General features: G+C 61.7%; 106 protein-coding genes and 1 other RNA gene (1 of these 107 cut by a window edge). 33 read left to right on the top strand and 74 right to left on the bottom strand.

Translation table 11 applies throughout. The features are described 5' to 3' along the window. Positions 1-22: the 5' portion of a hypothetical protein gene (locus tag OS035_RS08460; protein ID WP_097628438.1), read on the bottom strand. Its footprint begins 290 nt before the window's first position; only the first 22 of its 312 coding nucleotides appear in the window; the start codon lies at positions 20-22; the stop codon falls past the left edge of the window. A 320-nt stretch (positions 23-342) separates the two neighbouring features. Between OS035_RS08460 and OS035_RS08455 the strand changes: the two genes are divergently transcribed. From OS035_RS08455 to OS035_RS08440, 4 genes are all read left to right on the top strand, one after another. Beyond that, positions 343-612 carry a DUF3302 domain-containing protein gene (locus tag OS035_RS08455; RefSeq protein ID WP_206099928.1) on the top strand — a complete coding sequence of 90 codons (270 nt, stop codon included), beginning with the start codon at positions 343-345 and terminating at the stop codon, positions 610-612. Between the two features lie 134 nt (positions 613-746). Beyond that, entirely contained in the window at positions 747-2,438 is a 1,692-nt protein-coding gene (locus OS035_RS08450) for a SulP family inorganic anion transporter (protein WP_210295935.1), read from the top strand. Between the two features lie 87 nt (positions 2,439-2,525). Beyond that, positions 2,526-3,371: a polyphosphate kinase 2 gene (gene ppk2 / locus OS035_RS08445; protein ID WP_097628436.1), complete on the top strand. Its 846-nt coding sequence runs from the start codon at positions 2,526-2,528 to the stop codon at positions 3,369-3,371. A 17-nt stretch (positions 3,372-3,388) separates the two neighbouring features. After that, positions 3,389-4,546 carry an AI-2E family transporter gene (locus tag OS035_RS08440; protein ID WP_183781790.1) on the top strand — a complete coding sequence of 386 codons (1,158 nt, stop codon included), beginning with the start codon at positions 3,389-3,391 and terminating at the stop codon, positions 4,544-4,546. A 62-nt stretch (positions 4,547-4,608) separates the two neighbouring features. Here the strand turns inward: OS035_RS08440 and OS035_RS08435 are convergent, their stop codons facing one another. The 9 genes from OS035_RS08435 to OS035_RS08395 all read right to left on the bottom strand — a co-directional run bounded on the left by OS035_RS08435 (position 4,609) and on the right by OS035_RS08395 (position 15,147). Continuing rightward, positions 4,609-4,845: a hypothetical protein gene (locus OS035_RS08435; RefSeq protein ID WP_183781787.1), complete on the bottom strand. Its 237-nt coding sequence runs from the start codon at positions 4,843-4,845 to the stop codon at positions 4,609-4,611. A gap of 245 nt (positions 4,846-5,090) precedes the next feature. Beyond that, positions 5,091-5,453 (bottom strand): potassium channel family protein, encoded by a 363-nt coding sequence (locus OS035_RS08430; RefSeq protein WP_183781784.1) that lies wholly within the window; start codon positions 5,451-5,453, stop codon positions 5,091-5,093. Next, complete coding sequence (gene cax / locus OS035_RS08425) at positions 5,450-6,544, bottom strand: calcium/proton exchanger (protein ID WP_183781781.1); 1,095 nt, start codon at positions 6,542-6,544, stop codon at positions 5,450-5,452. Before cax ends, OS035_RS08430 begins: the two co-directional genes overlap by 4 nt. 23 nt (positions 6,545-6,567) lie before the next feature. Beyond that, positions 6,568-7,491 (bottom strand): amino acid ABC transporter substrate-binding protein, encoded by a 924-nt coding sequence (locus tag OS035_RS08420; protein WP_097628431.1) that lies wholly within the window; start codon positions 7,489-7,491, stop codon positions 6,568-6,570. A 16-nt stretch (positions 7,492-7,507) separates the two neighbouring features. Beyond that, positions 7,508-8,866 carry a putrescine-ornithine antiporter gene (potE, locus tag OS035_RS08415; protein ID WP_097628430.1) on the bottom strand — a complete coding sequence of 453 codons (1,359 nt, stop codon included), beginning with the start codon at positions 8,864-8,866 and terminating at the stop codon, positions 7,508-7,510. Beyond that, positions 8,863-11,250, bottom strand: a complete 2,388-nt coding sequence (gene speC, locus OS035_RS08410; protein WP_183781778.1) for an ornithine decarboxylase — start codon at positions 11,248-11,250, stop codon at positions 8,863-8,865. The genes potE and speC overlap by 4 nt, the downstream gene beginning before the upstream one ends. Further along, on the bottom strand, positions 11,247-13,508 hold the full coding sequence (locus tag OS035_RS08405; protein ID WP_183781776.1) for an Orn/Lys/Arg decarboxylase N-terminal domain-containing protein: 2,262 nt from the start codon (positions 13,506-13,508) through the stop codon (positions 11,247-11,249). The genes speC and OS035_RS08405 overlap by 4 nt, the downstream gene beginning before the upstream one ends. Before the next feature lie 157 nt (positions 13,509-13,665). Then, a complete protein-coding gene (locus tag OS035_RS08400; protein ID WP_183781821.1) occupies positions 13,666-14,592 on the bottom strand; it encodes a cation diffusion facilitator family transporter in 927 nt (308 codons plus the stop codon). Positions 14,593-14,787: 195 nt separating this feature from the next. Then, positions 14,788-15,147, bottom strand: coding sequence for a hypothetical protein (locus OS035_RS08395; RefSeq protein WP_239619949.1), 360 nt, complete (start codon positions 15,145-15,147; stop codon positions 14,788-14,790). Between the two features lie 261 nt (positions 15,148-15,408). On the opposite strand from OS035_RS08395, the gene OS035_RS08390 reads away from it, so the two are divergent. Then, positions 15,409-16,764 carry an amino acid permease gene (locus tag OS035_RS08390; RefSeq protein ID WP_183781773.1) on the top strand — a complete coding sequence of 452 codons (1,356 nt, stop codon included), beginning with the start codon at positions 15,409-15,411 and terminating at the stop codon, positions 16,762-16,764. Between the two features lie 14 nt (positions 16,765-16,778). Here the strand turns inward: OS035_RS08390 and arcC are convergent, their stop codons facing one another. The 4 genes from arcC to OS035_RS08370 form a co-directional block, all read right to left on the bottom strand. Then, on the bottom strand, positions 16,779-17,714 hold the full coding sequence (gene arcC, locus OS035_RS08385) for a carbamate kinase (protein WP_097628426.1): 936 nt from the start codon (positions 17,712-17,714) through the stop codon (positions 16,779-16,781). Between the two features lie 2 nt (positions 17,715-17,716). Next, the gene (locus OS035_RS08380) at positions 17,717-18,721 is read right to left on the bottom strand and encodes an ornithine carbamoyltransferase (RefSeq protein ID WP_097628425.1); all 1,005 of its coding nucleotides are present in this window, start codon (positions 18,719-18,721) and stop codon (positions 17,717-17,719) included. Between the two features lie 38 nt (positions 18,722-18,759). Continuing rightward, positions 18,760-19,989 carry an arginine deiminase gene (gene arcA, locus OS035_RS08375; protein WP_183781770.1) on the bottom strand — a complete coding sequence of 410 codons (1,230 nt, stop codon included), beginning with the start codon at positions 19,987-19,989 and terminating at the stop codon, positions 18,760-18,762. Positions 19,990-20,136: 147 nt separating this feature from the next. Further along, positions 20,137-20,343: a hypothetical protein gene (locus OS035_RS08370; protein ID WP_097628423.1), complete on the bottom strand. Its 207-nt coding sequence runs from the start codon at positions 20,341-20,343 to the stop codon at positions 20,137-20,139. A gap of 333 nt (positions 20,344-20,676) precedes the next feature. Here OS035_RS08370 and OS035_RS08365 point away from each other — a divergent pair, with 333 nt between their 5' ends. The 3 genes from OS035_RS08365 (at position 20,677) to OS035_RS08355 (ending at position 24,429) form a co-directional block, all read left to right on the top strand. Then, positions 20,677-21,927, top strand: coding sequence for a sensor histidine kinase (locus OS035_RS08365; protein ID WP_183781767.1), 1,251 nt, complete (start codon positions 20,677-20,679; stop codon positions 21,925-21,927). Further along, the gene (locus tag OS035_RS08360) at positions 21,893-22,561 is read left to right on the top strand and encodes a response regulator transcription factor (protein WP_183781764.1); all 669 of its coding nucleotides are present in this window, start codon (positions 21,893-21,895) and stop codon (positions 22,559-22,561) included. The genes OS035_RS08365 and OS035_RS08360 overlap by 35 nt, the downstream gene beginning before the upstream one ends. A 92-nt stretch (positions 22,562-22,653) precedes the next feature. Next, complete coding sequence (locus OS035_RS08355) at positions 22,654-24,429, top strand: hypothetical protein (protein ID WP_183781761.1); 1,776 nt, start codon at positions 22,654-22,656, stop codon at positions 24,427-24,429. A 167-nt stretch (positions 24,430-24,596) separates the two neighbouring features. Here the strand turns inward: OS035_RS08355 and OS035_RS08350 are convergent, their stop codons facing one another. Beyond that, positions 24,597-25,580, bottom strand: a complete 984-nt coding sequence (locus OS035_RS08350) for a hypothetical protein (RefSeq protein ID WP_097628419.1) — start codon at positions 25,578-25,580, stop codon at positions 24,597-24,599. 157 nt (positions 25,581-25,737) lie between these two features. Between OS035_RS08350 and OS035_RS08345 the strand changes: the two genes are divergently transcribed. Beyond that, on the top strand, positions 25,738-26,385 hold the full coding sequence (locus OS035_RS08345) for a helix-turn-helix domain-containing protein (protein ID WP_183781758.1): 648 nt from the start codon (positions 25,738-25,740) through the stop codon (positions 26,383-26,385). Positions 26,386-26,449: 64 nt separating this feature from the next. Further along, a complete protein-coding gene (locus OS035_RS08340; protein ID WP_097628417.1) occupies positions 26,450-26,809 on the top strand; it encodes a hypothetical protein in 360 nt (119 codons plus the stop codon). A gap of 25 nt (positions 26,810-26,834) precedes the next feature. On the opposite strand, the gene OS035_RS08335 is transcribed toward OS035_RS08340, so the two are convergent. Further along, positions 26,835-28,775 (bottom strand): mechanosensitive ion channel family protein, encoded by a 1,941-nt coding sequence (locus OS035_RS08335; RefSeq protein WP_183781755.1) that lies wholly within the window; start codon positions 28,773-28,775, stop codon positions 26,835-26,837. An 11-nt stretch (positions 28,776-28,786) separates the two neighbouring features. Then, positions 28,787-29,998, bottom strand: coding sequence for an alpha/beta hydrolase (locus OS035_RS08330; RefSeq protein WP_183781752.1), 1,212 nt, complete (start codon positions 29,996-29,998; stop codon positions 28,787-28,789). Positions 29,999-30,223: 225 nt separating this feature from the next. Here OS035_RS08330 and OS035_RS08325 point away from each other — a divergent pair, with 225 nt between their 5' ends. Both OS035_RS08325 and OS035_RS08320 read left to right on the top strand, forming a co-directional pair. Then, positions 30,224-30,946: a YoaK family protein gene (locus tag OS035_RS08325; RefSeq protein ID WP_183781749.1), complete on the top strand. Its 723-nt coding sequence runs from the start codon at positions 30,224-30,226 to the stop codon at positions 30,944-30,946. 67 nt (positions 30,947-31,013) lie between these two features. Continuing rightward, positions 31,014-31,802 carry a YdcF family protein gene (locus OS035_RS08320; protein WP_183781746.1) on the top strand — a complete coding sequence of 263 codons (789 nt, stop codon included), beginning with the start codon at positions 31,014-31,016 and terminating at the stop codon, positions 31,800-31,802. A 1-nt stretch (position 31,803) separates the two neighbouring features. Here OS035_RS08320 and OS035_RS08315 read toward each other — a convergent pair whose 3' ends face one another. After that, positions 31,804-32,277, bottom strand: a complete 474-nt coding sequence (locus OS035_RS08315) for a hypothetical protein (RefSeq protein ID WP_331813605.1) — start codon at positions 32,275-32,277, stop codon at positions 31,804-31,806. A 175-nt stretch (positions 32,278-32,452) separates the two neighbouring features. On the opposite strand from OS035_RS08315, the gene OS035_RS08310 reads away from it, so the two are divergent. Next, on the top strand, positions 32,453-33,088 hold the full coding sequence (locus tag OS035_RS08310; protein WP_003583389.1) for a trimeric intracellular cation channel family protein: 636 nt from the start codon (positions 32,453-32,455) through the stop codon (positions 33,086-33,088). Between the two features lie 8 nt (positions 33,089-33,096). On the opposite strand, the gene irrA is transcribed toward OS035_RS08310, so the two are convergent. Continuing rightward, positions 33,097-33,516: an iron response transcriptional regulator IrrA gene (gene irrA, locus OS035_RS08305; RefSeq protein ID WP_003555773.1), complete on the bottom strand. Its 420-nt coding sequence runs from the start codon at positions 33,514-33,516 to the stop codon at positions 33,097-33,099. A gap of 300 nt (positions 33,517-33,816) precedes the next feature. Here irrA and fabA point away from each other — a divergent pair, with 300 nt between their 5' ends. Genes fabA through fabI form a run of 3 tightly spaced genes read left to right on the top strand, consistent with a single transcriptional unit; the run spans position 33,817 to position 36,419 of the window. Beyond that, positions 33,817-34,332, top strand: coding sequence for a 3-hydroxyacyl-[acyl-carrier-protein] dehydratase FabA (fabA, locus tag OS035_RS08300; protein ID WP_003589358.1), 516 nt, complete (start codon positions 33,817-33,819; stop codon positions 34,330-34,332). 43 nt (positions 34,333-34,375) lie between these two features. Then, a complete protein-coding gene (gene fabB, locus OS035_RS08295; RefSeq protein ID WP_097628412.1) occupies positions 34,376-35,608 on the top strand; it encodes a beta-ketoacyl-ACP synthase I in 1,233 nt (410 codons plus the stop codon). A gap of 4 nt (positions 35,609-35,612) precedes the next feature. Further along, the gene (fabI, locus tag OS035_RS08290; RefSeq protein ID WP_097628411.1) at positions 35,613-36,419 is read left to right on the top strand and encodes an enoyl-ACP reductase FabI; all 807 of its coding nucleotides are present in this window, start codon (positions 35,613-35,615) and stop codon (positions 36,417-36,419) included. A gap of 95 nt (positions 36,420-36,514) precedes the next feature. Here the strand turns inward: fabI and OS035_RS08285 are convergent, their stop codons facing one another. From OS035_RS08285 to rimP, 10 genes are all read right to left on the bottom strand, one after another. Continuing rightward, positions 36,515-37,531 carry a class I SAM-dependent methyltransferase gene (locus tag OS035_RS08285; protein ID WP_097628410.1) on the bottom strand — a complete coding sequence of 339 codons (1,017 nt, stop codon included), beginning with the start codon at positions 37,529-37,531 and terminating at the stop codon, positions 36,515-36,517. Between the two features lie 130 nt (positions 37,532-37,661). Further along, entirely contained in the window at positions 37,662-39,800 is a 2,139-nt protein-coding gene (gene pnp / locus OS035_RS08280; RefSeq protein ID WP_097628409.1) for a polyribonucleotide nucleotidyltransferase, read from the bottom strand. A 356-nt stretch (positions 39,801-40,156) separates the two neighbouring features. Further along, complete coding sequence (rpsO, locus tag OS035_RS08275) at positions 40,157-40,426, bottom strand: 30S ribosomal protein S15 (RefSeq protein ID WP_025417456.1); 270 nt, start codon at positions 40,424-40,426, stop codon at positions 40,157-40,159. 153 nt (positions 40,427-40,579) lie between these two features. Then, the gene (locus tag OS035_RS08270; protein ID WP_097628481.1) at positions 40,580-41,431 is read right to left on the bottom strand and encodes an alpha/beta fold hydrolase; all 852 of its coding nucleotides are present in this window, start codon (positions 41,429-41,431) and stop codon (positions 40,580-40,582) included. Between the two features lie 100 nt (positions 41,432-41,531). Further along, positions 41,532-42,464: a tRNA pseudouridine(55) synthase TruB gene (gene truB / locus OS035_RS08265; RefSeq protein WP_097628408.1), complete on the bottom strand. Its 933-nt coding sequence runs from the start codon at positions 42,462-42,464 to the stop codon at positions 41,532-41,534. 13 nt (positions 42,465-42,477) lie between these two features. After that, positions 42,478-42,882, bottom strand: coding sequence for a 30S ribosome-binding factor RbfA (rbfA, locus tag OS035_RS08260; protein WP_097628407.1), 405 nt, complete (start codon positions 42,880-42,882; stop codon positions 42,478-42,480). A gap of 161 nt (positions 42,883-43,043) precedes the next feature. Beyond that, positions 43,044-45,788, bottom strand: a complete 2,745-nt coding sequence (gene infB / locus OS035_RS08255; RefSeq protein ID WP_097628406.1) for a translation initiation factor IF-2 — start codon at positions 45,786-45,788, stop codon at positions 43,044-43,046. 102 nt (positions 45,789-45,890) lie between these two features. Next, positions 45,891-46,586 (bottom strand): RNA-binding protein, encoded by a 696-nt coding sequence (locus OS035_RS08250; protein ID WP_179867163.1) that lies wholly within the window; start codon positions 46,584-46,586, stop codon positions 45,891-45,893. Continuing rightward, positions 46,583-48,184 (bottom strand): transcription termination factor NusA, encoded by a 1,602-nt coding sequence (gene nusA / locus OS035_RS08245; RefSeq protein WP_097628405.1) that lies wholly within the window; start codon positions 48,182-48,184, stop codon positions 46,583-46,585. Before nusA ends, OS035_RS08250 begins: the two co-directional genes overlap by 4 nt. Positions 48,185-48,243: 59 nt before the next feature. Continuing rightward, positions 48,244-48,849: a ribosome maturation factor RimP gene (gene rimP / locus OS035_RS08240; RefSeq protein ID WP_097628404.1), complete on the bottom strand. Its 606-nt coding sequence runs from the start codon at positions 48,847-48,849 to the stop codon at positions 48,244-48,246. Between the two features lie 243 nt (positions 48,850-49,092). On the opposite strand from rimP, the gene OS035_RS08235 reads away from it, so the two are divergent. Continuing rightward, positions 49,093-50,724, top strand: a complete 1,632-nt coding sequence (locus tag OS035_RS08235) for an MFS transporter (protein ID WP_097628403.1) — start codon at positions 49,093-49,095, stop codon at positions 50,722-50,724. A gap of 8 nt (positions 50,725-50,732) precedes the next feature. Continuing rightward, complete coding sequence (locus OS035_RS08230; RefSeq protein ID WP_097628402.1) at positions 50,733-51,188, top strand: GNAT family N-acetyltransferase; 456 nt, start codon at positions 50,733-50,735, stop codon at positions 51,186-51,188. A gap of 4 nt (positions 51,189-51,192) precedes the next feature. Here the strand turns inward: OS035_RS08230 and OS035_RS08225 are convergent, their stop codons facing one another. Then, entirely contained in the window at positions 51,193-52,446 is a 1,254-nt protein-coding gene (locus tag OS035_RS08225; RefSeq protein ID WP_183781740.1) for a lytic murein transglycosylase, read from the bottom strand. Next, complete coding sequence (gene recR, locus OS035_RS08220) at positions 52,443-53,048, bottom strand: recombination mediator RecR (RefSeq protein ID WP_012559493.1); 606 nt, start codon at positions 53,046-53,048, stop codon at positions 52,443-52,445. The genes OS035_RS08225 and recR overlap by 4 nt, the downstream gene beginning before the upstream one ends. 57 nt (positions 53,049-53,105) lie before the next feature. Between recR and OS035_RS08215 the strand changes: the two genes are divergently transcribed. Beyond that, the gene (locus tag OS035_RS08215) at positions 53,106-53,723 is read left to right on the top strand and encodes an MOSC domain-containing protein (RefSeq protein WP_179867162.1); all 618 of its coding nucleotides are present in this window, start codon (positions 53,106-53,108) and stop codon (positions 53,721-53,723) included. Between the two features lie 84 nt (positions 53,724-53,807). Here the strand turns inward: OS035_RS08215 and OS035_RS08210 are convergent, their stop codons facing one another. The 3 genes from OS035_RS08210 to ffs all read right to left on the bottom strand — a co-directional run bounded on the left by OS035_RS08210 (position 53,808) and on the right by ffs (position 56,171). Then, positions 53,808-54,131 carry a YbaB/EbfC family nucleoid-associated protein gene (locus OS035_RS08210; RefSeq protein WP_003571208.1) on the bottom strand — a complete coding sequence of 108 codons (324 nt, stop codon included), beginning with the start codon at positions 54,129-54,131 and terminating at the stop codon, positions 53,808-53,810. 20 nt (positions 54,132-54,151) lie between these two features. Continuing rightward, the gene (locus OS035_RS08205) at positions 54,152-56,029 is read right to left on the bottom strand and encodes a DNA polymerase III subunit gamma/tau (protein WP_097628399.1); all 1,878 of its coding nucleotides are present in this window, start codon (positions 56,027-56,029) and stop codon (positions 54,152-54,154) included. A 45-nt stretch (positions 56,030-56,074) separates the two neighbouring features. Then, positions 56,075-56,171, bottom strand: an RNA gene (ffs, locus tag OS035_RS08200) — signal recognition particle sRNA small type. Between the two features lie 89 nt (positions 56,172-56,260). Between ffs and OS035_RS08195 the strand changes: the two genes are divergently transcribed. The 5 genes from OS035_RS08195 to OS035_RS08175 all read left to right on the top strand — a co-directional run bounded on the left by OS035_RS08195 (position 56,261) and on the right by OS035_RS08175 (position 59,150). Beyond that, entirely contained in the window at positions 56,261-56,671 is a 411-nt protein-coding gene (locus OS035_RS08195) for an HIT domain-containing protein (protein WP_097628398.1), read from the top strand. Further along, entirely contained in the window at positions 56,668-57,627 is a 960-nt protein-coding gene (gene nudC, locus OS035_RS08190) for an NAD(+) diphosphatase (RefSeq protein ID WP_097628397.1), read from the top strand. Before OS035_RS08195 ends, nudC begins: the two co-directional genes overlap by 4 nt. 4 nt (positions 57,628-57,631) lie before the next feature. Beyond that, complete coding sequence (locus OS035_RS08185) at positions 57,632-58,324, top strand: helix-turn-helix transcriptional regulator (protein WP_097628396.1); 693 nt, start codon at positions 57,632-57,634, stop codon at positions 58,322-58,324. 72 nt (positions 58,325-58,396) lie between these two features. Next, positions 58,397-58,657, top strand: a complete 261-nt coding sequence (locus OS035_RS08180) for a hypothetical protein (protein ID WP_097628395.1) — start codon at positions 58,397-58,399, stop codon at positions 58,655-58,657. 124 nt (positions 58,658-58,781) lie between these two features. Beyond that, positions 58,782-59,150 (top strand): VOC family protein, encoded by a 369-nt coding sequence (locus OS035_RS08175; RefSeq protein ID WP_003589327.1) that lies wholly within the window; start codon positions 58,782-58,784, stop codon positions 59,148-59,150. Between the two features lie 76 nt (positions 59,151-59,226). Here OS035_RS08175 and OS035_RS08170 read toward each other — a convergent pair whose 3' ends face one another. Together OS035_RS08170 and OS035_RS08165 are read right to left on the bottom strand one after the other, a co-directional pair. Next, positions 59,227-60,081: a prephenate dehydratase gene (locus OS035_RS08170; protein ID WP_003589326.1), complete on the bottom strand. Its 855-nt coding sequence runs from the start codon at positions 60,079-60,081 to the stop codon at positions 59,227-59,229. 123 nt (positions 60,082-60,204) lie between these two features. Continuing rightward, a complete protein-coding gene (locus tag OS035_RS08165; protein ID WP_097628394.1) occupies positions 60,205-60,960 on the bottom strand; it encodes a 3-deoxy-manno-octulosonate cytidylyltransferase in 756 nt (251 codons plus the stop codon). A 153-nt stretch (positions 60,961-61,113) separates the two neighbouring features. On the opposite strand from OS035_RS08165, the gene OS035_RS08160 reads away from it, so the two are divergent. Next, positions 61,114-61,680, top strand: coding sequence for a c-type cytochrome (locus tag OS035_RS08160; protein ID WP_064835704.1), 567 nt, complete (start codon positions 61,114-61,116; stop codon positions 61,678-61,680). A 72-nt stretch (positions 61,681-61,752) separates the two neighbouring features. Here OS035_RS08160 and OS035_RS08155 read toward each other — a convergent pair whose 3' ends face one another. Beyond that, positions 61,753-62,700 carry an AEC family transporter gene (locus OS035_RS08155; RefSeq protein ID WP_097628393.1) on the bottom strand — a complete coding sequence of 316 codons (948 nt, stop codon included), beginning with the start codon at positions 62,698-62,700 and terminating at the stop codon, positions 61,753-61,755. Positions 62,701-63,175: 475 nt separating this feature from the next. Here OS035_RS08155 and OS035_RS08150 point away from each other — a divergent pair, with 475 nt between their 5' ends. Further along, the gene (locus tag OS035_RS08150) at positions 63,176-64,168 is read left to right on the top strand and encodes an adenosine kinase (RefSeq protein ID WP_097628392.1); all 993 of its coding nucleotides are present in this window, start codon (positions 63,176-63,178) and stop codon (positions 64,166-64,168) included. Here the strand turns inward: OS035_RS08150 and OS035_RS08145 are convergent. Further along, complete coding sequence (locus OS035_RS08145) at positions 64,161-64,700, bottom strand: SH3 domain-containing protein (RefSeq protein ID WP_097628391.1); 540 nt, start codon at positions 64,698-64,700, stop codon at positions 64,161-64,163. The two genes, OS035_RS08150 and OS035_RS08145, sit on opposite strands and share 8 nt — an antisense overlap. Before the next feature lie 184 nt (positions 64,701-64,884). Between OS035_RS08145 and OS035_RS08140 the strand changes: the two genes are divergently transcribed. Next, positions 64,885-65,886 carry a 2-hydroxyacid dehydrogenase gene (locus OS035_RS08140; protein ID WP_097628390.1) on the top strand — a complete coding sequence of 334 codons (1,002 nt, stop codon included), beginning with the start codon at positions 64,885-64,887 and terminating at the stop codon, positions 65,884-65,886. 12 nt (positions 65,887-65,898) lie between these two features. Here OS035_RS08140 and OS035_RS08135 read toward each other — a convergent pair whose 3' ends face one another. Genes OS035_RS08135 through recF form a run of 3 tightly spaced genes read right to left on the bottom strand, consistent with a single transcriptional unit; the run spans position 65,899 to position 68,329 of the window. Further along, a complete protein-coding gene (locus OS035_RS08135) occupies positions 65,899-66,387 on the bottom strand; it encodes a GNAT family N-acetyltransferase (protein ID WP_097628389.1) in 489 nt (162 codons plus the stop codon). Then, positions 66,384-67,208: a molybdopterin-synthase adenylyltransferase MoeB gene (locus OS035_RS08130; RefSeq protein ID WP_097628388.1), complete on the bottom strand. Its 825-nt coding sequence runs from the start codon at positions 67,206-67,208 to the stop codon at positions 66,384-66,386. The genes OS035_RS08135 and OS035_RS08130 overlap by 4 nt, the downstream gene beginning before the upstream one ends. After that, a complete protein-coding gene (gene recF / locus OS035_RS08125; protein ID WP_097628387.1) occupies positions 67,205-68,329 on the bottom strand; it encodes a DNA replication/repair protein RecF in 1,125 nt (374 codons plus the stop codon). Before recF ends, OS035_RS08130 begins: the two co-directional genes overlap by 4 nt. Positions 68,330-68,703: 374 nt before the next feature. Here recF and OS035_RS08120 point away from each other — a divergent pair, with 374 nt between their 5' ends. Then, on the top strand, positions 68,704-69,069 hold the full coding sequence (locus tag OS035_RS08120; protein WP_003589313.1) for a helix-turn-helix domain-containing protein: 366 nt from the start codon (positions 68,704-68,706) through the stop codon (positions 69,067-69,069). 47 nt (positions 69,070-69,116) lie between these two features. Here the strand turns inward: OS035_RS08120 and OS035_RS08115 are convergent, their stop codons facing one another. The 7 genes from OS035_RS08115 to OS035_RS08085 form a co-directional block, all read right to left on the bottom strand. Continuing rightward, complete coding sequence (locus OS035_RS08115; RefSeq protein WP_131710700.1) at positions 69,117-69,317, bottom strand: hypothetical protein; 201 nt, start codon at positions 69,315-69,317, stop codon at positions 69,117-69,119. Positions 69,318-69,632: 315 nt separating this feature from the next. Next, complete coding sequence (gene dnaJ, locus OS035_RS08110) at positions 69,633-70,763, bottom strand: molecular chaperone DnaJ (RefSeq protein WP_012559503.1); 1,131 nt, start codon at positions 70,761-70,763, stop codon at positions 69,633-69,635. An 85-nt stretch (positions 70,764-70,848) separates the two neighbouring features. Then, positions 70,849-72,768 (bottom strand): molecular chaperone DnaK, encoded by a 1,920-nt coding sequence (dnaK, locus tag OS035_RS08105; protein WP_003589308.1) that lies wholly within the window; start codon positions 72,766-72,768, stop codon positions 70,849-70,851. Between the two features lie 281 nt (positions 72,769-73,049). Next, positions 73,050-75,374: a transglycosylase domain-containing protein gene (locus OS035_RS08100; RefSeq protein ID WP_097628385.1), complete on the bottom strand. Its 2,325-nt coding sequence runs from the start codon at positions 75,372-75,374 to the stop codon at positions 73,050-73,052. Positions 75,375-75,622: 248 nt separating this feature from the next. Continuing rightward, positions 75,623-75,844, bottom strand: coding sequence for a hypothetical protein (locus OS035_RS08095; protein ID WP_003589305.1), 222 nt, complete (start codon positions 75,842-75,844; stop codon positions 75,623-75,625). A 539-nt stretch (positions 75,845-76,383) separates the two neighbouring features. Further along, positions 76,384-77,070: an SH3 domain-containing protein gene (locus OS035_RS08090; RefSeq protein WP_097628384.1), complete on the bottom strand. Its 687-nt coding sequence runs from the start codon at positions 77,068-77,070 to the stop codon at positions 76,384-76,386. A 403-nt stretch (positions 77,071-77,473) separates the two neighbouring features. Next, positions 77,474-78,862 (bottom strand): dipeptidase, encoded by a 1,389-nt coding sequence (locus OS035_RS08085; protein WP_097628383.1) that lies wholly within the window; start codon positions 78,860-78,862, stop codon positions 77,474-77,476. A gap of 223 nt (positions 78,863-79,085) precedes the next feature. Here OS035_RS08085 and OS035_RS08080 point away from each other — a divergent pair, with 223 nt between their 5' ends. Continuing rightward, entirely contained in the window at positions 79,086-81,482 is a 2,397-nt protein-coding gene (locus tag OS035_RS08080; protein ID WP_097628382.1) for a bifunctional diguanylate cyclase/phosphodiesterase, read from the top strand. Positions 81,483-81,488: 6 nt separating this feature from the next. On the opposite strand, the gene OS035_RS08075 is transcribed toward OS035_RS08080, so the two are convergent. After that, positions 81,489-81,905 (bottom strand): MarR family winged helix-turn-helix transcriptional regulator, encoded by a 417-nt coding sequence (locus OS035_RS08075; protein WP_097628381.1) that lies wholly within the window; start codon positions 81,903-81,905, stop codon positions 81,489-81,491. Positions 81,906-82,311: 406 nt separating this feature from the next. Between OS035_RS08075 and polA the strand changes: the two genes are divergently transcribed. Together polA and OS035_RS08065 are read left to right on the top strand one after the other, a co-directional pair. Next, positions 82,312-85,311: a DNA polymerase I gene (gene polA / locus OS035_RS08070; protein ID WP_331813604.1), complete on the top strand. Its 3,000-nt coding sequence runs from the start codon at positions 82,312-82,314 to the stop codon at positions 85,309-85,311. 173 nt (positions 85,312-85,484) lie between these two features. Next, positions 85,485-87,848, top strand: coding sequence for a DNA translocase FtsK (locus tag OS035_RS08065; RefSeq protein ID WP_097628379.1), 2,364 nt, complete (start codon positions 85,485-85,487; stop codon positions 87,846-87,848). A gap of 40 nt (positions 87,849-87,888) precedes the next feature. Here the strand turns inward: OS035_RS08065 and OS035_RS08060 are convergent, their stop codons facing one another. The 4 genes from OS035_RS08060 to OS035_RS08045 form a co-directional block, all read right to left on the bottom strand. Then, a complete protein-coding gene (locus OS035_RS08060; protein WP_097628378.1) occupies positions 87,889-88,677 on the bottom strand; it encodes an ABC transporter permease in 789 nt (262 codons plus the stop codon). Between the two features lies 1 nt (position 88,678). Further along, positions 88,679-89,848 carry an ABC transporter permease gene (locus OS035_RS08055; RefSeq protein ID WP_097628377.1) on the bottom strand — a complete coding sequence of 390 codons (1,170 nt, stop codon included), beginning with the start codon at positions 89,846-89,848 and terminating at the stop codon, positions 88,679-88,681. After that, the gene (locus tag OS035_RS08050; protein ID WP_131710697.1) at positions 89,845-90,918 is read right to left on the bottom strand and encodes an ABC transporter ATP-binding protein; all 1,074 of its coding nucleotides are present in this window, start codon (positions 90,916-90,918) and stop codon (positions 89,845-89,847) included. Before OS035_RS08050 ends, OS035_RS08055 begins: the two co-directional genes overlap by 4 nt. 111 nt (positions 90,919-91,029) lie before the next feature. After that, a complete protein-coding gene (locus tag OS035_RS08045; RefSeq protein WP_097628479.1) occupies positions 91,030-92,079 on the bottom strand; it encodes an ABC transporter substrate-binding protein in 1,050 nt (349 codons plus the stop codon). Positions 92,080-92,538: 459 nt separating this feature from the next. Here OS035_RS08045 and OS035_RS08040 point away from each other — a divergent pair, with 459 nt between their 5' ends. After that, positions 92,539-93,510: a LysR substrate-binding domain-containing protein gene (locus tag OS035_RS08040; protein WP_331813603.1), complete on the top strand. Its 972-nt coding sequence runs from the start codon at positions 92,539-92,541 to the stop codon at positions 93,508-93,510. Here OS035_RS08040 and OS035_RS08035 read toward each other — a convergent pair. The 15 genes from OS035_RS08035 to phnG all read right to left on the bottom strand — a co-directional run bounded on the left by OS035_RS08035 (position 93,482) and on the right by phnG (position 106,143). Further along, positions 93,482-94,009 carry a GrpB family protein gene (locus OS035_RS08035; protein ID WP_097628374.1) on the bottom strand — a complete coding sequence of 176 codons (528 nt, stop codon included), beginning with the start codon at positions 94,007-94,009 and terminating at the stop codon, positions 93,482-93,484. The two genes, OS035_RS08040 and OS035_RS08035, sit on opposite strands and share 29 nt — an antisense overlap. Before the next feature lie 20 nt (positions 94,010-94,029). Continuing rightward, entirely contained in the window at positions 94,030-94,623 is a 594-nt protein-coding gene (phnN, locus tag OS035_RS08030) for a phosphonate metabolism protein/1,5-bisphosphokinase (PRPP-forming) PhnN (RefSeq protein ID WP_097628373.1), read from the bottom strand. Further along, positions 94,620-95,759 carry an alpha-D-ribose 1-methylphosphonate 5-triphosphate diphosphatase gene (locus OS035_RS08025; RefSeq protein ID WP_097628372.1) on the bottom strand — a complete coding sequence of 380 codons (1,140 nt, stop codon included), beginning with the start codon at positions 95,757-95,759 and terminating at the stop codon, positions 94,620-94,622. Before OS035_RS08025 ends, phnN begins: the two co-directional genes overlap by 4 nt. A 13-nt stretch (positions 95,760-95,772) precedes the next feature. Further along, complete coding sequence (locus OS035_RS08020; protein WP_097628371.1) at positions 95,773-96,468, bottom strand: DUF1045 domain-containing protein; 696 nt, start codon at positions 96,466-96,468, stop codon at positions 95,773-95,775. 142 nt (positions 96,469-96,610) lie between these two features. Continuing rightward, the gene (gene phnE / locus OS035_RS08015) at positions 96,611-97,954 is read right to left on the bottom strand and encodes a phosphonate ABC transporter, permease protein PhnE (RefSeq protein WP_097628370.1); all 1,344 of its coding nucleotides are present in this window, start codon (positions 97,952-97,954) and stop codon (positions 96,611-96,613) included. A 7-nt stretch (positions 97,955-97,961) separates the two neighbouring features. Beyond that, positions 97,962-98,921 carry a phosphonate ABC transporter, permease protein PhnE gene (gene phnE / locus OS035_RS08010; protein WP_097628369.1) on the bottom strand — a complete coding sequence of 320 codons (960 nt, stop codon included), beginning with the start codon at positions 98,919-98,921 and terminating at the stop codon, positions 97,962-97,964. A 65-nt stretch (positions 98,922-98,986) separates the two neighbouring features. Next, positions 98,987-99,892 (bottom strand): phosphonate ABC transporter substrate-binding protein, encoded by a 906-nt coding sequence (gene phnD / locus OS035_RS08005; RefSeq protein WP_183781734.1) that lies wholly within the window; start codon positions 99,890-99,892, stop codon positions 98,987-98,989. A gap of 87 nt (positions 99,893-99,979) precedes the next feature. After that, a complete protein-coding gene (phnC, locus tag OS035_RS08000; protein WP_183781732.1) occupies positions 99,980-100,825 on the bottom strand; it encodes a phosphonate ABC transporter ATP-binding protein in 846 nt (281 codons plus the stop codon). 118 nt (positions 100,826-100,943) lie between these two features. Next, positions 100,944-101,561, bottom strand: a complete 618-nt coding sequence (locus OS035_RS07995) for a DapH/DapD/GlmU-related protein (protein WP_183781730.1) — start codon at positions 101,559-101,561, stop codon at positions 100,944-100,946. Beyond that, positions 101,558-102,265, bottom strand: a complete 708-nt coding sequence (gene phnL / locus OS035_RS07990) for a phosphonate C-P lyase system protein PhnL (RefSeq protein ID WP_097628365.1) — start codon at positions 102,263-102,265, stop codon at positions 101,558-101,560. The genes OS035_RS07995 and phnL overlap by 4 nt, the downstream gene beginning before the upstream one ends. 37 nt (positions 102,266-102,302) lie before the next feature. Then, positions 102,303-103,079, bottom strand: coding sequence for a phosphonate C-P lyase system protein PhnK (gene phnK, locus OS035_RS07985; protein ID WP_097628364.1), 777 nt, complete (start codon positions 103,077-103,079; stop codon positions 102,303-102,305). After that, positions 103,076-103,951, bottom strand: a complete 876-nt coding sequence (locus OS035_RS07980) for an alpha-D-ribose 1-methylphosphonate 5-phosphate C-P-lyase PhnJ (RefSeq protein ID WP_097628363.1) — start codon at positions 103,949-103,951, stop codon at positions 103,076-103,078. The genes phnK and OS035_RS07980 overlap by 4 nt, the downstream gene beginning before the upstream one ends. Next, positions 103,948-105,054, bottom strand: coding sequence for a carbon-phosphorus lyase complex subunit PhnI (locus tag OS035_RS07975; protein WP_183781728.1), 1,107 nt, complete (start codon positions 105,052-105,054; stop codon positions 103,948-103,950). Before OS035_RS07975 ends, OS035_RS07980 begins: the two co-directional genes overlap by 4 nt. A gap of 4 nt (positions 105,055-105,058) precedes the next feature. Next, complete coding sequence (gene phnH / locus OS035_RS07970) at positions 105,059-105,667, bottom strand: phosphonate C-P lyase system protein PhnH (protein ID WP_331813602.1); 609 nt, start codon at positions 105,665-105,667, stop codon at positions 105,059-105,061. After that, the gene (phnG, locus tag OS035_RS07965) at positions 105,667-106,143 is read right to left on the bottom strand and encodes a phosphonate C-P lyase system protein PhnG (protein WP_183781721.1); all 477 of its coding nucleotides are present in this window, start codon (positions 106,141-106,143) and stop codon (positions 105,667-105,669) included. The genes phnH and phnG overlap by 1 nt, the downstream gene beginning before the upstream one ends. A 113-nt stretch (positions 106,144-106,256) precedes the next feature. Here phnG and phnF point away from each other — a divergent pair, with 113 nt between their 5' ends. Next, complete coding sequence (gene phnF / locus OS035_RS07960) at positions 106,257-106,994, top strand: phosphonate metabolism transcriptional regulator PhnF (RefSeq protein WP_097628359.1); 738 nt, start codon at positions 106,257-106,259, stop codon at positions 106,992-106,994. Between the two features lie 40 nt (positions 106,995-107,034). On the opposite strand, the gene OS035_RS07955 is transcribed toward phnF, so the two are convergent. From OS035_RS07955 to mepA, 6 genes are all read right to left on the bottom strand, one after another. Beyond that, positions 107,035-107,670: a 2,3-bisphosphoglycerate-dependent phosphoglycerate mutase gene (locus OS035_RS07955; protein ID WP_097628358.1), complete on the bottom strand. Its 636-nt coding sequence runs from the start codon at positions 107,668-107,670 to the stop codon at positions 107,035-107,037. 21 nt (positions 107,671-107,691) lie between these two features. Continuing rightward, a complete protein-coding gene (gene dapB, locus OS035_RS07950) occupies positions 107,692-108,516 on the bottom strand; it encodes a 4-hydroxy-tetrahydrodipicolinate reductase (protein WP_331813601.1) in 825 nt (274 codons plus the stop codon). Between the two features lie 15 nt (positions 108,517-108,531). Further along, positions 108,532-110,319, bottom strand: coding sequence for an ABC transporter ATP-binding protein (locus OS035_RS07945; protein WP_097628356.1), 1,788 nt, complete (start codon positions 110,317-110,319; stop codon positions 108,532-108,534). 125 nt (positions 110,320-110,444) lie between these two features. Beyond that, the gene (locus OS035_RS07940) at positions 110,445-111,470 is read right to left on the bottom strand and encodes a glucokinase (RefSeq protein ID WP_097628355.1); all 1,026 of its coding nucleotides are present in this window, start codon (positions 111,468-111,470) and stop codon (positions 110,445-110,447) included. A 17-nt stretch (positions 111,471-111,487) separates the two neighbouring features. Beyond that, positions 111,488-111,868 carry a methylglyoxal synthase gene (locus OS035_RS07935; RefSeq protein WP_097628354.1) on the bottom strand — a complete coding sequence of 127 codons (381 nt, stop codon included), beginning with the start codon at positions 111,866-111,868 and terminating at the stop codon, positions 111,488-111,490. Between the two features lie 101 nt (positions 111,869-111,969). Continuing rightward, positions 111,970-113,046: a penicillin-insensitive murein endopeptidase gene (gene mepA / locus OS035_RS07930; RefSeq protein ID WP_097628353.1), complete on the bottom strand. Its 1,077-nt coding sequence runs from the start codon at positions 113,044-113,046 to the stop codon at positions 111,970-111,972. Positions 113,047-113,084: the final 38 nt, after the last annotated feature.

Genomic DNA, 113,084 nt, shown 5'->3' with positions numbered 1-113,084 from the left:
AACCACTTTCTCCCGACGCCATCTCCGCCCCCGCCGACGAACTGCCCTAAGCAGTGCGAAAACTATATAACAGCCGCACCTGCAGGAGACGTAAAATACGCGAACCTACGGTCGCCGGCTTCTGACAGCCGCATCCCGGTCGCCATACGAGGCGACGATTGGGATTCGGCGGCCGATCTCGCGTCGTTCCTTGCTGGACAGGCAATCTCCCCAGCCGGATCGGCCGCGAAGGCCCCGATAGAGATTACGCGATGCTACGGGTCTTTGCGCCGCAACGGGCCTATTATCCGATCGTCGCTTGCGATCAAAATGGCTCGGACAGACCAAGCCAGAGGGGGATCCGTGTTTCTCGACTATTTTGCCTTGGGCGTCTTGGTCTTCGTCGTGATCACGCTTTTCTATGCCATGATTGCCATTCACGACATTCTCCACCTGATGGCCAAGGCGCGGAACCGTCCTCATCAGGATGCCATCCATGTTGCGGGATGGGTCAGCCTCTTCACGCTGCATGCGATCTGGCCCTTCCTGTTCATTTGGGCAACGCTTTACCACGACGACCGCGGCTGGGGCATCCGGCAAGACGGAAAGCTGTCGGCGGAAGTTGCTGGATGAACTTCGTGTTCCTCGAACACTAAAGACATGTCCGCAAACACCTTGCCTAGGTTTGCACCGCAAAAACAAAGATCGAACGGGCACGAGGGCCAACGGCATCAGATAGGGAGCCAGGGGTGATAGGAAGTCTTCCCATGTTGCGGGGCCTAGCCGGCTTCAACAGAGCCTGGCTTCGCAGTGACATTCCGGCCGGCCTGTCGATCGCCGCAGTCGGTTTGCCGAGCGCCATCGCTTATCCCGCCATCGCCGGCCTGCCACCGGAGACCGGCATCTATGCCAGCATCGTCGCACCGATCGCCTACGCGATCTTTGGTCCTTCCCGGCTCTTGGTCGTCGGCCCAGACGCTGCGACCATGACCGTGCTGGCGGCCGCCATGGGCGCCATCATCGCCGCCGAACCCGCGACGGCAAGCGTCGACAGGGTTGCCATTGCCTCGGCCCTTGCGCTTGGCGTCGGCGTCTTCTGTATCGCGGCGAAATTGCTGAGGCTCGGCGTTCTCGCGAGCTTCCTCTCCCGTCCCATCCTGGTCGGCTTCTTCGCCGGCGTGTCGCTCTCGATCCTTGTTGGGCAAATCGGTCGCTTCACGGGGGTAAAGATCCAATCGGATGGACTGATCCCGCCGCTTGTCGAAATGCTCGCCAAGAGCAGTCTGATCCACTGGCCTTCGCTCGTCCTCGGACTCGTGATGTTCGCCTTGTTATGGATCGTCCGAGCCTTCCGATTCAGAGTTCCGGGTCCCGTTCTGGTGGTTGTCCTCTCGGTCGTCCTTTCGGCGATCTTCGATTTCCAAGGCCGAGGCATAGCAGTCGTCGGCGATATCCCAAGCGGGCTGCCGAGTCTGTCCCTGCCTCCATTGCATCAGATGCCTCTCGATAAGATCGTGCTCGGCTCGGCCGCGATCTTTCTGGTCAGTTTCGGCGCCGGCATCGTCGCGGCAAGAAGTTTCGGCTCGCGAACCGGCGAGGAGGTCGATGCCAATCAGGAATTGGTCGGACTTGGCGCCGCCAATATCGCGCCCGCCCTGTTCGGCTCTTTTCCGGTCAGCGTCTCGGATTCCCGAACCGCGATAAATCTGTCGACTGGCGGTGTCTCCCAGGCCGCAGGACTGGTATCGGCCGCGACGCTGGTTGCCGCACTTGTGTTCCTTCACAGTGCGCTGCGCATACTCCCCATTCCCGCGCTCGCGGCAATCCTCGCGACGGCGGCGATCAGCCTCATCGATATTCACGAATTGAAAAAGATCTGGCGCATCAGCCGCATGGAATTCATTTTCGCGCTGATCGCCATGTGGGGCGCAATCAGCTTCGGTGTTCTCAACGGCGTCATCGTCGCGGTTGCGGCAACGCTCGTCTATCTCTTGCGGCAGACGATGTTTCCCCGCGACGGTCTTCTTGGTCGCATCGAGGGACGGCATGGCTTTTTCGATCTTGCCCGTTTTCCGGAAGCGCGCCCTGTGGAAGGTGCCGCCGTCTTCGCCATCCAAGGCAGCATTCTGTTTTACAACGCCGATTACGTGCGCATGCGGCTGACCTCGGTCGCGAAGGCACTTCCTGCTGAAACCAGATGTCTCGTGCTCGATGCCGGCGCCGTCACCCATATCGACAGCACCGGCGCAGCCGCACTCGACGCCGTGGCCGAGATCCTGGCAAAGCGGAATATCGTCTTCGCCATGGCCGATCTCAGCGAAGAAAGCCGCGGCATCCTCGAGCGCGCCGGGGTCATCGAGGCGATCGGCGCCGACAATCTCTTCAATGGCAGGGAAGAAGCACTGAGAGCGCTGATCGGAATTGTCGGCGAGTCCGGCAGTGCCTCGTCGGCAGGGTAGAGCAATTCCGGCAAAACTGCACAGCGGTTTGCGTCCAGAATTGTATGAAAACAAAGATAGCATGTTCGCGAAAGGGAGGGAGAGAAAATGGACGAGAATTACGAACCCAGCCGGACGGATGGAGAGGCAGGCCGCGTCGGAAAGGATAAGAAGAAGAAAAAGAAATCATGGGATTACGACAAGGAAATCGCACGGCTCCAGGTGGAACTGGCCCATTTGCAAGCCTGGATCAAGAAATCCGGCACGAGGGTCGTCATCGTCTTCGAGGGTCGGGATGCCGCCGGTAAAGGCGGCATGATCAAGCGTATAACGGAAAGGGTCAGTCCGCGGGTCTTTCGCATCGTCGCATTGCCGGCGCCGACCGATCGTGAGAAGTCCCAGATCTACATGCAGCGCTATATCGCGCATATGCCGGCGGCCGGCGAGGTCGTCATATTCGACCGCAGCTGGTACAACCGCGCCGGCGTCGATCGCGTCATGGGATTCTGCAGCGACAAGAAAGCGCAGCGCTTTCTTGAGTTGGCGCCTCGCTTCGAGGCGGCGATCGTCGAAAGCGGCGTCGTTCTGCTGAAATACTTCCTGACGGTCAGCGAGGAAGAGCAGGAACGCCGTTTCAGACGCCGGATCGACGACCCGCTGCGACAGTGGAAACTCAGCCCTATGGATGTCGAATCCTATCAGCGCTGGTGGGACTACACGCGCGTTTATGACGAGATGCTGCGGATGACCGACAGCAATCATGCGCCGTGGTGGGTGGTGCCCTCGGATGACAAGAAACGTGCCCGGGTCAACTGCATTTCGCACATCCTGCAATCCATTCCCTATGAACGGGTGAAGTTTGAAGCACCCGACCTCGGCAAACGTCAGAAGCGGCCGGCGGATTTCATGGAGGACCTCAGCGTCCGCCATGTTGTGCCCGACGCGACGTCATAACACGGCTTTAGCCGAACATGGCTGAGAACACAGGCGATACGGCGGCGCAGGGAGCCGGGTCAGGGCAGATTTCGGTAGAGGCGAGAATAAGCGATCTTGTCCGGTTGGGCATCATCGGGCTTTTCGCCTATTGGACGATCGTCCTGATTGCTCCCTTCGCGCTGATCGTTATTTGGTCGGCAATTCTGGCGGTGGCGCTTTTCCCGATATTCCAAGCGCTCTGCAGGTTGCTTGGAAACCGGCCCGTCATCGCAGCCAGTATCATCGTCGTCTTTTGCCTCGTCCTGATCATTGCGCCCCTGGCTCTCGTTGCGGTCAATTTTGCCGACACAGCGCAGGCGTTGATCAACAAGTTGCGGGTGGGGGATTTCACGCTCCCCTCGGCGCCGGCGGCCATTCGGGAGTGGCCCGTCGTCGGCGAGCGTATCCATGACGCCTGGAATCAGATTGCAAGCGATCTGGCGGCGACGATCATCAAGTTTCAGGCGCCGATTCGTGAGGTGACGGCCGTTATCGTCACAAAGCTTGCCTCAATCGGCGGCGGCGTGTTGAGCTTTGTCGTTTCGATCATGCTTTCAGGAATATTTCTCACGCGGTCAGCACGCCTGGCTGCCGCCATACAAGTGCTGGCAAACCGCATCGCCGGTGAAAAGGGTGTCGGCTTTGCCCGGCTGGCCGGAGCCACGGTGCGCAATGTATCGCGAGGGGTCATTGGCGTTGCCTTCCTGCAGACCTTGCTCTGCGGATTGTGCTTTGCTTTCTTTGGCGTCCCGGCGCGTGGGGCACTGACATTCGTGATCTTCATGTTTTGCCTGATGCAACTGGGGCCTGGGCTCGTGCTTCTTCCGGTTATCATCTGGTCGTGGGTTTCGTGGTCGCCCGCCGCTGCTTTTGCGTTTACTGCCATCACCGTGCCTATCACGCTCATCGACAATATATTGAAGCCCATGCTGATGGCGCGAGGTCTCTCGACCCCGATGCCGGTCATCCTGATCGGTGTCATCGGCGGCACTCTTTCCCACGGGCTGCTGGGCTTATTTTTGGGGCCGGTCGTGCTCAGCGTCTTCTACGAGCTGCTGAGAGCCTGGGCCTGGCCGTCGGTTCAGGCCGGAGCGGAAAATAGCCGAGCCGCCAGCGTCGACGCCCTACCGGAACCCATAGAAAATAGGCAATGACGGTCTTCTGTGGCGGCAGGCGAGATGCCCCCCGGATTGGTCACGGTCAGTGTTGGGCGGGGTCACCGGTTCTTGCAGTAGACGACAACTTCCTGCTCAATTTCGCGGCATAGTTGTTCATACTCGCTGACTAGCTTGTCTTCCCTCGGGTTCTTGCTTCGGAACCGCTCCAGCGCGTCGGCTGCAAGATCGTAGGATTCAAACATTTCCGCGAGCGCTTCACTGGTCTTATTCGCGAGAAGATGCCGGATATCGGGAAGTCGCAACATCAATTTTCTGCGGCCGCGCTCTTTGCTCATGGGTCAGCTCCGCATTCAAACACTCTTGCAATGGATACGAAGCTGCGAAGGTGACGGATCGTTCCCGAGATCACGAACAAATGTATGGATTTGAGAACAATAGCCACGGGAAGCCGCATCCGACCCGGAATGGCTCTACATGTAAAGCGCGTCGCGATCTTTCAGGTTCGCTCCCCGCGCTTTAGGTCCTTGTATTTACGCATGTCGTTATCGCAAAACCGCTGCACACTTTTGCGCGACATGCTTTAGCTGCTGCCGTCACGGTCCGTTGCGTTTAAAGCCTTTACTGTGATGGCTGCGATGACGCCGGTCAGAACGATCCCTGCAAAACCGATGAGCAAGGCCAGGATTCGTGCCGAAAGATGTTTGGGCGTGAAATCGCCGTAGCCGATGGTAAGTCCCGTCACGAAGGTAAAATAAAGCGCTTCGTCGATCCGCCAATTCTCGATCTGCCAAATGGCAAGCCCAGACGCGACCATGATCGATACGATGCCGGAGAGGATCGGCCAGATGACGCGAAGCTGCTTTGCCAGTGCGATGAAGAACAGCCGCCTCATCTGCCGGGTGTGCGGCCCGCCGGCTGATTGCCTGGGAACGCGGGACATCATCGCACTGCCGGCGGCAGGACATACAGCGTTATCGCGAAAATCATGTACACCATTAGCACCAGGACGCCGACAAACCATGCCGATCGTCCGCTGTTGGTGACGAACATCGCAGTCACCGTCGCAAGGAACATCATCGTCACGGCGCCCGGCCAGAATTGCAGATCCATTTGCGACGGGCCGATAACGTAGCTCATCAAGACCAGAACGGGTGCGACGAACAAGGCGATCTGGGACGCGCTCCCGAGCGCGATGCCGACGCTCAGATCGAGCCGGTTCTTACGCGCGCCGGAAAACGCTGAGGCCATTTCGGCGGCGCCACCGACCAATGCAACGACGATAAAACCGACAAAGGCGGGGGTCATTCCGAAGGCTTCGGCCGCTTCCTGCACGGACTCGACGAAAATCTCGCTCACCAAGGCGACAAGGACGGTGACCCCGCCAAGCGTGCCGAGAGCAAGACCGATCGGCCAGGGCGCTTCACCGGCCTCGGCATGATCCGCCGAAGAGAAAAATTCCCGATGTGTTCCAAGCGTGAACAACAGCCCTAGCCCGTATCCGATGATCAACAGGACGGCCAGGCTGAGGCTGAGGGTTTGAGTGACGGGTGCGACCGATGCTGTGTCCAATCCGCCAAGTGCCGAAGGCATCAGCAGGGCGACCGTGGCCAGGAACAGCAAGCCGGCTTGAATACGCGCGCTGGCACGGTTGAATTCCTGAATGTGGTATTTGAGTCCGCCGAGCAGAAACGAAGCGCCGAGCATGAACAGCGTATTGGTGACGATCGCTCCGGCGATGGACGCCTTGACCAGCGTATATTGGCCGGCCTGCAGAGCAGCCAGCGCGATGACCAGTTCGGTCAGATTGCCGAGGGTCGCATTCAGCAGACCGCCTGCGGCATCACCCGTCTTGGCGGCTACCGATTCGGTTGCGTGACTGAGCAACCCCGCCAGCGGCACGATAGCAAGCACCGAAAGGACAAACAGCGCAGTGTGGGCTTCGGGCATTACCGCCGCAGCTACGAACACCACCGGCACCGCGATCAGCAACCACAGCATAGGGCTGTCGCGGATCTCTTGCAAAAGGAGGCTCAACGGTTTGCTCCCTTTGGGTGGTGTTATTCGGGCAAAGCAGTCTGCTGGAAGAAGTTGACTGTCGACTCATCCGGCGGACCAAACCAGGTTGTAAACAACGTGCGGAAATCCTTGGCCGCATAGGCTTGGCTCAACGCTCGATCAACTGTCAGCCGGAAGTCCTCGTCCGTTCGCGCGAGTTCAAGACCAAGCGGCTCGTAGGTGAAATGACGTTTTAAAATAACCAGATCGCCAGAATTATCGCTGCGCGCCGCAGCGTCCATCAGAAGCGGCATGTCTCCAAAAAGGACAGCTGATCGACGGTCCAGAACGCGCTCGATGCCCTGCTGGAAGTTGTCGACGGATGCCGCCGTCGCGGCGAGCTGGAAGGTCTTGATCCTGTCCGACAGCCACCGCTCGCTTGTCGTGCCCGTTACAGACGAGAATGTCTTGTGCTCGAGTATTGTGCGCGCAGGCGAGCCTCGCCATACAGGCCTGTTCGTCGGTTCGCCATACTCCAACACCTCCCGTAGAGCCAAAGGCGCGCTGGCGCTGACAACGGCCCCGGTGCCGCTCGGAAAGATCGGGATGGAGAACGAGACCTTTTGCCTGCGGCTGAGTGTGACCGGCTCCGCACCGCAGACGAGATCCACGACGCCATCTGCAACAGCAGTCTCCCGCGCGTCGGCGCTCAGGGATACCCACTCCACATTGAGCCTCGACAGGTTCAGTTCGGCTTTCACGTTGTCTGCAACCTTGTTGCAAAGCGCGACCGCATACCCGTCGGGCGCTCCACTGTCGGTCTTGAACGAAAACGGTCGGGCGTCGGGCTCGTAGCCCAGTTTTAACGAACTGCTGGCGCGGACACGATCCAGCGTCTGTGCGTCGGCTGGGGCTAAACCTATTGACGAAAGCGCCGCGATGGCAATGACGGTGCCCGTTGCGATCCAGCGACCTTTGATAGACATGGTTTCTCCTCCCCCGCTACTCGGCCGGCACACGGTTCACGCCGACGGCGAAGCGCGGTGCGATCAGGCCGTAGATGATGAAGCTGATGCCGGTCACGAGCATTCCGCCCAACACGGCATCCTTGCCGGAAGCATAAATTGCAAAGACGCTGTAAAGCATGCCGATCATGCAGATGACGGCATTAAGCCGGTATTTCGCAGGCGGCACACGCGCCGCCTTCATGATGACGAACAGCGCCGAGAGTGCGATGATGTAAGGCAGGACGTTGGTTACCACCGCGAGATTGACCAGAGCGGAAAACTGCTCGCTGAGTGTCGGAGAAATTGTCATGAGAGCAAGACATGTTTGCACGACACCGAGAATGATCATCCCCTTTACCGGCGCACCCATCTCGTTAACGTGGGAGAATATGACAGGGAACATTCGGCCCTCCGCGGCGGTGCGCGCAGTCTGCGCGATCGTGAACTGCCAGCCCAGGAGCGAACCAAGGCAGGCAAGCACTGCAAGCGCCATGATGATCGAGCCGATCGTCGGATTGAACATAGTGGCATAGGCCAGCGCGAAGGGTCCGGTCGAAGCTGCAAGTTCTGCATTCGGTACGATGCCCTGAATGACCGTCGTCGACAGGATATAGATGACCGCAGCGCCAAGTGTGCCGAACATGCAGGCAAGCGGCACGTCGCGCTTCGGGTTCTCAACGGCATCCGAATTCTGCGCCGCCGACTCCATCCCGAGAAAGGCCCAGAGCGTCAGGGAAATACTCGATCCCATTCCTTGGCCGAGCGTCAGTCCCTTCGGATTCCAGGCGGCGGCGAAAGTGCTTGAACTGAACCACAGCCACCCGATGATCGAGAGCAAACCCACTGGAATGATTACACCCCAAACCGTGATCGAGCCGATACGCCCGGTGATTCGGGGCCCGCCGAAATTTGCCGCAGTCGTCAGCCAGAGAAGAACGATGAGCGCCAGACATGTCATGATCGGCGTCGAGGTCAAAACGGGAAAGAAGCCCGCGAGGTAGCCCACCGCAGAGATGCCGATCGCGACATTGCCGATGGCGAGCGACAGAAAATACAGAAAGAACACCAGGAAAAAGCCGTCCTTGCCATAGGCATCCTCCGCATAGGCCGACATGCCCCCCGGCCGCTGGTTGAAGATCCCTGCCTGAGCGAACCCGTAGGCAATCGCCATCGAGCCGATGGCGGTCACAAGCCAGGAGAGAAGCGAGATCGCACCCACTTGCGCCATGTTGGCAGGCAGCATGATGATGCCTGAACCCATCATATTGACCGCGACGATGAAGGTGAGTTGCACCAGGTTCATCTTTTTCTTGGCCGTGGCCTCGCCCGCAAGATGCATTGTGTTGTCGGTCATGATGAGATCCTCCCGTCCCCTTGCTCGCGCACGACGTACGTATAGAACTTGATCCGCCCATCGATCCGTTCCTGGAACACACCCTGGACTTCGTAGTTGAAGCCCGGGAAGCGATTGAAAGATTCTTCGAAAGCCAGGAAATAATCGCGCATCGGCCGCGCCCTTTCATCCCACCGCTCTCCCGGCACGATCACTCCGATGCCGGGGGGATAGATCAATGCCAGCGTCGCCGAGATCCGGCCAGCGGCTTCAACGAGCGGCACGTAGTCGACATTGTTGGCCACCAGCGCTTCATAGGCCTGTTTCGGCGCAATTGCCGGTTCCGGAAAACTTTCTGAACGGAAACACAGGCGCTGCAGGTCCTTGACGCCGGCATCGCGATAGAACGAATGCATCTCCCTGCAGACCTGCCGAACCGTGTAGCCCGCATAACGCTCGCGATTGGCCGCAAACACCGTCGGCAGAACCTCCTGCAGAGGCGCGTCGCGATCCCAGAGGTTCTTGAACTTCACCAGCTTGGCCACCAGTGTATTCAGCTTGCTCTCATCCTCTGCCGGCGTAAGCAGGAAAAGCAGGCTGTTGAGATCGCACTTCTCCGGCACGACCCGCTGCTCGCGCAGATAGTTGGCGACCACGGTCGCCGGAATTCCGAACTCGCGATATTCGCCGGTCTCCCGGTCGATGCCCGGCGTCAGCAGCGTGAGCTTGTTCGGATCGACCATGGTGTAGCCGGGCGCATAGCCGGCGTAGCCATGCCATTTTGCCTCCGGGCCGAACCGCCAGCACTGCTGCTCGCGCTTGAGCACATCGGTGGGGATATCTTCCCAGCGTGTCTCAGCGCGGTCACTCGAATGCTTTGAACCGGACACCGAGATCTTGTCCGGCACGAAGGGATCAAAGAACCACTGCTCTTCGGGATTTGCACCCTTTGTTTCGTAATGCTTCACGAAGCCGCGCAGCTTCTTGCGAACCTCGATCCCGAGTTCGATACAACGATCCCAAAGCATTTCGCCCGCCTTGCCTTCATGGACCTTGGCATTGACGTCAAGCGAGGCGAAGAGCGGATAGAATGGAGAGGTCGACACATGCATCAGCAGCGATTCATTAAAGCGCTTGTGTTCGACGAACCGGCGTTGGCCGCTGATATGTTCGTCGCGCTTATGGATCTGCGACGCCTGTGAAAAGCCGGCACCCTGCTTGTGCACCGACTGGGTTGAAAACAATCCCGGCATGTCGGCCCCAAGGTCCTTGAGACGCATCGGGCTGTGGCCCTCGAAGAGCGGGTGGAAGGCATTATAGCCGATCCAGGCCTCGTCCCAGAGCACGTAGTCGCAGAGATGGCCGATCTTCTCCATGACTTGGCTGACATTATAAATCGTTCCGTCATAGGTTGCGAGCTGGATGCAGGCGAGGCGGAAGGGCCGGTCTGCCTTCGCACGGTTCTTGTCGGAAACGAGCGGATGTTCCTCGATCTTTCGCCGCAGCCAGCTTTCCTCCCATGCCGCCCAGTCCACCGCGCCGATCATGCCGAAAGAATTGCGGGCCGTTGGCAGATAGATCGGAATGGCGCCGGCTTGAACAAGAGCGCCCTGATGCAGGGATTTATGGTTGTTGCGATCGAAGAGCACGAGATCGCCGCTGCGCAGCACCGCATTGGCAACCACCTTGTTGGAGGTACTTGTTCCGTTGAGAATGAAATAGGTGCGGTCCGCGCCGAAGATGCGAGCTGCCTGTTTCTGGGCTTCGACGGCTGGACCTTCATGGATCAGGAGGTCACCGAGATCGACATCCGCGTTGCAAAGGTCGTTACGGAAAATGCTCTCGCCGAAATATTTGAAGAACAGCTGTCCGGCTGGCGACTTCCGATAGAACTGGCCGCCCTGATGCCCGGGGCAGTCGAAGGCGATATTCGCCTCGCCGTCATACGCCATCATGCCGCCGAAGAACGGCGGCAGCAGCGACTTGCCGTAATTGACCGCGCTGGAGACGATCTGCTTGGCGTAGAAGGTCGGCGTCTGCTGGCCGAGGTAAACGAAGCCGTCGACCTCGCCGGCCATTTCGACGACGTCCATATCCTTGATGGTCAACGTATCGGCCATTGCCCAGATCGGTGTACGGAAGCCGATATCCCTCACCGCGCGAAGGAAGCTGCGAGCCGCCGACAGCTGGCCGCCTTCCACCGAGCCGATATAGGCGCCAACATCGGCATCCTCTGAGACATCGGCTGAATAATCGCCACGCAGTTCCACCTCGAAGCCCTGGTCGACGATCTGTGAGACCAGTTCCTGAGCCTGAGAATTGCCGCGATCGATGATCGCCACGATCTTCAGCAACTTGTGGAAGGGAATGGCGACCGTCGGAGACTTCACATCACGCGGGATCATTCCTGCTCCTCCCCTCCAATGCAATCGACAAGGTAGCGGCGTCCGCCGTCACCGGACGCGAAGCGAAGGCCGTGAATATCCGTTTCGAAACCGGGGAATTTGCGGTCGAAGTCTCGGGCGTAAAGCAGGTAGTCCTGGATGGACTTCGTCGATTGCGTGATCCTCTCGCCAGGCATGATCAGCGGGATGCCCGGCGGATAGGGAACGATCATCACGGCGAGGATGCGGTTCATCAGATCGTCGATCTCGATGCTCTCGATCTTGCCCTTGACCAGCCGGTCATAGGCATCGGCGGGACGCAGCGCCATCTCGGGCAGCACCGTGTACATCTCGCGCTGGGCTTTCGGCACGTCGTCCTTGCGGTAGATCGCATGGATCTTTTCGCAGAGATCTCTCAATCCCACGCCGGCATAGGCTTCCGGATGGGTTGCGGCCAGCGCCGGCAGCGCCCGCGTCAGCGGCGCATTGGCGTCATAGAGGTCCTTGAAATTGATGAGCTCGGTGACGAGCGTGCTCCACTTGCCGCGGGTAATGCCCATTGAGAAGAGAACAAGGAAGGAATAGAGGCCGGTCTTCTCGATTTCGATGCGCCGGGAAGAGAGGAACTTCGTGATAACGGCCGCCGGTATCCCGTGCTCGTCCATCGCTCCGCTTGCAGAGAGGCCCGGCGATAGGATGGTGACCTTGATGGGATCGACCATGACATGATTTTCGGCAAGGCCGGCGAAACCATGCCAGGCATCGCTCGGCTTCAGCACCCAGTCGGCATGGGTGTCGCTCGGCGTCTGCTCGGCAACCGTCGGCTCCCAGACGTCGAACCACCAGCTGCCCTCAATCTGTTTTTTCACGCTGTTCATCGCCCGGCGGAAGCTGATCGCCTCATCTATCGTCTCCTGCACCAACGCTCGCCCGGCGGGTTGTTCCATCATCGCAGCCGCGACGTCGCAGGAGGCGATGATGCCGTATTGCGGCGAGGTCGAAGTGTGCATCATGAAGGCTTCGTTGAAGCGTGTGATGTCGAGCCGCTTGGTCTCGGCATGCTGGATGTGAATCATCGATGCCTGTGAAAGCGCGGCAAGCAGCTTGTGCGTCGAGTGCGTGGCAAAGGTGATGGCGTTTTGCGATCGGGTCGGCTGGTTCGACGAGATGCCGTGGAAGCCATCATAAAATTCGTGAAAGTTGGCGTAGGCATACCAGGCCTCGTCGAAATGCAGCACCTCGACCGCGTCGCCGAGCGACGCCTTGATCGCATCGACATTGTAGCAAAGCCCGTCGTAGGTCGAATTCGTGATGACCATCAGCCGGACCTTGCCAGTGGTCTGCCCCGCAAAGGGGCTTGCGGCAATCTTGCGGGTGATCGCCTCTTGCGTGAACTGATCCTTCGAGATCGGACCGATGATGCCGAGCCCATTGCGAGAGGGAATGAGATAGATCGGGGTGGCGCCCGTCATGATCAGCGAGTGCAGGATGGACTTGTGGCAGTTGCGGTCACAAAGCACGAGATCGCCGCGTCCGACCATGCCGTGCCAAACGATCTTGTTGGCCGTCGACGTGCCGCCGACGACAAACAGCGTCTCGTCGGTGCCGAAGATGCGGGCAGCGTTGCGCTCGCCCTCGGCGATCGGTCCGACATGATCCAGCAGCGAACCGACGCTGGCGACCGATACGGAGATATCGGACCGCAGCGTGTTTTCGCCGAAGAACGTATAGAAAAGCTGGCCGACCGGGCTCTTGCGGAAAGCGACACCGCCGCCGTGGCCGGGAGTGTGCCAGGAATAGGCGCCCTCAAGCGTGTAGTCCATGAGCGCCTTGAACATCGGCGGCGGTAGCCGGTCGAGATAGTTGCGGGCGGCCTGCGCAATGGCGCGCGCCATGAATTCCGCCGTATCCTCGAACAGCCGGAAGAAAGCGTTGGCGTGGCGCAGTACCGTGGCGGGAACGTCTTCGGCGGTGGTTTCGTCGCCGAACAGGAAAATTGGCAGGCGGTCGTTCCTCTGCCGCTTTGCGGCCAGGACCTCTCCCAGAACCTGCCAGCGCGTGGTCTTGTCCTCGCTTCCGTCGACGGACACCAGCCAGCAGGATTCGGTGTTGAAGATATGCACGAGGCGCCGCGCATCCTCGTAGGAAACGCCGGAAACGATCCGGAAGCCCTCCTTCTCGATCGCAGCCGCGAGATCGCGCATGCCGCGGCCTGCAGCGCTTTTGCTATCAAAATCCTCGTCGATAACGGCTATCGGAAATGACATCTGGAATTCCATGCGTTCCTCCAGAAACCGAGGGTCAGAAGCCGCGATCGCTCTACAGCGACGCGCATCTCAGCTGACGGGATCGTACAGGACGGAAAATGCTCCGTCGTTGATTGCAATCAACGCGAGGCAAAAGCATTTCGATTTTTGTGTGAAGGCCGACGCGGAATTAGTCGGCCCATTCCGAATCGGCCGTAAAGGCGATCGTCAGCCAGCGATTGGCGCTCTCATCTCCGATTGCATCGCCTATCTCATCCCTGAGTGCGTCCCATTCCTCCACGGTCTTCGGAGGTAGTCCTTCGGGCACGATGAAATAGAGCTCGATCTGCGTCGCCCTGCCTATCCGGGCGACATAGGCGCGATGAGAGAGAAAACCGAGGCGACGAACGGTTTCCGTGGCGACGTGATCGACATGCTCCTGGAGATCGACGGGCGCTATCAGCAGGATTTCGGTCATTGCCTTCCAGACGGTACCGATCGGAAGTGGGATCATGACCAGGCAGACCAGCGCCAGAACGGCGGGGTCCACATAGCTGGCAACCCACGCGATCGGCGTCGGCTGCACGGCCATGCCCGTCAGAAATGCAATTAGCAGGGCAAGCGCGATGCCGCCGGACATGATCCAGGCCGTGATGTCGAGCGAGATGAAATCGGATTTGACCCGGGCATTCAGCCTGATGCCGAGGAAAGCCATGACGGCGCAGACTAACAGGGTGGCCGCTGAATAAGCGATCGCCATGCCGAATTGCAATTCGTGGCCGCCGTTCAGGATGCTGATGATCGCGCTGATGAGCGCATAGACGGCGACTGTCATCAGCAGGCAGCCGTTGAGCATCAGCACGATCGGCTCCAGATGCCAGAAGCCCATGGTAAAACGGTTTCGGATTCTGCCCGATTGGGCGTCGCTCTGCGTTGATTGTATGATCAGAGAGGAAACCCAGAGCGCCAACCCGGTCATCGCCGCATCGGCCAGCGCATAAACGCCGTCGAAAGCGATGGAGAACGATCCGGAAAGAATGCCGAAAACCACGCCCAGCGTAGCGACCACCACCGTCGCTGCGATTGAGATCCTGAGAAATCCCCGCTCGCCTAACATCATTGCCGTGCCTTCGACAGCCTTCATTGCAACTGTTTTATGCTGATCGTGAAGGTGAAACGAGATGTGAACAGGTGGGTTGGCCTTCATCTCTTTCCAGTCGCAGTCGCCCACGGCAGACTGGCGACTGTGCTATCAGTGGAGGCGGCCTCGCGGCCTGCCTCAGCTTATAGATCTGGCCGGCTCAGATAGCGGTCATTTTGTATAGAATGTCATATTGCCGTTGCGTGCTCGCGAAACCCATTCGATATCGCTCGCGGTGAGCTTCTTTGTCTTGAGTTGGGCCGTAAGCCATTTGTTCGCGCGAATTGCATCCCGAATGGCTTTGACATGCTCTTCGCTTCCCTGCGTCGGGTGTGAGCCGGTCTCGGAAAAATCGGCCGTCCTATAGCTGACGATCGTGAATCTTCTGTCGTGATAGGTTCGCACCGCCTCAGGCAGATTCTCGCTCCAGTTCATTCTGCGATATTCGCGCCTAGTTTGCTGGGCCTCGACCGGCGCAATTCCGGCGGCGGCAGTCACTACGGCAAGTCCAATGATCATGGCCATCTTCATCGCACTAACTCCCGAGATCGAAATGTTGTTTGCTTGCCCAGGATAGCGCATGTACCTGCGCCAGGCATTGCGTACGATCAACGCTGTTCAAAGAACGGCATCCCCCTGCTCGCGCGGGCCTAACCGTGATGCTCGAAAGACCCCCACCGACTACGCATTGAACCGGATTGCGGCGTCCGTTCTTTGGGAGGAAGATTGCGTCTGGGAACGGGTGTCCAATTTGAATTAGGCTTCACAAAGGGCGTCTCTAGGGAGTGGACCATGACAACGTCGCCAAACGGCAAGAGTCTTGGACTTGGTGCCTGCACCGCCATCGTGGTCGGAAATATGGTGGGGTCGGGCTTTTATCTTTCGCCGGCTGCGGTCGCGCCCTATGGCAATCTCGCGATCATTGTCTGGATTCTCATGGGTGCGGGGGCAATCTGCCTCGGCCTGACCTTCGCGCGGCTGGCAAGCCTGGTGCCCGCCGTCGGCGGACCCTATGCCTATACGAAGATCGCCTATGGCGATTTCGCCGGCTTTCTGATTGCCTGGGGATATTGGATTTCCATCTGGACGTCGCTTCCCGTGATCGCGATCGCCTTTACCGGCGTGATGATCGACCTCTTCCCGGCCCTCGGCAACCGCTTCACGGCGACCGTGCTGACGCTCGGCGTTATCTGGGCGATCGTGCTCGTCAATCTTCGCGGCGTCCATGCGGCAGGTCTGTTCGCGCAGGTGACGACCTATGCCAAGCTCATCCCCTTCGGAGCCGTCGCCATCATCGGCCTGCTCTTCATCGACACTTCGAATTTTTCCGATTTCAACCCGAGCGGCCAGCCTCTGTTGCAGTCGTTTGCGACGCTGGCGCCGCTGACCATGTTTGCCTATCTGGGGCTTGAATCGGCGACGGTACCGGCAGGCGATGTCGAGAACGCCGAACGAACCATTCCGCGGTCAACCGTAATCGGCATCTCGATCGCTGCGGCCCTTTACGTGCTTGGCACAGTCGTTGTGATGGGCCTCGTGCCGCGCGAGCAGCTTATCCATTCGGTCGCGCCCTTCTCTCAAGCCGCGGGCATCATGTGGGGGCGTCCCGGCGAATTGGTGATCTCGATCGCGGTCCTAGTCTCCTCGATCGGTGCGCTCAATGGTTGGACCTTGCTGATGGGGCAGGTGCCGATGGCAGCCGCCCGCGACGGACTGTTCCCACCGCTTTTTGCCCGACTCTCGAAGCGCGGCGTTCCGGCATGGGGCATGATCATCTCAGCCGCGTTCGCAACAATCCTGGTGCTCGTCCAGGCGCTTGGTTCAGATGGTTTTGCCGCAGTCTATCGATTGATGGTCGGGCTGAGCACGATGGCCGCCGTCGTACCCTACGCTTTTTGTGCGCTTGCTGGAACTCTGGTTGCTGGCGCGACGCGAGGGCGAATGCCAAAGGTAAGCACGATCGAACTTATCGCCTTTGTCTTTGCGATCTTCACCCTGTATGGATCCGGCGCCGAACCGGTACTTTATGGCCTCGTGCTCCTGATGCTCGGCATCCCCGTCTATGTCTGGCAGAGGCGCAATGCCAGTGAAGCGACAGACAAAGGGACGGCATCGGGCGCTGTCACGCACCCTGCCGTCTCTGGATAAACCGCATCGAAAGGTCAGTGCCAAGTTAGGCGGGCAAAGCCGTCATGAATAATTGTCCCGCGCTCAGCGCGCACCATCCCGGCAATATCGGCGAGCGAACCGATAGCGGCCGTCTTCCCGCTTGAACGCGCGAAATGGCAGGCCGCTTCCACCTTCGGGCCCATCGAGCCGGCAGGAAAGGAGAACTGGTTGAGGTCATCAGGACGAGCCAAATGGATCGCCTTCTGGGACGGCTTGCCCCAGTCGATGCAGACTGCGTCGGCGTCGGTTGCCATCACCAGCAGATCGGCATAAAGCTCGCGGGCCAGGAGTTCGGAGCAGAGGTCCTTGTCGATGACCGCCTCGACACCGGTCAGCTTTCGCTCGGCGCCCTTTTCGTACATCGTCGGAATGCCGCCGCCGCCTGCGCAGATCACGATCGTACTCTGCTCCAAAAGCCAGCGGACCGGACGAATCTCAAAGATGCGCTTCGGCGCCGGGGAGGCAACCACACGCCGCCACTTCTCGCCATCCTGTTTGAAGACCCAGCCCTTTTCGGTACGGATCCGGTCCGCCTCGACCTGTTCGTAGACCGGACCCACGAATTTGGTGGGATTCTCAAAACCGGGATCGGCGGCATCGACCTCCACCATGGTGAGAAGCGTTGCCAGAGGTTGTTCGAACGGCAGGAGATTGCCGAGCTCCTGCTCCAGCATGTAACCTATCATGCCTTCGGTCTCGGCGCCGAGAACATCGAGCGGATAGGCTTCCTCGGGCTTGTAGGCCGCCCCCTGAAGTGCAAGCAACCCGACCTGCGGTCCGTTGCCATGTGTTATGACGATCTGGTGCTCTGCCGCCAACGGCGCAATCGCCTGAGCGGCGATGCGGGCATTCCGCCTCTGGGCGTCGGCTGTCATCGGTTCCCCACGCCGAAGAAGCGCATTGCCACCTAACGCTATAACGATACGCATCCCTAGTCTCCCAATGTAGCGACAAGAAGGGCCTTGATCGTATGCAGGCGATTTTCCGCCTGCTCGAAGGCGACATTGGCCTCGGATTCGAAGACGTCGTCGGTGACCTCAAGGCCGTTGCTCATGCCGTAATCTTCGGCGATCTGCTTGCCCAATACGGTCTCGGTGTCGTGAAAGGCCGGCAGGCAATGCATGAATTTGGCTTGACGATTTCCGGTTGCCTTCATCAAGGCTTCGTTGACCTGATAGGGCGTGAGCAGCTTGATGCGTTCGCGCCAGACCTCCTTCGGTTCACCCATGGAGACCCAGACGTCGGTGTGAACGAAGTCGACGCCCCGCACTGCCTCGTTGGGATCATCCGTGACCAGCAGGCGCGCCCCGGACCTCTGCTGCAGCTCCTTGGCGATGATCATGTACTCATCGGAAGGCCAAAGCGACTTGGGCCCGCAAATGCGCACATCCATGCCGAGCAAGCACCCAATGATAAGAAGCGAGTGGCCCATGTTCGAACGTGTGTCGCCCACATAGGCATATTTGATGTCGGCGATCGGCTTGTCGCTGTGCTCGCGCATCGTCATCACGTCGGCGATCATCTGCGTCGGATGATATTCGTCAGTCAGGCCGTTATAGACCGGCACGCCGGCATAGCGCGCAAGCGTCTCGACGCCCTGCTGGGCAGAGCCGCGATATTCAATTGCGTCATACATGCGGCCAAGGACGCGCGCCGTGTCCTTGAAAGATTCTTTGTGGCCGATTTGCGAGCCGGACGGATCGAGATAGGTCACGTTGGCGCCTTGATCCGAGCACGCGACCTCGAAGGCGCATCTTGTGCGCGTCGAGGTCTTCTCGAAGATGAGGCAGATCTCCTTGCCCTTGAGGTGCTGTTGTTCGGTGCGCGCATATTTGGCACGCTTGAGATCTCGGGCGAGATCTAGGAGGTACCGGAATTCGCGCGGCGTATAGTCCTGCACGGTCAGAAGCGAGCGATTGCGCAGATTAAAGCTCATTGTCTTGCTCCGTCGGTCTGGTTCGTGGGTGTGAAACGTCAGTAAGCGGGGTCGCGCCAGATGGGACACGTCATACAGTGCCCACCACCACGGCCGCGGCCGAGTTCGGAGCCGCGAATGGTGATGACCTCGATCCCCGCCTTGCGCAGAAGCGTATTCGTGTAAGTGTTGCGGTCGTAGGCGACGACGACACCAGGCTCGAGCGCGACGACGTTGTTGCCGTCGTCCCATTGTTCGCGCTCGGCCTGGTAGGAGTTGCCGCCGGTTTCGACGGTGCGCAATCGCGGCAGGTCGAGCGCCTCGGCGACGACATCGAGCATCGGCCGATTTTCAGGGTGAATCTCGAATGTGCCGTCGTCGTCCTTCGGGTGCATGCTGTAGCAGCGGACCTGATCGACGACCTCGGCAAACAGCGTGACGACATCGCGATCGCAAAAGCTGAAAACCGTGTCGAGGTGCATTGCCGCCCGGCTTTTCGGCATTAGGCAGCCGATCACCCTCTTTGCCGCTTTGTTGCGGAACAGGGCCTGCGCCACCTGGCCGACGGCTTGGTAGGTCGTACGCTCGCCCATGCCGATCAGCACGGTGCCGTTGCCGATCGGCATGACGTCGCCACCCTCCATCGAGGCATTGGCGAACGGCTGGTCCGAATCGCCCCACCAGATCTGGAATCCGCCGCCGAGGAAGATCGGATGAAACTTGTAGATCGCACGCTGGATCAGCGTTTCGGCGCGTCGTGCCGGCCAGAACATCGGGTTGCAGGTCACGCCGCCGTAGATCCAGCACGACGGATCGCGCTGAAACAGCGTATTCGGGATCGGCGGGATGACGAAATCCGTCTCCGGCAGGGCGCTGAGCATCAGCGACTTCGCCTTGACCTCGGGCAGATCGGAGATGGCGATGCCGCCGATCATGAATGCGGCGAGCTGCGCTGGCGGCATTTCGTCAAGCCATGGCCGCATCGCTTCGGCGATCTGCGAGCCGAGCACATTCGGGGTGATGCGGCGGTCCAATACGAAATCGCGCGCCTGCTTGTTGGTAAGCGTCTGGCCAAGCAGGTCGTGGAGCTCAAGAACTTCAACGCCCCGTTCCTGCATCTTCAGCACGAAATCAAAGTGATCTTTCTGAGCCTCATGCACCCACAGGACATCGTCGAAAAGCAGATCATGGCAGTTGGCAGGCGTCAGGCGCTGATGAGCCAGAGACGGTCCGCACACCATGACGGTTCTTAATTTCCCGACCTCCGAGTGAACCCCGAAACCACGCATCTGGTCCTCCTTCCGGTCTTCCGGACCGCGGCCGCGCCGCCCGTTCTTCGAAAACCAGATTATTTCGGCCCCCTCACTCGTGTCATTGATCGCAGACAATCCGTGGCACATTATGTTGCAGCCCCTTCACCGGCGGAGGCTCTGGGTTCATTGGAGACCCGAAACATCGCATCGATGGATTTGCCATAGGCGCCAGTGGGTAGGATGAATGTCGAGCGCTTCGCCGGTTACGGCGTTGATCCAGCCATCGGGGCGACGCTGGCAGGGAAAAACCAGGGCGTGGACGCCTTCGTCGTCGATGACGGCGAGCTCTACATCCTGTTCGAACGGAGCTTCGACGGGCAATCGCCACATCACCGGACCCTCCTAAGTGTCCGCCAGCCGATGATCCACTGCGTCAGCCGGATACGAGGCTGTGAATCCGGCCCACCAAGACTTCCCGCGTGCCGCGGGCGCCACTCCTATGGATTTTTCACGATAGTGGAACAACGACGCGGAAGCATTGAGCCGGATCAATGGCGACCAAGGACGTCGGCTATGAAGTTGCGCGAGTGTTCGCGAGAGAAGAACAATAGAGACTACGCGATACTACACGGCTTACCCACCCAATGATGGTATCGTGAGCCCATTCTGGGGGATAAAAGACGGTCCATGGGGCCAAATTCTCAAGGGGCGGAGGAGACCATCATGCCGATCAAGATGGAGGCGCCGCGCGTCGTCGCCGAAGTCGGTTCCACCGTCGTAGTCGAGCCAGGAAAAGTCCCACCCGGCATATCGCAAGCGCAGCCACGCAAAACGATGGGTGCCTTGCGTGATAAAAACAGCGGGCTGCGAATGGACTGGATCCGGCAACTCCACGAACACATGCCGGACGCGGTGTTTTTTATCGGTGGTTCTCATGCAATTTCAGCCTGCAACAAGGCTGCGGTCGCGATGTTCGGTTATGAAGAGCGCGAGATGATCGGCCAGAAGATCGGGTTTGTCTGGCGTTCGACACCGAATGTAAGACTGAATGGACGCTGGGCAGACCACGGGGCGGTACGCTCCGGTCTGGTGACCACCAAGAGCGGAATCCAATTTCCGGCCGCCCTTACAATTATTCGCAAGCATGACGAAACAGGCGCCTTCACGGCGGCGATTTTCGAGGACTTTCGAACCGAGCGCGAAACCCTGGAGCAAGTTCAGGAGCTGCAGCATCAGATTGCCCGTCTTGCACGAATGACTGAATTGGGAGAGATGGCATCCACTCTCGTCCATGAACTTTCCCAGCCGCTATCGTCTATCGCAGCTTATTCCGAGGGGTGCGGGCGCCTTGTCATGAGCAAACGTCGCCAGAGCGATAAAGAGCTTCGCCAAGCGCTGTCGGAAATTACGGAGCACGCGCTCTGGGCAGGAAGTATCGTCCAGAACGTCAGGGAATTCGCGGAACGTGGTGCGTCCGAGACGAAACTGGAGGCGATGCACGAGCTGATCCATAGGGCGACAAGGCTGGCGCTCATTGGGTCGCGGCGTAAGGATCTTCATACCGACCTTCGGCTCGAAGCGGTTCAGGACACAGTTCTTGGAAGCCGCGTTCAGATCGTGCAGGTGCTCACGAACCTGGTTCGCAACGCCCTGGAGGCGACGGAGTGTGTCAAGCACCCCTCGATCGTGATCAGGACAATAATAGACAATTCCTCGCATCTCGTTGTTGAGGTGTCCGACAATGGCTGCGGGATTGCGGCCGAGATGGAAGAGTCGTTGTTTCGACCCTTCGTGACCGGCAAACCGCATGGCCTTGGGATGGGCTTGGCATTGTCCAAGCGCATTATCGAAGCGCATGGAGGCCGCATAAGCGCGCGTCGAAGAACGGAGAGCGGTTCAATCTTCTCCTTCTCGCTTCCGCTGGTGGAGACCGAAACCGATGGCGAACGACCTTACGATTCATCTCGTCGATGACGAGGAAGCGTTGCGACGATCTTTGACGTTCCTGCTGGTGTCGGCAGGTTTTGCCGTGCGGGCGCATAGCTGCGCAAAACAATTTCTGGATCTTCTCCCTTTTTCGGGCAGAGGCTGCCTTGTGACGGATCTGCGCATGCCCGATGTCGACGGTATCGAACTGCTCCAGCACCTGCGCCGGTTCAACATGGAGGTTCCGGCGATCGTCATTACCGGCCAGGGCGACATCGCCGCAGCCGTTCGGGCGATGAAGGCGGGGGCGGCGGATTTCCTAGAAAAACCTGTCGGGGAGGGGGCACTAATCGCAGCGATCAATCTGGCAATCGGGCAAAGGAGGCCGGGTCGCGCGGTTGCCGATTGCGAAAGTGTCGCAGCACGAGTTCGTCAGCTCACGGACCGCGAACATCAGGTTCTGACCGGCGTGCTGGATGGCTTGCAGAACAAAGTGATCGCCTATCATCTCGGCATCAGCTCGCGCACGGTTGAGGTCCACCGCGCCAACGTGATGGCCAAGATGGGGGCTCGCAATCTTGCAGAACTCATGCGCATGACCATCGCCATCGATGCAGTTGAGCAGCCGACCGACACCGCCCGGATCCCGGCGATCAACGCTTGGCCAGCCTGCGCCCGATAATTTCGAAAACGATGCTTGCAAGTGGAAGCTCCTGCGATATGATGATTTAGAAAGTGCTTAAATAATTGCGTGATCTAATCGTAGGGGCGATCATGAGAAACGCAACAAAGATCGATGTATTCAGCAGTCTTGGACCGACGGCTGAGGAAATCTGCCGACAAGTCGAGCGAATTCTTGCAAGTGAAGAATTTCACGCGCCGAAGCGTGCGCGCAATTTTTTGGAGTTTGTCGTCAGCGAGACGCTCGCTGGTCGATCGGGCTTCCTGAAGGCCTTTACTATCGCAAATGTGGTTTTCGGTCGGGAAGCGTCATTCGACCCGCAGAATGATCCGGTCGTGCGGATCGAGGCAGGCCGAATACGAAAGGCCCTGGAACGATATTATCTTGTCGCCGGCCAGACGGACGACGTCATTGTCACTGTGCCGAAAGGCGGCTATGTGCCGCATTTCGAATATCTCCGCGATGCGCCGCCGCCGCAGAACGAGCCGGAAAATGCTCGAATCGCATACCTTGCGCAGCAAGCTCATCCGCTTCCGGAGGTGCTCGCACCGACGCTACCGGCGGGTCGCGGCCGCGGGATCGGTCTGCCGGCCATCTTCGTTCTTCTTCTCCTCGCGCTGGTGTCTGCACTTTTTATTGTCGGAGGTGTCCTAGTGCGCACGCCGCCGCCAGCAGCCCCCGTGCCGACCGTTGCCGTCGAGGTTTTCGCCGAAAGCAGCTCCGTTGATTCCAGGGCGGATATCGCCCGCGGCCTGCGGGACGATATTATCGGCCAGCTTGCTCAGCTCGATGAGGTCATCGTCGTCTCCCATCCGTCAACGGGCGATCGTGCCGCTGCCGCCGACTACGCGCTTCAAGGCAACATCCAGATGGACGGCAGCAGGTTGCGTTCGGTCGCCAGGCTGGTGCGCCAAACAGACGGGGTCGTCATCTGGGCCGATAATTTCGATGCCGATTTTCGCGCGCAAAACAAGCTTGGAATTCAAGCAAATGTCGCCCGGCAAATCGCCGGTGCGATAGCGCAGCCTCATGGCGCGATCTTTCAGGCCGAACCGGCGATAATCGCCCGGTCGGCGCTAAAAGCAGACCAGGATGCTGAAGCCTGTACCCCAGCCTATGATAGCTATCTGCAGACGATGACTGCGCAAAACCATAGTGTTGTGCGCGAGTGCCTGCGACAAGCAACTCAGCGTAACCCTGATAATGCTACGTCCTGGGCGCTCTTGTCCCTCGTCTATCTTGACGAAGTGCGATTTCGCTACAAGCTCGGCACCCCACCTTCGGCCGAACCTCTCGAATTGGCAAATGCTTCGGCACAACGGGCGGCATCGCTCGCGCCGGACAATACCCGCGTGCTCCGCGCCGTTATGCTGGTGAATTTCTTCCGGGGAGATATCGACAAAGCACTGGCAGCTGGAACGGCGGCCTATGCTGCAAATCCTGACGATGTAGAAGTTGCAGGCGAGTACGGCTTGCGTTTGGCGATGTCCGGAAAATGGCAATCAGGCTGCGAGTTGGTATCGATCGCGATCGACAAAAATGCCGGCCCGAGAGGCTATTATGCGGGTGGCATGGCGATGTGCGCCTTTATGCGGGGCGATTTCGAAGCGGCAGAACAATGGTCGCGAATATCCGATCTCGACTGCAATCCCATACGCCACCTTGCCCTGCTGTCCATTCTCGGGGCTGCCGGCAAGATGGCCGAGGCCAAGCTGGAACAGGATTGGATCCTTGCCAACGCGCCGGCATTGATGACGAATATCCGTCAGGAGATTTCCCTACGCTTGCAGCGCCCGGAGGATCAGGAAAGGGTTTTTGCCGGACTGCGCGCCGCAGGCATCCCCGTTGAGCTGCCGTCGGGAGGATAATGCATTTCGCCCGGAAGTGTGCAGTAGTTCCGGGATAACGACATGGATCAAAACGAAGAGCCAAAGCATGTTGCATGAATCAAGTTTGATGCGACGCGTTTTGGTGCCAGCAACCATGCCGATTGGACGGTCGCCGGCGATCGGAAACACGTTCGCTGGCAATGCGGCTACGGAAGCGGCGCTGCGCCGCTCAGTTTGCGGCTACTTGAAATTTCTACAATGACTTGAGCGGCAAGTTCATCCTCGACATCGAGAATGGTTTGATCCCGCAGCTCGCGTTCATATTGATTTGCCCAGATGACCGCGCCGTCGGCGCCGTCGACCAGGCGGACATGCAGATGCAGGATCGCGCCTTCGACAAGGGTGCTGCCCTGAAGAGTGAACAACATGCCGGTCGTCTCCATGCCGGATCGACCAGGAGCAAGCACGACAAGACTGTCCACCTTCATCAGCTTGGCGATCAGCTGATCGACCAGCCCCTTGGCAAAATCCGCCCCGCGCGCGCTGCCGCCGAGGGCCACGAGGGGTTCGACGACGATCCTGGTCTTGCTCTTCGATGTCGAGGCGGCAGGTGTCGGCGGTGTCTTGGGTGGTGAGAGGTAGGATTCGAGCGGGCGGATGAGGGCGAGTACCGCGATTGCGCCGAAGAGGGCGGGAATACCGATCGGCAAGAGAAGATCGCGGTAGCTGATTGGTCGCTCATGCCTGGGCTGACCATGTTCATGCCCCGGCTGACGGTGCTCGTTCGTACGATTTGGTGCATCGGCGGCCCCCAGGTTCGAGGTGTCTTCATTGCTCGAAAAATGCGGAGCATAACCCCCTTTGGGAATGGTGATTTGTATCGGGTCGTTGCGTCCGCAGACGAGATAATATCGTTCGAGGGCGCGACGGATTCGCCCGGCTTCGATACGGACAACCGGATCGTTCTGGGCATCGAAGGAGGCATCGCGGCCGAATACCGCCTGTGCGATCGCAAAGGCCTTGAGCTGTTCGCCGTGCTCTTCAAGCGTCTCTTCGACGATATATTGCAGGAAGCGGCGCCCGCGTTCAGGTGCAAGAAATTCCGGGCTTGCGAGTATACGATCGAGCTGCGCGCGAATGCTTTCCGAGTCTTGACGCGCCTTGCTGCCCCCTCCTTCTTCCGGTGCCATATAGACCTCCCGCGATACCGCCGTATCACTCTCAAGGGGCGATAGCTTTATACACTCTTCTGCGTCCGCGTGCTTCCGTAGCAATACGTAAGGGGTATCTCGAATACCGAGGCGCGCGAAGACTGCTTATGCTGGACGCGGATGGGGGACGACGCACATGTTTCAGGATTACGCGATCGGAAAATATACAACGGTGCCCGGCCACCGCAATGGATCCGTTTCCGCGACAGCCAAAGATCAGTCGACGATCAAACTCAGCGCCGATGAAACGATCTATAGCGAAGGGGAATACGCCCTCGCGATCTATCAGGTCGAAACGGGTGCCGTGCGAATTTACCGCCTGACAGCGAATGGCCACCGGCACATCTTATCCTTCTGCGGCAAGGGTGAATGGTTCGGGCTCGAAAACGGCAATGTCCGAACCGATTTTGCGGAGGCCATCTGCGAAACGCGGGTGCGGCCGTTTCCCACCAATCAGGTCGCGGTCGTCCCCATCGATCTTTTGCACATTGCCCTGACCAATCTGGCAAAGGCGCAGTGCAAACAACTCATCATCAGCGAACAAAGCGCCTTGAAGCGCCTGGCGGCTTTCGTTCAGGAGATGGCTGACAGCCATCCCGAGGATTCGGAATTCGATATGATGATGTCTCGTAGCGATATCGCCGACTATCTCGGGCTGACGGTCGAAACGGTTGCCCGCTCTTTCACGAAGCTTCGGGAAAAACGCATCATTCGTCTTGCCGGCAAGTCGCAGCGGATCGTTCGGCTTCTCGACCGGGATGCGCTCGTCGCCTTGACGACTTAGCCGGTCGGCGTCCTTTGCGCGCCTCAGAACGCGGCGCCCCAAGTCACAACAGAGGGTTTGAAACATGACACATGCGCCCCGCCGCAAGTTAATCGGAATCACCAAAAGAGGACTTGCCGGCCTCGTCGTCGCCCCGGTTTTGGCGGCGGTTTTTCAACTGCCCACCATCCATGCCGAGGACGATCCTTTCTCTCAATTTCCGTTGGTTATCCATTGCAAGTACAACGAAACCTATCATGCCTTTTACATATCGCGGGTCTCGCGTGACGGCGTGGCGACCTATGTCGCATCCGACCGGATCGCCGGCACGATCACGCTCGGCGGACAAGCAAAAGCGATCGGCGGTGCCGGCGGTGGGAGCTGTGTCGGCAAAACGCTGGTGGAGCTTCGTGCATCGCATCAGGCCTATGATTTGAAGCCTTAGCGCTTCATCCGCCTTGCCGGCGAGGTCACTTTGCCGGCGCCGCCGTGTTTGCCGCCTGTTGCGCGCGGATCGCTTGCGCGGCCGCCGCCGCGGCGCCGCCACCCTTGTCGTCGCCGCCGACCTGCACCGTCGGCTGCGCGAATGCGATGCCGTTAGCCAGGAACACCTCGCGAATCCTGGCATAGGCCTTGCGGCGAATATAGGTCTGCATGCCCGGAACCGTGGTCATGGCGAAGCTCAGGACGATGCCGTAGTCGCCGAACTGCTCGACACCCTTCATCTTCAGCGGTTCGATGAAGTGCTGGCCGAGTTCCGGATCTTCGATCAGCTCAGCCCCGATTTTCTTGGTTAGCTTGCGCGCCTTGTCGATGTCGGTGTCGAAGCCGACGGTGATCCTGAACTTATCGATCACCCAGTCCCGGCTCATATTCTCGACAGCGCCCAATTCGCTGAATGGGACCGTGAACACCGGGCCGCGATGATGGCGCAGACGCACCGAGCGCAGGCTAAAACTCTCCACCGTTCCCTTGTAGTCCTTGGCCTGGATGTATTCGCCCACCCGGAAGGCATCGTCGAGCATGTAGAACACACCGTTGATGACGTCCTTGACGAGGGTCTGCGAGCCGAAACCGATGGCGACGCCGAAGATGCCCGCCCCGGCGATCAGCGGGCCGATCTGCACGCCGAGTTGCGCCAGCACAATCAGCCCCGCCATGACCGCAACAGCGACCGCGAGCGCATTGCGAAAGATCGGCAGAAGCGTGCGGAACCGTGCGCGCCGGGCGGCGTCGGCCGGCGCAAGCGATGTCGTGCTGGTCGATATGCGCAAGGTTCGGTCGATCCAGCCGCGAGCTGCCTGCCAGAGTAGGTCGGCAACCACGAGAATCAGAACGCTCTTCAGGCCGCCATAGAACAAGGCGACGATCATCGGGTCGCGCTGACCGAGCGTATCGGGATTGAGCTGCCAGACGAGCGCCAGCCATCCCACCGCAAGCGCGATAACAGCGGCGCGCGCGCCTCGGGCGATGAGGATACCGCGCAAGCTGCCGGGATCGCTGGTGAAGGATATCGCGAACCGACCGACCGCATTCAGGATGCCGGGCAGTACCAGCGCGTAGATGCCGATCCAGAACAGGCCTCTCATATTGAGGCACCAGACGAGCCACAGCACGACCAGGAAGGCCGCTATCGCCGCTTTCCTGGCGCGGCTTCCCTCCCACACCGACCACACCGCCTCGATCGCAAGCAGCAGTCCGAGCACCGAGAAGCAGTAGGTGATGGCCTTGATGACGTCAGGGGAAACGCCAAGCGGCTCGCTTGCGGCCGCGGTCGCGCCCGCAAAACAAACGAGGCCGAACAGGATCAATAGCCTCCGCCGCAGGGATGCTCCCATCGCCGCCGCAGACAGCAGTGCGGCCACCAATCGAAACAGGATGAAGGCCGAGAGATAGGCAAGCAGCGTCACGCGCGCGAGCGGCGGCCATTCCACCGCGAAAAAGACGATGCCCATCGCGCCCGCGAATATGCCGACCGGGATCAGCCGGCCGAGCAATGCATCGCGGCGCGCGGCAAATCTGCGATAGATCGCCTCGGCGGCAAGACCGAAAGCGACCAGGCCGCCGAATATGAGGAAAACAGGCGCATAGCCTCTGCTGGCGGCTTCGCTCCGGGCTCTCGTCGCCGCCGCCGTCACCTCAGCCGGGATTGCTGGGATTGCTGACAAAATCGCATGCACACGCGCCCGCGCGCCCGCCTCCCAGTTGGCCAAGGTCGAATTGCCCGCTGGCGTGGCGGGTGTCGCGGCCCCGCTTTCCTGCTTGCGGCTATCGAGCCAGGCTTTCACCTCGGGATCTTGCAACAGGCGCACGAGTTCGTCGATCTTCTGTTGCGGGGCCGCTGGCTGAGCCTGCGCCAAAGCACTCAGCGCGAAGAAAAAAGCGGCGGTGAAGGAAAGAAGCCATTTCAAGCTGGAACTCCTCACTGCGTCAGCGGCTGTTTTTTCAGGTCGCCGTCGAGCGTCTCGTCGGCGGGTCGTGGCGGTCTCTGGCGCGTAACCGGCTGCTCGATGATCGCAACCGGCGCCGCCACCGCGGTCGCGGCAACAGTGCCGATATTCGTCACCGTTCCGCCGACGACGGCGGTAATACCCTGGCCCAGCGTGACCTTGGAATCGGTCAGCGTCTGGCCGGTCATCAGGCGCTGGCCGATGAGCTGGACGATCTCGGGACTTTCGGCGAATTTGCCGTGGTTGAGCCGGTCGTTGGTCTTCACCTTCGTCAGGTCGATGGCCGTGATGCCGGCTTTCTCAAGCTTCGAACGGTAGGGCTCTTCCGCCGGATTGATCGCGCCGAGACGGGAAACGCGTCCGGTGATGAAGCTGGAGACGGCGAGAGCCTTGTCGTCCTGGGAAACGAAGATCGTGAATTTTGGACGCGGCTCGCCCATCTCTACATATTGTTTGGCGAAGACCTGGATGTCGATGTCGGGTGAGGCCAGGATGACATTGTGGATCTTCGAATTGACGTGGCCGTCGCGTATCCCCATCTGCCGCAGCGATTCCATGGCAAGCCAGGTCCCCATCGAGTGGGCCATGAGGGTGATGTCCTTGACGTCGGGGTCGGCTGCCAGCGTACGCAGCGCCTGCTCCAGTGCCGTGCGCGAGTAGTTGGTGCTTTCCTTGTCGTATTCGTAGGCGGTGATCTCCGCTCTCGACGGCCAGGTGAACAAGACAGGCGTCGCCTGCATCTTGCTGTCGTGCACGATCTGCGCCAGCCGGAAGACGGAATCTTCATAGGTGTTGTTGAAGCCGTGAATGAAGACGAGCGCATGCCCGCTGTGCACATGCTGCCGGAACCAGACACGGCCCTGCGCCACCGTGTCGATCTGCTGGACGTTGGTCACGGCAAAGTCGGTGGCAGGATCGGGCGGAAGGCGCTTCGGCCATTGCACGGTGCCGGCTTCGCGCTTTGCCGGGATGGAAATCGAAATCTGCGTCAGATGCGGCTTCGAACTGCGCTCGCCGTTGAACAGCGTCGCCGGGTTCCCGGAAGGCTCGCGCGTGGTCGCAACCAGCATGTCGACCCTTGATGTCGGCGGCATTGCCGACGAACTGGAAACCGGCGTCATCACGCCGCCCGGATGCCCGCAACTTGCCAGCAGAAGAAAAAGAGCCACGCCACGTCTTGCCATTCACACATCCAGCAGTCGCCCAAGGAGGCTTTCCGAGCCCTGCATACTAGCAGGCGGGGTATGGCGGCGCCTGTAGCATCACGTAATATCTGTGGCTTTCAAGCCGATCGGGATCGTCGGCCAGCACATTCCCAGCCATTCCGATCCCCTTTGCCAATTCCTCAACGAAGAGGATGTATCTTTGCTGCCGGAATCGCAGCGATTCGGCTTCAGGATCCGCAACCCATGACCAGAGCAAGACGCCGCCGTCTCATCCGCACCCGACGCACCGCAACCGGGCTTGCCCTCGTCGGCGCTATCTCATTTCTGGCCGGCATGACCGACGCGACCGGTCTGCTGCTGACCGGCGATTTCGTCTCCTTCATGACCGGCAATACGACGCGGGCAGCACTCGCCTTGAGCCAAGGCAATCTCTATCACGCGGCGGTGCTGATCTCCGCCATCGGCGCTTTCGTGCTCGGCAATGCGGCGGGGATCGTCATCGCCCATGTCTCCGAGCGTCGCATTTTCGTGGTGCTCGGCTGCGTCGGTCTCGTCCTGGCGCTCGCCTCGGTGACGACGGTGCAGGGCCTGCTGCTTGCACGCTTCTATATGATCGTTTTTGCCATGGGCATGGTGAATGCCGCCGTCGAACACATCGAAGGACTGCCGATCGGGCTGACTTATGTCACAGGCGCGCTGTCGCGCCTCGGCCGCGGCATCGGCCGCTGGATCATCGGCGACCGCCATATCGAATGGACGATCCAAATCGTGCCCTGGGGCGGCATGGTGCTCGGCGCGATCGCCGGCGCGGTGCTGACGCGGCAGACCGGCGCGCATGCGCTGTGGCTGGTCGCCATCTTTGCGATGGCGCTGGCGCTTGCCGCCATGTTCATTCCCCGGCCGCTTCAGCGGCGCTTCAACCAGAAGCCCGCGCCGCACCACTCGGCCATTGCACGCGGCAAATAGAAGCGTCGCATTCCTGTTACCCTCGAATCGGATAGGAAGCATCGTCGTCCGTCTCAAGGAGTAGGTCTTGTTCCTGATTTCGAAGCTTGTATGGATTTTCGCTCAGCCGCTGTCGCTGGCATTCTTCCTCGTCTTCCTGGCCCTCATGGCCGGCCTTCTGCGCTGGCGTATCTTAAGCAACCTCGGTGCCGCGGCTTCGGCCCTCATCCTCTTCGTCACGCTCTACACCACGGCCGGCAACCTCATGATGCAGGGCCTTGAGCAGCGCTTCGCCAAGCCAGCCGGCGATCCGGAGAGCCTGCAATGCATGATCGTGCTCGGCGGCGCCTTCGAAAATGAGGTGAATACGGTACGCCACGGCATCGAATTCAACGGCGGCGCCGACCGCTTCGTCGAGGCCCTGCGGCTTGCGCAGAAATTTCCCGACTCGAGCATCCTGGTCTCGGGCGGCGACGGCTCCATCTCGGGCGTCTATGAAGGTGATGCGGCGGCATCCGAGCGCTTCTTCCCGCTCTTCGGCGTCGGCAGGGATCGGCTGATCGAGGAGACGCAGTCGCGCACCACTTTCGAAAACGCCGTCAATACCAAGGAATTCCTGGCGAGCCAGGGGCTTTCCAAGTGCCTGCTGATCACCTCGGGTTTCCATATGCCGCGCTCCGTCGGCATCTTTCGCAAGCTCGGTATCGATATCGTGCCCTGGCCGACCGATTATCGCACCGACGGTCAGGTCAGGCTGGGCCTGGATTTCACCCAGCCGAACCTCAATGCCCAGAACATGGCGACGGCGATCCGCGAATGGTACGGCCTGATCGGCTATTATCTCGCCGGCCGGACGTCGGAGCTGTATCCGCGCTGAGTTACTTTTTTGAAATTGTGACGAACTTCGTGCCGCGCACACGCGCGGTGACAATGCAGGGGTCACCTTCGGTGCGGTCGCAGAAACGCGGATGCATCTTCATTGCCAGCACCATGTTGCCGAAGCGCTGGACGAAGTCGTAGCCGTAGATCTGCGCCGTCGCGATTATGAAATAGCCGCCTTCAGCCACCTGCAGATAGAAATTATAGGTGCAGCCGTCGTCGTTGCATTGCGGACCCTTCTGCCCGTCGCAGGTCAGCTGGCCCTCGTTGACTACGGCATCGATCAGCCCGTCATTGTTGATGTCCTGCCGAGTGACGAAGCCATCGGCGAATTCGGCCGCCTTGCATTGCTCCTGGAAATGTTTCTTCTCGTAGATCTCCGGATCGGAGATCAGCGATTGCTGACCGAAGGCCACAGCCGGCATGATGACCAGCAGGAGAATATTCAGAACGGCGAGCATCAGCGTTTTCACGGCTTTCCTCTTTTGGATAAGGCTCTGCAGCCCGATGCATGTCGCCCACAAAGTGTGCAGCGGTTCTTGGTCAACGACATGCATCAATAAAGACATTATCTTTATGGCCCCACCGCCTTGCGCCGCCCTTGCCGCCGTGGTTTTTGGTGAAATATTCCGCCGTTCCGGGGTTCGCATGTCCTTGCTCGTCTATCTCGATTACGCCGGCATCGCGCTGTTTGCCGCGACGGGCGCGCTCGCCGCCTCGCGCAAGCAGCTGGACCTGATCGGTTTTCTGTTTTTCGCCATGGTGACGGGAACGGGCGGCGGCACCGTGCGCGATATCGTGCTCGGCCGCGTGCCGGTCTTCTGGGTGCTGAATCCGGCCTATATCCTGGTCTGCTGCATCGTGGGCGTCGTGGTTTTCTTCACCGCCCACCTCTTGGAATCACGCTATCGCCTGCTGATCTGGCTGGATGCGATCGGCCTTGCCGCCTATTGCGTGCTGGGCGCCGCCAAGGGGCTCGCCGCCACCGGCTCACCGACCATCGCGATCGTCACCGGCACGCTGACGGCAACCTTCGGCGGCATTCTGCGTGATCTGATGGCAAACGAGCCTTCGGTGCTGCTCAGGCCGGAGATTTACGTGACCGCGGCCCTTATCGGCGCCGGCGTGTTCACGCTCGCCAATGGGCTGGGAATGCCGCTCTATCTGGCGTCTGCCTGCGGTGTCGTGGCGGCCTTTGCGGTGCGCGGCGGCGCTCTGTGGTTCGGCTGGACTTTTCCGACCTACAGGCACAAGCCCGGCCGGCACCCTGACGATGTCATGTAACGCGGGCGTCAGCCCTGCTTCGCCCGCAGCCGGATTACCACGTCGACATGGGCGATCTCCATGCCTTCAGGCGGCTCTGGCAGATTGGCGATCGTCAGGTTGCTGACCGGAATGTCGAGCACCTCGTTCTCGCCTTCGACGAAGAAATGGTGGTGGTCAGAAACATTGGTGTCGAAATAGGTCTTGGCGCTCTCGACGGCGAGAACGCGGATGAGGCCGGCTTCGGTGAACTGATGCAGCGTGTTGTAGACGGTTGCCAGTGACACCGGCACGCCGGCGGCAACGGCCTCCTCATGCAGTTCCTCGACCGTCAAGTGCCGGTCGCCCTTGGCAAAGAGCAGGTCGCCGAGCGCGACGCGCTGGCGGGTAGGCCGCAGGCCTGCGCCGCGCAGCCTGACCTCAATGGCGATCGGGAGTGCACCCGTCATCAAAACCAACTCCGATTATTCCTGCATAATTCAATCATGTTTCTTCAAGCGGTATAACTTTTGCACAGGAGCCTTTCAATAGTTCAATGGGGACAAGAGCCTGATAAACGCCGCCAAAACCGGCTTTTAACGCAAATAGGTCTGGTCGCAGCCCTGGCCTTCCTGTATGCGACCACCAAATAATAGCGCAAGCTTGGTCCGGGACCATGGATGAAGCCGCCTTGCTCGTGCTTCATTTTCTGAAGAACTTGGACTACACGTTCACATCCATGGGCTCACGCGGGAGGGAAAAGAAACTTTATGACGACCAGACAGTCCAGCTTCTCGTACGACGAACTCATCGCCTGCGCACATGGCGAGCTGTTCGGACCCGGCAATGCGCAGCTTCCGCTGCCGCCCATGCTGATGGTTCACCGCATCACCGACATTTCCGAAACGGGCGGGACCTTCGACAAAGGGTATCTCAGGGCCGAATACGACGTACGCCCCGACGATTGGTATTTTCCCTGCCATTTCGAAGGCAATCCGATCATGCCGGGCTGCCTCGGCCTTGACGGCATGTGGCAGCTGACCGGCTTCTTCCTGGGCTGGCTCGGCGAGGAAGGCCGCGGCATGGCGCTGTCGACAGGCGAAGTGAAGTTCAAGGGCATGGTCCGTCCGCACACGAAGCTGATCGAATATGGCATCGACTTCAAGCGCGTCATGCGCGGCCGCCTGGTCCTCGGTACGGCCGATGGCTGGTTGAAGGCGGACGGCGAAACCATATATCAGGCGGCCGATCTTCGTGTCGGTCTCTCAAAAGACAAGACGGCCTGAACCGCATCTTGAGCGGCTCACGAAACAAAAAAGGTTTGATCAGATGAGACGGGTAGTTGTCACGGGTCTGGGTATCGTGTCCTCGATCGGAAACGACGCCGCCGAAGTCACCGAATCCTTGCGGCAGGCAAAGTCGGGTATCTCCTTCTCCAGCGATTTCGCAGAACACGGCTTCAAGTGCCAGGTTTGGGGCAGCCCCGCGCTCGGCGCTGCGGACCTTGCCGAACTGGTCGATCGCCGCGCCATGCGCTTCCTGTCGCAGGGCGGCGCCTGGAACCATGTCGCCATGAAACAGGCACTTGCCGATTCCGGGCTGGAAGAGAAGGACTACGCTCAGAACGAGCGCACCGGCATTATCATGGGCTCTGGCGGCCCATCCACCCGCACACTGATCGAGGCGGCCGACATCACCGTCAAGAACAACAGCCCGAAGCGCATCGGCCCCTTCGCCGTGCCGAAGGCGATGTCCTCGACCGCATCTGCGACACTTGCCACCTGGTTCAAGATCCACGGCGTCAATTACTCGATCTCGTCAGCCTGCTCGACATCAGCGCATTGCATCGGCAACGCCGCCGAGATGATCCAGTGGGGCAAGCAGGACGTGATGTTTGCCGGCGGCCACGAAGATCTCGACTGGACGATGTCCAACCTCTTCGATGCCATGGGCGCCATGTCCTCCAAGTACAACGATACGCCGGACAGCGCCTCGCGCGCCTATGACGTCAACCGCGACGGATTCGTCATCGCCGGCGGCGCCGGCGTGCTGGTGCTCGAGGAGCTGGAGCGCGCCAAGGCCCGCGGTGCGAAGATCTATGCCGAAATCGTCGGCTACGGCGCAACCTCGGACGGTTACGACATGGTCGCCCCCTCGGGCGAGGGCGCCATCCGCTGCATGCGCCAGGCGCTTGCATCAGTCAAAGGCGACGTCGACTACGTCAACACTCACGGCACCTCGACGCCGGTCGGCGACAGCAAGGAAATCGGCGCCATCCGTGAAGTGTTCGGCGCCAAGATCCCGCATATTCAGTCGACCAAGTCGCTGACCGGCCATTCGCTGGGTGCGGCCGGCGTGCAGGAATCGATCTATTCCCTGCTGATGATGCAGCACGGCTTCATCGGCGAAAGCGCCCACATCACCGAGCTCGATCCCGAATTCGAAGGCGTGCCGATCGTGCGCAAGCGTATCGACGATGCGAAGATCGATATCGCCCTCTCCAACTCCTTCGGCTTCGGCGGGACGAACGCCACGCTCGTCTTCCAGCGCTATAACGGATAATAAAATGACTGGAATCATGCAGGGTAAACGCGGCCTCATCATGGGCGTCGCAAACAACCACTCGATCGCCTGGGGAATTTCAAAAGCTCTTGCCGCACAGGGTGCGGAACTCGCCTTCACCTATCAGGGCGATGCGCTGGGCAAGCGCGTCAAGCCGCTTGCCGCCGAAGTCGGCTCCGATTTCGTGGTGCCCTGCGACGTCGAGGACATCGCCTCGGTCGACGCTTTGGTCGACGCGATCGAACAGCGCTGGGGCAAGCTGGATTTCATTGTCCACGCGATCGGTTTTTCCGACAAGAACGAGCTGAAGGGTCTCTACGCCGACACGACGCGCGAGAATTTCAGCCGCACCATGGTCATTTCCTGTTTCTCTTTCACCGAGATCGCCAAGCGCTGCGCGCCGTTAATGGAAGACGGCGGCGCGATGCTGACGCTGACCTATAACGGCTCGACGCGGGTCATCCCGAATTACAATGTCATGGGGGTCGCCAAGGCAGCGCTCGAAGCTTCGGTGCGTTATCTTGCCGCCGATTACGGCCCCCGCGGCATCCGCGTCAACGCTATATCGGCCGGCCCGATCCGCACGCTCGCCGGTGCCGGCATCTCAGATGCGCGCGCGATTCTCTCCTGGAACCAGCGTAACGCGCCGCTGCGCAAGACCGTCACCATCGACCAGGTCGGCAATTCGGCTCTCTACCTGCTTTCTGACCTTTCCGCCGGCGTCACCGGGGAAATCCACTTCGTCGACGCCGGTTTCAACGTTACCTCCATGCCGACGCTAGACACGCTGCGCAGGGCCGACGTCGAGTAGACACTCCCTTGATGTGAAACGTAAAGGCCGTGCGCAGATGATGCGCACGGCCTTTTTCTATCGATGGAATGCCCGGTAGCGAGGCAGGCTAAACTCTATTTCTTCGCCCACAGCACCTTGAAGCGGGCGTTGCGGCAGGTTTCGCCGCTTTCCCTGAAATTCGCCGCCAGAACCGGCTCGTAGGGCAGGCCGCGATTGGCGACCAGCATCAGACGGCCGCCGCCGCGTAGCGCAGATGCGGCGGTTTTGATCATTGCCTGGCCGAGCGCCGGCTCGGCTGCGTGGCCCTCATGGAAGGGCGGGTTCATGATGACGAGATCGTATTTGTCCTTGACCGGCTCGCCCGCCAGATCGTGCCAGAAGAAGCGCGCAGGCGCGTTCGGGCAGTTCTCCGCCAGATTGTCCCTAGCAGCCTCCAGAGCCGCGTGATCGGCCTCGTAGAGGTCGAGGCGGGTCAGTCCGCGCGACCTCTGTGCCAACTCGACGGAGAGATAACCCCATCCGGCGCCGAAATCCGCCACATCGCCGGTAAAATCCTGCGGCAGGCGCGAGGCGAGCAGTTCCGACCCGGCATCGACCCGGTCATGTGAGAACATGCCGGCGGTGGCATTGAAACGGCCGTCGACGCGTACCGGCGCCTTTGCCAGCTTGGAGACGATCTCGTCGGCGTCGGCAGGGCGGCCGAACCAGAAGGCGACACCGTGATATTTCGGCATATGGTCGATGGCGAGGCCGAAACCTTCGAGGCGCTTGCGCAGCGGCTGGATGCCGTCTTCCTTGGCGCCGGCAACGACGATCAGGCCGCCGGCCCGCGTGCGAGCGATGGCGGCGGCAAGATTGGCCTCGTTCTCGCCCTTGTGCTTCGTGCAGAGCACCAAGGCAGCATCGTAGTCCTCGCCCTCGATCTCAGGCTTTGCTTCGATCCGCTGCGCCTGAAGCTGCCGGTAGAGCGGCCGGAAGCCCTGGACGGCGCTCAGCGTGGCGGCAAAACCTTCCGGCAGCGCAAAGCCTGCCTCGGCACCGAGGAAGAGCACGCGCTCGGCCTCGCCGGGCGCCGCGACCGTGCCGCTGGCAAAGGGATGGAACAGGGTCTTCAGCGTCTCGCGGCTCATGGGTCTCGTCTCGTTAAAGCATGTCGCGCAAAAGTGTCGAGCGGTTTCAAGGCCACGACATGCGCAAAACCAGGATGCAAAAAGGGCGCGGAAGATTCCCGCGCCCGGAGTGAAATCTGGGAGACGCGGCTTATTCGGCCGCTTCTTCCTTCTTCTTCTCGTTCGCGATCTCCTGGCCGGTGGCCTGGTCGACGACCTTCATCGACAGGCGAACCTTGCCGCGTTCGTCGAAGCCGAGCAGCTTGACCCAGACCTTGTCGCCTTCCTTGACGACGTCCTGCGTCTTGGCAACGCGCTCGGACGCCAGCTGCGAGATGTGGACGAGGCCGTCACGGGCGCCGAAGAAGTTGACGAAGGCGCCAAAGTCGGCGGTCTTGACAACAGTGCCTTCGTAGATCTGACCGATTTCAGGCTCGGCGACGATCGAGTGGATCCACTTGCGGGCCGCTTCGATCTCCTTGCCTGAGGAGGAGGCGATCTTGACGGTGCCGTCGTCCTCGATGTTGATCTTGGCGCCGGTCTTTTCGACGATTTCGCGGATGACCTTGCCGCCGGAGCCGATGACTTCGCGGATCTTGTCGACCGGGATGTTCATGACTTCGATGCGCGGAGCGAATTCGCCGAGCTGGCCGCGGCTTTCGGTAATGGCCTTCGCCATTTCGCCGAGAATGTGGGCACGACCGCCCTGGGCCTGGCCAAGGGCGACCTTCATGATCTCTTCGGTGATGCCGGCGATCTTGATGTCCATCTGCAGCGAGGTGATGCCGTCGGCAGTACCTGCAACCTTGAAGTCCATGTCGCCGAGGTGGTCTTCGTCACCGAGAATGTCGGAGAGGACGGCGAAGCGATCGCCTTCCAGGATCAGGCCCATGGCGATACCGGCAACCGGCTTTGCCAGCGGAACGCCTGCATCCATCAGGGCGAGCGAGGTGCCGCAGACGGTCGCCATCGAGGACGAGCCGTTCGACTCGGTGATCTCGGAGACGACGCGCAACGTGTAGGGGAACTGCTCAGGCGTCGGCAGCATCGGACGGATGGCGCGCCATGCGAGCTTGCCGTGGCCGATTTCGCGGCGGCCCGGGGAGCCCATGCGGCCGGTTTCGCCAACCGAGTAGGGAGGGAAGTTGTAATGGAGCAGGAAGCGCTCCTTGTACATGCCCGTCAGGCTGTCGACATACTGTTCGTCTTCGCCGGTGCCGAGCGTGGCAACCACGATGGCCTGCGTTTCACCGCGGGTGAACAGTGCCGAACCATGGGTGCGCGGCAGAAGGCCGACTTCCGATACGATCGGACGAACGGTTTCGAGGTCGCGGCCGTCGATGCGGCTCTTGGTGTCGAGGATGTTCCAGCGGACGATTTTCGCCTGCAGGTGCTTGAAGATCGCGCCGACTTCTTCGGCCGTGTACTTGGCTTCGCCTTCCTCGGGCAGGAAGTGTGCCTTCACCTTGGCCTTGACGGCGTCGACGGCGGCGTAGCGGTCAGCCTTCTGAGTGATCTTGTAGGCTTGGCGAAGTTCAGCTTCGGCAAGGCCGAGCATCTCGGTTTCGAGAGCGGAATAGTCTTCCGGCTGGAAGTCGCGCGGCTCCTTGGCGGCCACTTCGGCGAGCTTGATGATCGCGTCAAGAACCGGCTGGAAGCCCTTATGGCCGAACATGACGGCGCCGAGCATGACTTCTTCGTTGAGTTCCTTGGCTTCGGATTCAACCATCAGCACGGCGTCGTAGGTGCCGGCGACGACGAGATCGAGGCTCGATTCGTCCATCTCGTCGAGATGCGGGTTGAGAACGTATTCGCCGTTGATGTAGCCGACACGCGCACCGCCCACCGGGCCCATGAAGGGAACGCCGGAGAGCGTCAGCGCTGCCGAGGTCGCGACCATGGACAGGATGTCCGGGTTGTTCTCGAGGTCATGCTGGATGACGGTAACGACGACCTGCGTGTCGTTCTTGTAACCTTCCGGGAAGAGCGGGCGGATCGGGCGGTCGATCAGGCGGGAGACGAGGGTCTCGTTCTCGCTAGGGCGCCCTTCGCGCTTGAAATAGCCGCCGGGGATCTTGCCGGCTGCGTAGGTCTTTTCCTGGTAGTTGACGGTGAGCGGAAAGAAGTCCTGGCCGGGCTTCGGCGCCTTGGCCGAGACGACGGTGGCGAGAACGACGGTTTCGCCGTAGGTGGCAAGAACGGCGCCGTCGGCCTGACGGGCGATCTTGCCGGTTTCGAGCTTCAGCGGGCGGCCGGCCCACTCGATTTCGACTGTGTGTGTATCAAACATGATTTGTCCTTCAATGCGGGAGCACGCGCCATCGCCGATACCAGGGCGCAGCGCACAGTCGACCGCAAATAATGTGACGTATCACGGGCAAGACAACGGGAGGCTTTTCATCCTCGGTTCCTCGACAAATCCGAGATCCCTTAGAAAACCAGGCCAAAGCTTTGAAGAAGCCTTGGCCGAAAGCATCCGGCAATCCTGCCCCATGACAGGTCAACGGTTGGTTTGGCAGAACCGGCCCATCCGGGTCCGCCGATCTTTCCACCGCTTGCAGATAGGGCGCGGCTGGAACATTTCATCGGGAACCGTGTCCCCAAACAGGATCCGGCGGGCGCTCGGAAAGCGCCCGCCGGGCAATCTTAGCGGCGGATACCCAGGCTGGAGATCAGCTTGGAATAGCGGCCTTCATCCTTCTTCTTGAGATAATCAAGAAGCGAGCGGCGGCTCGAAACCATCGTCAACAGGCCACGGCGGGAATGGTTATCCTTCTTGTGGTCCTTGAAGTGTTCGGTCAGGTTGTTGATGCGTTCGGTCAGGATCGCGACCTGGACTTCCGGAGAACCGGTATCGCCTTCGGCGGTTGCGTATTCCTTGATCAGCGCAGACTTGCGCTCAGCAGTGATCGACATCGGGTGATCCTTTCTAAGAGAGGAGATAAAGGTCGCCAAAAGCCGGGATGCCGTCCAGCTTTGGCCGTGAATGCGAGCAGGCGAACCTGACGCTGGCGCTGCCTATAAACCAATTAAGCAGCGATGGAAAGAGGGGAGCGCCCGCGGCGGTTTTCAGCGGCCCGCCATCGCCTCCCGGATCATCGCATCGTAACCCGCGGGATCCTGCAGCATGGCGAAATGGCTGGCCTCTTTCAGGATCACCAGCTTTGCGCCCGGAATTTCTTTCGCCATCATCTCGTTATGGTCGAGCTTCACGGCTTCGTCGTGATCGCCGATGGCGAGCGTGACCGGCACCGTGATCTTTCCGAGATCCGCTGCCGTCCAGGCCGGCTGTGTCGCCCACATCTCGGAGATCTGGGTGACGAAGGCGTCGTACTCGTTCGGCGTCGGCGACAGCTTCCGGTACTGTTCGCCGGCGACGTTGATATAGTCGTTGAAGGTCTTGTTGCTCATGACGTCAGGCTTGACGCCGTCGGTCGTGACGTTGGCGGCCTGGGCAATGACGCGCGTCAGCTTTTCCGGATGGTTCATCGCCATGTCGATGCCGATGATGCCGCCGTCCGACCATCCCACCAGGGTCACCTTGCCGATCTTCAGATGGTCGAGAAGGGCTGCATAATCCGATGTCATCAGGTCGTAGCCGAAGGGCTTTTGGCTGCGCGTCGAGCGCCCATGCCCGCGGCTGTCGGCAACGATGACCAGGTGGTCTTTGGCGAATTCGGCGATCTGGTGACCCCAGACATCGGCATTGCCAAGCCCGCCATGGATGAAGAGCATCGGCTCGCCTTCACCATATTCGGCGTAATACATCTTGATGTCGTTCACCTCAGCCATGCCGCTGGTCTTCGGCACGGGCATCGCCGGAAAAGCCGGCAGCTCGGCCCAGCGCTCGCCGGATTGAGCGCCGGTAACGGTGAGAAACATCGAAAAGAACGTCAGCATGCGGATCGCGGTTGCGCGCATCATCATCCCCCTTGCCGGGCCGCAACGGCCCCTCGGGCGGCCATCGCCCGAAAGGAAGATATCGCATCGCTACCGCCTGACAATCGTCAGCTGCATAGGTTCAGGCAAAAACCCGCTTCGGGCGAAACTCGCCCTGGCCGATCTCACCGATCGCGATCAGCCTGCCGCGGGCCGTCGCATAGGCTTCGCTTTCGGCAATCGGCGCATCGCGGCCGCGCACGAGGATCGGGTTGCCCATCTTCAGCCTGTGCGCCTGGTCGTCGTTGATGACGAGGTGAGGCAGGGCCGATAGCGCCTCGCAGGTGTCGATCAGCAGCGCGTCGAGGGCGGCAAGCCGCTCGTCCATGTCCTCGATCGCTTCCAGCGCCACGAGGTCCGCGAGCGGCACCATCGCTTCTTCCGCGAAGGGCGCCACGAAAGTGCGCCGCAGCCCGGACACATGGCCGTAACAGCCGAGCTCGCGGCCGAAATCGCGGGCAAGCGCCCTGACATAGGTGCCCTTGCCGCATTCCACTTCGAAATGCGCGCTATTCGCATCCGGGCAGGCGAGCAGGGTCAGCCGGAAGATATCGACTTCACGCGAGGGGATTTCGACGGTTTCGCCTTCACGCGCCAGATCATAGGCGCGTTCACCCGATATCTTGATTGCGGAAAACTGCGGCGGCACCTGGCTGATGGTGCCGATGTAGCCGGGCAGGATATCGCGGATCTGTTGTTCGCTGGGACGGTTGTCCGAGCTTGCGGTCACCTCGCCTTCGAGATCGTCCGTTGCCCGCTCTTCGCCCCAGCTGACCGTGAATTCATAGATCTTGCGGCCGTCCATCACATAGGGAACGGTCTTCGTCGCATCGCCGAGCGCGATCGGCAGCATGCCGGAGGCGAGCGGATCGAGCGTGCCGGCATGACCGGCCTTCTGCGCCTTGTAGAGCCACTTGATCTTGGAAACGGCTTCCGTCGAGCCGAAATCCACCGGCTTGTCGAGGATCAGCCAGCCGGAAATCGGCCGGCCTTTGGGTTTGCGTGGTTTGGACATGCGTCTCTTCTGTTTATTGTTCGTCGTTATCGCCGTCGAGGTCGCGGCGCACCTCGGGCGAACGCAGCAGCTCGTCGATTTTCTTGTAGTTGTCGAAGCTGGTATCGTCGCGGAAGCGCACTTCCGGCATGTATTTCATCTGCCGAAGCTGCTGCCCGAGCCTGCCGCGGATATACTTCGCATGACGGTTCAGCGCCTCGATGACCACGCTGTGGTCGGAAACGCCGAGCGGCGTCACATAGGCGGTGGCGATCTTCAGGTCGGGCGACATGCGCACTTCCGAGATCGAGATCACCGTCGCTTCGATGACATCGTCGCGCACTTCGCCGCGCTGCAGTACCTGGGTAATCGCGGCGCGGACCTGTTCGCCAACGCGCAGCATGCGCTGCGAAGGCGCGGAAGAAGTTGCTCTGGTCATTGTTATCTCTATTTGCCGATGCGGCTGGGAATCGAACCCGTCAAAGGAGAGCGTCAATGACTCCTTTGGCCGAAAAGGTCAAGCCGGCGGATGCCCGAAAGCCATCCGCCGGCTGGCGAATGGCTTTCGGAAAGCTGATGCTGCGCCTAAAGCGCGGCGGTTTAGAGCGTGCGCGTGATATGTTCGACGCGGAAGCACTCGATGACGTCGCCGGCGCGCATATCCTCGTAATTTTCGAAGGCCATGCCGCATTCCTGGCCCATCGGTACTTCGGAGACTTCGTCCTTGAAGCGCTTGAGGGTCTTGAGCTTGCCTTCGTGAACGACGACGTCGTTGCGGATGAGGCGGACGCCCGCACCGCGTTCGACCTTGCCTTCGACAACACGGCAGCCTGCGACCTTACCGACCTTGGTGATGTTGAACACCTCGAGGATTTCGGCATTGCCGATGAAGGTTTCGCGCCGTTCCGGAGAGAGCAGGCCCGACATCGCTGCCTTCACGTCATCCACCAGGTCGTAGATGATGTTGTAGTAGCGGATTTCGATGCCTTCGCGCTCGGCGAACTGGCGTGCCTGCGTATTGGCGCGAACGTTGAAGCCAATGATGGCCGCGTTCGACGCTTCGGCGAGCGAGATATCCGACTCGGTGATGCCGCCGGCGCCCGAATGGACGATGCGGGCGCGGACCTCATCGGTGCCGAGCTTTTCCAGTGCGCCGGCAATCGCTTCGATCGAGCCCTGCACGTCACCCTTGATAACCAGCGGGAACTCCTTGATGCCGGCGCTTTGGCGCTGCATCATCATCTGTTCCAGCGAACCGCGCTGTCCCGACTGGCGGGCAGCAGCCTTGTCGCGGGCCAGACGCTGACGATATTCGGAGATCTCGCGGGCGCGGCTTTCGCTTTCGACGACGGCGAACTTGTCGCCCGCCTGCGGCGTGCCGGAAAGACCGAGAACCTCGACCGGAGTCGCGGGACCCGCTTCCTTCACATGGTCACCCTTGTCGGTGACGAGGGCGCGCACGCGGCCCCAGACGTCGCCGGCGACGATGATCTGGCCCGGACGCAGCGTGCCCTTCTGGACGAGCACGGTCGCGACCGAACCGCGGCCACGATCGAGCTGGGCTTCGATGACGGTGCCTTCGGCAGTCCGGTTCGGGTTGGCCTTGAGATCGAGAATTTCCGCCTGCAGCAAGATCGCCTCAAGCAGCTTGTCGAGGTTCTTGCCGGTTTTGGCCGAAACTTCGACGTCGAGCACTTCACCGCCCATAGATTCCACGAAGACTTCGTGCTGCAGCAACTGGTTGCGGACCTTCTGCGGATCGGCCTCGTGCTTGTCGACCTTGTTGATCGCAACGATGATCGGAACACCGGCCGCCTTGGCGTGGTTGATCGATTCGATCGTCTGCGGCATGACGCTGTCGTCGGCTGCAACGACCAGGATCGCGATGTCCGTCGCCTGGGCGCCGCGAGCACGCATGGCCGTAAAGGCGGCGTGGCCGGGAGTGTCGATGAAGGTGATCTTCTGACCGCTCTGCTCCACCTGATAGGCGCCGATATGCTGCGTGATGCCGCCGGCTTCGCCGGAGACCACGTTGGCATGGCGGATGGCGTCGAGCAGCGAGGTCTTGCCGTGGTCGACATGGCCCATGATGGTGACGACGGGCGGGCGCGAAACCAGTTCGCCATCCTCGTCGGAGACGTTGAAGATGCCGAGTTCGACGTCGGATTCCGACACGCGTCGGACCGTATGGCCGAATTCGCTGGCGATGAGTTCGGCAAGGTCGGCGTCGATGACGTCGCCCGGCTTCATCATCTGGCCTTCCTTCATCAGGTACTTGATGACGTCGACGGCGCGTTCGGACATACGCTGCGACAGTTCCTGAATGGTAATCGTCTCTGGCAGAACCACCTCGCGGGAGATCTTCTCGCGGGTTTCCTGCATCTGGCCGCGACGGAATTTCTCCTGCCGGCGGCGCATGGCCGAGAGCGAACGGCCGCGGGCATTATCCTCGCCGTCGACGTTGGCAGTGGAGATCGTCAGCTTGCCGCGACGGCGCTCTTCATCCGTCTTCGGACGTGTCGTGACCGGCTTTGCCGGTTCCGGACGAACGACGCGGCCACGAACCGGGCCGCCTCGCGCGGCACCCCGATCGTCGTCTTCCTTTTCGTCGCGGCGGCCGCGAACGGCGCCGGGGGCGACAGCACCCGCTGCCGGACGGGCAGCAGTTGCTGCTCCAGCCGCATCGGGCCGGCGCGCGGCAGGTGCCGAGGATGCCGGTTGCTGTGGCTGCGGGGCGTCGGCTGGAGCCGCTACTGCGGCTGCCGGTTCAGCAACTGGAGCGGGCGCTTCAGCCTGCCGGATAGCTTCTTCGGCGGCCCTGCGGGCAGCTTCTTCGGCTTCGGCTGCCTTGCGGATCACCTCTTCGGCGGCCCTGCGCTTTTCTTCCTCGGCGCGGCGGATCGCATCCTGGGCGTCACGCGCTTGGGCGTCGGCAAGCGCCCGGCGGCGAGCGTCCATTTCCTCAGGCGACAGATGGTTAAGCACCACCGGCCGCGGACGGTCGTTCTGGCGCGGCGCCTGGTGGGACTGCTGCGGACGCTGGTTCGTCTGGCTGTTGTTGCCCTGCTGTATCCGCGGTGCCGGCGTCGGCTGCTGCGGGCGTGCCTGCACCGGCGCGGGCGCCGGTTCGGCTGCACGCACGGGAGCCACCGGAGCGACAGGTGTGATCGGCTTTTCGTCTTCCGGGCGCATCGGGCGCCGCTTGCGGGTCTCGACGACGACCGCCTTGGTGCGACCTCGACCCATATCCTGGCGAACGGTGCCCTGGCTCATCCCCGATGGTTTCAGGGTAAGCGTCTTTTTGCCCGTCACGCTGATTGTCTTGTCGTCGTTACTATCGGTCATTCGTTCCCGTTCCTTCGGACAGGGAGCGATGACTAGATCAGACCCTGTCGTTCAATACTTGTCGATCAATGAGAATGCGACCGGCCCATGCCGGTGACCGCCTCATTGTTTTTGCCGGCCAGCGCCGCCCGCTGCCCGGGACTGACCGCCAATACGGTACTGTTCGAGCATCTTTGCGCGCTTCACTACACCCTCACCCGCCTGCCCTGCAAGCACTGCGGCATGGATAAAAGCATTCTGGCCCATCAGGCCTTCCATTTCGCTCTCCGAGAAGAGACGGAAGGAAGGTATCTCCTCCTCGGTCTCCATTCCGAGGTGCCAGGCCTTGCGGGCCTGGTCGATTTTCCGGACGCCGTCATCCGCTGCATCAGTCGCATGGAACACCGCAAGGGCAGCCCCGCTCCTGACCGCGGCATCCACTTTCGAGGACCCGCTGACGAACTGGCCGGCTTTCCGCGCCATGTTCATCATCTGCATCAATTGCGCCGCAAGCAGCCGGTCGACGCCTGCGCCGAGATCGTCTGCCGCCTTCACGTCCATTTTCAGCGCGCGGGCGAAGAGTTTCTTCGCCACTGCCCTGTCGACCAGCGACCGGTCGATCTTCACCCAGCATCCGCGTCCCGGAAGCTCGCGCTTCAGATCGGCGACAACGGTTCCATCGGGAGCGGCAACGAAGCGGATCAGCTCTTCCGGCGATCCGCTTTCGCGCGTCACGATGCACATGCGTCCGTTCACGTCATAACCTGCAAGATCGTCGTCCTCGTCAGGGAGAGCGTCCGGCTCATGCGCGGTCATCATGCTTCTTGTTCGGCTTCGGCGACCTCTTCTTCGGTCCCCTTCGCCAGGTCTTCTTCGGTAATCCAGCCAGCCGACAGGCGGGCCTGGACGATCATCTGCTCGGCTTCGACGCGCGAGACGTCGAACTTCGAGAACAGGCCTTCGAATTTCTTCGTTTCGCCGTTCTTGCGTTCCGTCCAGCCGACGAGATCGTCGGCGGCACAGCCGGCAAAATCCTCGATCGTCTTGATGCCGTCTTCGCCGAGCGCCACCATCATCTGGGCGGTCATGCCGTCGATTTCGCGCAGCTCGTCCTGAACGCCGAGCGCCTTGCGCTTCTCGTCCATCTCGGCTTCGAGGCGCTCGAGGAACTCCCGGGCGCGCTGCTGGATTTCCTGCGCAGTCTCTTCGTCGAAACCGTCGATCGAGGAGATTTCGTCCAGATCGACATAAGCCAGTTCTTCGACCGCGGCAAAGCCCTCGGAGGCCAGAACCTGGCCGACCATTTCGTCGACGTCGAGCGAATCCATGAACAGGTTGGTGCGCTCGTTGAATTCCTTCTGGCGGCGTTCCGATTCCTCGGCCTCCGTCATGATGTCGATGTCCCAGCCGGTCAGCTGCGAAGCGAGGCGGACGTTCTGGCCGCGGCGGCCGATCGCAAGCGACAGCTGCTCGTCGGGAACGACGACTTCGATGCGCTCGGCATCCTCGTCGAGAACAACCTTGGCGACTTCGGCCGGCTGCAGGGCGTTGACGACGAAGGTCGCTGGGTCCTGGCTCCACGGAATGATGTCGATCTTCTCGCCCTGAAGCTCGCCGACGACGGCCTGAACGCGCGAACCGCGCATACCGACGCAGGCGCCGACCGGATCGATCGAACTGTCGTTCGAGATCACGGCGATCTTGGCGCGCGAGCCCGGATCGCGGGCAACCGACTTCACCTGGATGATGCCGTCGTAGATCTCAGGCACTTCCATGGTGAACAGCTTCACCATGAACTGCGGATGCGTGCGCGACAGGAAGATCTGCGGGCCGCGCTGTTCGCGACGGACATCGTAGACATAGGCGCGGACGCGATCGCCATAACGGACGTTTTCGCGCGGGATCATTTCGTCGCGGCGGATGATGCCTTCGCCGCGGCCGAGATCGACGATGACGTTGCCGTATTCGACGCGCTTGACCGTGCCGTTGACGATTTCGCCGACGCGATCCTTGAATTCGTCGAACTGGCGGTCGCGCTCGGCTTCACGCACCTTCTGCACGATCACCTGCTTGGCGGATTGTGCGGCGATGCGGCCGAAATCCATCGGCGGCAGCGGATCGGCGATGAAATCGCCGAGTGCGGCATCCGGGTTGCGGTCGCGGGCAAGCTCCAGCGGGATCTGCGTCGAATAATCCTCGGCCTTGTCGACGACTTCGAGCAGGCGCTGCAAACGGATTTCGCCGGTCTTCGGATTGATGTCGGCCCTGATGTTGGACTCGGTGCCGTAACGGGAGCGTGCCGCCTTCTGGATGGCGTCGGCCATTGCGGCCAGCACGATCTCGCGGTCGATGACCTTTTCGCGCGCCACTGCATCTGCGATCTGCAGAAGTTCGAGCCGGTTCGCACTGACTGCCATTGTCTTGTTTCTCCGTCTTAACCCCGGGGTTCCCGTCCCTGGAGCGGTCTGTTGATCGGTTATTCCTGGTCGTCCGCTTCGTTCTGGTTGGCGGCCTGGGCTTTCGCCAGCTTGTCGGCGCGCAACGCATCGCGGATCAGGTCGTCGGTCAGAATGAGCTTCGCATCGCTAAGCGCCGTGAAGGGAATGGTGACCTTTTGCTCTTCCCCGTAAGCGACCTGGTCACGCTCGAGCGTGAAACCATCTACGCCTGCTTCGACGATCTTGCCGCGGAAGCGCTTGCGATTGTCGATCAGGATCGACGTCTCGCATTTCACAAGGTGGCCCTGCCAGCGGACGAAATCGGATTTCCGAACCATCGGACGGTCGATGCCGGGCGAAGACACTTCGAGATGATACTCTTTATCGATCGGATCTTCCACATCGAGGACGGGAGAAATCGCCATCGAGATTTCTTCGCAGTCCTGGACCGTCATCGTCCCGTCGTTGCGCTCGGCCATGACCTGCATCGTCGCGCCGTTCTGGTTCATCATACGGACGCGGATCAGCCGAAAGCCCAGGCCGACGAGGACGGGTTCGATGATATCGGCAAGACGCTGGTCAAGCCCGGTTTCGGTAATCAGCCGCGGCTCAAGTTCGTTGTCTGCGTTTGTCATGTCCGACAAGCGATGCGCTCCTCGCAATTTCATGCTGTTTAGGGATCGCGCTAATAAAAAAGAGCGGGTCCTTGCGGCCCACTCTTCATCAAGCGATCAAGAATTTGAGAGCCATATAGTCGGGTTTTTCCGAAATTGCAAGGTCTGCGACCGATTCGGCCAATTCGCTTACGGTGGGGTGACGAGACCTATGGCCAGCGCCGGTCTTGCGAATATATTGCCGTGGGGCGCAACAACAAAAGCGGAGAAATCGTGGCCTACACTTCGTCGACATTGGCGCCTTTGCGGCACGATACCTACCGCACCATCTGGTTCGCCAGCCTGTCCTCGAATTTCGGCGGACTGATCCAGGCGGTCGGTGCCGCCTGGATGATGACGACGATCACCGCCTCGGAGGACATGGTCGCGCTGGTGCAGACCTCGACGGCGCTGCCGATCATGCTGTTTTCGCTGATTTCCGGTGCGCTCGCCGACAATTATGATCGCCGCCGGGTGATGCTGACGGCGCAGTGCCTGATGCTGACGGTCTCGGCGCTGCTGACGGTCACGGCCCTTCTCGGCTGGATCACCCCCTGGCTGCTGCTGTTCTTCACCTTCCTGATCGGCTGCGGCACCGCGCTCAACAACCCATCCTGGCAGGCCTCGGTCGGCGACATGGTGCCGCGCGCCGATCTGCCGGGCGCCGTCACGCTGAACAGCATGGGTTTCAACATTACCCGCAGCGTCGGCCCGGCCATCGGCGGCGTCATCGTCGCCGCAGCCGGCGCGGCGGCGGCCTTCGCGGTGAACACCGTGAGCTACCTCGCTTTGATCTATGCCCTGCTGCGCTGGCGCCCGAGCACGCCGGTCTCGACCCTGCCGCGCGAGGCGCTCGGCAGCGCCATCTTCGCCGGCCTGCGTTATGTCTCGATGTCGCCCAATCTCGAAAAGGTTCTCCTCCGGGGCCTGCTCTTCGGCATCGGCGCCAGCTCGATCCTGGCGCTGCTGCCGGTTGTCGCACTCGATCTCGTCGGCGGCGGCCCGCTGACCTATGGTTTCATGCTCGGCGCCTTCGGCATCGGCGCGATCGGCGGCGCGGTGCTGAATGCGCGGCTGCGCCAGATGCTGTCGAGCGAGATGATCATCCGCCTGGCCTTTACAGGCTTCGCGCTGAGCGCCGTCATTGCCGCCTTCAGCCCAAGCGCGGTGCTCACCTCGGCCGGGCTGCTCGTCTCCGGCGCCTGCTGGGTCTCCGCCCTGTCGCTCTTCAACACCATCGTCCAGCTGTCGACGCCGCGCTGGGTGGTGGGTCGCGCCCTGTCGCTCTACCAGACCGTCACCTTTGGCGGCATCGCCGGCGGCAGCTGGCTCTGGGGTGTTGCCGCCGATCGCTATGGCGTCGCCGATGCGCTGCTGATGTCATCGGTCGTCATGCTGCTCGGCATCGTCATCGGCCTGCGTTTTTCCATGCCGGCCTTCGCCTCGCTCAATCTCGATCCGTTGAATCGCTTCACCGAGCCGGCTCTCAGTCTCGACATCACCCCGCGCAGCGGCCCGATCGTCATCCAGGTCGATTACGAGATCGGAGATGACGACCTTGCCGAATTCATGCAGCTGATGGGCGAGCGCCGCCGTATCCGCATCCGCGACGGCGCCCGCAACTGGGCGCTGATGCGCGATCTCGAAAATCCCGGGCTCTGGACGGAAACCTACCATACGCCGACCTGGGTCGAATATATAAGACACAACCAGCGGCGCACGCAGGCCGATGCCGAAAACACCGACAGGCTTCGTGCGCTTCATCGCGGCGAAGGTCCGTTGCATGTCCACCGCATGATCGAACGCCAGGCCATTCCACCGGATACCGACGTCTTCCACAAGGCGCCGATCGACCTGCATCATTGAGGACAGCCATGTATCAATTCAGGCTCGCCCGCCAGTCCGATCTCGTCGCCATCGTCCGGCTTCTGGCCGACGACGATCTCGGCAGCGCCAGGGAAATCACCTCTGATCCCGTCGATGCGCGCTACCTCTCGGCCTTCGCGGCGATCGAGTCGGATGCCAATCAGCTCTTGGCCGTCGCCATCGATCCTTCCGATCGGGTCGTCGGCTGCCTGCAGCTGAGCTTCATTCCCGGCCTGTCGAGGACGGGCATGTGGCGCGGCCAGATCGAAAGCGTGCGTGTCGCAAGGGATGTTCGCGGCTCGGGCCTGGGCTCCGCGTTCGTCGAATGGGCGGTCGGCCAATGCGCCGCGCGCGGCTGCAGCTTGGTTCAGCTGACGTCGGACAAGACGCGAGCGGATTCGATCCGCTTCTACGAGAGGCTCGGTTTCGTGGCGAGCCACGAAGGGCTGAAGCGCAGTCTCTGAACAACTACTTCAGCTTGCTCTTCATCGTCGCCTCGGGAAAGCAGGTCGGTGCCATGCCGTTCTTCGCCTGCCACTGGCCGATCGAACGCCGGGTCTTGTAACCAGGCAGACCGTCGGAGCCCCCGACATCGTAGCCCTGCCGCTCCAGCGCCTTCTGCATGGCGGCGACATCGGAGCGCAGCATCTTGCCAACATCGCCCCATCGACCCTCAAAGGCACCGGCATTAGAGCCGATCCGGTCGGCGAGATTGCCGATATAGAGCGCGTAGAGATCGGAATTGTTATATTCCTTGATGATGTAGAAATTCGGGGTGACGATGAACTCAGGCCCATCGCGGCCCGCCGGAACCAGCATCATGCCCTCGGCCTTCATCTCGCTTGAGGGGAAATCCTTGCCGGAGATGCGGTCGATGCCGAGCGAGGCCCAGTGCGACAGCGGTTTTGAGAGATCCGGCCCTTCCTGCGCACAGGAGACCGCCTCCGGTATCGACACCTCGAAACCCCAGTCGTGGTCGCGCTGCCAGCCCTTCTTGACCAGGAAATTGGCGATCGAGGCGAGCGTATCCGGCACTGAGGTCCAGATATTGCGATGGCCGTCGCCGTCGAAATCGACGGCATATTTCAGGTAGCTCGTCGGCATGAATTGCGGCTGCCCGAGCGCGCCGGCCCACGAACCCTTGAAACCGGCCGGCGTCACGTCACCGCCGTCGAGAATATGCAGCGCCGCCACCAGCTCGGTGCGGAACATCTCCTTGCGCGTCGACATGAAGGCCTTGGTCGCCAGCACCTCGATCGCCGAATTCGGGATCTTCGCGGCGCCGAAGCCGGTCTCCCGGCCCCAGATGGCCAGCACGATCGGCCCCGGCACGCCATAGGTCTTCTCGATCCGCTTCAGCGTCGAGCCATATTGCGCGGCAAAGCCGCGGCCGGTTGCGGCAAGCCTCTTCAGATGGTCCTCGTTGAAATAGGGACCGGGCGAGGAAAATTCCGCCTGCGTCTGCTTCTGCTCCTTCGGCGGAGGGAAACCGGGCGGCGCGAGATCGGGCAGGTTCCAGTTCAGGGTGATACCGGAGAAGGCGGCCTTGAAGCTCTTCTCGGAAATCCCGTTCGCCTTCGCCTCCGGCCAGAGGTCCTTCTGCACCCACGTCTCGAACTGCGCCTCGACATCGGCTTTTGAAGGGGCTGCGTGGGCGCAGAGGGGGAGGAGGGCGGTTGTTATCGCGAGGGCGAATATCCGCGGCAAATGAAACCGTCTCATATTACCGTCCGTGCCCGAAGTGCTGCGGCAAGAGTGCCCTCGTCGAGATAGTCGAGCTCGCCGCCGACCGGCACGCCGTGCGCCAGGCGGGTGATCTTCACGTTAAGCCCCTGCAGCTGGTCGGTGATGTAATGCGCCGTCGTCTGTCCCTCGACGGTGGCGTTGACCGCGATGATCAGCTCCCGGATGCCGCCTTCGCCGATCCGGTCGATCAGGCCGCGAATATTCAGATCGTCGGGACCGATCCCGTCGAGCGGCGAAAGCGTGCCGCCGAGCACGTGATAGGCGGCGTTCATCGCGCCCGCCCGCTCCAGCGCCCAGAGGTCGGAGACGTCCTCGACGACGATGATGATCGATTGATCGCGCTGCGTGTCGGTGCAGACGGTGCAGGGATCGACGGTATCGACATTGCCGCAGCGCGAGCAGATCTTCACCTTGTCGTAAGCTTCGCCCATCGCATTCGACAGGGGCCCCAGCAGCTGGTCCTTCTTCTTGATCAGATGTAGTGCCGCCCGGCGCGCCGAGCGCGGCCCGAGGCCCGGCACCTTCGCCAAAAGCTGGATGAGTTTTTCGATTTCGGGGCCGGTGACTCGTTTTGCCATGCGCCGTTCTTAGCTGATATGCAACGAAAACGGAATCGCGGAAGGATCGGCCGTCCCATGAAAATCCTGGCGCTGTGCATCGGCAATCCGGAAAGGCTGGCCGGCAAGAGCTACAAGACCGGCATCTTCAAACACGCGGTCAACGGCGCGGTGATGATCGATGCCGAGGGGCTGGTCGGTGATGCCATCTGCAACCGCAAACACCATGGCGGCGTCGATCAGGCTGTTTATATCGAGGGATCGCTGACGCTCGACTGGTGGAGCGGCGAGCTTGGCCGGCCATACGAGGCTGGCACTTTCGGCGAAAACATGGTGATCTCAGGTCTCGACAATCGCGACGTTTCCGTCGGCGATCGCTTCATATCAGGCGATCTCGTCCTCGAAGTCAGCGCATGCCGCATCCCCTGCGCCACCTTCGCCGCCAGGATGAACGATCCGAAATTTGCCAAGCGCTATACCGCAGCCGCCCGCCCCGGCATCTATTGCCGGGTTGTCGCGGGTGGCGTGGCCGAAGCCGGGACGCCGGTGGAATATCAGCCTTTTCCCGGAAAAAAGGTGACGATGCCGGAACTGATGGAAACCTTCGGCCGGCGGCTTTCGGAGACGGACCGGGCGCGATATCTCGCTGCTCCTATTCATTACAAGCTGCGGGCAATGCTGGAAGCGCAGCGCTAGGAACAATTTGTCACCCTCGGATCGCGAGGGCGATGATCGCATCGTCCATCCGGGCAGCGATGCAATAAATTAAGTTGCCTGCTATCAGAATGGCAGCTTGAACCCGGGCGGGATCGGCAGGCCGGCGGTCAGCGCCTTGGTCTTTTCGGCGGCGAGCGCCTCGGCCTTGTCCTTGGCGTCCTTGTGGGCGGCGACGATCAGGTCCTCGAGGATCTCGACATCGTCTTCCTTGAACAGCGACGGGTCGATCTTCAGGCTCTTCAGCTCGCCCTTGCCGGAGATGATGACGGTAACGAGGCCGCCGCCCGCCTTGCCTTCGGCCGTGAGCTCGGCGATCTCCGCCTGCATCTGCTCCATCTTGGCCTGCATTTCCTTGACTTTGCCCATCATGCCCATGATGTCGCGCATCGTCTCGCTCCTTCTTGAAATCAGAATTCTATGTCGTCGCCGGGCAGGATATCACCGTCTTCCGATTCGGCGGCGGCAGGCGGCGTCGCCTCATCCGCTTCTTCCTCGGGGGTCGGCGCCCTGACGCGCACGTCGATGATCTTGGCGCCCGGAAACTGCGTCAGGATGGCCGCGACATCGGGGTCCTGGCGGGCATCGCTGACGCGCTGTTGCTGAGCCTTGGCTTCCGCCTCGACCATCGTCGGCCCGCCTTCTTCGCGGCTGGTGCTGACGATCCAGTGGATGCCCGTCCATTCCTTCAGCTTGACGGCAAGCTCGTTCAGCAGTGTGCCGGGTGCGCCTTCGGTCAAGTTCACATCGAGGCGGCCGGGTTCGATGCGGACGGGCCGCACGAAGTTACGCACCAGCGCCTTCAGCTTGACGTCCCGCTTTTCGGCGGCGAGATCGACGATATCGCTGACCGAATTGACCGGAACGAGCGGCTTCGGTGTCTCGGCCGGTATCGTCTCGATCCGCCCGACAGGCATCGTCTCCGGCTGGCTGCTCGGCACGGCGCGCAGCATCGCCACCGGCGCGGACGCCTGCGGCTTGCCAGGTGCGATGTCCGGCGCGCGTGCGACGCTGCTTTGATAGGGAACGCGCGTGCCGCTGCCGCCGCCGTTGCCGGAAGGCGGGGAGGAGGGCCGCGGGCCGGCATTGTCGCCGGAAAATTCGGCAAGCCGCCGCGCTGCATCCTCGGGCGCCGGCAGATGCGCCGCATGCGCGAGCCGGATCAGCACCATTTCGGCCGCACCCGCCGTCCGCGACGAGCCTTCCGTTTCGGGAATGCCTTTCAGCAGCATCTGCCAGATGCGCGACAGCGTCGTGACCGCGACGCCCTTGGCGAATTCGGCGGCCTTGGTACGCTCGACCTCGCTGAGCGAGGGGTCGTTTGCCGCATCCGGCACATATTTTAGCCGCGTCACCAGATGGGTGAAATCGGCAAGATCGGTCAGCACCACCACCGGATTGGCGCCGGCCTCGTACTGGCTCTGGAATTCACCGAGGGCTGCGGCGACGTCGCCCTTGACGACATGCTGGAAGAGGTCGACGATCCGGGCGCGGTCGGCAAGGCCGAGCATTCCGCGCACGGCTTCCGCCTGCACCGCACCCGCGCCATGGGCGATCGCTTGGTCGAGCAGCGACAGCCCGTCGCGCGCCGAGCCTTCGGCGGCACGTGCGATCATCGCCAGCGCGTCCGGTTCGGCCTCGATGCCTTCCTTGGCGGCGATTGTCGAAAACAACCCGACGAGATCCGACGCGCTGATGCGGCGCAGGTCGAAACGCTGGCAGCGCGACAGCACGGTGATCGGCACCTTGCGGATTTCCGTGGTGGCGAAGATGAACTTCACATGCTCCGGCGGCTCTTCCAGCGTCTTCAACAAGCCGTTGAAGGCCTGCGTCGACAGCATGTGCACTTCGTCGATGATATAGACCTTGTAGCGCGCCGAAACTGGCCGGTAGCGCACCTGCTCGATGATCTCTCTTATATCGTCGATGCCGGTATGGGAGGCGGCGTCCATCTCGATCACGTCGACATGCCGGCCTTCCATGATCGCCTGGCAGTGTTCGCCGGGCGTGCGAAGGTCGATCGTCGGCTTGTCGACATCGGATGTCTTGTAATTCAGCGCCCGCGCCAGGATGCGCGCCGTCGTCGTTTTGCCGACGCCGCGCACGCCGGTCAGCATGTAGGCCTGGGCAATGCGGCCGGTTTCGAAGGCGTTGGTCAGGGTGCGGACCATCGGCTCCTGGCCGACCATCAGGTCCGTGAAATCCTTGGGGCGGTATTTGCGAGCCAGCACCCGGTATCCGGTGCCCGTCGAGGCGGCATCTTTTGATTGTCGCTCGGTGTCGCTCATCGCCCTGCTTGTCGCCCGGATCGTTGGGCACTTCGTGGAGAGAAGGTGGGAGGCTGGCACGATGACCCGTGCCGGGCTCGTTAGGGCTGCTTCCTTCCGGACCTGACCCGGTTGGCGAGTGGCTCGTCCACCACCAACCTCCCGGATGCACATATCGGCAATATCGTCATCAAAAGCAAGCCAACATGCGAAAAAACTGCTAGTCGTTGGAAAACATGGGAGGAATGCCCTTTGAACGGTTTCGTGCTCGACCCCCGGCTGGAAAACGACAGCACCAGCGTCATGGTCACCGGCCTCTGTGATCTCAGATTGTCGAGGGATGCCCGCTGGCCCTGGCTCATTCTCGTGCCGCGCCGGGCTGAAATCACCGAAATCTTCGAGCTGACGCCGCTCGACCAGGTGCTGCTTGCCTTCGAGACGGAGCTTGTCGCCAAAGCCCTGAAAGAGATCACCGGCGCAACAAAAATCAATATCGGGGCTCTTGGCAATATCGTCCGCCAGCTTCATGTTCATGTCATTGCCCGCTTCGAAGGCGATGCCAATTGGCCGGGTCCCGTTTGGGGATTCGGGCGCGCGGAGCCCTACGAGGACGGAAAGAGAGACGAATTCATAGCGAAGCTGCGGGAAGCCCTTTCATCATGAGTCATTCGCTTTTCGATTCGGATGTGCCGCATCCCGAACCCAGCAATCTCACGGCTTTTGCCGCCAACGACCTCAATCGCGATTCCGAGCATCGCGACGAACACTCCGTCGAAAAGGCGCTGGCAAGGGACGGCACGCATATCTTCGCCTTCGCCAGAGACAGGCTGGTGCTGAAGCATGACGGTCAGGTGCTCGATCCGCTCTTTGCCCGCTACGAGCTGCAGGAATTGCAGCCGGATTGGGACGAGACCGTGCTTCTCGGCTACCGCAAATCGGGCGAGCCGCGGCTTGCCGTCCCCGTCGGCATCGACGTCGACGACCTCGCCAGCCATTACAAGCCTGCCGACGGCCGCACTTTGTTTCGCGAAATGCTGATCGACGAGGTGCTACTCGGCGAATTCGCCCAGGCCGCGAGCCTGATCCGCTGGAATGGCGACAACCGCTTCTGCGGCCGCTGTGGCTCGGCGATGGAGATCCACATCGGCGGCTACAAGCGTGTCTGCGCTGCCTGCGAACACATGATCTTCCCGCGCACCGACCCGGTCGTCATCATGCTGACGGTCGACGAGAGCCGCGACCTCTGCTTGCTCGGCCGCAGCCCGCATTTTGCGCCTGGCATGTATTCCTGCCTTGCCGGCTTCCTCGAACCCGGCGAGACCATCGAAAACGCCGTGCGGCGCGAAACGCTGGAGGAGTCGGGCATCCGCACCGGCCGCATCCGCTACCACGCCTCGCAGCCCTGGCCGATGCCGCACTCGCTGATGATCGGCTGCTACGCCGAGGCCAAATCCACCGAAATCACCCGCGACGAGACGGAACTCGAGGATTGCCGCTGGTTCACCCGCGAGGAAACGATCGAGATGCTGGAACGCCCGAGCGCGACTGGCAAGGCCTCGCCGCCGAAAGGGGCGATCGCCCACCGCCTGATGCGCGACTGGGTGGAGTGGAAGCGGTAACACCATGCCGGTCGCGCGCTCGGAACGGCTGCTGACGCTGCTTCAGACGCTTCGGCGTTACCGGCGGCCGGTGACCGGCACGGTGCTTGCCGAGGAGACCGGCGTCAGCCTGCGTACGCTCTATCGCGATATTGCCAGCCTCCAGGCCCAGGGGGCGATGATCGAAGGCGAAGCCGGCATCGGCTACGTGCTGAAGCCCGGCTTCATGCTGCCGCCGATGATGTTTTCCGAAGAGGAGCTGGAGGCGCTGGTCCTCGGTTCGCGCTGGGTCGCCCGCGCCGCCGAGCCGCGCCTGGCCGGCGCCGGCGCCGATGCGCTAGCCAAGATTGCCGCGGTGCTGCCGGCGGACATGCGGGACATGATCGATTCGGCCGCCCTCTTCGTCGGCCCTAAGCGCCGGGACGAGGACAAGGCTGACGTTTCGGCCATCCGCCGGGCGATCCGCCTTGAGCGTATCCTCGAACTGCATTACGGCGACGAACAGGGCCGGATCTCGCGTCGCCGGGTCTGGCCTTTCGCACTCGGCTATTTCGAGCATGTGCGGGTCCTCATGGCCTGGTGCGAACTGCGCCAGGACTTCCGCCATTTCCGCACCGACCGCATCATCGACATGACGCTGCATGAGGTGCGTTATCCGCGCCGCCGCACGGTTCTTCTGAAAGAATGGCGCGAGCAGGATGTGCCGCTTGAGAACTGAAACGCTGCTGCCATAAACTGTCAGCAGCGGGCGTTATTATCAGTACCAATCCACCAGGAAGGAGTACTGATCATGGCAATGCCTCCCGCCATCCATTTCGCCAACGAGCGTTTTGCAGCTGAGACCTTTGCCGATGTCATTTCGGCCGAAACTTTTGCCGACGTCCGCCAATCGGCGCGCTCCGGCTTGCTGGGACGGGTCATCGGCCTTCTCCGCAATCCCGGGGGAAACCGCTCGAAACTCGATCTTGAAACGACATCGGATTCCTTGAAGCGTGACCTCGGCTTTCTGGATGGGCGCGGCCCGCGCCGCGAGGATCGTTTTCCGCTCTAAGCCACTTCATTACCATTGATATTCCACCCGACGAACGGGGCGCGCGCCTCCACTTCCTGCTGCCATCCATTGGCAGCAGTCGGGTCCATCGTCCTTATCATTTCACATCAACGGGAGAACCGAAATGACCAGTCCGAACCTGATTATCCTCTACGTCAAGGACCCCGGCGAAAGCGCCAGCTTCTACCGCAACCTCCTGAACCGCGAACCAGCCGTGGAAGCACCGAATTTTGTCGCCTTTCCGCTCGAGGGCGGCTTCACCCTCGGCCTCTGGCGGCGCAGCAAGGTCGAGCCGCAGCCTTCCGCGATCGGCAACCGCGGCGAAGTGGCCTTCATGGTCAAGGGGGAAAACGCCGTCGCCAATCATTACGAGGACTGGCGCGGTCGCGGTCTGCCGATCGCCCAGGAACTGACCGAACTGGATTTCGGCCCGACCTTCGTCGTGCTCGATCCGGACGGCCATCGCCTTCGCGTCTGTGAGCCGGATAAATAATAGCAGATATGGAGGCGTCTCATGCATATGCCCGGAAGTCTTCAGCGCTTCCGGGCATATGCATGGAACTGAGGAGTTACAGCAGGCCTCGCATCGCATGCCCCTTGTAGACGCCGAGGATGCGCACCTTCTCGGAGAAGAACCGCAATTCTTCCAATGCCCGGCGCACGTTCGGATCGTTCGGGTGGCCTTCGATATCGGCGTAGAACTGCGTTGCCACGAATCTTCCACCGAGCTGATAGCTTTCCAGCTTCGTCATGTTGATGTTGTTGGTGGCGAACCCGCCGAGCGCTTTATAGAGCGCGGCCGGAATGTTGCGGACGTTGAAGACGAAGGTGGTGACAACCTTTTCATCAGCCGAATTCCGTTGCGCCCATTCCTCGTCGCGCGACAGCACGACGAAGCGGGTGACGTTGTTTTCCGTATCCTCGACATTTTCGGCGATGATCTCGAGCCCATAGAGATCGGCGGCAAGGCGTGGCGCCAAGGCGGCCATGGAGCGGTCGCCGGTTTCTTTCACCAGCTTTGCTGCACCGGCTGTATCGCCGGCGATGATAGGCTTCCAGCCGTTGGCGCGGACGATCTTCCGGCACTGGCCGAGCGCGTGGATATGGCTGTGCACCGTGCGGATCTCGTCCTTGGTCACACCCGGCAGCACCATCAGCTGGAAGCGAATCGGCATGAAATATTCGCCGATGATGTGCAGCCGCGATTCCGGCAGCAGATGGTGGATATCGGCGACCCGCCCGGCGATCGTGTTCTCGATCGGGATCATCCCGATGTCGGCGTCGCCATTGTCGACCGCCGTGAACGCATCCTCGAAGGTCTGGCAGGGCAGCGGCTCCATGGTGGGGAACATGTCGCGGCTGGCCATGTCGGAATTGGCGCCGAATTCGCCCTGGAAGGCGATCCTGTTGGTCTTGATGTTCATGATGGTTCCGTCAGTTCGACTTAGAGCATGATGCCGAAAAGTGTGAGCGGTTTTCGGATGACATCATGCTCTAACTCTTTAATTGAGAACAGGATTCAGATTTTAGGCCAACCGAGCCTAAAATCATCCTGTTCTGGCGGAGAGGATGCGCCGCGCTTTTTCGAGGTCGGCGGGAGTATCGACACCGAGCGGAACCGTGTCAACGATCTCGGCGTCGATGCGCATGCCGGCCTCCAGCGCCCGCAGCTGCTCCAGCGCTTCGCGCCTTTCGAGTGTCGAAGGCCCGAGCGAGACGAACCGTTCCAGCGCCGCGCGCCGATAGGCGTAAAGGCCGATATGATGGTAGAGCGGACCCTTGCCGTAAGGTGCGGTCGCGCGCGTGAAATAGAGCCCGCGCAGTCGGGTGTCGGAAACGGGCGAGCCGACGACCTTGACGATGTGCGGCGCGGTTTTGTCCTCTTCATTATCGATTTCGGTCGTTAGCGTGCCGATATCGACCGCCTCGTTCTCCAGAGGGCGCAAAGCCGCGCGCACGGTTTCCGGATCGATCGTCGGCAGATCGCCCTGGACGTTGACGATGAATTTTGCCCTGCCGGCAGGATCGACCTTCTGCAGCGCCTCAAAGATCCTATCGGAACCCGATTGATGATCGCTGCTGGTCATGACGACTTCGAAGCCGGCGGCAGAAACCGCATCGAACACCCTGATGTCGTCGACAGCGACGACGACGCGGCCGATGGCTGCCTCTTGGGCGCGCATCGCCACTTGGACGATCATCGGCAGCCCGCAAATATCGGCGAGCGGCTTGCCCGGAAGCCGTGTGGAAGCCATCCGCGCCGGGATCAGTACGAGCACACCGTCTAAATTTGAATCACTCATTGGTCGGGCCTTCTATTCCGGGCTGAAAAGTGTCAAAAAGTCTCACGCACAAGACCATTTAGACAGTTGCAACGATCAGCCAAAAGACATAGGTTCCGCGCGATTTCAAGATGGTCCGGTTATGGTCTGCCGGCTGCAAGGGGAGCATTGCAGATGAATTCATACGTCAATACGGCCGTGGGGGCACTGCTCGGAACGATTTTCGTTCTGATGTCGGTCTCTATCGCGTCCGAAGGGATCTTCCATTCCGAAGCACCGGAAAAGGAAGGTTTCGCGATCGTTGCCGAAGAGGCGCCCGCCGCTGGTGGCGAAGCTGCGCCTGCCGCTGCTGCCGTTCCGATCGCGCAATTGCTCGCTTCTGCCGATGCCAAGGCCGGTGAAACGGTCTTCAAGAAGTGTCAGGCCTGTCATGACGGCACCAAAGGGGGACCGAACAAGGTCGGTCCCAACCTCTTTGGTGTCGTAGATCGCCCGATCGCCTCGCATGAGGGCTTCGCCTATTCCGCTGCGATGAAGGATTTCTCCAAGGGCAGCAGCGAGAAGTGGACCTTCGAATTCCTCAACAAGTTCCTGCTGGCGCCGAAGAAGGACGTTCCGGGCACGGCCATGGGCTTTGCCGGTCTGGCGAAGGATCAGGACCGCGCCAATGTCATTCTCTACCTGCACACGCTGGCCGATTCGCCGGTACCGCTGCCGGACCCGAACACCGCGACGCAGTAACGCGGACGCAACAAGCGCACCTCGCAGAGAGCCCGGCCCGCGACGCCGGGCTTTTTGTTGTGCGGAGAGTGTTCAGGCGCCCAGGAAATAGGCCCAGAGCGAAACCGTGATGGCGCCGAGCGCTGTCGTCACGGTGATCGTCGAGGCAGCAATACTATGGCCGACACCGAATCGGTTGGCGATCAGCCAAGCGTTGACGCCTGTAGGCACCGAGGACGTCAGCACGATCGCCGCCGTCCATTCCGGGCTGAGGCCGAGGAGATGGCTCGCCGCCCACACGCAGCCGGGCAGCAGCAGCAGCTTCAAGCTCGATGTGACGCTTGCTATGCCGAGATTGCCGGAAATGCCGTATTTCTCCAGCGCCATGCCGAGCGAGATCAGCGCTGCCGGGCCGGCAATGCCGGCGATCTGCTTGACGACAGTGGCGAGCGTTACCGGCATGCTGAGGCCGGAAAGATGCATCGCCATGCCGGCCGCAAGCCCGATCACCAACGGGTTGCGCACAAGATTAACGGCGATCTGGCGAAGCACCAGCACCATGCTGCGATCGCTCTTGCCGGCGATCTTGCGCTCGGCATGCTCCATCAGCACCGTGCCGGCGACCATCATCACCGGCAGATGCACGGCGAGCAGGATTGACAGCGCCACCAGCCCTTCGTCGCCGACGGTGCGCTCGACCAGCGGCAGGCCGATGAAGATATTATTGGCGAAAGCCGAGGAAACGCCGGCCAGCACGCCGATCCGCTCGTCGCGGCCGAAGAGGCGCGTGGCGGCGATATGGCCGGTCGCCCAGGTAATGGCAACGCCGGAGAAATAGACGATCCACAGCCGGAAAGGCGAGGCACCGTGAAAATCCGCCTCGGCAATGGTGCGGAAGAGTAAGAGCGGCACGGCGATCTTGAATACGAATTCGCTGAGCGCTTCGCCGACATTCGATGCCATCAAGCCGCTGCGGACGATCACCCAGCCGATGAGGATCAGGATGAAGATAGGAAGAACGTCGAGGATGATGGCTGACATGGGGGAGGCTGCTTTGCGCGGGGGGAGTGTCGCACCTCTACCGCATAATTCCGTAAATCGGAATCGATTTTAGGATAAATTATGCAGCACTTGACAATGCTGCAGCAGCAAACGGCTTGGATTGAAAAACCAATCGCCGCCGATCCTGCAGCATCCGAGAAACAAAAAAAGCGGGCACAGCCCGCTTTTCCGCTCCGGCCTTGCCGGAGCGATCGCGAAGCTGCCATTTCATCCGTGGTCAGCATCGCGCCGGTAAGATCGAGGGTTTCATCCCTCGTGCGTCCGACTGCAACTGAAAGCTGCTCATGCCGGTCTTCTCGCGACTATGTCTAGATTTCGAAAATGACAGGGGCATGACGAACAAGCGGCAGTTTTGCGAAGAAATAGATGCGCCATCCACCATTTATCCTTCCAAACCGTGGAAATTTCGCTAAGACCGAACCCCGGCTATCACAAATCCGGGACTCCCCATTTCATGACAAGATTCGATGTTCTGACAGTCGGCAACGCGATCGTGGATATCATTGCCCGTTGCGACGACCAGTTCCTCATTGACAACCAGATCACCAAGGCGGCGATGAACCTCATCGATGCGGAACGGGCCGAACTGTTGTATTCGCGCATGGGGCCGGCGCTCGAAGCCTCCGGCGGCAGCGCCGGCAATACGGCTGCGGGCGTTGCCAACCTCGGCGGCAAGGCCGCCTATTTCGGCAATGTCGCCGCCGATCAGCTGGGCGACATCTTCACCCACGACATCCGCGCCCAGGGCGTCCACTACCAGACGAAGCCCAAGGGCACGTTCCCGCCGACGGCACGCTCGATGATCTTCGTCACCGAGGACGGCGAACGTTCGATGAACACCTATCTCGGCGCCTGCGTCGAGCTCGGGCCGGAGGACGTCGAGGCCGATGTCGTGGCCGACGCCAAGGTCACCTATTTCGAAGGTTATCTCTGGGATCCGCCGCGCGCCAAGGAAGCGATCCTCGATTGCGCCCGCATCGCCCATGAAAACGGCCGGGAAGTGTCGATGACGCTGTCCGACAGCTTCTGCGTCGGCCGCTATCGTGGTGAGTTCCTCGATCTGATGCGCTCCGGCAAGATCGATATCGTCTTCGCCAATCGCCAGGAAGCGCTGTCGCTTTATGAAACCGACGATTTCGAAGAGGCGCTGAACAGGATCGCTGCCGATTGCAAGATCGCCGCCGTGACCATGAGCGAGGATGGCGCCGTCATCCTGAAGGGCCGCGAGCGTTATTACGTCGATGCGATCAGGATCAGGGAAGTCGTCGATACGACGGGCGCCGGCGATCTCTTCGCCTCCGGCTTTCTCTATGGCTATACGCAGGGACGCTCTCTGGAGGATTGCGGCAAGCTCGGCTGCCTCGCAGCCGGCATCGTTATCCAGCAGATCGGCCCGCGCCCAATGACCTCGCTGTCCGATGCCGCCAAGCAGGCTGGGCTTATTTGAAGGCTTCGCCGGGATAAGCGCCCCAGATTTCCGACTGCGCCACCCAGCCGGAGGCGCCGTCGATTTCGGCGCGGCACCAGTCGCCGTTGCATTCGCCGATCGTCAGCATCACGCCGGGTTCCAGCCTGGCGACGATCGACGCGGAGGGCTGCGCCTCGCGGCGCAGATTGACGAAGACGCCCTTGGCCTTCGTCTTCATCCACGGGGCGGCGATCGCCGCGCGCTGGCCTGACAGCAGCGACTGGTTGACCCAGCCTTCGGTGCCGTCGGCATCGCGGATGCGGCGCCAGTTGTCGTATTCCTGAATGATCTCCACCGGCAATCCGGATTTCAGATACATCCACGAAACGGCATAATCCGTTCCCGGGCCGATGCGCAGGTTGACGCGCTTGGATTTCAGGGTGACGAAACGCGGCAATGGCAGCCCGCTTGGCCCCTTGGCGGCCTGCGCATGGGCCAATTCGACGGTTCCCATGGATGCGGCCAGAGCGATGGCAAGGGCAAGGCAGGACTTCAGGACTTTGCTGCGCATGGAAGTTTCCGTTTGCTCGAATTCGCGGGCAGGCCCGGCCTGCTCGCGGTCCGGGCTCTGACATTCCCCAGCTGCACCGCGAGTTTTGTTTGTCTTCGCGCGCGGGTCTGGTAGAAAATGCCCGGATGGGAAAATTATCACCCCTCTTGGTTAAAGACCTCTGAACAAGGCACCACAGCCAGCCATGACAGCGAAGAAAAAACCGAAGGTCTACATCACCCGCAAGCTGCCCGATGCCGTCGAAACCCGCATGCGCGAGCTCTTCGACGCCGAGCTGAACATCGACGACGCGCCGCGTTCGGTTCCCGAACTCGTCGCCGCGGTCAAGTCCGCCGACGTGCTGGTGCCGACCGTCACCGATCGCATCGATGCGGCGCTGATCGATCAGGCGGGGCCGCAGATGAAGCTGATTGCAAGCTTCTCCAACGGCACCGACCATATCGACGTCGAGGCGGCGGCGCGTAAGGGCATCACCGTCACCAACACGCCGAACGTCCTGACCGAGGATACCGCCGATATGACGATGGCGCTCATTCTCGCGGTTCCGAGGCGGCTCGGCGAAGGCGCGCGTGTGCTCACCGACAAGCCCGGCGAATGGGCCGGCTGGTCTCCGACCTGGATGCTCGGCCGGCGCATTCACGGCAAGCGCATCGGCATCGTCGGCATGGGCCGCATCGGCACGGCGGTCGCCCGCCGCGCCAAGGCGTTCGGCCTGTCGATCCACTACCACAACCGCAAGCGCGTCAATCCGGCCGTCGAGGACGAGTTGGAAGCGACCTATTGGGAAAGTCTCGACCAGATGCTCGCCCGCGTCGACATCGTGTCGGTCAATTGCCCGTCGACTCCGGCAACCTTCCACCTGATCTCGGCGCGCCGGCTGGCGCTGCTGCAGCCGACGGCCTATCTTGTCAACACCGCGCGCGGCGACGTCGTCGATGAAGCTGCGCTGATCAAGTCGTTGAGGGAGGGTCGGATCGCCGGCGCCGGCCTCGACGTCTTCGAAAACGAGCCCGCCGTCAATCCGAAGCTCGTCAAGCTCGCCAATGAGGGCAAGGTCGTGCTGCTGCCGCATATGAGTTCGGCGACGATCGAGGGCCGCATCGACATGGGCGACAAGGTCATCATCAATATCCGCACCTTCATCGACGGTCACAGGCCGCCGAACCGGGTGCTGCCCGGCCGCTGAAGCCGAGCTGAGTCAGACGACCTCGATTAGAGGCACAAGGGTCTTGCGCATCTCGACGAAGGTCGTCCTGGCAAAGCCCGGATGCGCCTTCTCGGCGGTTCTCGAAAATCCGCAGGCGGCGAAGACGGCGTGATTGTCGGTGAGCTCGATGCGCGTCTCCAGCCGCAAAGCGGGAAGGCCGAGCCTTACGGCCGTTTCTTCGGCAATCGCCAGCAGCCGCTTGCCGAGGCCCTTGCCCTGGACCTCAGGCAGAACGGCGAGCTTGCCGACATAGAGACAATCGGCCTCCGGCCGCAGGAACAGGCAGCCGACCAGCTTTCCCTCATCGACGGCGGCATGACCGATCTCGGCTCTTGCCTTTTCGGCCAGCGACTCCGCCGTCAGCGTCAGCGCCGAGGATGGCGGATCGATCCTGCCGTTCATCGAAGCAAAGGCGGCGAGGATCAGTGCGAGCAACTCGTCCCAGCGCGTGAAACTATGATCAAGAGGAAAAATCGTCATCCGGCCTGTCTTTGCGTTGTTCGGCGTCGTTTATAGCGGACCGTGTCGAAGCGGGCCGAGAGCGCGTCATAGAGCAGCAGCCGTCCGATCAGCGGCTCGCCGGTGCCGGTGACGAGCTTGATCGCCTCCATCGCCATCATCGTGCCGATGACGCCGGTTAGCGCGCCGATGACCCCGGCCTCGGCGCAGGCGGGAATGAGCCCCATCGGCGGCGCTTCCGGAAAAAGGTCGCGATATCTAGGGTTGGGCGTCCCGTCCTCGGCGCTCTCATAGGGTTTGAGAACCGTCAGCGAGCCGTCGAACCGCCCGACGGCGCCGCTGACAAGCGGAAGGCGCGCTTCCTCAGCCGCATCGGCCGCGGCATAACGCGTGTCGAAATTGTCGGAGCCGTCGATCAGCAGATCGAAGCCGGACAGTTGCCGGAAGGCGGTCTCGGAGGAAAAGCGCTCCTCGAAGCGGATCAGCCGGACATGCGGATTGAGCCTCGCGATGGCGAAGGCGGCACTTTCCGTCTTTAATTCGCCGATCGTGCCGGAATCATGGATCACCTGGCGCTGCAGGTTCGACAGCGACACCCGGTCGTCGTCGACGATACCGAGCGTGCCGATCCCGGCTGCGGCCAGATATTGCAGGACGGGCGCACCGAGGCCGCCTGCGCCGATCACCAGCACACGAGCGGCTTTCAACTTTTGCTGACCCGCGCCGCCGATTTCGGGGAGTAGGATGTGACGGTGATAACGGGCGATTTCGTCGGGGCTGAGCGGTTCCATGGCGCCGATCTTATCATGGCGCTCGATACCGGGAAAAGTCGCCTCCGTCATTCGAATACCTTTCCGTCGGCCACCGTGAAGACTTGCGCCCTGTCGCCCAACGCCGAAAACATCGCGCGATCCGTTCCGGTCATGAAGGCCTGGCCGCCCAGCCCGTCGATGAGGTCGAACAGCGCGGCGCGGCGGCCCTCGTCGAGATGGGCGGCGATCTCGTCGAGCAGCAGGATCGGCGCATGGCCGGTGAGATTGCCGACGAGGCGCGCATGCGCTAGCACCATGCCGACTAGCAGCGCTTTCTGCTCGCCGGTGGAGCAGCGTTCCGCTTCCATCGCCTTTTCCCGGTGATGCACGATGAGATCGGCCCGATGCGGCCCGTCAAGCGTGCGCCCCGCGCCGGCGTCGCGGTAGCGGCTCTCCGCCAGCATGGCCGCATAATCGTCCTCGAGGTCGACCGAGGGGCGCGAAAACTGACCGTCCATGAAGCCGGAGAGCTGCAGCGATGCCGAAGGGAAGGGTGACGTCTCGCGCGTTTCCTCGATCAGCCGGGTCAGCAGGCCGAGCATCTCCTGCCGGGCGAGCGCCATGGCGATGCCGAGGCTCGCCATCTGTTCCTCGATGCCGGTAAGCCAGGAGGGGTCGAAGCGGCCCTCATCCAGCAATTTGTTGCGGCTGCGCATGGCACGCTCGAAATCGCTGGCGCGGCGGCCATGGGCGGGATCGAGCGACAGCACCAGCCGGTCGAGAAAGCGGCGCCGGTCGGAGGAGGCGCCGGTAAAGAGGCCGTCCATCGCCGGTGTCAGCCAGAGAAGCCGCAGATGGTCGGTGAGTTCGTCGGCGGTCTTGGCCGGGGTACCGTTAATTCGTAGCCTGCGGGCCGTGGTTTCCTCGCCCGTTTCGATACCGGTGCCGATTTCGACTTCGCCTTCCATGCCGTCGAGCGCGGCGAAGATAGAAAAACCACCGGCTGCACCGACGCGGGTAATGTCGCCATAGGCAGCACGGCGCAGTCCCCGGCCGGGCGAAAGCAGCGAGACCGCCTCCATGAGATTGGTCTTGCCGGCGCCGTTATCTCCCGTCAGCACGGCGTGCCGGCCGTCAAGGGCAAGGGCCGCCGCCGCATAATTGCGGAAGTCTGTCAGCTTCAGGCGGGAAAGAGCAACCTTGTGCGGCATCGAATGTCCGGAATCGTGAAGCGTGACAGCTAAGCCCAAGCGGCGTTGATGGCAAGGCTCGCAGCTTCGCTGACATGGCTCATTGGTGCTGCCCTCGGTGCGGGATGAGCATCAGGCACGATGCAGCGCAGAACCAAATTCTCAATGAAAATACAACCTAGGGAAGGACGTTCCGGTGTCGGACGGGCGCTATGGCCGGCAGCCTTCTTCAGTGTCTGCGAACCCGGTATACGCGGGGTTCTGCCACAATCGCCTCGACCAACTGACGTTACGTGAAGCCCAAAAAAGTTGGTTGAATTTTGCAACTGCAGGGTTGAGTTATCCTCTGAAACCGATATGGTAAACGAAGTGTATAGGTATCAGAGAGTGATGAAGTGCCAGATCCGGTTGATATTATCGTTGGTCGCAACGTAAGGCAGTTTCGCGCCCTTCGCCGTGTGTCCCAGCTCGAGCTTGGCGAAGCACTCGGACTGACGTTCCAGCAGATTCAGAAATACGAAAAAGGGACGAACCGCGTTTCCGCCAGCAAGCTGCATCAGATCGCAGTTTTTCTCGATGTCGAGATCTCCGCTCTCTTCGAGGGAGCCGGCATGTCGCAATTCGGCAGCCGTATCGAACTCAGCCCCGACGCCTATGCGCTTGCGCTGAGCTACGACAGACTGAACTCATCGGCCGGCAAGGAAGCGGTCAAGACCATCGTCACGATCATGAGTGGGGAAACAGCCGAAAACGCCGCCTGATCTCGCCGAGCGGGATAGCGCGCTCGTTCACGGTCCGCACGCTGCGTTCAGTGGATCTCGCATTCGTGCAGCGCCGTCAGCAGCTCGTCCTGCGTCTGGTGGCCCGCGTGATAGAGGTCGATCGCGATGCTGGCGATGGAAAGGCCCTGCTGGCTGCGAAGCTTGATGTTGCGCTCGGCGCACCATGTGTAGATGGCGCCGGCGAGAACGTCGACGTCTTCGGACTGAGAGGAAAAGGCTGGCGCCATGGCAGATACCCTTGGTTTGATTGTCCCGCGCGTCTGAGGACGCTCTGTTGTTTGATTCCGCGCCTAATCCTTTCCGGATATCGATTCCGATTTTCGGGCTTATGCGCTGACGGCAGAGACTGAATTCATTTGGAAAACTTGCAAGCGGCATCACGCGGCTGCGTTAACGCAAGTCATGAGCCGACCCATCGCCGTGCCGATCTGGGACAAACTGGCGGCGTCGAACGGCAAATGTCTCAAATCGGGATCCGCTGAAACGAAAAAGCCGGAAACGTTTCGGTCCCCGGCTTTCGAGATGCTCTAATCGATCGCGTCTCAGCCTTCGAAGAATTCCTTCATCCGGGCGAAGAAGCCGGTCGATTCGGGATTGTTCTCCTTGGAGGACAGCTGCTCGAATTCCTGCAGCAGCTCGCGCTGGCGCTTGGTCAGCTTTTGCGGTGTCTCGATCTGGATCTGGATGTAGAGATCGCCTGTCTGCGCCGAACGCAGCACCGGCATGCCCTTGCTTTTCAGGCGGAACTGTTTGCCCGCCTGCGTGCCTTCGGGCACGCTGACGCGCGACTTGGTGCCGTCGAGCGTCGCCACGTCGAAGGTGCCGCCGAGAGCAGCCGTCGTCATCGAGATCGGAACGGCGCAATAGAGATCGGCGCCGTCGCGCTGGTAGAATTCATGCGGCTTCACCGACAGGAAGATATAAAGGTCGCCTGCCGGTCCGCCGCGGGCGCCGGCTTCGCCTTCGCCCTGCAGGCGGATGCGGGTACCGTCCTCGATGCCGGCCGGGATATTGACCGAGAGCGAGCGCTCTTCCGTCACCCGGCCCTGGCCGTGACACTTCGGGCAGGGATCGGGAATGATCTGGCCGCGGCCGTGGCAGGTCGGACAGGTCCGCTCGATCGAGAAGAAGCCCTGTGCGGCGCGCACGCGCCCACTTCCCTGGCAGGTGCCGCAATTCTTCGGCTGCGTGCCGGGCTTGGCGCCCGAACCCGAACAGACGTCGCAGGTGATCGAGGTGGGAACGCGGATCTGCGCCGTCTTGCCGGAGAAAGCCTCTTCCAGCGTGATTTCCATGTTATAGCGAAGATCGGCGCCGCGTTCGCGGCCGCCCGATGAGCGCTGGCGCGCACGACCGCCACCCATCATCTCGCCAAAAATATCCTCGAAGATGTCGGAGAAGCCGCCGCCGGCAAATCCGCCGCCGCCACCGCCGCCCATGCCGCCATGCTCGAACGCCGCATGACCATAACGATCATAGGCGGCCCGCTTCTGCGGGTCCTTGAGCATCTCGTAGGCTTCGTTGATTTCCTTGAACTTGCGTTCGGCGTCCTTGTCATCCGGGTTCTTGTCCGGATGGAATTTCATCGCCAGTTTGCGGAAGGCGCTCTTCAGCTCTTTCTCATCCGCCGTCTTGGCTACACCCAGAGTTTCGTAAAAGTCCGCTTTTGCCATTAAGGATTAAACCCCGGAAATGGATTTCCGGCTGCCATGGTGAGCAGCCGGATCAGGTGTTGAAGCATAACCACGCCGTCGCGGATTACGCGGACTTTTTGCGGTCGTCGTCCTTGATTTCCTCGTAGTCGGCGTCGACGACATTATCGCCGCCTTCTGCCGAGGCATCGCCCGCAGCTGCGCCGCCCTCGGCCTGCTGCGCTTCATAGATCGCCTGGCCGAGCTTCATCGACACTTCCATCAGCGTCTGGGTCTTCGCCTTGATGTCGTCGGCATCCGGCTCGGTCGCTTCCGAAGCCGTCTTCAGCGCGGCGATCGCATCCGAGATCGCGGTGCGGTCAGCCTCGGAAACCTTGTCGCCGTAATCCTTCAGCGACTTTTCCGTGGAATGGATCAGGCTTTCGGCCTGATTCCGAGCTTCGACGGCCTCGCGACGCTTCTTGTCCTCGGTGGCATGAGCTTCGGCATCCTTCACCATCTTCTCGATGTCGGCGTCGGAAAGACCGCCGGAGGCCTGGATGCGGATCTGCTGTTCCTTGCCGGTGCCCTTGTCCTTGGCCGAAACCTGCACGATGCCGTTGGCGTCGATGTCGAAGGTGACCTCGATCTGCGGCATGCCGCGCGGCGACGGCGGCAGGCCGACGAGGTCGAACTGGCCGAGCAGCTTGTTGTCGGCAGCCATTTCACGCTCGCCCTGCGAAACGCGGATAGTCACCGCCTGCTGGTTGTCCTCGGCCGTCGAGAAGGTCTGGCTCTTCTTCGTCGGGATCGTCGTGTTGCGTTCGATCAGGCGGGTGAAGACGCCACCGAGCGTCTCGATGCCGAGCGACAGCGGCGTGACGTCGAGCAGCAGCACGTCCTTGACGTCGCCCTGCAGAACGCCGGCCTGAATGGCGGCGCCGAGTGCAACGACTTCATCCGGGTTGACGCCCTTGTGCGGCTCCTTGCCGAACAGCTGCTTGACGACTTCCTGGACCTTCGGCATGCGGCTCATGCCGCCGACGAGAACCACTTCGTCGATTTCGGCAGCGGTGACGCCGGCATCCTTGAGAGCGGCCTTGCACGGTGCGATCGTGCGCTGGACGAGATCGTCGACCAGGCTTTCGAGCTTGGCGCGGGTCAGCTTCAGCGTCAGGTGCTTCGGGCCGGAGGCGTCGGCCGTGATGAACGGCAGATTGATTTCGGTCTGCTGCGAGGACGAAAGCTCGATCTTCGCCTTTTCCGCAGCTTCCTTGAGGCGCTGCAGGGCAAGCTTGTCGTTCTTCAGGTCGATGCCATTGTCGCGCTTGAATTCACCGACGAGATATTCGACGAGACGCATGTCGAAGTCTTCACCGCCGAGGAAAGTATCGCCGTTGGTCGACTTCACCTCGAAGACGCCGTCGCCGATCTCGAGGATCGAGATATCGAAGGTACCGCCACCAAGGTCGTAGACGGCAATCGTCTTGCCTTCTTTTTTGTCGAGCCCGTAGGCGAGTGCGGCAGCGGTCGGCTCGTTGATGATGCGCAAAACTTCAAGTCCGGCGATGCGGCCGGCATCCTTGGTTGCCTGGCGCTGCGCGTCGTTGAAATAGGCGGGAACGGTGATGACGGCCTTTTCGACCTTTTCGCCGAGATAGGATTCGGCGGTTTCCTTCATCTTCTGAAGGATCATCGCGGAAATCTGTGCGGGCGAGTAGCCTTTGCCATTGGCTTCGACCCAGGCGTCGCCATTGTCGCCCTTGACGATGGTGAAGGGAACGAGGTGCTTGTCCTTCTCGACGGTCGGATCTTCATAGCGGCGGCCGATCAGGCGCTTGACTGCAAAGAGTGTATTCGTCGGGTTGGTGACCGCCTGGCGCTTGGCCGGCTGGCCGACGAGGCGTTCGCCATCATCGGAAAATGCCACCATGGAAGGGGTCGTGCGTGCACCTTCCGCATTCTCGATAACCTTCGCGTCCTTGCCGTCCATGACTGCGACGCAGGAATTCGTCGTTCCAAGGTCGATACCAATTACTTTTGCCATGTCATTCTCTCCTTGAAGCAAGCTGTCTGAACCCCGAGAAGGCATTCCCTGACAGCCCCTTACGGGATGGGTCTACTTAAGATTACGCAATCGTGATTGCGGTGATGCGGCGTATATAAGGAGCGGTTTTCTGGACTGCAAGGCGAGAAATGGCCCGGAATCCAGCAAAACGAATGTGGTGCATTCAATTTTTACAGTCACCGGGAAACAGACCGCCCGCCGTCCGGAAAGTGGCCGATTTCCAGCGTATCCGGCTTGTGCCGGCCGTGCAGCCATAGATCTCACTGGCCCATGATCAGATCGAGCAGGGTCGTGCGCCGCGGCTGGACCGAAGAGGTCGATTGCGGCCCCCCGACATCGCCGGGCGGCACCATGCTGTCGTAGCCGCCTTCGGCAACGTCGGCGGGAGGAACGGGCCCGTTGCCGGAGGTCGCACTCTGTTGCCGGACAGGCGCCTGCGGATAGCGGTTAGCACTGTCGCCGCCGCCGAAGACGCCGGAAATGATGCCGCCGATTGTCGACGGCGGCGCCTCGGCCGTCATCGGTTGTCCGCTGCCCGATTGTCCACCGCCCGGTGCCGTCTGCGCCATCGGCTGACCATTGGGATCGCCGATCAACTGGCCGTTGCCGAACAGCGGCGCCGGCGAAAGACCCTTGTGGGCGGCGATCATGAATTCCTTCCAGGCTTTGGCCGGAAGACCGCCGCCGGTCACCTTCTTCATCGGCTTGCCGTCGTCATTGCCGAACCAGACGCCGGTGGTGAGGTTGCTGGTGAAGCCGACGAAGAGTGCGTCGCGTGAATTCTGCGTCGTGCCGGTCTTTCCCGCCGCCTGCCAGCCGGGGATCTTGGCGCTCTTGCCGGTGCCGCTGTCGATGACGCCCATCATCATCGCATCCATTTCGGCGACGATCTGCTCGGACAGCACGCGCGGCGGGCTGTCATAAGTATTTTCGTAGAGAACCTTGCCCTCGGCGGTCGTCACCCGGCGGATGACGTGCGGCGTCGCCTTGTAGCCGCCGTTCATGAAGGCGGCATAGGAGGCGGTGAGTTCCATCAGCGACACCTCAGAGGTGCCGAGCGCGATCGAGGCATTCGGCTGCAGCTCGCTTTCGATGCCGAGCCGGTGCGCAAGCTTGATCACCTGATCCGGCCCGTCATACATCACCAGCTGGGCGGCCACCGTATTCAGCGACTTGGCAAGTGCGGTGGCCAGCGTCACCTCGCCATTGTATTTCTTCTCGTAATTTTCGGGCGTCCAGTCGCCGATGCGGATCGGCGCGTCGTTGAACACCGAAAAGGGCGTCAGTCCTTTTTCGAGCGCGGCGGCATAGACGAAGGGCTTGAACGAGGAGCCCGGCTGGCGTTTGGCCTTGACGGCTCGGTTGAACTGGCTCGTCGCATAATCCCTGCCGCCGACGAGCGCCCGGATCGCGCCGGTGCCGTCGATCGAGACGAGGGCCGCCTGCGAAGCGTCGAGCTTTCCGCCCTCCTTGTCGAGCACGTCGACCAGCGATTGCTCGGCTTTCTTTTCCAGCGACTTGTCGATGGTCGTATCGACGATGACGTCTTCCTTGACGTCACCGATCAGACCCGGCAGCTCGTCCATCACCATGTCGGCAACATAGTGTCCGGCGCCCGACCAATAGCTCTTGGCTGAAGCCGGGGTCTGCGACATTGCGGTCTTGACCTCGGAGTCGGTGATGAAACCCTGCTCGCGCATTGCCGCAAGCACGAGCTGGGCGCGGGCATTGGCAGCGTCCGCGTCGCGGGCCGGCGAAAGCCGCGACGGCGCCTTGAGCAGGCCGGCCAGCACCGCCGCCTCGCCGAGGTTCACATCCCGCGCCGATTTGTTGAAATAGCGGCGTGACGCCGCCTCGACGCCATAGGCGTTCGATCCGAAGAACACCCGGTTGAGATACATGGCAAGGATCTGGTCCTTGGTGTATTTCTGCTCCAGCCAGAGCGAGAGCAGCACCTCCTGCACCTTGCGTTCCAGCGTTCTTTCCGGGGAGAGGAAGAGGTTCTTGGCGAGTTGCTGCGTCAGCGTCGAGCCACCCTGCACCATGTGGCCAGCCGTGAAGTTGGTCACTACAGCCCGGCCGAGGCCGAGCGGATCGACGCCGAAATGCGAATAGAAGCGCCGATCCTCGATGGCGATGACGGCCTCCGGAATATAGGGCGACATGTTTTCGAGCGACAACGCCTCGCCGCCAGTGGCACCGCGATTGGCGATGACGCTGCCGTCGACGGCGGTGATCTTGACGTTCGGCGGCCGTTCCGGGATCGCCCATGTGCTGGCGCTCGGCATGCGCGAGCCATAATAGACCACCAGCCCGGCAACGCCGATGCCGGCCCAGATGAACAGCACGACGCACCAGTAGATCACGCGTCGCACGAAGCCGAACAAGCCGCCGCCTTCGCGTTCCCGCGGTTCGCGCCGCCGCCGGGGGGCAGGGCGTTCGGGCGGCTTGGAGCTGCCGCGCCGTGTGGATCGGCTCCTGGCAATGCGGTCATCGGCATCGAGGGAAAACTCGTCATCGTCGCGGGCCGGGCGGCCGCTGAAGGACGGTTCGATTCTGTCGCCTGATCTGCCTCTGCCTGCCATCGCCGACCGGTCACACCCCATGTTCGATCGCGAAGCGTGACTTCGCACAACGGCACTCTTGCAGTCGCCGTCACCCGACTGAACTGTAAATGCGGCGATTTAACGGGGTGTTAATTATGGAAAGCAAAGCAGAACGCGCCGATAAAGCGCTTTGCGTCATTCCGGCTTCGTGCGCTGCGTTTCAACTCGTTTTATGGATGTCGTTATCCCAAAACCGCTGCACAGTTGTGGGCAACATGCATCGGCGCTCAAAACTGGCGAGCTTCGTAATCGTCGAGCGTTTCCGGATCCTGCTTATATTCCCATTCTCCGAGATGAAAACGCCGCCAGATCTGGCCGGAAGGATTGAGGTTCGCCCCATCGGTAAGTCGCACAGGAAGGAGGGGGTTGTGTTTATGCCAGACGGTAACATCAATAGCGGCTGCCCGAGCGCCGAAAAGCCTTGGGAAAACCAGGTAGTCTCGCGTCATCAGGGTCCAGCCTCGAACGGATCAAAATCGATCCGCAACATCTCAAAACTGCAATAAAGAATGCTGCAAGACAAGAGCATCACGATGCTCTCACATCAAATTGTCGCTGACCTCCCACAGGCATGATTGCCGGTCGTCGCGACTGTCACGATCTGACAGCGTCGCGCCGACTTGCGCGCGTCTGGAGCGTGCTTGCTTTCGCGGGGCGATGCCGCCTCGCGAGGAGCGAGGAAACCAGCCTGACCATGCGTTGCGCCGAATTGTGCGGGCTGCTTTCGCTGCGCCGCCGCAATCTTCTGACCGGCCGGCGGAACCAAGTGCGTCCGCGATAGTTTAGGGAGAAGCGGGACACCCCTCAACCCCTCACGTCCCGCGCATGATCGGCCGTCTCCCCTCAACACGCGCCGATCGACATCAGGCCCGGTGCATCCCTCTTGGGAGCGCCGGGCTTTTTCTTACGGCGTCCTTCTCGCCTTTTCCGCGCGATGGACGCTGCCATTGAGATAAGCGGCGGCCTTGCGGCCGCCGCTCCTGATATCTCAGTCGCAGGACGGATCGCCCGGGCGGCAGACGAAGGGCGAAGCCCTGGGGTCCGGGCGATTGTAGGTATCGGCCTTCCCGCCCCTGAACTGCGGCAGGTCGCGGAAATCCGAACTCCTGGTATTATCTCTGTTGTCATCTCGACGGTCCGACCTGCGGCTTTCGTCTCTGCGGTCGTCCCTTCGATTGTCGTCGCGCCAGTCCCGGTTGCGGTCCCCGTAATCGCGATCCCGGTTGCGGTCGCCGTAGTCGCGATCCCGATCCCGGTTACGGTAGTAATAATCGGGGCCGCGGCTCCAGCGGTCGCGCTCACGGTAGAAATCGCGGTCGCGGTAGTTGCGGTCCCAATAATTGCCGACGCTGAAGCTGATCATCGGAATGCCGAGCGGGCGGTAATATTGCGGACCGACATAGACACGGCGTTGCTGGTAGACGGCCTGTACATATTGGCCGGACACCCAGCCGCGACCGCCATAGAATTCGACGTCGCACCAGTTGACGTTGGAAAGACATCCACGAATTTCGACGGGGGAACCGGCAGGCACGACTGCGACGGCTGGATATCGGGTGCTCGGACCCGCTCGCATGTTGACGTTCGCCGTCGAGTAGCCCTCGGCGGCCTGTGCGATCACCGGCGCCAGCACAAACAGGCCAGCCGCGGCGATCTTAACAATGAGATTTTTCACGCTTCTCACTCCTGGTTGGCGCGTTTTCAGGCAGCGCGGCGCTGCCTTCTCTTGGCATATGCCATCTATAGAAAAGATAGAGCGATCGCCCGCATTTGTTAGGGCGTCGCCATTCTCCTTGTCTTTCAAGGGTTTATATCCGGGTCGCGATGAACGCAGCTTGAACGAGGGGGATTTTGTGATGTGGTATGGCGTTTTCGATATGCCGGATGAAATCGCGAATGCGCAGGACGCGAAAGTTGTCGGCTCTGCGATACATTAACGATCCGTTAACCTTTCCGAGGCAGTCTGGCTGCAATACCTGCTTCTCATTGACCACGGATGAACTGGCACTGAGCGAGCGGATGACGAAAGGCCGGTTTTAACCGGCCTTTTTGTTATTGCGATCTGGCATGCCTTACGCTCAGGCGGCGAGCGCCTGAAGAATCCGCACCCAGGAGCGGATGCCCTTGTGGTAGGAGACGAGCTCGTATTTCTCGTTCGGCGAATGGATGCGGTCGTCGCTGAGGCCGAAGCCCACGAGCAGAGATTCCATGCCGAGCATCTTCTGGAAGTCGCCGACGATCGGGATCGATCCGCCCATGCCGATGACGATGGCGGGTTTCGGCCACTCGTCGGAAAGTGCGGTCTTCGCCTTGGTCAGAACCGGCGAATCATAGGAGAGGTGGATCGCCGGCGAGCCGCCATGCGGATGGAACTCGACCGAGCAATCGGCGGGAATCTTCGAGCTGATATAGCTGCGGAAGGCTTTGCGGATGGCGGCCGGATCCTGCGTGCCGACAAGCCGGAACGAAACTTTCGCCGATGCCTTGGCGGCGATCACCGTTTTGAAGCCTTCGCCGGTATATCCGCCCCAGATGCCGTTGATTTCGGCGGTCGGCCGCGCCCAGGTGAGTTCCAGCACCGAACGGCCCTTTTCGCCGGATGGAATGGAAAGGCCGACTTCGCCGAGGAAGGTCTCGGCGGTCTTGCCCAGCGTCTCCCATGAGGCCTTGATGTTGTCGGGCGTTTCCTCGACGCCGTTGTAGAAGCCCTCGAGCGTGATGCGGCCGGTCTCGTCATGCAGGCCGGCGAGAGCCTCGACGAGGATGTGGATGGGATTGGCGGCAGCGCCCCCGAAGAGGCCGGAATGCAGGTCGCGGTCGGCGGCCGTCACGGTGACTTCCTCGCCGACAAGGCCGCGCAGTGCCGCGGCGATCGCCGGCGTGTCGCGGTCCCACATACCGGTATCGCAAACCAGCGCATAATCGGCCTTGAGCTCGGCGGCATTGGCTTCGAGGAAGGGCTTCAGCGATGGCGAGCCGGATTCTTCCTCGCCTTCGAAGAGAATGGTGACGCGGCAGGGAAGCGCGCCGTTGATCTCCTTATAGGCGCGGCAGGCCTCGAGGAAGGTCATCAACTGGCCCTTGTCGTCGGACGTGCCGCGGCCGGTCAGGATCTTGCGGCCGTTGCCGACATCCTTGATCGTCGGCTCGAAGGGGTCGTTTTCCCAAAGCTCGATCGGGTCGACCGGCTGAACGTCGTAATGGCCGTAGAACAGAACGTGCGGCGCGCCGGTGGACGCGCCGGCATGGTGAGCGACGACCATCGGATGGCCTGGCGTGTCGCGAACGGAGGCTTCGAAGCCGAGCGCTTCGAGATAGGCGACGAGCCATTCGGCGGCCTTGCGGCATTCGGCTTTGTAGGCGGGATCGGTGGAAATCGACTGGATGCGCAGCAGCTCGAACAGTTTTTCGAGGCTCGATGAAAGATTCTGGTCCGCACGCGAAAGAACCGGTTGTATGTCGGCCATTTTCGACTCCTTTTCGAAATTCGGCGGGACGATAGACCAAACCGGGAAAGCAGGCGAGGCGCAAAAAGTAAAAAATCAGGGGCGCGCTAGCATGCTGAAACCACGCAATTCGGTCTTGTGGAAACATCTGCCGCGATAATAAAGAAAGATCTAATTCAATTTACAGTTAATTAGCACAACCTAAATAGCATCGGCCGAAAATCAGCTGTTCGGGGGCGCGCACATGTTTTCGGTCATTGCATGTATTCGCGACAATCATGATTGGCGCTTGGTCATCGTGGCGGCCGTGGTCTGCCTGGTCGGCGCCATGGCGGCGATGCTGCTGTATTCCCGTGCCCAGGAGTGCGACGCCGGGCAGCGCAAGCTTTGGGTCGGCGCGTCGGGCTTTGCCTTCGGCACCGGCGTGTGGGCAACCCACTTTATCGCCATGCTCGCTTATGATGGTGGCACGCCGATCAGTTATGCGCTCGACCTGACGCTGCTCTCCTTTTTCCTGTCGGTCGGAGGCTCGTGGGTGGCGATCCTCGCCGCCTCGCAACGTGAGGGAAGATTTTCCTCCATTCGCGGCGGGGCGCTGATGGCACTCGGCATCGCCTCCATGCACCTGACCGGCATGCAGGCGATCGAGACACAGGCGGTCATCCTCTACGATCCCTTGATGACGCTGACGGCGGTCGTCGCCGGAATGCTTCTGTCGAGCGCCGCCTTCCACATTTTTTTCAATCTGAAGGGCATGAGGCGTCTCCTAACCTCATCGCTGGTCTTCGTCCTCGCCATCTGCACACTTCACTTCATCTCGATGGGCAGCATTACCTTTGTGCCGGACCCCGGCATGCAGGTTCCGACATTGGTGCTCGACACGCGGGTGCTCGCCGCGATCGTCGTGGTGGCGGCAACGGCTCTTATCCTCGTCGCCCTTGCCGTGGTCTTCGTCCAAAGCCATCTGACGGATCTGCGCGGACTTGCCAATGCCTCGCAGGAGGGCCTGCTGATCCTGCGCGAAGGCCGGATCATCGATGTCAACGAACGGTTCCAGGCATTATCGGGCTGGAAGCTAGCCGATCTCTCGGGCAAGGCGCCCTCGGATGTGCTGACGGTCGTTCAGGCGCCCCGGGAGAACAGGCCCGGCGAGACGCTGCTGAACACCCGCACCGGCAGAGAGATTGCCGTAGACGTAAACTCCAGCAGGATCGTCTATCGTGGCCGCGATTGCGAGGTGCTGGCGGTGCGCGATCTCACCGAGCGCAAACAGGCCGAGGAGATGATCGAGCATCTCGCCCACCACGACGTGCTCACCGATCTGCCGAACAGGTCGTTGTTCGACACCCGCATCCGGCAGGCGCTGCAGGTGGCGGAACGCAAGAACACCGAGGTTGCGCTGTTCTGTCTCGACCTCGATCGGTTCAAGGCCGTCAATGACATCTTCGGCCATGCCGAGGGCGACCGGATTCTCCGCAAGGTCGCCGCTATCCTGCGCCGGGTTGCCGGTGAGAGTGATACGATCGCCCGGCTCGGCGGCGACGAATTCGCCATCATCCAGTCCGATGGGCAGCAGCCGGCGGCGGCGCAAAAGCTTGCGGCTGATATCATCGACGAATTCGCTGCCGAGATGGACACGGCCCGTGACCCCACAGCGGTCGGCGTCAGCCTCGGCATCGCGCTCTATCCAAGAGATGGGAGCACGGCCGAAGAACTCTGCAACAACGCCGATACCGCGCTCTACCGGGTCAAGCATGATGGCCGCGGCAGGGCCTGTTTCTTCGACGCGGAAATGGACGAAGCGGCGCGCAACCGCCGCCAGATCGAAAGTGACTTGCGCCACGCGATCATCCGCAACCAACTCTATGTCAGCTATCAGCCGATCCTCAACGCGCAGAACGGCGAGATCAGCGGCTACGAGGCCTTGATGCGTTGGCACCGGCCGGGCCACGGCATGACCGAGCCCGACATTTTCATCCCGATCGCCGAGGAAAGCGGATCGATTGTTCAGCTCGGCGAATGGATATTGCAGCAGGCCTGCATGGAGGCCGCGCGCTGGCCGCAGCCGCTGAGGATTGCGGTCAATGTTTCGCCGGTGCAGTTCATGCTGCCCAACCTGTGCGAGCGGGTCGAGGCGGTCCTCGCCGAGACGGGGCTAGCAGCCGATCGGCTGGAGCTTGAAATCACCGAGACAGCCCTGATCCGCGATCGCGACCGGGTGATGGCAACGCTGCAGCGCCTGCGTCGGTTGGGGGTGCACATCGTCATGGACGATTTCGGCACCGGCTACTCTTCGCTTTCGAACCTGCGCTCGTTTCCCTTCGACAAGATCAAGGTCGACCGCAGCTTCACCGGGGTGCTGGAGCATGACGCGGCGGCGCGATCGATCGTGCGGGCGATTATCGGTCTCGGCCACAGCCTCGGCATGCCCGTCGTCACCGAGGGTGTGGAAACCGAGATGCAGCGCCGGATCGTCGTCGAGGAAGGCTGCGCGCAGGTGCAGGGCCTGCTGCTCGGCAAGCCGGATATCGAGCCGAGCATGAAGCCGGCCGTTCGCAAAAGCATCCTGTCGGAGCAAGCCGGAACCGCCGTGCCGCCGCGACGGCGCACACGCCTTGTCAGCGAAAATCGCAGCGAATGATCGCGCTCAGAGCGCCTTGGCGTTTTCCAGAAGACGGCGGATATATTCGAGCGTCAGCTCGCGCTCGAAAACCCGAAAACCTTTAAACAACGCAAGGTCGGCCTTGCGCGCGGTTTCGATCGCCTCGGCCTCCATGGCGCGGGCTTTCGGCGTCAGGAAGAGCAGTTGCGCCCGCTTGTCGGATGGATGCGGCCGGCGTTCGATCAGCCCGTCGCGGACCATGCGCGACAGCGTATTGGCCATGGTCGCCTGCTCGATATCGACCCGCTCGAGAAGCTGTTTCTGGGTCAGTCCGTCCTCGGCCCAGAGTTCCAGCAGGATGGGGAACTGGCCGGGAGAAAAACCGAGCCCGACCGCGCGCTGGTGCAGCGAGCGGGCAAAACCCTTCGCCAGCTGGCTGGCAAGGTAGGCTCCCGAATCCATGCGGTTAAATCCCATGATTGCAAGTTAGGCTCAAAACCATGCCGGAGACAATGCAGCAAATCGCATGCGATACTCCAAAATATGCAAGCCGCGACGATAATTTCGAGTGCCTGGAAAAACAAAAGTCGCCATGGCCTGGAGGTTGGCCATGGCGACCTTAAAGTGGGGACAAAGGCCCGGAGAGGGGGATAAGGCCTTTGTCCAAGCCTGACGCGGCGGGGGACAAGCCGGTAATCAGACCCGCGGCGCGATCAAGCGCCGGTGACATGGATTTGTGCTTGAGAATGTGGTTTTTCAAGGGAGGGTGATCGTTACAAATCGGTAACAGTTTGGTGAGCGGAATCTTCCGCCTCGCCCGCCGAACTTTATATGGACCTTGTCCCGTGCCCGCGCTATCCATGCAGCCATGAAAAAAGGCGATCACCTCTTCCTAGTCGATGGTTCCGGGTTCATCTTCCGGGCGTTTCATGCACTTCCGCCACTGACCCGCAAGACCGACGGCCTGCCGATCGGCGCCGTTTCCGGTTTCTGCAACATGCTGTGGAAGCTGTTGCGGGACGCGCGCAACACCGATGTCGGCGTCACGCCGACGCATCTTGCCGTCATCTTCGATTATTCCGCCAAGACCTTTCGCAAGGATCTCTACGACGCCTATAAGGCGAACCGCTCCGCCCCGCCGGAAGAGCTCATTCCGCAATTCGGTCTGATCCGCGAGGCGACCCGCGCCTTCAATCTGCCCTGCATCGAGACCGAAGGTTTTGAGGCCGACGATATCATCGCCACCTATGCCCGCCAGGCCGAGGCCTCGGGGGCCGATGTCACCATCGTCTCTTCCGACAAGGACCTGATGCAGCTCGTCAGCCCGAATGTCCATATGTATGACAGCATGAAGGACAAGCAGATCGGCATTCCCGATGTCATCGAGAAATGGGGCGTGCCGCCGGAAAAGATGATCGACCTGCAGGCGATGACCGGTGATTCCGTCGACAATGTGCCCGGCATTCCCGGCATCGGCCCGAAAACCGCCGCCCAGCTGCTCGAGGAATATGGTGATCTCGACACGCTGCTCGATCGGGCCACCGAGATCAAGCAGGTCAAGCGCCGCGAGACGATCCTTGCCAATATCGATATGGCCAGGCTCTCGCGCGACCTCGTGCGGCTGCGCGCCGATGTACCGCTCGACCTCGATCTCGACGCGCTGGTGCTGGAGCCGCAAAACGGCCCGAAGCTGATCGGTTTCCTGAAGACGATGGAATTCACGACGCTGACGCGCCGCGTCGCCGAGGTCTGCGATTGCGATGCGAGCGCCATCGAACCGGCGATCGTCAACATTGAATGGGGCAAGGCTGCCCATGGCCCCGATCTCGATGCGGCCGAGCCGGCCCCGGTTGCCGGCGGCATACCCGAGGTTTCCGGCGAATCGGTGCCGGTGCCGCCGCGTGCGAAGGCCAAGGCTTCAGTCGAAGGCGCCTTTTCGCCCGCCGATCTGGCCAAGGCGCGGGCCGAAGCCTTTGCGACGCTGCCCTTCGATCACACGGCCTATGCGACGATCCGGGATCTCGCCACGCTCGACCGGTGGATCGCCGATGCGCGCGCCACAGGCCTCGTTGCTTTCGATACCGAGACAACGTCGCTGGATGCGATGCAGGCCGAGCTTGTCGGCTTCTCGCTGGCAATCGCCGACAATACGGCGGATCCCACCGGCACGAAGATTCGCGCCGCCTATATACCGCTCGCCCACAAGAACGGCGTCGGCGATCTGCTCGGCGGCGGCCTTGCCGACAACCAGATCCCCATGCGTGACGCTCTGCCGCGGCTGAAGGCCCTGCTGGAGGACGCTGCGGTCCTCAAGGTCGCCCAGAACCTCAAATACGATTACCTGCTGATGCAGCGCTACGGCATCGAGACTAGGAGTTTCGACGACACGATGCTGATCTCCTACGTGCTCGACGCCGGCACCGGCGCCCACGGCATGGACCCGCTCTCGGAAAAATTCCTCGGCCACACGCCGATCCCCTACAAGGATGTGGCGGGCAGCGGCAAGGCGAACGTCACCTTCGATCTCGTCGATATCGACCGCGCCACCCATTATGCCGCCGAAGATGCCGACGTGACGCTGCGGCTCTGGCTGGTGCTGAAACCGCGGCTGGTGGCGGCCGGGCTGACCAGCGTCTATGAACGGCTGGAACGGCCGCTGCTGCCGGTGCTGGCGCGCATGGAAGCGCGCGGAATCACCGTCGACCGGCAGATCCTGTCGCGCCTGTCCGGTGAATTGGCCCAGGGCGCCGCCAGGCTGGAAGACGAGATCTATATGCTCGCCGGCGAGCGGTTCAACATCGGCTCGCCGAAGCAGCTCGGCGATATTCTGTTCGGCAAGATGGGTCTTGCCGGCGGCAGCAAGACGAAAACCGGGCAATGGTCCACCTCGGCGCAGGTGCTTGAGGATCTAGCCGCCGCCGGTTTCGAGCTGCCGCGCAAGATCGTCGACTGGCGCCAGCTGACCAAGCTGAAATCCACCTATACCGATGCGCTCCCCGGCTATGTCCACGCCGAGACGAAGCGGGTCCACACCTCCTATTCGCTGGCATCGACGACGACGGGGCGCTTGTCCTCTTCCGAGCCGAACCTGCAGAATATTCCGGTGCGCACCGCCGAAGGCCGCAAGATCCGCACCGCCTTCATCTCGACGCCGGGCCACAAGCTGATTTCCGCCGACTACAGCCAGATCGAATTGCGCGTGCTTGCCCATGTGGCCGAGATCCCGCAGCTGACCAAGGCCTTCGAGGATGGCGTCGATATCCACGCCATGACCGCCTCGGAAATGTTCGGCGTGCCGGTTGAAGGCATGCCGGGCGAAGTCCGCCGCCGCGCCAAGGCGATCAATTTCGGCATCATCTACGGCATTTCGGCCTTCGGCCTTGCCAACCAGCTGTCGATCGAGCGCTCGGAAGCCGGCGACTACATCAAGAAGTATTTCGAGCGTTTCCCCGGCATCCGCGATTATATGGAAAGCCGCAAGGCGATGGCGCGCGACAAAGGTTATGTCGAGACGATCTTCGGCCGGCGAATCAACTATCCCGAAATCCGCTCTTCCAACCCGTCCGTGCGCGCCTTCAACGAGCGTGCCGCGATCAACGCGCCGATCCAGGGCTCGGCCGCCGACGTCATCCGCCGGGCGATGATCAGGATGGAGCCGGCGCTCGCCGAAGTCGGTCTTGGCGATCGCGTCCGCATGCTGTTGCAGGTGCATGACGAACTCATTTTCGAAGTCGAGGACGAGGATGTCGAAAAGGCGATGCCGGTTATCGTCTCGGTCATGGAAAACGCCACCATGCCGGCGCTCGAAATGCGCGTGCCGCTGAGGGTCGACGCGCGCGCCGCCAGCAATTGGGACGAGGCGCATTAGCCTCGTCTCCACAAAATCGGCAAAGATTTTTCCGTTCAATTCAACTCACTGAAATCGCAGCGAATTAGCGACGGGAGCCGTGTCGGAACGATACGGCGGGAAGGAACTTATTAACCTTCCTTTTCTATCCCGGTAGGGTCGTAATTTGTTAGGCATGAGTGAGTAGCGGACGCATGCGTTTTCCCAGAACCAATTTGACGGACGCCGGGGACTTTTCCAGCGGGACTGAAACGGACCTTCCGGCGGTCGAGCCGGGAGAAAAGCCGGCGGCGCCGATCTGGCAGAGCAATTTTTCCCTCGCGCCGAACGTCCGTTTTACCCGCACGCCGGAAACGCTGATCAGCAAGCGGCGGGTGCCGGATGAACCCGTCCGCGATGATTCGCAGATGGGGCAGCAGGCGATACGGATCGAGCCGGTCGCCGTCGACGTGCCCTTCGATATCTATCTGCCGGAGCCGGACGAACTTCCCGCAGCACCGCAGATGATCGAACTGCAGCCATCCCTTGTTCCCGACGAGCTGGCCGCGCCTGCTTTCCGGGCCACCGCCGAGCTTTCTTCCATTTCGGATTTCGCCTTCTGGGAGGTCATGGCCTTCGAAGAGGCCGAGCCGGTTCGCGCGCCTGCCGTGATCTCGTTCCCGAAGGCCGAGACGGCGCCAGAATCGATCACGTCGCTGTTCCGCATCATGGAATGGCGCCCGGGCCGGCCGGCCGCTGCTACCGCCGCCTCCCGCCCGGTTCTGCCGGCCGCTGCGCCCTCCGCAAAGCCTGCCCCGCGCCCCCCGGCCGCCATATCCCTGGAACGGCCAAGGCGCATCCCCGTCGAGATCCCTGTTGTGCCGGCCCCTGCGCCTGCGCTGACCTCTCCGATTGCGCCCGTGCCTCAGCCGGCGCCTGCTCTTCACGTCGCTCCAGCCCCTCAGGCCGCGCCTGTGCCCCAGCGCACGCCGCCCGTCGCCGCGGTTCTGCCGTCGCCGCGCCTGGCGGCAAGGCCGGAAAGGATCGACGCCTCCGGCTATGAATTCCCGCCGCGTGCCCTGTTGCAGGAGCCGCCGGAACGGCTCGGCGAGATCATGTCGCAGGAGACGCTGGAGCAGAATGCCGGGCTTCTGGAAAGCGTGCTTGAGGATTTCGGCATCAAGGGCGAGATCATTCATGTCCGCCCCGGCCCCGTCGTCACCCTCTATGAGTTCGAGCCGGCGCCCGGCGTGAAGTCATCGCGCGTCATCGGCCTGGCCGACGATATCGCCCGCTCGATGTCGGCGCTTTCGGCCCGCGTCGCCGTCGTGCCCGGCCGCAACGTCATCGGCATCGAACTGCCGAATGTCACCCGTGAAACAGTCTATTTCCGCGAGATGATCGAAAGCCAGGATTTCGAGAAGAGCGGCTACAAGCTGGCGCTCGGCCTCGGCAAGACCATCGGCGGCGAGCCCGTGATCGCCGAGCTGGCGAAGATGCCGCATCTGCTCGTCGCCGGCACCACCGGCTCGGGCAAATCGGTCGCCATCAACACGATGATCCTGTCGCTCCTCTACCGCATGACGCCGGAACAGTGCCGGCTGATCATGGTCGACCCGAAGATGCTCGAACTTTCCGTCTATGACGGCATCCCGCATCTGCTGACGCCCGTCGTCACCGATCCGAAGAAGGCGGTCATGGCGCTGAAATGGGCCGTGCGCGAGATGGAAGAGCGTTACCGCAAGATGTCGCGCCTCGGCGTGCGCAACATCGATGGCTATAACGACCGCGTGGCGCAGGCCCGCGACAAGGGCGAGACCATCCATGTCATGGTCCAGGTCGGCTTCGACAAGGGCACCGGTGCCCCGATCGAAGAAAACCAAGCGCTGGACCTGACGCCGATGCCTTATATCGTCGTCATCGTCGACGAAATGGCCGACCTGATGATGGTCGCCGGCAAGGAGATCGAAGGCGCGATCCAGCGTCTAGCGCAGATGGCGCGTGCCGCCGGCATCCACCTGATCATGGCGACGCAGCGCCCGTCGGTCGACGTGATCACCGGCACGATCAAGGCGAACTTCCCGACCCGCATCTCCTTCCAGGTGACCTCGAAGATCGACAGCCGCACCATTCTCGGCGAACAGGGGGCCGAGCAGCTGCTCGGCCAGGGCGACATGCTGCACATGCAGGGCGGCGGGCGGATTTCCCGCGTCCACGGTCCCTTCGTCTCTGATGCCGAGGTCGAAAAGGTCGTTGCCCACCTGAAGACCCAGGGCCGCCCCGAATATCTCGACACCGTCACCGCCGACGAGGAGGAAGAGCCCGAAGAGGAGGAAGCCGGCGCCGTCTTCGACAAGAGCGCCATGGCCTCCGAGGATGGCAACGAGCTCTACGAGCAGGCGGTCAAGGTCGTCATGCGCGACAAGAAGTGCTCCACCTCCTACATCCAGCGCCGCCTCGGCATTGGCTACAACAGAGCCGCCTCGTTGGTCGAACGCATGGAAAAGGAAGGCCTGGTCGGGCCGGCCAACCATGTCGGCAAGCGCGAGATCGTTTCCGGTCGGGGTGACGGCGAGTAACGGGAGTCATCGGTTCCCCGAAGGACGAACGGCCCTGGCCTCAGGCTGGGGCCGCAGACCGGGCGGCGCGTTTGTGCACCACCGCGAGCAGGCCTCCGAGAAAGATCGTCCCGACGATAAACAGAAATGCCGCCGCCACGATGGCCGGGCTGATGTTTTCGCGAATCGACGAGAACATCTGGCGGGCGAGCGTCAGCTGGTTTGGTCCGGCGACGAACAGGGTCAGGACGACTTCATCCAGCGAGGTGGCAAAGGCAAGCACGGCGCCGGAGAGGACGCCGGGCATGGCGAGCGGCAGCGTCACTTTCCAGAAGACCTTCGCCGGAGAAGCCCCCAGGCTCGCGGCCGCACGCTCGGTGCGACAGTCGATGCCCTCAAGCGAGGCGGTGATGCTAACCAGCACAAAGGGCACGGCGACAACCGTATGCGCCACGATCACGGCCGCAAATGTGTTTGGAAATCCGAGGCCGGCAAACAGGATCTGCAGCCCGACGCCGAGCACCACGGCTGGAACGACCATCGGCAGGAGGAATATCGTCCTCAGCGCCGCGGCAAAAACAACGCGCCTGCGCAACGCCAGTGCAGCCAGAATGCCGAGCATGGTGGAAAGCAAAGTGGTCCCCGTTCCGATCAGCAAGCTGTTGACGATGGATCGTCGCCAGGCCTCCTCGGTTGCCAGTTCCGCAAACCAGCGAGCCGAAAAAGAAGGAATGGGATAGGCCAGGAAGCTGCTGGAGGTAAATGCGATCGGAAGGATCGCCAAAAGCGGAGCCAGCAGAAAAGTGACCGTTGCTGCGCCGAACAGAAATTTTAGCAACCGAATTGTCATGTCACGCCCCCGTCGTCTTCATGGATATCCGGCCGTAAACGCCGTAGAGCGCGATCGTCACGGCGAGCAGCACCATACCGAGCGCACCGGCCATGCCCCAATTGGCGGAGCCCGTGGCGTAGAAGGCGATCACCGAACTGATCATCTGGTCCTTCGGTCCGCCGATGAGCGCCGGTGTGATGTAGTAACCGAGTGCTGCCATGAACACGAGCAGTCCGCCGGAGGCAATGCCGCGCAGGGCCAGAGGCAGCAGGATATGCAGAAAGCCCCGGATCGGCCTCGCGCCGAGAGAGGCTGCCGCCGGCATCAGGTTCCGCGGGATTGCGATAAGGACGCTGTAGATCGGCAGAACCATGAACGGCAGCAGCACATGCGTCATGGCGATGACGACACCCGTCCGATTGAAAAGAAGCGGCAACGGAGTGTTGAGGAGGCCGAGCGATACGAGGAGGGAGTTGATGAGTCCTTTGTCCTGAAGGAGCACGTACCAGGCGGCCGTGCGCACCAGCAGCGATGTCCATAGCGGCAGGAGGACCGCCGCAAGCAGGAGTTGTCGTCGCCAGCCGCTCGAGGCGGCGGCCAGCATCGCATATGGCAGGCCGATGAGACAGGTCGCGAGCGTCACGACGGCGGCCACGGCGAATGTTCTCAGCAGAATCGCCTGATTGGCGGACTCTCCGGCCGGCATCGCCACGATCGCCCCCGATGCGTCATGCTGAAGATCGACCGCGGCAAGCAGGTTGCGATCGGTATAAGGATAGGTCGCTTCGGCGATTGCCCGCCAGAAGGCAACGTCGTTCCATCGAGCGTCGATCTCTGCGAGGCTTACCGGCCCGGTACTGTCTCTCACGGCCGCGACGGTCTTTCGCATCAGTGTGCGGAAACCCGGCTGGGCGCTGTTCAGTCTTCGAACCACCTCTCCCAGTTTCTGGTCGTCGTCGAGCGATTTCAGGTCGTCGACAAGAGCCCTCCGCATTTCGTCGGTGGGTTCGGAGTTAAGGTTCCAGGCCGAAATCGCCGCTGTCGTCCGCGGCAGGTTTTTACTGACGACTGGATCGGACACCGCCTGCTCCAGCACGGTCAGAAGCGGCCAGATGAAGAAGACACCCAGGAACAGGGTCAGGGGGAGGATGAGGGCAAAGGTGCCGGTGCGTCGACGGAAAGCACTCATGCTGCGATCACCCAGCAGTCATCAGGTGTGAAGTGCGCCACCACCTCGGCTCCGATCGGCCACTCCGCCGATCGCATGTCCGTCCGGACCACGAAGCGGAAGGCATCCTCATCGAGCTGCACCCGCAGGTGGTCGCCCTGATAGACGCTGTCGAGTATTTTTGCCGGCAGGGCGTTCGCCGCTGCGCCGATGCCGCCGGCCGCCAGAGAAATGCGCTCGGGGCGAACGGAAATGTGGACACGGCTTCCGACAGAGAGAGAACTGTTGCCCGGTACCATCACATGCCGTCCGTCGGCGATCTCGACGGAGGTGCCGGCTGTGCCCGTCACCTTGACCGTTCCTTCTATCAGATTGGTTTCGCCGATGAATTCGGCGACGACACGTGTCTGCGGGCGGTCGTAAATATCACGCGGCGAACCGATCTGCTCGATGTTGCCGTGGTTGAAGACCGCAATCCGGTCCGACATGGTCAGTGCCTCGGATTGATCGTGGGTCACGAACACCACGGTCAGTTCCAGGCGCTTGTGGAGGGCTCGGATATCGAGCTGCATCTGTTCGCGCAGCTGTTTGTCGAGTGCCCCAAGCGGCTCGTCCATCAGCACGACGGCCGGCTCGAACACCAGGGAGCGGGCAAGCGCCACGCGCTGCTGCTGGCCGCCGGAAAGCTGGGCGGGCCTCCTGCTGCTCATCGCCGACAGTTGCACCATATCGAGGGCGCGTTTCACGCGCTCGTCGATCTCGCTTCGTCCGACCCCGCGCATCCTCAGAGGAAAGGCGATGTTGTCGGCGATCGACATATGCGGAAAGAGCGCATAATTCTGGAAGACGACGCCCATCTCGCGCCGATGCGGAGGCAGGTGGTCGATGCGGCGGCCGTCGAGAAAAATACCGCCGGCGGTCGGGTTTTCGAAACCCGCCAGCATCATCAGCAAAGTTGTCTTGCCTGAACCGGACGGGCCCAGAAGGCTGACGAACTCGCCCCTCTCGATGTCGAGCGTCAGGTCTTTGACGACCTGGTGCACGCCAAAGGATTTTGAGATTCTTTCAAAGCGTATGCGCGGCGCAGCCATGATGGCCCTCCGTTCGGATTGTCGGCTCCTGGGAGCGAAGTGACGAAAATGTGCGGAAGCCCCCACGGGTCGATCGGCAGAAGCGATCCCGCGGGGGCGATATTCCGTCCGCTATTGTGCCAGCCAGGCGTCGAACCTTTTGGTCAATGCTTCCGAATTGTCGATCCAGAAATCCGTATCAAGGCTGACTGCTTCCTGCATGTTGGCTTGGGTGGTGGGCAAGTCGGCCAACTGGTCCGGCGGCACGCTTTTGCCGGCTTCCTTGTTCGGGAGGCCGTAGGCGATAAATTGCGGCAGCTTTGCCTGGTTTTCCGCTTTGCTGGCGAAGGCGATGAAGTCAAAGGCCGCCTCCTTGTTTTCGGCGCCCTTCAGAACGACCCAGCTATCCACGGCATAGATGCTGCCCGGCCAGACAACTTTGAACTGCCGACCCTCGGAACGGTTGATGCCGGTGATGCGGCCATTATAGGCACTGGTCATGGCCACTTCGCCGGAAGCAAGCAGTTGCAGCGGCTGCGCACCCGAGGTCCACCAGACAAGGTGCGCTTTCAACGCGTCAAGCTTGGCGAAGGCGCGGTCGATGCCCTCAGGCGTCGCGAGGACGTCGTAAACTTTGTCCGCCGGCACGCCGTCGGCCATCAGCGCGAATTCGAGCGTGTATTTCGGTCCCTTGCGCAGGGCGCGCTTGCCGGGAAATTTCTTCACGTCCCAGAAATCGGCCCAGGACTTCGGGCCATCGGCAATCTTGGCACCGTCATAGGCGATGGCGGTCGACCAGACGATGGCGCCGACGCCGCAATCACTCACCGCGGAAGGCAGAAACGCATCCTTGCCGCCAAGCTTGTTCCAGTCCACTTTCTCAAAAAGCCCGTCGGCGCAGCCGAGCGAGAGCTCGTCGGCTTCAACCTCTACGGCATCCCAGGAAGGATTGCCCGCCTTGACCTTTGCCTGAAGGACACCAATGCCGCCGTCCCAGCCTTCGTCGAGCAGAGGCTTGCCGGCAATATTGGAGAACGGCTTGAAATAGATCTCTCGCTGCGCATCCTGAAAGTTCCCGCCCCAGGACGCGATGGTAAGATCCCGGGCCGCGCTCGGCCCCGTAGCAAGCGCCAGCGACAGCAGGCTGAGAGCTGCAATCGTCGAAGTGTTGTTGAATTTCATTCGCTTCCCCTGTTTGTTGAGCGTCCGTCTGACGCCGGTTGACAGCCACGATCCTTGGGGATCGTCGGCAATCGCGGCCGCTCGCAAGGGATGGGCAAAGCCGGCGTCTGCGGACTTTGCCGTGGTGTCATCTCCGAGGCGGAGCGGCGTGTTGCGGGCAATGCTGGCGAATGTCCTGCGGGGCGGAAAGGCGCTTTTTGTTGACCGCGGTGGACACATAGATGCACCGCTCCCGACCAGTCTCCTCCGACAAGTGGTCGCACCGCCGGCAAATTGGATGTTTTCGCTTGCGAAAGGCGGAAAAACGCGATTGCCAATCAGTAAGCAGGTGGTGCATCCTATGCACCACCGTGCACCACTCTTCGTTACGCCAAAATTGCAAATTCCATGGCATATGAAGATGTAGACGGCATTCCGATCTTGGTTCGGCAGAACCAATTTCCGTTCTGGGAGACAGGATTGCGCAGGGGGAAATCATCGGCGGATGAACAGGAAGGTGTTCCAAAACGCGGACGTTTGCCGCCGCTTTCCATGGTGCGCGCCTTCGAGGCGGTCAGCCTCCTGGGATCGATGCGGAGAGCTGCGGACGATCTCAATCTCAGTCACACCGTCATATCCCGTCACGTCCGCAATCTCGAAGCCTGGTTTGGCACGCGGCTTGTCGATGCCGGCCCGCGCGGCATCAGGCTGACGGCGGAAGGCAGAGTTTTTGCCGAGACAGTCGGGGCGGCTTTCGATCTCATTGCCAAATCGACGGCAGAGCTGCGCCCAGCAGTCAACCGCACGGTCTTGCGCATTTGGTGCGTGCCCGGTTTCGCCACACGGTGGCTGACGCCACGCTTCAATCAGCTCCAGCTTGCCTTGCCGGGCATCGATTTCGTGATGCGCGCGACCGATCTTGAGCCAGATTTCACCCGTTATGAGGCCGATATCGACATCCGCTATTCCGAGGAGCCAAGGGGGAATGTCCGCTGGATCCTGCTGGAAAGGCCTCGCATGTTCCCGGTCACCAGCCCCGAATGGATCAGCCGAAACGCTCCGATACGGACCCTCGACGATCTGGTGCGACAGCCGCTGATCCACGAGGAAAGCCGCGATCAGTGGCGGCAATGGTTTCGCAAGGCTGGCTTCGAGCATGAAGTGACATTGAACGGTCCGCGGCTGTGGTCAGCCAACCTGACGGTCGACGCCGCGGTGGCAGGTCAAGGAATAGCGCTGGCCACCCGCCTGATCGCTGCGGATGACCTGCGCGCCGGGCGGCTCGTCGAATTGCTCGAAACCGATGTTCGGCTTGGCGGATATTATGTCGTCGGACCCCGTGAGCGATGGAACGAGGTGACATCGGCGCGTTTCCGAGCGTGGCTGCAGCAGTCGATCGCTGAAACGACGGGAGGTCACGCCTCTAATGAAAGCGGCGATCCACGCCAATAGTCGATAGGCATGCCAACCGCAGCGTCTCGCTGATGAACGCGGTCTTTCCGCCGGTGTATAAATCCCAATCGCCGTCTGCCTCGGCGGCCAGGCGGCGTTTCAGATCGGCGTAGGCTTTGGCCCTTTCGGGGTGATCCCGCAGATAGTTGCGAAACAGGATGCGCTCGCGATGGGCGCAATTGTCGGGGCCGCAGAGATAGAGCTTGAACCCGTAGCCTTCACGATCTCGGGTGAACGCCCAGCGTTTCTCGCCTCTGTCGCCATGGAAAACGAAATCTGACGCGCGCGCGATCTCGATCGCTTTCGGCAGAACGTCGTCGGAGATGGTGACGACGTCGAGGTCGATCTTCGGCTTGGCGGCGAGCCCGGGCACCGAGGTACTGCCGATATGGTCGATGGACAGCACGAGATTGCCGAGCAGGATGGAGATTTCGGCGCCGATGTCAGCAAAGAGCCGCGGCCAGGAAGGATCGTAGCCGACCACTTTGATGGCGCGCATGCCCTTCCTCTCAATTGCGGTCATACCTCGGCGAGCAGCCCATCGAGGATCGTGACCATCTTCTGCTTGGCCTCTTCGAGCGAGCCGCTATTGTCGAGCTCCGCCACGTCATAGTCGCCGCGCACCGTCAGCGGCCCGCGGGCGAGTCTCGCCATGATATCCTCATGCGTCTCGCGCCCGCGCGCCTCCAGCCGGCTGGCGAGCACTTCCGGGCGAGCGGTGACGTTGATCACCTTGAGCCGCGGGAAAGCGGACTGGAAACGGTGAAGCGCCGAGCGTGAACCATTGGCGACGACGACATGGCCGCGCGACAATGCCACCGAGACCTCGGCTGGAATACCGTATTTCAAGCCATGGGCCTCCCACCAAACGGCGAAGGAGCCCGACTGCTCCATGGCGGCAAACCCCTGGAGGGAGACGGAAAGATGGTCTTCGCCGCCTGCGTCGCGGTGCCGGGTGATGACGCGGCGGGTGAAATGAATGTCGGCGCGGCCGGCGAAATGCCGGGCGGCAAGGTTCATCAGCGTGTCCTTGCCGGCGCCGCTCGGCCCGACGACGACGACCATGATGCCGCGTTCGGCTCCGGCTCCTGGATGGGGTTCGTACGGGCTCATGCGACACGGCGTCCCTGGCGCCAGACGGAGCGTGTCACCGGCACGCCATGCGAACGGTGGACGCGGACGAGATCGGCGCGCAGCCCGGTGGCGATCCGGCCGCGGTCGTTGAGACTGACGGTGCGCGCCGGCGTCGACGTCACCATGGCGATTGCCTTCGGCAGGGTAATGCTCTCGACTTCATCGGCGAGGATGAAGGGCGCATGCAGCAGGCTGAGCGGCACGTAATCGGAGGACAGCACGTCGAGCACGCCCATCTCGGCGAGGTCGCGGGCGGCGATATTGCCGGAATGGGATTTGCCGCGCACGATGTTCGGCGCACCCATCAGCACACTCATGCCGTGTTCGTGCGAGGCGCGGGCGGCGTCGAAGCTGGTCGGGAATTCAGCAAGCCGCACGCCGTTGTCGATCGCCTCGCCGACATGCGACAGCGTCGCATCGTCATGGCTGGCGACCGTGATGCCGCGTTCGGCACAGACCTTGGCGATGGCATTGCGGTGCGGCGTCGAATTTCGCGCCGATTCGGCCTGGCGCTTGGCGACGAAACGGGCGAAGACCTCGTCGCTCAGGCCCCGCTTCTTCTGGTAGTAGAAGATATACTGGTCCATCGTCTGGAACTGCCGCTGGCCGGGCGCATGGTCCATCAGCGAAACGAGCCGCACATGAGGATCGTTTTCGAAATCGCCGAAATGTTCGAGCACATTGTCGGCCGAGACCTCGCAGCGCAGGTGGAGGAGATGCTCGGCGCGCAGCCGGCCTTCCTTCTCCGCCGACTGGATGGCGTCGGCCATTTCCCGCATCTCGCCATGTTCGAAGCCGCCGTCCTCATCCGCACCCATGCGCAGGCAGTCAAACACCGTGGTGATGCCCGATGTGACGATCTGGGCGTCATGCGCCTGGACCGCGGCTGTCTTGTTCCAACGGATGCCGGGACGCGGCTGATAATGGCCTTCGAGATGGTCGGTATGCAGCTCGACGAGGCCGGGAATGACATAGTCGCCTTCGAAATCTTCGCCGGCTACCGAGCTTCCTTCGGAAATGTCGGCGATCTTGCCGTCGCGAATGAGGATCGAGCCTGCGAGGATGTTATCCTCGAGAACGATGCGGGCGTTGGAAAACACGGTCTCTTTGCTCATCTCGTCGGGTCTTTCAGCTTTTGGCGCCGGAAAGCGGCAGCCAGGAATGAACTTTGAACGGGGCGCCGCGCGTCTCCTCGGTGAAGACGGCGAGGCCGGAAATCGTAAGCGGCCGGCCGGTGAAATCGGCAAAACGCTCGGTCAGAATGGTTTTCATCACCGAGGCGCGTGGCTCGGGCACCTGGCCGGTGAGCGTCATGTGGAAGCCGAAATCCTCCATCACATAAGGATAACCCCAGCGCTGCAGATTGGCGCGCTGGCTGTCGCTGAGCTTCTCCGGGTTGCGCCGCGCCATATCGGCCTCGGTAAGCGCTGCGCGGAACGGTTCGAAGGATCTTACCACCTTCGCGGCGAAATCCTGAAGCGGTTGATGAACAGAACCGGGAACGAGGGCAAAAAAACGGCCGAGCTGGCCGAGCACCAGCTTGGGAATCTCGAAGGCTTCAGTGCGCGCGGCAAACTCCTCGACGACGGCCATAAGATCCCTCTCGGTGACCGAAGCGGCGAGCGAAAACGGCGCCTTGATCGTCGCGTGAAAGCCGTAGCGGCGCGGATCGGCAGTCAGCTCGAACTGCTCTGCCGCACCGAGCCGCTCATGCTCCGGTGCAGGATAGGTCTCGTCACTGAAAGCATCGCGGCCGAGCCAGAGCGAGGCCGCGCCGGTCAGGGGATCATCCTTCGGCGGCGAAAAATAGAGAGCGTAGCGCAAGGCTTTTATCCTGGGGATCGTCGAACGGGGAGCGCAATGTGCAGTGATTTGGCGGCGAACCGCAAGCAGGCTCCCGGCTAAAAGATTTCCGTGACAGAATGATGATGGCGGCAGCGCCGCCACGGCCTTTCCAGCCGATGGATCAGTGGGTTTTCGTGCCCATCAGCCGGTGGCGCAGCGCGTTCGAGGCGGCGTCGAAAAGGAAGACGACGATCAGGATCAGGATGACCATGTAGGCGACGTTTTCCCAGTTGGCGTTGGTGCGCATCGCCTCCCAGAGTTTGAGACCAATGCCGCCGGCGCCGACGGCGCCGATAATCGTCGCGCCACGCACGTTCGATTCCCATTGGTAGAGCGTCTGGCTGACGATGACGGGAACGATCTGCGGCATAATGCCGTAACGATGGACCAGCACGGTTTGAGCGCCGGTCGATTTGATGCCTTCCCGCTGCTTGTTGTCGATATTCTCCAGCCCTTCGGAATAGAGCTTGCCGAGTGTGCCGGTCTCGGTGAGGAAGATCGCGCCGCTGCCGGCAAGCGGGCCGGGCCCGAAGGCGCGTGTCAGGAACAGCGCCCAGATCAGCATGTCGACCGAACGAAGGAAGTCGAAGAAACGCTTGAGGATCTGATTGAGGAGCCGGTTCGGCGTGATGTTGCGTGCCGCCAGGAAGGCGAGCGGGAAAGCGGCGAGCGACCCCAGCAGCGTTCCGAGGAATGCCATGACGATCGTCTGGAAAAGTTTGGTCCAGACGTCGCCATGCTGCCATTCGCTGTTGTTCCAGATGTCGTCGAAGGCGAGCGACAGGTTGGACTGGTCGGGCTTGATGCGCGGCCCGGAGACGATGAGGCCGACGACCTCGCCGAGCGGCTTGTCGAAGAAGGACGACTGCGTGTCGAAGATGAAATTTGCCCAGCCGATGAAACGTTTGCGGATCTTCACTCGGTCGACTGAGATGCTGACATTGCCGGCAAATCCGAGATCGGCAAGCACATTGTCGTTATAGACGGTCATCCAGCCGGGCACTGGTCCGACCACCTCAGGCGCACCGCTCGAAACATCGACCGGAACGGTGATGCCGTGGGCGGTGACGACCGTCTGGCTCTTCGAAACGGTGACCGTACGGCTGGTGCCGCTGATCGACACGGTGATGCTGCCGTCGGGATTGTTGACCAGCCAGTCCGGATGCGGATTGTCGCCGAGCGGCGAGAAGCGCGGATAGCGGATGTCGATCGAGCCGTCGTCCTCGATGCGGAATTCCGGCTGAACGTCGTAGCTCACCCATTGGCTGAGATAAATGCCGACGCGTTCCCAATGGGCTTCGGCGAAAAGCTTGGGCAGGTCGAAGAACCAGACGGCATAGAGACTGTAGAGCAGCGTCGCGATTAGGATCATCAGCCCGCCGAAACGCTGGCGGAACGAGCGGTGGAAATATTCCGGATAGCGCGCTTCGATTTCGTGCATGCGGTTGGCGTCGATCACCGTCATGGCGGCCTCAATGTTGCAGGAGGAAGGCGTGCTCGCCGACGAGGCGGCGGCGCAGCCATGCGGAGAATTGGTCGACGGCGACGATCGTCACGAACAGCATCAAAACGAGCGCCATCGTCTTGGCGCCGAAACCACGCGAGATCGAAAGCTTCAGCTCCTCGCCGATGCCGCCGCCGCCGACGGCGCCGATAATGGTCGAGGCACGCACGTTGATCTCGAGGCGTAAGAGCGCATAGGAGGTGAAATTCGGCAGCACCTGCGGCACGGCGGCGAAGCGCACCCGCTCCCACCAGTTGGCGCCGACGGCTTTCATGCCCTCATGCGGCTTCATGTCGATATTTTCGGCCACCTCGTAGAAGAGTTTGCCGAGCGCGCCGATCGTGTGCAGGGTTATGGCGATGATGGCGGCGACCGGCCCGATCGACAGGATCGCCGAAAACAGGCCGGCGATGACGATCTCGGGGAAGGCGCGCAGGAATTCCATCAGGCGCTTGGTGAAGATGCGCAGCGGCCATGAACTCGTCAGGTTGCGCGCGGCAAAGAAGCTCAAGGGAACGGCAAAGATGAAGGCGACGATCGTCGAAATCAGCGCCACGTTGATCGTCACGATCATCAGTTCGAAATATTCAGGGATATAGAAGGCGCCCCAGACGTAGACGCGGCCCTTGTCGAAATTGAATTCTTCGCCGCCCTTGTCGTTTGCGCTCGCAATGTCGAACAGCGCGCGCCAGACGTCGTTCCAATCCTTAGGGATGAGCCAGCTCAGGAAATCGAAAAGATGCGGCAGGCGGTCGAAGAAATGGCCGGCATTGCTCTCGTCGGCGAAGCGAACGGAGCTTGCGAAAGCCGCAATCAGAATAACCAGGCCGAGGATGGTGTAGAAGCGGCGCCTGGCGACCATCCGCTCCCAGGCGGTGCGGATCTCCCTGGTGCTCTGCATATGCGGCTGTGTATCGGCAACAGTCATGGACGCCTCGCCCGATCAAACATAAAAGGCGGCCGTTTCCGGCCGCCCCGCATTCCAAAAGCCGATCAGCCGCCGATGGCAGCCTTACGGACTTCGACGACGGCATTGTAGAAGTCGTGCTTGACCGGGACGTAACCCTTGTAGTCGCCGCCTTCGACAGCTGCGAAGCACTTGTGATCCTTCTCAGGCAGAGCCGTGAAGAAGGCTGCGAGCTTCGTCTGCCAGTCCTGGCCGAGCGCGTTGCGAACGACGAGCGGGCCGTTCGGGATCAGCGGCGAGCGCCAGACTTCGACCAGCTTGTTCGGATCGACGGCGCCCTTGTCGACTTCCTTGCGGAAGGTGCCGGAGGTGTAGCCGTCCTTGAATTCGCCGATGCCCGAGGAATCGTCGACGGCGACGTCGACCTTGCCGTCGTAAGCGGCGAGAAGGTTGTTCTCATGGCCGCCGTTGAACTGGGTCGAGGCGAAGAACTTGTCGTTCGGCATGCCCGTGTCCTTCGGGATCTGGGTCAGCGGCACGAGATAGCCCGAGGTGGAGTCCGGATCGGCGTAGCCGAGCTTCTTGCCCTTGGCGTCCTGGATGGTCTTGATGCCGGAGGACTTGAGCGCCAGTCCGATCGAGTAGTAGCCGGTCGAGCCGTCCTTCTGCTGCGTCGTCAGGATCGGCGTAACGGCCTTCGGATCCTTGATCGAGACGGCTGCGTAGCCGGAAGCGCCGAGTTCGGCGAAGTCGAGCGTGCCGCCGAGCAGGCCTTGGATAACGCCGTCATAATCGGCGGCGGGGAACAGCGACACCTTCTCGAAGCCGAATTCCTGCTTCAGGTGGTCGGCAAGGCAGGCATAGTTGCGCAAGCGGTCGGTTTCGTTTTCGCCGCCGAGAATGCCGATGCGGAATTCCTTGAGATCGGCTGCATGGGCAGCGCCGGCGAGCGCGAAGAGCGCCGTTGCCGCAAAGAGTGCTTTCTTCAACATGTCGTCTCTCCTATTGACCGGTGCCCCCGGTCTTCCGTTACGAAGAAGTGTGCCCTTGACGCGGGCGTTCGATCGCGGCCGCCTCGCTCAGAGGCCGGCCAGCGCCAGCGGTTGGGTGCCGGCGGATTGATTGTCTGCCCGCTCGGGAGCCGGATTGATGGATGTCGAGGTCATCGTTTCGTCGATGCCGGCACCATCCCTGTCCGTCCCGTAGATCGCCTTCACCGCCTCGGCGGTCAGTTCCGAGCCCTTGCCGTCGAAGACGACACAGCCGCCGGCCATGCCGACGATGCGCTCACAATAGTTGCGGGCGGTATCGAGCGTATGAAGGTTGGTGATGACGGTGATGCCCTCGCGCTCGTTGATATCGCGCAGCGCATCCATGACGATCTTGGCATTCAGCGGATCGAGCGAGGCAATCGGCTCGTCGGCAAGAACCATCTTCGGGTTCTGCATCAGCGCCCGCGCGATCGCCACGCGCTGCTGCTGGCCGCCGGACAGCGTGCCGGCTGGCTGCAACGCCGTCTGCTCGATGCCGAGGCGTTCGAGCGCTGCGATCGCATGCACACGTTCCTCGCGGGTGAAGATGTTGAGGAGGCTGAGAAGCGTCGAGCGGTGGTTAAGGCGGCCGAGCATGACATTGGTGAGGACATCCAGGCGTGGCACCAGGTTGAACTGCTGGAAGATCATTGCGCAGTCGCGCTGCCAGTTGCGCAGCGCCCCGCCGCGAAGCCCGGAAACCTCGACGCCGGCGAAATGAATGGAGCCGGAGCTCGGCTCCTGCAGCCGGTTGATCATCCGCAGCAGCGTCGACTTGCCGGCGCCGGAGCGGCCGATGATGCCGACCATCTGGCCCTGCGGGATGGCGAGCGTGACGGAATCGACGGCGAGCTTTTTTCCGAAACGGCGTGTGACATTCTTGAGCTCGAACATCATGCTCTTCCCTTGCGATCCAGTCCTTTGGTCAGGATCGCATTAGTCCCGCTTGATGAACCTCGCATGTCATATTTGTGTAGTTCGTGTCACAATTCTCCGTGCCTATATCGGAGGTTTATCCACCGTATCTCGCTAGAAAATCTTCCGCGCTCAGGTTGCGAAAATCCTGCAACGCCTGGCGCAGAAGGTCATGGTCCCAGTCCCACCAGCCAAGCCTGTCCATACGCTCGCCGACCGCTTTCGGAAAGCGCTCGCGGATCAATTTAGCCGGCACGCCGCCGACGATCGAGTAGGCCGCCACGTCCTTCGAGACGACGGCGCCGGCGCCGATCACCGCGCCGTTGCCGACGGTGACGCCCGGCAGGAGGGTCGCCCCATGGCCGATCCAGACGTCATTCCCGACCGTCACGCGGTTTGCGCGCCGCCAGGCGAAGAAGTCCTCCTCCATGTCGCCGTCCGGCCAGTAATCGGCGGCGCGGTAGGTGAAATGATGCAGCGTCGCCCGCCAGGTCGGATGATTGGTGGCATTGATGCGCGCGGCGGCGGCGATATTGACGAACTTGCCGATCGTCGCGCACCAGACGGAGCCGTCCTGCATGATGTAGGAATAGTCGCCGAAGGTCGCCTCGCTGATGCGGCAGCGTTCGGAAACCTCCGTATAGCGTCCGAAGCTGGACTCGCTGACGGAGGCTGTCTCATGGATAGAGGGCTCGATACCCAGCTTGCGGTTCATGCGGCGATCTTTCCGGGAGAGAAGAGCTGAACGTCGAGAATGCGGTCGGCGACCGCCTCGCGTACTTCCCCGTCGTGGAAGATGCCGAGAAGGGCGACGCCCGCCTGCTTCTTTTCCTCGATCATGCCGACGACGACGGCACGGTTCCGGGCGTCGAGCGAGGCGGTGGGTTCGTCGAGGAGCAGGATTCTGTGTTCGGTGATGAAGCCGCGGGCGATGTTGACACGCTGCTGTTCGCCGCCGGAGAAAGTGGCGGGCGGAAGCTGCCAGAGCGCTTCCGGCAGGTTGAGCCTGGCAAGCAGGGCGCCGGCCTTTTCCCGCGCCGTGCCGGCGTCCTCGCCGCGCGCCACCAGCGGTTCGGCGACCACGTCGATCGCCGCGACGCGAGGCACGGTACGCAGGAACTGGCTGACGTAACCGAGCGTATGGCGCCGCACGTGGAGCACGGTGCGCGGATCGGCGGCGGCGAGATCGACGATGCGTCCGTCGTGACGAATGAGGATCTGGCCGGTGTCGACAGCATAATTGCCGTAGATCATCTTCAGCAGCGAGCTCTTGCCGACGCCCGATGGGCCGCCGAGCACGACGCATTCGCCTGAGGCGACCGAGAAGGCGACATTGGAAACGACGGGCAGCCGGATGCCGTCGCGCAGATGCATGGTGAAGCTTTTCGAGACTTCGGAAACGACGAGGGGCGTTGGCATGATGTCTTCTTTCCTGGTTTTTGACCTGCAGTGGCGCTCAGACCTGCAGGATCGAGGAGACCAGCAGCTGCGTGTAGGGTTCGCGCGGATCGTCGAGCACCCGGTCGGTGAGCCCGTGTTCGATGACGTAGCCGTCCTTCATCACCATCATCCGGTGCGAGAGCAGGCGGGCGACGGCGAGATCGTGGGTGACGACGATCGCCGAGAGCCCGAGATCGTTAACGAGGCCGCGCACCAGATCGAGCAGGCGCGCTTGCACCGAGACGTCGAGGCCGCCGGTGGGTTCGTCCATGAAGACGAGGCGCGGGCCGGTGACGAGATTGCGGGCGATCTGCAGGCGCTGGCGCATGCCGCCGGAAAAGGCGCGCGGCTGGTCGTCGATGCGGTCGGCATCGATCTCGACACGTTCCAGCCAGTCGATCGCCGAGGCGCGGATCTTGCCGTAGTGCCGGTCGCCGATCGCCATCAGCCGTTCGCCGACGTTGGCGCCCGCCGACACCGCCATGCGCAGGCCGTCAGCCGGATTCTGGTGCACGAAGCCCCAGTCGGTGCGCATCAGGAAACGCCGCTCGGCTTCGTTCATGCGGTAGAGATCGCGGTAGCTGCCGTCGCGCATGTGATATTCGACGCTGCCGGTGGTCGGCAGCAGCCGGGTGGAGAGGCAATTCAGCAGCGTCGTCTTGCCGGAGCCGGACTCGCCGACGATGGCCAGCACTTCGCCCGGCCAGAGATCGAAGGAGACATCGCGGCAGCCGATGCGGCTGCCGTAGAATTTCGAAACGTCATGGACTTTGAGAAGCGGGATATCGCTCATTCTGCAGCCTCCCGGGCCAGCATCTCGCCGGCATGTCCGTGCGCGCGGCGGTCTTCGCAATGATCGGTGTCGGAGCAGACGAACATCCGCCCGCCCTTGTCGTCGAGAACCACTTCGTCGAGATAGACATCCTCGGCACCGCAGAGGGCGCAGGGTTTATCGAAACGCTGGATATCGAAGGGATAGTCCTCGAAATCCAGGCTGACGACGTCGGTATAGGGCGGAACCGCATAGATGCGCTTCTCGCGGCCGGCGCCGAAGAGCTGCAGCGCCTCCGACATGTGCATCTTCGGATTGTCGAATTTCGGCGTCGGCGACGGGTCCATGACATAGCGGCCGTGGACCTTCACCGGATAGGCGTAAGTCCGCGAGATGCGGCCGTTATGGGCGATATCCTCGTAGAGCTTCACATGCATGAGACCGTATTCTTCGAGCGCGTGCATCTTGCGCGTCTCGGTCTCACGCGGCTCGAGGAAGCGGAGCGGCTCGGGGATCGGCACCTGGTAGACGAGCACCTGCCCGACCCCGAGCTTTTCTTCGGGAATGCGGTGGCGCGTCTGGATGATCGTCGCATCCTTGGTATGCGTCGTCACCGCGACATTGGCGACCTTCTGGAAGAAGGCGCGGATGGAAACGGCATTGGTCGTGTCGTCGGCGCCCTGGTCGATGACCTTCAGCACGTCGTCGGGCCCGATGATCGAGGCCGTCACCTGCACGCCGCCGGTGCCCCAGCCATAGGGCATGGGCATTTCACGCGAGGCGAAAGGAACCTGATAGCCCGGAATGGCGATCGCCTTCAGGATGGCGCGGCGGATCATCCGCTTGGTCTGTTCGTCGAGATAGGCGAAGTTGTAGCTGGCCAGATCGCTCATTCGGCGGCTTCCTTCATGTCTTCGCCGCTGCTGCGGGCGGCTTCGAATTCGCGGCGCATGCGGCGGACGAGATCGAGTTCGGCCTGGAAGTCCACATAATGCGGGAGCTTCAGGTGCTCGACGAAGCCGGTCGCCTGGACGTTGTCGGAATGGGAGATGACGAATTCCTCGTCCTGCGCCGGCGCGGTGATATCCTCGCCGAGCTCTTCGGCGCGAAGCGCGCGATCGACCAGCGACATCGCCATCGCCTTGCGCTCGCTCTGGCCGAAGACCAGGCCGTAGCCGCGGGTAAACTGCGGCGGCGCCTTGGCGGAGCCCTTGAACTGGTTGACCATCTGGCATTCGGTGACCTGGATCACGCCGAGCGAGACGGCGAAGCCGAGTTCCGGCACGTCGAATTCCACCTCGACCTCGCCGATGCGAATTTCCCCGGTGAAGGGGTGATTGCGGCCATAGCCGCGCTGGGTGGAATAACCGAGCGCCAGCAGGAAGCCTTCGTCGCCGCGGGCCAGTGCCTGCAGGCGCAGGTCGCGGGTCATCGGGAATTCCATCGGCTCGCGGGTCAGGTCGCCGATCTCGTGATCTTCGGGCATGTTGCCGTCGGCCTCGATCAGGCCTTCCTCGCCGAGGATCTCGGAGACCCGCATGACGCGGCCGGTTTCGGCGGCGCGCTGGGCAGGCGCCTCGACCGTTTCGTCCTCAAGCAGCGAGGGATCGAGCAGGCGGTGGGTATAATCGAAAGTGGGCCCGAGAAGCTGGCCGCCCGGCAGATCCTTGTAGGTCGCCGAGATCCGCCGTTCGATCGTCATATCAGCCGTGTCGAGCGGCCTGGAATAGCCGAAGCGCGGCAGCGTCGTGCGATAGGCGCGCAGCAGGAAGATCGCCTCGATCATATCGCCGCGCGACTGGCGAACGGCGAGTGCGGCTAGCGTGCGGTCGAAAAGCGAGGCCTCGGCCATCACCCGGTCGACGGCGAGCGCCAGCTGCGCCACGATCTGGTCGATGCCGATCGCCGGCAGCGAACGGTCGCCGCGACGGCGGTCTGCCAGCAGGCGGTGGGCATTGGCGATGGCGGCCTCGCCACCTTTGACGGCAACATACATGAGCTCAGATCTCCATTGCTGTGATCTTGGTGGTGCGCGGCAGGCAGAGTAAGCGATTGCCCGATGTCAGCACGATGTCGATGCCGCGCGGGAAGAGCCCGCGGTTTTCGGTCCAGAGCCGCAGGAAAGTCTCCGGCAGGCCGACAGGCGCGATTTCCGTCACACTCTGAATCCCGGGACCCATCAGCGCCAGCCTGCGCCCACCCTCGAGTGCGGAAAGTTCGATCACGAGCGTCGTCGAACGGTCGGGATATTCCTGCGTGCCTGAGGCGAAGAGGCTGAAGGGGCAAAGCGTGGTACCGGCTTCCGTGAAGGCGAAGCGTGCCTCGGCCTTCTCCGTGGTCAGCGGCGCGCCGGTGTGGAAACCGAGCCAGTCCGGCACGGCCGATTTCGCAAGCCCCTGGGAAAGCCAGACTGGTGTGTCGTGGTCGCAAAGTGTGAGCGCGATCGCGCCAGCGGCACTGCCAAGGGGGGCCGGCGGCGCGGCCTCGGGCTGGACGGTCTGGATCATGCCGGGGCGGGCCATGCCGTCCATCAGCATCTTGAAGACACTTTGGGCGTGGAAGACCGGGTCGGCAAAGCCGCCGGTCAAGGCTTCTATCTTCAGGCCCATCAGTTGTCTCCCCTGACCATGGTGAAGAAGTCGACGCGGGTGGCCGCCGTCTCCTCCGCCTTGCGGCGTTCGGCCGTGGCGAGCCGCTCAGTGATCGGCAGAAGCAATGCCTGTTCGACGAAATCCTGCGTCGCCTCGTCCTGCCACATCGCATCGAAGATCGCTGCCAGCCGGGCCTTCTCGCGATCGGTGCCGAGCGCCTGGGCATGACCGACCGAGCCGGAGTCGAGCCGGACCGTGGCCCGGGTCACCGTCACTTCGCCGAGATTGAAGGGAGCGCCGCCGCCGCCGATGCGGCCGCGGACCATCACAAGCCCGGTCTCCGGCCCGCGCACCGGATGCGCCGCAGGCTTTTGCGGCAACGCATCCCAGACTGCCGAGAGTTCGCTGCGTTCCGCGCGCGCCAGCAGATCGGCGGCGCGTTTGCGCCCGGATGCCGTCTGTGACGCAGCGTCTGTCCTGTCCGCCGATATCATCGCCGCTTCCCTTTAAATGTCTATTGATATAGACAACCATACAAGCTATACTTAGTCCTAAATCGATGTCGTGACAAGCGTGTGACATCGGGCGCGGGAAATGGCGGGAACGAATGGCGGGATTGAAGCAAGTGCAAAGGCAGACCGGCGTGGCGCTCTGGCGTCAGATCGCTGACCGGATTCGCGAGACGATCGGCAACGGTACCTATGACGAAACGGGAATGGTGCCGCCGGAAACGGTCCTGGCACTGCAATTCGGCGTCAACCGCCACACGGTGCGCAGCGCCCTGGCGGCCTTGGCGCAGGAGGGGATCGTGCGCGCCGTACAAGGTCGCGGCACGCTGATCGAGCGCAAGGAGCGGCTGAATTTTCCGATCACCCGGCGCACCCGCTTCACGTCAGGCATCGGCGATCAGGCGCGCGAGATGCGCAGCCTACTGCTCGATGAGGTGCAGGAGGAAGCAAGCGCCGAGGTCGCCCGCTGGCTGGGTCTGAAGCAGGGGGAGCAGGTGATCCGTCTGGAAACATTGCGTCAGGCGGACAAGCGGCCGGTTTCAAAAGCGACGAGCTGGTTTCCCGCCGCACGCTTCGCCGGGATCGGCGAGGCCTATCGCAAGCGCGAATCGATCACCAAGGCCTTCGCCGATCTTGGCCTGTCGGATTATGTCCGTGCGACGACCGAAGTGACGGCCTCCCATGCGAACACGGCCGATCTGGCCGATCTGGAGCTGACGCCCGGCGCGATCCTGCTGATCGCTAAGGCGATGAACACCGATCTTGACGGTCTGCCGGTGCAATATTCGATCAGCCGCTTTGCGGCCGACCGAGTGCAGTTCACGATTGAGAACTGAGGGCAGCCTTCCCTGTCGGAACAGGGAAGGCAAATTGCATTCAGTGCGCGCCGGACATGTCGCCGAGCACTTCCTTTGACGCCACGGTCGAATCCGCCTTCAGCTTGTAGACCATGGGAACGCCGGTTGCGAGATTGAGGGCAAGCACGCCTTCCTTGGTCAGCTTGTCGAGCACCATGACCAGCGAACGCAGCGAATTGCCGTGGGCGGCGACCAGCACTTTCTCGCCCCGAAGCACGCGCGGTAGGATCTCGGTAAGGTAATAGGGCCAGACGCGGGCGCCGGTGTCGCGCAGGCTTTCGCCGCCGGGCGGCGGCACGTCGTAGGAACGGCGCCAGATGTGCACCTGTTCCTCGCCCCATTTGGCGCGGGCATCGTCCTTGTTGAGGCCGGAGAGGTCGCCATAGTCGCGCTCGTTCAGCGCCTGGTCGCGGATCGTAGGGAGATCCGGCTGGCCGACCTTGTCGAGGATGAGCTTCAGCGTGTGCTGGGCGCGCACCAGCACCGAGGTATAGGCGACGTCGAACTTGATCCCGTATTCTGCGAGTGCGGCGCCGCCGGCATTGGCTTCCTCGATGCCGAGCGCCGTCAGATCGGGATCCTTCCAGCCGGTGAAGAGATTCTTCAGGTTCCAGTCACTCTGGCCGTGGCGAACGAGGACGAGGGTTCCGCTCATGAATATGCCTCCGATATGTCGTTATTGGGAAGAAAGCCCGAGCACGTCGAGCATGGAATAGAGACCCGGCTTCTTGTCGCGCGCCCAGAGTGCGGCCTTGATGGCGCCGCGCGCAAAAATCGATCGGTCGGCAGCGCTGTGCGACAGGGTGACGATCTCGCCTTCGCCGGCGAAAAGCACCGAATGCTCGCCGATGACGGAGCCGCCGCGCAGCGTCGCAAAACCGATCGTGCCGGCTTGCCGAGCGCCCGTATGGCCGTCGCGTACGCGGACCGATTTCGAGGCGAGATCGATATTGCGCCCCTTGGCCGCGGCCTCGCCGAGCAGAAGGGCGGTGCCGGAAGGCGCATCCACCTTGTGCTTATGGTGCATTTCCAGGATTTCGATGTCCCAGTCATCGGGTTCGAGCGCCCGCGCAGCCTGCTCGGCGAGCACGCTGAGCAGATTGACGCCGAGGCTCATATTGCCTGACTTGACGATGCGGGCATGGCGGGCCGCAGCAGTGATCCTGGCATTGTCGTCGTCCGAGCAGCCGGTCGTGCCGACGACATGGACGATGCGGGCCTGCGCGGCCAGCCCCGAGAATTCTACTGTCGCGGCGGGCGAGGTGAAGTCGAGCACACCTTCGGCGTCGAGGAAGGCCTGGAGCGGATCGTCGCCGATGATGATGCCGCTCGGGCCGAGACCGGCAATCTCGCCGGCATCCTTGCCGATAAAGGGTGAACCGCTGCGCTCGACCGCCGCATGCAGTGTGGCGCCCTCGATGGAATGGATGAGCCGGATCAGTGTCTGCCCCATGCGCCCGGCTGCGCCAACCACCACCAGTTTCATCGCAGCATCGCTCATGTCAGTTTCACCAGGTCAGTTTGAATCGGAGGCCGAAGGCCTCTGCAGATTGTTGAGGCGAGCGTAAAGACCGTCGCTGACCTTCGCAAGCGTCTCGTGATTGCCTTCTTCGACGACGCGGCCCTGCTGCATGACGACGATCTTGTCGGCGCGAACCACAGTCGAAAGCCGGTGAGCGATGACGACGACGGTGCGCCCGGTCATTGCCTCGTCGAGCGCCTTTTGCACGGCCGCTTCGGATTCGGTATCGAGCGCCGAGGTCGCCTCGTCGAGCAGCAGGATCGGCGCATTGCGCACCAGCGCGCGCGCAATTGACAGCCGCTGACGCTGGCCGCCCGAAAGCGTCACGCCATTTTCGCCGACCGGCGTGTCGTAACCCTGCGGCTGCGCTGCGATGAAGTCATGCGCATATGCAAGCCGAGCCGCGTCTTCCACGTCGGCATCGGTCGCTTCCGGTCGGCCGTAGCGGATATTGTCGCGGATCGTGCCCTCGAACAGGTAAGGCTGCTGCGAGACATAAGCGAGCTGATGGCGCAGTGATTTCTTGGTGATGTGGGCGATGTCCTGCCCGTCGATCAGGATCTCGCCCTCGCGCGGATCGTAAAAGCGCGGAATGAGGTTGATGACCGTGGATTTGCCGGCGCCTGAAGGACCGACCAGCGCCGTGGTCGCGCCGCCCTCGGCGATGAAGCTCACACCGCTCAGCACGCTCTCACTGCCGTAGCCAAAGGAAACATTGCGGAATTCGATCCGGGCTTGCGTCACCGTCAGCGGCTGGGCATCCGGCAGGTCGCGTTGGCGCGGCTCCATGTCGAGCAATTCGTAGATCATTCGCGCATTGACGACGGCCCGCTCCATCTGCACCTGCAGTCGGGCAAGCCGGCGGGCCGGATCATAGGCAAGCAGCAGCGCCGTGACGAAGGAGAAGAAGGCGCCCGGCGGCACATTGTAGTAGATCGAGCGGTAGGCGGCATAGGCCAGCACGCTGGCGACGGCAAAACCCGCGAAACTCTCGGTCAGCGGAGAGGTGCGTTCGGAAAGCCGGGCAATCCGGTTCGCCCTGTTTTCGGCACCCTTGATGAGCTTGGTGACCTTGCGTTCCAGCTCGTCTTCCATCGTGAAGGCTTTCACGATGGCGATGCCCTGGATCGTCTCCTGCATGGCGCCGAGAACGTGGCTGTTCAAATGCACCGCCTCGCGGGTCGCCGAGCGCAGCCGCTTGGAAACGTAGCGCAGCGCATAAAGCAGCGGCGGAGCCATGATGAACACCGCAAGGCTGAGCAACGGATCCTGGAGGATCATCACCGCCAGCAGCGACACGAAGGTCAAAAGGTCGCGCACCGTCGAGGTGATCGTCAGGTTGAGCACGTCGCGGATGCCGCTGACGTTTTGGCTCACCTGCGCGGCGATATGGGCTGAGCGCGCCTCGCTGAAGAAGCCGACTGACAGCGTCATCAGATGCGAATAGAGTCGGCGCTGGTAACGCGCGACGATGTCGTTGCCGACCTTGGACAGCGCCACCGCCTGGCCGTAGCTCGCAAAGCCGCGCAGCACGAAGGCGATGAAGATCGAAAGACAGATGATCCAGACGACATCGGCGCGCCGGTTGGCGAAGGCCTCATCGATGATCGCCCGCATGATCCAGGCGGTAAACGCCGTCGAAAGCGCCACGACGATCAGGCAGGCAATCGCAAAGACATAGCCCCAGAGATGGTCGCGGCCGTTTTCAGCGATGATGCGCTTGAGGATGCCGGTTACGGTATCGCTGCTGACGCTCTGCGTTCTGCTTTCCGCCGCTTCCAAATATCGGGTTTCCTGTCTCGCGCCAAACGCGGCGCAGGGTGCGACGCGTACTTTTGCCGGCTCTATAAAGAGTTGGGATTGGTTTGGCTAGAGCGCCGCCCGCCCGGATGGCGCGCGCGCCGGGCTCAGCGCCGCCAGCGGCGGCCTTCCGTCGAGACGCCGAAATTCGCCGGCATGCGGGCGTAGGAGGAAAGCCCGGCAAGCGCTGCCAGCGGATGCGTCACCACATAGGTCGGGATGGTGCGAAGCAGCGCCGTATGCGGCGCCTTGTCCTCGAAGGCCAAGCGGAATTCCGGCCTCCTCAGCGCCGGCAGGATCTTCTGCGAGATGCCCCCGGATAGATAAACGCCGCCGCGCGCCATGAACACCATCGCCATGTCGCCCGCCACCCGGCCGAGATAGGTGGCAAACAGCGAGACGGTCTCGACCGCTGCCTTGTCGCTGCCGGCAAGCGCGTGCGAAGTGATGTCGGCGGGATCCTTCATGGTCGGCTGGATGCCGTCGACCACGCAGATGGCATGATAGAGGTTGACGAGGCCCCGCCCGCAAAGGATCTGCTCGGCCGACACGCGCCCTTCGATCGTCTCGATGTGCGGGAAGATTTGATAGTCGCGCTTGCTGCGCGGTCCGAGATCGACATGGCCGCCTTCACCGGGAACCGGGATCCAGCTGTGCTGGGCATGCACCAGCCCGCCGACGCCGAGCCCGGTGCCGGGTCCGAGCACGACGCGCGACGCGATCATGTCGCCAGTGGCGTCGCCGATGCGTTCGCGGTTCTCATCCGAAAGGGCGGCGACTGCGAGCGCCTGCGCCTCGAAATCGTTGACGACCAGCACGTCCTCCATACCGAGGCCCTCGATCATCGTCTTTGGCCGCACCACCCAGGCGCAATTGGTCAGCGGGATCTCGTCATCGTTGATCGGGCCGGCGACGGCAAGGATCGCCGAGCGCGGCTGCACGGCGGTCTTGTCGAGCACCCCCTGCTGGATCGCCGCGTCGATCGTGGCGAAATCCGCCGTGCGCACGTTCGGAAACTGTTTCGGCTCGGCATAGGCATCGGTCAGGATGGAGAAGCGGGCATTCGTGCCGCCGATATCGCCGATCAGGATCGGGAAAGGCAGCGGAGCGGTGCTGTGGTTCGGTTTTGGCATGGCCGGTTCCGTGCTGATCAGGCTTCGAGTGTGGGAAGAAGTTTTATAGCGGTCGCGTGATTGAGCGCCATCGGAATATCGTAAACGATGGCGAGCCGCATCAGCGCCTTGACGTCGACATCGTGCGGCATTGGCGTCAAGGGGTCGACGAAGAAGATCAAGGCCCTGACCTCGCCGGTCGAAATCAGCGCGCCGATCTGCTGGTCGCCGCCGAGTGGTCCGCTTTTCAATCTTGTGACATCGAGATCCGGAGCTGCGACGAGCACGCGCCCGCCGGTCGTGCCGGTGGCGACGATCTTCCAGCGGGAAAGAATGTCGCTGTGGGCGCGGGCGAACGCCGCCATGTCGTCTTTCTTCTGGTCATGCGCAATCAATGCAAGGCATTTGCCGCCGGCCATGAATCCTATCTCCGCCCAAGCAATTCAATCGATTTGACCGCTTCTATACCAAGAGTTTGCGATTTGAAAGACAGCGCCCTTTCCGTCCGCCTCGGCCGTTCTCATTGGATCGCTGGCTTGTCGTTCGGAACCGGGCCGACATCCGGCAGTGCCTCATCGGGATCGGCGGCCGGCTCTGCTACCGGAGCAGCAGTCAGCGCGCTTGCGGCGGAGGGCCCGCCATAGGTGGCGGCCTGCATCGAGGCAACGGACGCGGCATCGAGCACGGCGGCACAGGCTTTCGGCAGGTCGGAAACCATCATTTCACGCGGCGGTTTCGGCGGCTTGGCGCCGGGCTTTGGCGGTTTTGGCGCGGCCCAGGGGGCGGGCGTGAACCACCAGGCGAGCGACTTGTCGCAGCCGTCGCCGGCGGCAACAGGCGCCTGCGGCGTGCATCCGGCAGCGCCGGCCGGGCATTTGATGCGGATGTGGAAATGCGAGTCATGACCGTATTCCGGCCGAAGCTTGCCGAGATTGGTGCGGTCGCCCGTCCAGGTGTCGCACATTTTCTTCTTGATCGCCGGGTTGACGAAGATGCGCTCGACCTCGGGATAGCTTGCCGCCAGCATCAGCAGCCGCGCCCGCGATTGCGTCCACACATTAGGGTCGACGGTCAGGAACTTGTCCTTTTGCAGCATGGTGGTGAAGGGCAGGTCCTCGCGTTCCTTTGCCGTCATGCGGCGCGCCGGCATCGGCGTAAACCAGACGTCGGCATCGAGGCCAATCTGGTGCGAGGCATGACCGTTGAACATCGGCCCGCCGCGCGGCTGCGCGATGTCGCCGACGAGAAGGCCCGGCCAGCCGGCATATTTGACCCCATCCTGTGAAAGACGTTCGAGCAGCGAAATCATCGCCGGGTTGCCCCAGCGTCGATTGCGCGAAAGCCGCATCGCCTCCCAGGTCGGCCCGTCGGCCGGCAGCGCCACCGCACCGGTCATGCAGCCCTTGGCGTAAAACCCGATCGGCTGCGCCGGTCCCTGAGTCGGCAGGCCGACGGCGCCGAACTGGCCCTTGGCGCTGCCGGGGCTCGGCGTCTTCTGTTCGGCCCCGACATCGCCGGCCGCAAGGCTCGCGCCGATTGCCCCGGCAAGCGTCAGTTTGCCGAATGTCTTGAAAGCCTGAGCGAAGCCGAAAGCCATGCTGTTTCCTTGAGAAGTGATTTGCGTTCGAATCTATC

It is taken from the genome of Rhizobium sp. 268 (assembly GCF_036571585.1).
GTDB lineage: Bacteria > Pseudomonadota > Alphaproteobacteria > Rhizobiales > Rhizobiaceae > Rhizobium > Rhizobium redzepovicii.
The sequence above is the reverse complement of the archived record's forward strand: the minus strand, read 5'-3'. Positions and strand labels throughout refer to the sequence as shown.

What these genes read in the sequence shown, in the direction of transcription:
- OS035_RS07980 (WP_097628363.1), bottom strand. Translation starts at nt 103,951, where the DNA reads ATGAGCGATCTGGCCAGCTACAACTTCGCCTATCTCGACGAACAGACC.
- speC (WP_183781778.1), bottom strand. Translation starts at nt 11,250, where the DNA reads ATGATCCCGCGTGATGTGAAGTCTCCGACGGTCGCCATTCCCTTCCAC.
- phnG (WP_183781721.1), bottom strand. Translation starts at nt 106,143, where the DNA reads ATGATATCGGCGGACAGGACAGACGCTGCGTCACAGACGGCATCCGGG.
- phnE (WP_097628369.1), bottom strand. Translation starts at nt 98,921, where the DNA reads ATGACTGTTGCCGATACACAGCCGCATATGCAGAGCACCAGGGAGATC.
- OS035_RS08050 (WP_131710697.1), bottom strand. Translation starts at nt 90,918, where the DNA reads ATGGCTGCGCCGCGCATACGCTTTGAAAGAATCTCAAAATCCTTTGGC.
- infB (WP_097628406.1), bottom strand. Translation starts at nt 45,788, where the DNA reads ATGACCGATAGTAACGACGACAAGACAATCAGCGTGACGGGCAAAAAG.
- OS035_RS08140 (WP_097628390.1), top strand. Translation starts at nt 64,885, where the DNA reads ATGACAGCGAAGAAAAAACCGAAGGTCTACATCACCCGCAAGCTGCCC.
- OS035_RS08180 (WP_097628395.1), top strand. Translation starts at nt 58,397, where the DNA reads ATGGCAATGCCTCCCGCCATCCATTTCGCCAACGAGCGTTTTGCAGCT.
- OS035_RS08210 (WP_003571208.1), bottom strand. Translation starts at nt 54,131, where the DNA reads ATGCGCGACATCATGGGCATGATGGGCAAAGTCAAGGAAATGCAGGCC.
- OS035_RS08325 (WP_183781749.1), top strand. Translation starts at nt 30,224, where the DNA reads ATGACCAGAGCAAGACGCCGCCGTCTCATCCGCACCCGACGCACCGCA.
- OS035_RS08450 (WP_210295935.1), top strand. Translation starts at nt 747, where the DNA reads ATGTTGCGGGGCCTAGCCGGCTTCAACAGAGCCTGGCTTCGCAGTGAC.
- OS035_RS07955 (WP_097628358.1), bottom strand. Translation starts at nt 107,670, where the DNA reads ATGAGCGGAACCCTCGTCCTCGTTCGCCACGGCCAGAGTGACTGGAAC.
- fabI (WP_097628411.1), top strand. Translation starts at nt 35,613, where the DNA reads ATGACTGGAATCATGCAGGGTAAACGCGGCCTCATCATGGGCGTCGCA.
- OS035_RS08330 (WP_183781752.1), bottom strand. Translation starts at nt 29,998, where the DNA reads ATGGCAAGACGTGGCGTGGCTCTTTTTCTTCTGCTGGCAAGTTGCGGG.
- OS035_RS08175 (WP_003589327.1), top strand. Translation starts at nt 58,782, where the DNA reads ATGACCAGTCCGAACCTGATTATCCTCTACGTCAAGGACCCCGGCGAA.
- arcA (WP_183781770.1), bottom strand. Translation starts at nt 19,989, where the DNA reads ATGCGTGGTTTCGGGGTTCACTCGGAGGTCGGGAAATTAAGAACCGTC.
- OS035_RS08430 (WP_183781784.1), bottom strand. Translation starts at nt 5,453, where the DNA reads ATGATGTCCCGCGTTCCCAGGCAATCAGCCGGCGGGCCGCACACCCGG.
- OS035_RS08270 (WP_097628481.1), bottom strand. Translation starts at nt 41,431, where the DNA reads ATGCGCGCAACCGCGATCCGCATGCTGACGTTCTTTTCGATGTTTCTC.
- OS035_RS08100 (WP_097628385.1), bottom strand. Translation starts at nt 75,374, where the DNA reads ATGGCAGGCAGAGGCAGATCAGGCGACAGAATCGAACCGTCCTTCAGC.
- potE (WP_097628430.1), bottom strand. Translation starts at nt 8,866, where the DNA reads ATGACCGACAACACAATGCATCTTGCGGGCGAGGCCACGGCCAAGAAA.
- OS035_RS08420 (WP_097628431.1), bottom strand. Translation starts at nt 7,491, where the DNA reads ATGTCTATCAAAGGTCGCTGGATCGCAACGGGCACCGTCATTGCCATC.
- OS035_RS08160 (WP_064835704.1), top strand. Translation starts at nt 61,114, where the DNA reads ATGAATTCATACGTCAATACGGCCGTGGGGGCACTGCTCGGAACGATT.
- OS035_RS08060 (WP_097628378.1), bottom strand. Translation starts at nt 88,677, where the DNA reads ATGACAATTCGGTTGCTAAAATTTCTGTTCGGCGCAGCAACGGTCACT.
- ppk2 (WP_097628436.1), top strand. Translation starts at nt 2,526, where the DNA reads ATGGACGAGAATTACGAACCCAGCCGGACGGATGGAGAGGCAGGCCGC.
- OS035_RS08025 (WP_097628372.1), bottom strand. Translation starts at nt 95,759, where the DNA reads ATGAGCAAAGAGACCGTGTTTTCCAACGCCCGCATCGTTCTCGAGGAT.
- phnL (WP_097628365.1), bottom strand. Translation starts at nt 102,265, where the DNA reads ATGCCAACGCCCCTCGTCGTTTCCGAAGTCTCGAAAAGCTTCACCATG.
- fabA (WP_003589358.1), top strand. Translation starts at nt 33,817, where the DNA reads ATGACGACCAGACAGTCCAGCTTCTCGTACGACGAACTCATCGCCTGC.
- rpsO (WP_025417456.1), bottom strand. Translation starts at nt 40,426, where the DNA reads ATGTCGATCACTGCTGAGCGCAAGTCTGCGCTGATCAAGGAATACGCA.
- OS035_RS08285 (WP_097628410.1), bottom strand. Translation starts at nt 37,531, where the DNA reads ATGAGCCGCGAGACGCTGAAGACCCTGTTCCATCCCTTTGCCAGCGGC.
- OS035_RS08405 (WP_183781776.1), bottom strand. Translation starts at nt 13,508, where the DNA reads ATGGAATTCCAGATGTCATTTCCGATAGCCGTTATCGACGAGGATTTT.
- OS035_RS08170 (WP_003589326.1), bottom strand. Translation starts at nt 60,081, where the DNA reads ATGAACATCAAGACCAACAGGATCGCCTTCCAGGGCGAATTCGGCGCC.
- OS035_RS08380 (WP_097628425.1), bottom strand. Translation starts at nt 18,721, where the DNA reads ATGAGCTTTAATCTGCGCAATCGCTCGCTTCTGACCGTGCAGGACTAT.
- OS035_RS08370 (WP_097628423.1), bottom strand. Translation starts at nt 20,343, where the DNA reads ATGTGGCGATTGCCCGTCGAAGCTCCGTTCGAACAGGATGTAGAGCTC.
- nusA (WP_097628405.1), bottom strand. Translation starts at nt 48,184, where the DNA reads ATGGCAGTCAGTGCGAACCGGCTCGAACTTCTGCAGATCGCAGATGCA.
- phnC (WP_183781732.1), bottom strand. Translation starts at nt 100,825, where the DNA reads ATGTTCGAGCTCAAGAATGTCACACGCCGTTTCGGAAAAAAGCTCGCC.
- OS035_RS08035 (WP_097628374.1), bottom strand. Translation starts at nt 94,009, where the DNA reads ATGCGCGCCATCAAAGTGGTCGGCTACGATCCTTCCTGGCCGCGGCTC.
- OS035_RS08360 (WP_183781764.1), top strand. Translation starts at nt 21,893, where the DNA reads ATGGCGAACGACCTTACGATTCATCTCGTCGATGACGAGGAAGCGTTG.
- OS035_RS08155 (WP_097628393.1), bottom strand. Translation starts at nt 62,700, where the DNA reads ATGTCAGCCATCATCCTCGACGTTCTTCCTATCTTCATCCTGATCCTC.
- pnp (WP_097628409.1), bottom strand. Translation starts at nt 39,800, where the DNA reads ATGTTTGATACACACACAGTCGAAATCGAGTGGGCCGGCCGCCCGCTG.
- OS035_RS08390 (WP_183781773.1), top strand. Translation starts at nt 15,409, where the DNA reads ATGACAACGTCGCCAAACGGCAAGAGTCTTGGACTTGGTGCCTGCACC.
- OS035_RS08095 (WP_003589305.1), bottom strand. Translation starts at nt 75,844, where the DNA reads ATGACGCGAGACTACCTGGTTTTCCCAAGGCTTTTCGGCGCTCGGGCA.
- dnaJ (WP_012559503.1), bottom strand. Translation starts at nt 70,763, where the DNA reads ATGGCAAAAGCGGACTTTTACGAAACTCTGGGTGTAGCCAAGACGGCG.
- OS035_RS08350 (WP_097628419.1), bottom strand. Translation starts at nt 25,580, where the DNA reads ATGGCACCGGAAGAAGGAGGGGGCAGCAAGGCGCGTCAAGACTCGGAA.
- OS035_RS08310 (WP_003583389.1), top strand. Translation starts at nt 32,453, where the DNA reads ATGTCCTTGCTCGTCTATCTCGATTACGCCGGCATCGCGCTGTTTGCC.
- OS035_RS07995 (WP_183781730.1), bottom strand. Translation starts at nt 101,561, where the DNA reads ATGAACCGCAAGCTGGGTATCGAGCCCTCTATCCATGAGACAGCCTCC.
- OS035_RS08215 (WP_179867162.1), top strand. Translation starts at nt 53,106, where the DNA reads ATGAAAATCCTGGCGCTGTGCATCGGCAATCCGGAAAGGCTGGCCGGC.
- OS035_RS08130 (WP_097628388.1), bottom strand. Translation starts at nt 67,208, where the DNA reads ATGACGGAGGCGACTTTTCCCGGTATCGAGCGCCATGATAAGATCGGC.
- mepA (WP_097628353.1), bottom strand. Translation starts at nt 113,046, where the DNA reads ATGGCTTTCGGCTTCGCTCAGGCTTTCAAGACATTCGGCAAACTGACG.
- irrA (WP_003555773.1), bottom strand. Translation starts at nt 33,516, where the DNA reads ATGACGGGTGCACTCCCGATCGCCATTGAGGTCAGGCTGCGCGGCGCA.
- OS035_RS08205 (WP_097628399.1), bottom strand. Translation starts at nt 56,029, where the DNA reads ATGAGCGACACCGAGCGACAATCAAAAGATGCCGCCTCGACGGGCACC.
- OS035_RS08055 (WP_097628377.1), bottom strand. Translation starts at nt 89,848, where the DNA reads ATGAGTGCTTTCCGTCGACGCACCGGCACCTTTGCCCTCATCCTCCCC.
- phnE (WP_097628370.1), bottom strand. Translation starts at nt 97,954, where the DNA reads ATGACGGTGATCGACGCCAACCGCATGCACGAAATCGAAGCGCGCTAT.
- OS035_RS08185 (WP_097628396.1), top strand. Translation starts at nt 57,632, where the DNA reads ATGCCGGTCGCGCGCTCGGAACGGCTGCTGACGCTGCTTCAGACGCTT.
- recR (WP_012559493.1), bottom strand. Translation starts at nt 53,048, where the DNA reads ATGGCAAAACGAGTCACCGGCCCCGAAATCGAAAAACTCATCCAGCTT.
- OS035_RS07935 (WP_097628354.1), bottom strand. Translation starts at nt 111,868, where the DNA reads ATGGCCGGCGGCAAATGCCTTGCATTGATTGCGCATGACCAGAAGAAA.
- OS035_RS08340 (WP_097628417.1), top strand. Translation starts at nt 26,450, where the DNA reads ATGACACATGCGCCCCGCCGCAAGTTAATCGGAATCACCAAAAGAGGA.
- OS035_RS08400 (WP_183781821.1), bottom strand. Translation starts at nt 14,592, where the DNA reads ATGTTAGGCGAGCGGGGATTTCTCAGGATCTCAATCGCAGCGACGGTG.
- OS035_RS08150 (WP_097628392.1), top strand. Translation starts at nt 63,176, where the DNA reads ATGACAAGATTCGATGTTCTGACAGTCGGCAACGCGATCGTGGATATC.
- arcC (WP_097628426.1), bottom strand. Translation starts at nt 17,714, where the DNA reads ATGCGTATCGTTATAGCGTTAGGTGGCAATGCGCTTCTTCGGCGTGGG.
- OS035_RS08115 (WP_131710700.1), bottom strand. Translation starts at nt 69,317, where the DNA reads ATGGCGCCAGCCTTTTCCTCTCAGTCCGAAGACGTCGACGTTCTCGCC.
- phnN (WP_097628373.1), bottom strand. Translation starts at nt 94,623, where the DNA reads ATGAGCCCGTACGAACCCCATCCAGGAGCCGGAGCCGAACGCGGCATC.
- OS035_RS08440 (WP_183781790.1), top strand. Translation starts at nt 3,389, where the DNA reads ATGGCTGAGAACACAGGCGATACGGCGGCGCAGGGAGCCGGGTCAGGG.
- recF (WP_097628387.1), bottom strand. Translation starts at nt 68,329, where the DNA reads ATGCCGCACAAGGTTGCTCTTTCCCGCCTGAAGCTGACAGACTTCCGC.
- dapB (WP_331813601.1), bottom strand. Translation starts at nt 108,516, where the DNA reads ATGAGCGATGCTGCGATGAAACTGGTGGTGGTTGGCGCAGCCGGGCGC.
- polA (WP_331813604.1), top strand. Translation starts at nt 82,312, where the DNA reads ATGAAAAAAGGCGATCACCTCTTCCTAGTCGATGGTTCCGGGTTCATC.
- OS035_RS07975 (WP_183781728.1), bottom strand. Translation starts at nt 105,054, where the DNA reads ATGTATGTTGCCGTCAAAGGTGGCGAGGCCGCCATCGCCAATGCCCAC.
- OS035_RS08230 (WP_097628402.1), top strand. Translation starts at nt 50,733, where the DNA reads ATGTATCAATTCAGGCTCGCCCGCCAGTCCGATCTCGTCGCCATCGTC.
- OS035_RS08085 (WP_097628383.1), bottom strand. Translation starts at nt 78,862, where the DNA reads ATGGCCGACATACAACCGGTTCTTTCGCGTGCGGACCAGAATCTTTCA.
- dnaK (WP_003589308.1), bottom strand. Translation starts at nt 72,768, where the DNA reads ATGGCAAAAGTAATTGGTATCGACCTTGGAACGACGAATTCCTGCGTC.
- OS035_RS08435 (WP_183781787.1), bottom strand. Translation starts at nt 4,845, where the DNA reads ATGAGCAAAGAGCGCGGCCGCAGAAAATTGATGTTGCGACTTCCCGAT.
- phnD (WP_183781734.1), bottom strand. Translation starts at nt 99,892, where the DNA reads ATGTTGAAGAAAGCACTCTTTGCGGCAACGGCGCTCTTCGCGCTCGCC.
- OS035_RS08365 (WP_183781767.1), top strand. Translation starts at nt 20,677, where the DNA reads ATGCCGATCAAGATGGAGGCGCCGCGCGTCGTCGCCGAAGTCGGTTCC.
- rbfA (WP_097628407.1), bottom strand. Translation starts at nt 42,882, where the DNA reads ATGACCAGAGCAACTTCTTCCGCGCCTTCGCAGCGCATGCTGCGCGTT.
- OS035_RS08135 (WP_097628389.1), bottom strand. Translation starts at nt 66,387, where the DNA reads ATGACGATTTTTCCTCTTGATCATAGTTTCACGCGCTGGGACGAGTTG.
- fabB (WP_097628412.1), top strand. Translation starts at nt 34,376, where the DNA reads ATGAGACGGGTAGTTGTCACGGGTCTGGGTATCGTGTCCTCGATCGGA.
- truB (WP_097628408.1), bottom strand. Translation starts at nt 42,464, where the DNA reads ATGTCCAAACCACGCAAACCCAAAGGCCGGCCGATTTCCGGCTGGCTG.
- OS035_RS08080 (WP_097628382.1), top strand. Translation starts at nt 79,086, where the DNA reads ATGTTTTCGGTCATTGCATGTATTCGCGACAATCATGATTGGCGCTTG.
- OS035_RS08065 (WP_097628379.1), top strand. Translation starts at nt 85,485, where the DNA reads ATGCGTTTTCCCAGAACCAATTTGACGGACGCCGGGGACTTTTCCAGC.
- phnH (WP_331813602.1), bottom strand. Translation starts at nt 105,667, where the DNA reads ATGGGCCTGAAGATAGAAGCCTTGACCGGCGGCTTTGCCGACCCGGTC.
- OS035_RS08345 (WP_183781758.1), top strand. Translation starts at nt 25,738, where the DNA reads ATGTTTCAGGATTACGCGATCGGAAAATATACAACGGTGCCCGGCCAC.
- OS035_RS08250 (WP_179867163.1), bottom strand. Translation starts at nt 46,586, where the DNA reads ATGATGACCGCGCATGAGCCGGACGCTCTCCCTGACGAGGACGACGAT.
- OS035_RS08395 (WP_239619949.1), bottom strand. Translation starts at nt 15,147, where the DNA reads ATGAAGATGGCCATGATCATTGGACTTGCCGTAGTGACTGCCGCCGCC.
- OS035_RS08355 (WP_183781761.1), top strand. Translation starts at nt 22,654, where the DNA reads ATGAGAAACGCAACAAAGATCGATGTATTCAGCAGTCTTGGACCGACG.
- OS035_RS08045 (WP_097628479.1), bottom strand. Translation starts at nt 92,079, where the DNA reads ATGAAATTCAACAACACTTCGACGATTGCAGCTCTCAGCCTGCTGTCG.
- OS035_RS08225 (WP_183781740.1), bottom strand. Translation starts at nt 52,446, where the DNA reads ATGAGACGGTTTCATTTGCCGCGGATATTCGCCCTCGCGATAACAACC.
- OS035_RS08165 (WP_097628394.1), bottom strand. Translation starts at nt 60,960, where the DNA reads ATGAGTGATTCAAATTTAGACGGTGTGCTCGTACTGATCCCGGCGCGG.
- phnK (WP_097628364.1), bottom strand. Translation starts at nt 103,079, where the DNA reads ATGAGCGATATCCCGCTTCTCAAAGTCCATGACGTTTCGAAATTCTAC.
- nudC (WP_097628397.1), top strand. Translation starts at nt 56,668, where the DNA reads ATGAGTCATTCGCTTTTCGATTCGGATGTGCCGCATCCCGAACCCAGC.
- OS035_RS07940 (WP_097628355.1), bottom strand. Translation starts at nt 111,470, where the DNA reads ATGCCAAAACCGAACCACAGCACCGCTCCGCTGCCTTTCCCGATCCTG.
- OS035_RS08145 (WP_097628391.1), bottom strand. Translation starts at nt 64,700, where the DNA reads ATGCGCAGCAAAGTCCTGAAGTCCTGCCTTGCCCTTGCCATCGCTCTG.
- OS035_RS08075 (WP_097628381.1), bottom strand. Translation starts at nt 81,905, where the DNA reads ATGGATTCGGGAGCCTACCTTGCCAGCCAGCTGGCGAAGGGTTTTGCC.
- phnF (WP_097628359.1), top strand. Translation starts at nt 106,257, where the DNA reads ATGGCGGGATTGAAGCAAGTGCAAAGGCAGACCGGCGTGGCGCTCTGG.